Annotated in this window: 93 protein-coding genes (2 of these 93 cut by a window edge); 51 read left to right on the forward strand and 42 right to left on the reverse strand. The window is 35.4% G+C overall.

Translation table 11 applies throughout. The features are described from left to right. Positions 1 to 1297, forward strand: the 3' portion of a protein-coding gene (locus tag LV842_RS10915) for a glycoside hydrolase family 3 C-terminal domain-containing protein (protein WP_233111490.1). Its footprint begins 965 nt before the window's first position; the window shows 1297 of its 2262 coding nt (coding positions 966-2262); its start codon lies beyond the left edge, outside the window; its stop codon occupies positions 1295 to 1297. Between the two features lie 128 nt (positions 1298 to 1425). Further along, positions 1426 to 1764 carry a cupin domain-containing protein gene (locus LV842_RS10920; protein WP_233111491.1) on the forward strand — a complete coding sequence of 113 codons (339 nt, stop codon included), beginning with the start codon at positions 1426 to 1428 and terminating at the stop codon, positions 1762 to 1764. A 236-nt stretch (positions 1765 to 2000) separates the two neighbouring features. Here the strand turns inward: LV842_RS10920 and LV842_RS10925 are convergent, their stop codons facing one another. Then, positions 2001 to 3503, reverse strand: coding sequence for a carbon-nitrogen hydrolase family protein (locus LV842_RS10925; RefSeq protein WP_233111492.1), 1503 nt, complete (start codon positions 3501 to 3503; stop codon positions 2001 to 2003). A 190-nt stretch (positions 3504 to 3693) separates the two neighbouring features. Here LV842_RS10925 and LV842_RS10930 point away from each other — a divergent pair, with 190 nt between their 5' ends. The 15 genes from LV842_RS10930 (at position 3694) to LV842_RS11000 (ending at position 22410) form a co-directional block, all read left to right on the forward strand. Further along, positions 3694 to 4236, forward strand: coding sequence for a helix-turn-helix domain-containing protein (locus tag LV842_RS10930; protein WP_233111493.1), 543 nt, complete (start codon positions 3694 to 3696; stop codon positions 4234 to 4236). Between the two features lie 87 nt (positions 4237 to 4323). After that, the gene (locus tag LV842_RS10935) at positions 4324 to 5235 is read left to right on the forward strand and encodes a hypothetical protein (RefSeq protein WP_233111494.1); all 912 of its coding nucleotides are present in this window, start codon (positions 4324 to 4326) and stop codon (positions 5233 to 5235) included. Between the two features lie 708 nt (positions 5236 to 5943). Continuing rightward, the gene (locus LV842_RS10940) at positions 5944 to 7599 is read left to right on the forward strand and encodes a T9SS type A sorting domain-containing protein (protein WP_233111495.1); all 1656 of its coding nucleotides are present in this window, start codon (positions 5944 to 5946) and stop codon (positions 7597 to 7599) included. A 7-nt stretch (positions 7600 to 7606) separates the two neighbouring features. After that, positions 7607 to 10966, forward strand: coding sequence for a DUF5977 domain-containing protein (locus LV842_RS10945; protein ID WP_233111496.1), 3360 nt, complete (start codon positions 7607 to 7609; stop codon positions 10964 to 10966). A gap of 11 nt (positions 10967 to 10977) precedes the next feature. Continuing rightward, positions 10978 to 14778, forward strand: a complete 3801-nt coding sequence (locus LV842_RS10950) for a DUF6443 domain-containing protein (RefSeq protein ID WP_233111497.1) — start codon at positions 10978 to 10980, stop codon at positions 14776 to 14778. A gap of 9 nt (positions 14779 to 14787) precedes the next feature. Next, the gene (locus LV842_RS10955) at positions 14788 to 15150 is read left to right on the forward strand and encodes a hypothetical protein (RefSeq protein ID WP_233111498.1); all 363 of its coding nucleotides are present in this window, start codon (positions 14788 to 14790) and stop codon (positions 15148 to 15150) included. 525 nt (positions 15151 to 15675) lie between these two features. Next, on the forward strand, positions 15676 to 16044 hold the full coding sequence (locus LV842_RS10960) for a hypothetical protein (RefSeq protein ID WP_233111499.1): 369 nt from the start codon (positions 15676 to 15678) through the stop codon (positions 16042 to 16044). A 233-nt stretch (positions 16045 to 16277) separates the two neighbouring features. Further along, positions 16278 to 16844: an REP-associated tyrosine transposase gene (locus LV842_RS10965; protein WP_233111500.1), complete on the forward strand. Its 567-nt coding sequence runs from the start codon at positions 16278 to 16280 to the stop codon at positions 16842 to 16844. A gap of 107 nt (positions 16845 to 16951) precedes the next feature. Continuing rightward, the gene (locus LV842_RS10970) at positions 16952 to 17215 is read left to right on the forward strand and encodes a CPCC family cysteine-rich protein (protein ID WP_233111501.1); all 264 of its coding nucleotides are present in this window, start codon (positions 16952 to 16954) and stop codon (positions 17213 to 17215) included. Between the two features lie 220 nt (positions 17216 to 17435). After that, positions 17436 to 17819, forward strand: a complete 384-nt coding sequence (locus LV842_RS10975; protein ID WP_233111502.1) for a VOC family protein — start codon at positions 17436 to 17438, stop codon at positions 17817 to 17819. A 215-nt stretch (positions 17820 to 18034) separates the two neighbouring features. Next, entirely contained in the window at positions 18035 to 18637 is a 603-nt protein-coding gene (locus LV842_RS10980; RefSeq protein ID WP_233111503.1) for a Crp/Fnr family transcriptional regulator, read from the forward strand. Between the two features lie 110 nt (positions 18638 to 18747). After that, positions 18748 to 19389: a hypothetical protein gene (locus LV842_RS10985; RefSeq protein ID WP_233111504.1), complete on the forward strand. Its 642-nt coding sequence runs from the start codon at positions 18748 to 18750 to the stop codon at positions 19387 to 19389. Positions 19390 to 19406: 17 nt separating this feature from the next. Further along, positions 19407 to 19844, forward strand: coding sequence for a DUF3302 domain-containing protein (locus LV842_RS10990; protein ID WP_233111505.1), 438 nt, complete (start codon positions 19407 to 19409; stop codon positions 19842 to 19844). A gap of 6 nt (positions 19845 to 19850) precedes the next feature. Then, positions 19851 to 21008: an HlyD family secretion protein gene (locus LV842_RS10995; protein WP_233111506.1), complete on the forward strand. Its 1158-nt coding sequence runs from the start codon at positions 19851 to 19853 to the stop codon at positions 21006 to 21008. Position 21009: 1 nt separating this feature from the next. Continuing rightward, positions 21010 to 22410, forward strand: coding sequence for a TolC family protein (locus LV842_RS11000; RefSeq protein WP_233111507.1), 1401 nt, complete (start codon positions 21010 to 21012; stop codon positions 22408 to 22410). A 130-nt stretch (positions 22411 to 22540) separates the two neighbouring features. Here the strand turns inward: LV842_RS11000 and LV842_RS11005 are convergent, their stop codons facing one another. From LV842_RS11005 to LV842_RS11055, 11 genes are all read right to left on the reverse strand, one after another. Next, positions 22541 to 24058 (reverse strand): TSUP family transporter, encoded by a 1518-nt coding sequence (locus LV842_RS11005; protein ID WP_233111508.1) that lies wholly within the window; start codon positions 24056 to 24058, stop codon positions 22541 to 22543. A gap of 5 nt (positions 24059 to 24063) precedes the next feature. Beyond that, positions 24064 to 26940: a TonB-dependent receptor gene (locus LV842_RS11010; RefSeq protein WP_233111509.1), complete on the reverse strand. Its 2877-nt coding sequence runs from the start codon at positions 26938 to 26940 to the stop codon at positions 24064 to 24066. Between the two features lie 135 nt (positions 26941 to 27075). After that, entirely contained in the window at positions 27076 to 28749 is a 1674-nt protein-coding gene (locus LV842_RS11015) for an NADPH-dependent assimilatory sulfite reductase hemoprotein subunit (RefSeq protein ID WP_233111510.1), read from the reverse strand. A gap of 31 nt (positions 28750 to 28780) precedes the next feature. Next, positions 28781 to 30490 (reverse strand): diflavin oxidoreductase, encoded by a 1710-nt coding sequence (locus tag LV842_RS11020; protein WP_233111511.1) that lies wholly within the window; start codon positions 30488 to 30490, stop codon positions 28781 to 28783. Next, positions 30480 to 31325 carry a uroporphyrinogen-III C-methyltransferase gene (gene cobA, locus LV842_RS11025; RefSeq protein ID WP_233111512.1) on the reverse strand — a complete coding sequence of 282 codons (846 nt, stop codon included), beginning with the start codon at positions 31323 to 31325 and terminating at the stop codon, positions 30480 to 30482. The genes LV842_RS11020 and cobA overlap by 11 nt, the downstream gene beginning before the upstream one ends. 21 nt (positions 31326 to 31346) lie before the next feature. Next, on the reverse strand, positions 31347 to 32258 hold the full coding sequence (cysK, locus tag LV842_RS11030; RefSeq protein WP_233111513.1) for a cysteine synthase A: 912 nt from the start codon (positions 32256 to 32258) through the stop codon (positions 31347 to 31349). 34 nt (positions 32259 to 32292) lie between these two features. Then, the gene (epsC, locus tag LV842_RS11035; protein WP_394801215.1) at positions 32293 to 33123 is read right to left on the reverse strand and encodes a serine O-acetyltransferase EpsC; all 831 of its coding nucleotides are present in this window, start codon (positions 33121 to 33123) and stop codon (positions 32293 to 32295) included. Positions 33124 to 33126: 3 nt separating this feature from the next. After that, positions 33127 to 34365, reverse strand: a complete 1239-nt coding sequence (locus LV842_RS11040; protein ID WP_233111515.1) for a sulfate adenylyltransferase subunit 1 — start codon at positions 34363 to 34365, stop codon at positions 33127 to 33129. Positions 34366 to 34450: 85 nt separating this feature from the next. Continuing rightward, positions 34451 to 35359, reverse strand: a complete 909-nt coding sequence (cysD, locus tag LV842_RS11045; protein WP_233111516.1) for a sulfate adenylyltransferase subunit CysD — start codon at positions 35357 to 35359, stop codon at positions 34451 to 34453. 14 nt (positions 35360 to 35373) lie between these two features. Further along, positions 35374 to 36087, reverse strand: coding sequence for a phosphoadenylyl-sulfate reductase (locus LV842_RS11050; RefSeq protein ID WP_233111517.1), 714 nt, complete (start codon positions 36085 to 36087; stop codon positions 35374 to 35376). Between the two features lie 83 nt (positions 36088 to 36170). Then, positions 36171 to 36587, reverse strand: a complete 417-nt coding sequence (locus LV842_RS11055; protein WP_233111518.1) for an RrF2 family transcriptional regulator — start codon at positions 36585 to 36587, stop codon at positions 36171 to 36173. A 464-nt stretch (positions 36588 to 37051) separates the two neighbouring features. Between LV842_RS11055 and LV842_RS11060 the strand changes: the two genes are divergently transcribed. The 6 genes from LV842_RS11060 to LV842_RS11085 all read left to right on the forward strand — a co-directional run bounded on the left by LV842_RS11060 (position 37052) and on the right by LV842_RS11085 (position 53289). Beyond that, positions 37052 to 38239, forward strand: a complete 1188-nt coding sequence (locus LV842_RS11060; protein ID WP_233111519.1) for an FAD-dependent oxidoreductase — start codon at positions 37052 to 37054, stop codon at positions 38237 to 38239. A gap of 16 nt (positions 38240 to 38255) precedes the next feature. Next, on the forward strand, positions 38256 to 40028 hold the full coding sequence (locus LV842_RS11065) for a flavin monoamine oxidase family protein (RefSeq protein ID WP_233111520.1): 1773 nt from the start codon (positions 38256 to 38258) through the stop codon (positions 40026 to 40028). A 242-nt stretch (positions 40029 to 40270) separates the two neighbouring features. Then, entirely contained in the window at positions 40271 to 44140 is a 3870-nt protein-coding gene (locus tag LV842_RS11070) for an ATP-binding protein (protein ID WP_233111521.1), read from the forward strand. A gap of 99 nt (positions 44141 to 44239) precedes the next feature. Continuing rightward, positions 44240 to 45490 carry a LamG-like jellyroll fold domain-containing protein gene (locus tag LV842_RS11075; protein WP_233111522.1) on the forward strand — a complete coding sequence of 417 codons (1251 nt, stop codon included), beginning with the start codon at positions 44240 to 44242 and terminating at the stop codon, positions 45488 to 45490. A gap of 560 nt (positions 45491 to 46050) precedes the next feature. After that, positions 46051 to 48576, forward strand: coding sequence for a T9SS type A sorting domain-containing protein (locus LV842_RS11080; protein ID WP_233111523.1), 2526 nt, complete (start codon positions 46051 to 46053; stop codon positions 48574 to 48576). Between the two features lie 228 nt (positions 48577 to 48804). After that, positions 48805 to 53289 carry a GEVED domain-containing protein gene (locus LV842_RS11085; RefSeq protein ID WP_233111524.1) on the forward strand — a complete coding sequence of 1495 codons (4485 nt, stop codon included), beginning with the start codon at positions 48805 to 48807 and terminating at the stop codon, positions 53287 to 53289. Positions 53290 to 53743: 454 nt separating this feature from the next. On the opposite strand, the gene mnmE is transcribed toward LV842_RS11085, so the two are convergent. Both mnmE and LV842_RS11095 read right to left on the reverse strand, forming a co-directional pair. Further along, positions 53744 to 55129, reverse strand: coding sequence for a tRNA uridine-5-carboxymethylaminomethyl(34) synthesis GTPase MnmE (mnmE, locus tag LV842_RS11090; RefSeq protein ID WP_233111525.1), 1386 nt, complete (start codon positions 55127 to 55129; stop codon positions 53744 to 53746). Positions 55130 to 55428: 299 nt separating this feature from the next. Continuing rightward, entirely contained in the window at positions 55429 to 57198 is a 1770-nt protein-coding gene (locus LV842_RS11095; RefSeq protein WP_233111526.1) for an aminopeptidase P family protein, read from the reverse strand. 153 nt (positions 57199 to 57351) lie between these two features. On the opposite strand from LV842_RS11095, the gene LV842_RS11100 reads away from it, so the two are divergent. Beyond that, positions 57352 to 57792, forward strand: coding sequence for a DUF6526 family protein (locus LV842_RS11100; protein ID WP_317207298.1), 441 nt, complete (start codon positions 57352 to 57354; stop codon positions 57790 to 57792). 204 nt (positions 57793 to 57996) lie between these two features. Continuing rightward, the gene (gene pruA, locus LV842_RS11105) at positions 57997 to 59622 is read left to right on the forward strand and encodes an L-glutamate gamma-semialdehyde dehydrogenase (RefSeq protein WP_233111527.1); all 1626 of its coding nucleotides are present in this window, start codon (positions 57997 to 57999) and stop codon (positions 59620 to 59622) included. Between the two features lie 230 nt (positions 59623 to 59852). On the opposite strand, the gene LV842_RS11110 is transcribed toward pruA, so the two are convergent. Beyond that, positions 59853 to 60131, reverse strand: a complete 279-nt coding sequence (locus LV842_RS11110; RefSeq protein WP_233111528.1) for a hypothetical protein — start codon at positions 60129 to 60131, stop codon at positions 59853 to 59855. Positions 60132 to 60214: 83 nt separating this feature from the next. Between LV842_RS11110 and LV842_RS11115 the strand changes: the two genes are divergently transcribed. Beyond that, complete coding sequence (locus LV842_RS11115; protein WP_233111529.1) at positions 60215 to 60433, forward strand: hypothetical protein; 219 nt, start codon at positions 60215 to 60217, stop codon at positions 60431 to 60433. A gap of 178 nt (positions 60434 to 60611) precedes the next feature. Further along, positions 60612 to 61772, forward strand: a complete 1161-nt coding sequence (locus LV842_RS11120) for a thioredoxin family protein (RefSeq protein WP_233111530.1) — start codon at positions 60612 to 60614, stop codon at positions 61770 to 61772. Between the two features lie 64 nt (positions 61773 to 61836). Here the strand turns inward: LV842_RS11120 and LV842_RS11125 are convergent, their stop codons facing one another. Next, on the reverse strand, positions 61837 to 62859 hold the full coding sequence (locus LV842_RS11125; protein WP_233111531.1) for a 3-oxoacyl-ACP synthase III family protein: 1023 nt from the start codon (positions 62857 to 62859) through the stop codon (positions 61837 to 61839). A gap of 72 nt (positions 62860 to 62931) precedes the next feature. On the opposite strand from LV842_RS11125, the gene LV842_RS11130 reads away from it, so the two are divergent. The 3 genes from LV842_RS11130 (at position 62932) to LV842_RS11140 (ending at position 66125) form a co-directional block, all read left to right on the forward strand. Beyond that, positions 62932 to 63831 (forward strand): magnesium transporter CorA family protein, encoded by a 900-nt coding sequence (locus LV842_RS11130; RefSeq protein ID WP_233111532.1) that lies wholly within the window; start codon positions 62932 to 62934, stop codon positions 63829 to 63831. Positions 63832 to 63939: 108 nt separating this feature from the next. Next, positions 63940 to 65526, forward strand: coding sequence for a patatin-like phospholipase family protein (locus LV842_RS11135; RefSeq protein WP_233111533.1), 1587 nt, complete (start codon positions 63940 to 63942; stop codon positions 65524 to 65526). An 89-nt stretch (positions 65527 to 65615) separates the two neighbouring features. Then, positions 65616 to 66125 (forward strand): hypothetical protein, encoded by a 510-nt coding sequence (locus tag LV842_RS11140; protein WP_233111534.1) that lies wholly within the window; start codon positions 65616 to 65618, stop codon positions 66123 to 66125. A 68-nt stretch (positions 66126 to 66193) separates the two neighbouring features. Here the strand turns inward: LV842_RS11140 and LV842_RS11145 are convergent, their stop codons facing one another. Then, positions 66194 to 66748 carry a DNA-3-methyladenine glycosylase I gene (locus LV842_RS11145; protein WP_233111535.1) on the reverse strand — a complete coding sequence of 185 codons (555 nt, stop codon included), beginning with the start codon at positions 66746 to 66748 and terminating at the stop codon, positions 66194 to 66196. Positions 66749 to 66878: 130 nt separating this feature from the next. Here LV842_RS11145 and LV842_RS11150 point away from each other — a divergent pair, with 130 nt between their 5' ends. Both LV842_RS11150 and LV842_RS11155 read left to right on the forward strand, forming a co-directional pair. Then, entirely contained in the window at positions 66879 to 67256 is a 378-nt protein-coding gene (locus tag LV842_RS11150; RefSeq protein ID WP_233111536.1) for a hypothetical protein, read from the forward strand. A gap of 50 nt (positions 67257 to 67306) precedes the next feature. Continuing rightward, positions 67307 to 68323, forward strand: coding sequence for a TQO small subunit DoxD (locus LV842_RS11155; RefSeq protein ID WP_233111537.1), 1017 nt, complete (start codon positions 67307 to 67309; stop codon positions 68321 to 68323). A gap of 90 nt (positions 68324 to 68413) precedes the next feature. Here the strand turns inward: LV842_RS11155 and LV842_RS11160 are convergent, their stop codons facing one another. Beyond that, a complete protein-coding gene (locus LV842_RS11160) occupies positions 68414 to 69313 on the reverse strand; it encodes an EamA family transporter (RefSeq protein ID WP_233111538.1) in 900 nt (299 codons plus the stop codon). 132 nt (positions 69314 to 69445) lie between these two features. On the opposite strand from LV842_RS11160, the gene LV842_RS11165 reads away from it, so the two are divergent. Continuing rightward, positions 69446 to 70060, forward strand: a complete 615-nt coding sequence (locus tag LV842_RS11165; protein WP_233111539.1) for a hypothetical protein — start codon at positions 69446 to 69448, stop codon at positions 70058 to 70060. 87 nt (positions 70061 to 70147) lie between these two features. On the opposite strand, the gene LV842_RS11170 is transcribed toward LV842_RS11165, so the two are convergent. The 6 genes from LV842_RS11170 to LV842_RS11195 all read right to left on the reverse strand — a co-directional run bounded on the left by LV842_RS11170 (position 70148) and on the right by LV842_RS11195 (position 77840). Further along, positions 70148 to 71722 (reverse strand): DHA2 family efflux MFS transporter permease subunit, encoded by a 1575-nt coding sequence (locus tag LV842_RS11170; protein WP_233111540.1) that lies wholly within the window; start codon positions 71720 to 71722, stop codon positions 70148 to 70150. 254 nt (positions 71723 to 71976) lie between these two features. Next, positions 71977 to 73080, reverse strand: a complete 1104-nt coding sequence (locus tag LV842_RS11175) for an HlyD family secretion protein (protein ID WP_233111541.1) — start codon at positions 73078 to 73080, stop codon at positions 71977 to 71979. Positions 73081 to 73098: 18 nt separating this feature from the next. Then, positions 73099 to 74412 carry a TolC family protein gene (locus LV842_RS11180; RefSeq protein ID WP_233111542.1) on the reverse strand — a complete coding sequence of 438 codons (1314 nt, stop codon included), beginning with the start codon at positions 74410 to 74412 and terminating at the stop codon, positions 73099 to 73101. Further along, positions 74396 to 75022: a TetR/AcrR family transcriptional regulator gene (locus tag LV842_RS11185; RefSeq protein WP_233111543.1), complete on the reverse strand. Its 627-nt coding sequence runs from the start codon at positions 75020 to 75022 to the stop codon at positions 74396 to 74398. Before LV842_RS11185 ends, LV842_RS11180 begins: the two co-directional genes overlap by 17 nt. Before the next feature lie 316 nt (positions 75023 to 75338). After that, on the reverse strand, positions 75339 to 76550 hold the full coding sequence (locus LV842_RS11190; RefSeq protein WP_233111544.1) for a tail fiber domain-containing protein: 1212 nt from the start codon (positions 76548 to 76550) through the stop codon (positions 75339 to 75341). A 171-nt stretch (positions 76551 to 76721) separates the two neighbouring features. Beyond that, on the reverse strand, positions 76722 to 77840 hold the full coding sequence (locus LV842_RS11195; RefSeq protein WP_233111545.1) for a DNA polymerase III subunit: 1119 nt from the start codon (positions 77838 to 77840) through the stop codon (positions 76722 to 76724). Positions 77841 to 78075: 235 nt separating this feature from the next. Between LV842_RS11195 and LV842_RS11200 the strand changes: the two genes are divergently transcribed. Genes LV842_RS11200 through LV842_RS11210 form a run of 3 tightly spaced genes read left to right on the forward strand, consistent with a single transcriptional unit; the run spans position 78076 to position 81044 of the window. Next, positions 78076 to 79398 (forward strand): hypothetical protein, encoded by a 1323-nt coding sequence (locus LV842_RS11200; RefSeq protein WP_233111546.1) that lies wholly within the window; start codon positions 78076 to 78078, stop codon positions 79396 to 79398. 3 nt (positions 79399 to 79401) lie between these two features. After that, positions 79402 to 79992 (forward strand): LPS export ABC transporter periplasmic protein LptC, encoded by a 591-nt coding sequence (gene lptC, locus LV842_RS11205; RefSeq protein WP_233111547.1) that lies wholly within the window; start codon positions 79402 to 79404, stop codon positions 79990 to 79992. An 8-nt stretch (positions 79993 to 80000) separates the two neighbouring features. Continuing rightward, complete coding sequence (locus tag LV842_RS11210; protein WP_233111548.1) at positions 80001 to 81044, forward strand: anhydro-N-acetylmuramic acid kinase; 1044 nt, start codon at positions 80001 to 80003, stop codon at positions 81042 to 81044. Positions 81045 to 81075: 31 nt separating this feature from the next. Here the strand turns inward: LV842_RS11210 and LV842_RS11215 are convergent, their stop codons facing one another. Then, the gene (locus LV842_RS11215; RefSeq protein WP_233111549.1) at positions 81076 to 81465 is read right to left on the reverse strand and encodes an SRPBCC family protein; all 390 of its coding nucleotides are present in this window, start codon (positions 81463 to 81465) and stop codon (positions 81076 to 81078) included. 36 nt (positions 81466 to 81501) lie between these two features. Here LV842_RS11215 and LV842_RS11220 point away from each other — a divergent pair, with 36 nt between their 5' ends. Continuing rightward, the gene (locus LV842_RS11220) at positions 81502 to 82110 is read left to right on the forward strand and encodes an NUDIX hydrolase (protein ID WP_233111550.1); all 609 of its coding nucleotides are present in this window, start codon (positions 81502 to 81504) and stop codon (positions 82108 to 82110) included. Positions 82111 to 82198: 88 nt separating this feature from the next. Here the strand turns inward: LV842_RS11220 and LV842_RS11225 are convergent, their stop codons facing one another. Continuing rightward, positions 82199 to 83470 (reverse strand): UDP-N-acetylmuramoyl-tripeptide--D-alanyl-D-alanine ligase, encoded by a 1272-nt coding sequence (locus LV842_RS11225; RefSeq protein WP_233111551.1) that lies wholly within the window; start codon positions 83468 to 83470, stop codon positions 82199 to 82201. 63 nt (positions 83471 to 83533) lie between these two features. After that, positions 83534 to 85135 (reverse strand): gliding motility lipoprotein GldJ, encoded by a 1602-nt coding sequence (gldJ, locus tag LV842_RS11230; protein WP_233111552.1) that lies wholly within the window; start codon positions 85133 to 85135, stop codon positions 83534 to 83536. A 163-nt stretch (positions 85136 to 85298) separates the two neighbouring features. On the opposite strand from gldJ, the gene porU reads away from it, so the two are divergent. The 3 genes from porU to LV842_RS11245 all read left to right on the forward strand — a co-directional run bounded on the left by porU (position 85299) and on the right by LV842_RS11245 (position 92779). Beyond that, positions 85299 to 89195: a type IX secretion system sortase PorU gene (gene porU / locus LV842_RS11235; RefSeq protein ID WP_233111553.1), complete on the forward strand. Its 3897-nt coding sequence runs from the start codon at positions 85299 to 85301 to the stop codon at positions 89193 to 89195. Positions 89196 to 89256: 61 nt separating this feature from the next. After that, positions 89257 to 90420 carry a type IX secretion system outer membrane channel protein PorV gene (gene porV / locus LV842_RS11240; RefSeq protein WP_233111554.1) on the forward strand — a complete coding sequence of 388 codons (1164 nt, stop codon included), beginning with the start codon at positions 89257 to 89259 and terminating at the stop codon, positions 90418 to 90420. A gap of 76 nt (positions 90421 to 90496) precedes the next feature. Then, positions 90497 to 92779, forward strand: a complete 2283-nt coding sequence (locus LV842_RS11245; protein ID WP_233111555.1) for an FUSC family protein — start codon at positions 90497 to 90499, stop codon at positions 92777 to 92779. Here LV842_RS11245 and LV842_RS11250 read toward each other — a convergent pair. Continuing rightward, on the reverse strand, positions 92760 to 93374 hold the full coding sequence (locus LV842_RS11250) for a 4'-phosphopantetheinyl transferase family protein (RefSeq protein WP_233111556.1): 615 nt from the start codon (positions 93372 to 93374) through the stop codon (positions 92760 to 92762). The genes LV842_RS11245 and LV842_RS11250 overlap by 20 nt on opposite strands. A 246-nt stretch (positions 93375 to 93620) precedes the next feature. Here LV842_RS11250 and ahcY point away from each other — a divergent pair, with 246 nt between their 5' ends. From ahcY to LV842_RS11265, 3 genes are all read left to right on the forward strand, one after another. Beyond that, positions 93621 to 94934 (forward strand): adenosylhomocysteinase, encoded by a 1314-nt coding sequence (ahcY, locus tag LV842_RS11255; protein ID WP_233111557.1) that lies wholly within the window; start codon positions 93621 to 93623, stop codon positions 94932 to 94934. 137 nt (positions 94935 to 95071) lie between these two features. Beyond that, a complete protein-coding gene (gene yiaA / locus LV842_RS11260) occupies positions 95072 to 95464 on the forward strand; it encodes an inner membrane protein YiaA (protein ID WP_233111558.1) in 393 nt (130 codons plus the stop codon). Between the two features lie 152 nt (positions 95465 to 95616). Next, positions 95617 to 97179: a BspA family leucine-rich repeat surface protein gene (locus LV842_RS11265; protein ID WP_233111559.1), complete on the forward strand. Its 1563-nt coding sequence runs from the start codon at positions 95617 to 95619 to the stop codon at positions 97177 to 97179. Positions 97180 to 97231: 52 nt separating this feature from the next. Here the strand turns inward: LV842_RS11265 and purE are convergent, their stop codons facing one another. After that, positions 97232 to 97735 (reverse strand): 5-(carboxyamino)imidazole ribonucleotide mutase, encoded by a 504-nt coding sequence (gene purE, locus LV842_RS11270; RefSeq protein WP_233111560.1) that lies wholly within the window; start codon positions 97733 to 97735, stop codon positions 97232 to 97234. A 151-nt stretch (positions 97736 to 97886) separates the two neighbouring features. Between purE and LV842_RS11275 the strand changes: the two genes are divergently transcribed. The 3 genes from LV842_RS11275 to LV842_RS11285 all read left to right on the forward strand — a co-directional run bounded on the left by LV842_RS11275 (position 97887) and on the right by LV842_RS11285 (position 100086). Continuing rightward, positions 97887 to 98792 carry a DMT family transporter gene (locus tag LV842_RS11275; RefSeq protein ID WP_233111561.1) on the forward strand — a complete coding sequence of 302 codons (906 nt, stop codon included), beginning with the start codon at positions 97887 to 97889 and terminating at the stop codon, positions 98790 to 98792. 119 nt (positions 98793 to 98911) lie between these two features. Then, positions 98912 to 99727, forward strand: coding sequence for a hypothetical protein (locus tag LV842_RS11280; RefSeq protein ID WP_233111562.1), 816 nt, complete (start codon positions 98912 to 98914; stop codon positions 99725 to 99727). Beyond that, positions 99727 to 100086: a hypothetical protein gene (locus LV842_RS11285; protein ID WP_233111563.1), complete on the forward strand. Its 360-nt coding sequence runs from the start codon at positions 99727 to 99729 to the stop codon at positions 100084 to 100086. Before LV842_RS11280 ends, LV842_RS11285 begins: the two co-directional genes overlap by 1 nt. Positions 100087 to 100130: 44 nt before the next feature. Here the strand turns inward: LV842_RS11285 and LV842_RS11290 are convergent, their stop codons facing one another. Both LV842_RS11290 and LV842_RS11295 read right to left on the reverse strand, forming a co-directional pair. After that, positions 100131 to 101243, reverse strand: a complete 1113-nt coding sequence (locus LV842_RS11290) for a 5-(carboxyamino)imidazole ribonucleotide synthase (protein ID WP_233111564.1) — start codon at positions 101241 to 101243, stop codon at positions 100131 to 100133. A gap of 35 nt (positions 101244 to 101278) precedes the next feature. After that, positions 101279 to 101842, reverse strand: coding sequence for a DUF1543 domain-containing protein (locus LV842_RS11295; protein WP_233111565.1), 564 nt, complete (start codon positions 101840 to 101842; stop codon positions 101279 to 101281). Between the two features lie 72 nt (positions 101843 to 101914). On the opposite strand from LV842_RS11295, the gene LV842_RS11300 reads away from it, so the two are divergent. Then, positions 101915 to 102745, forward strand: coding sequence for a sulfite exporter TauE/SafE family protein (locus LV842_RS11300; RefSeq protein WP_233111566.1), 831 nt, complete (start codon positions 101915 to 101917; stop codon positions 102743 to 102745). After that, positions 102745 to 103128 carry a DUF1634 domain-containing protein gene (locus LV842_RS11305; RefSeq protein ID WP_233111567.1) on the forward strand — a complete coding sequence of 128 codons (384 nt, stop codon included), beginning with the start codon at positions 102745 to 102747 and terminating at the stop codon, positions 103126 to 103128. The genes LV842_RS11300 and LV842_RS11305 overlap by 1 nt, the downstream gene beginning before the upstream one ends. 5 nt (positions 103129 to 103133) lie before the next feature. Here LV842_RS11305 and bla read toward each other — a convergent pair whose 3' ends face one another. The 10 genes from bla to LV842_RS11355 form a co-directional block, all read right to left on the reverse strand. Continuing rightward, positions 103134 to 104000, reverse strand: a complete 867-nt coding sequence (gene bla / locus LV842_RS11310) for a subclass B3 metallo-beta-lactamase (protein ID WP_394801213.1) — start codon at positions 103998 to 104000, stop codon at positions 103134 to 103136. Positions 104001 to 104012: 12 nt separating this feature from the next. Continuing rightward, positions 104013 to 104390 carry an SMU1112c/YaeR family gloxylase I-like metalloprotein gene (gloA2, locus tag LV842_RS11315; protein ID WP_233111568.1) on the reverse strand — a complete coding sequence of 126 codons (378 nt, stop codon included), beginning with the start codon at positions 104388 to 104390 and terminating at the stop codon, positions 104013 to 104015. Between the two features lies 1 nt (position 104391). Beyond that, complete coding sequence (locus tag LV842_RS11320) at positions 104392 to 104835, reverse strand: nuclear transport factor 2 family protein (RefSeq protein ID WP_233111569.1); 444 nt, start codon at positions 104833 to 104835, stop codon at positions 104392 to 104394. Between the two features lie 107 nt (positions 104836 to 104942). Further along, on the reverse strand, positions 104943 to 105263 hold the full coding sequence (locus LV842_RS11325; RefSeq protein ID WP_233111570.1) for a GIY-YIG nuclease family protein: 321 nt from the start codon (positions 105261 to 105263) through the stop codon (positions 104943 to 104945). Positions 105264 to 105414: 151 nt separating this feature from the next. Then, a complete protein-coding gene (locus LV842_RS11330) occupies positions 105415 to 106467 on the reverse strand; it encodes a diphosphomevalonate/mevalonate 3,5-bisphosphate decarboxylase family protein (protein WP_233111764.1) in 1053 nt (350 codons plus the stop codon). A gap of 59 nt (positions 106468 to 106526) precedes the next feature. After that, on the reverse strand, positions 106527 to 108296 hold the full coding sequence (locus LV842_RS11335) for an AMP-dependent synthetase/ligase (protein WP_233111571.1): 1770 nt from the start codon (positions 108294 to 108296) through the stop codon (positions 106527 to 106529). Further along, positions 108297 to 109310 carry an NAD-dependent epimerase/dehydratase family protein gene (locus tag LV842_RS11340; protein WP_233111572.1) on the reverse strand — a complete coding sequence of 338 codons (1014 nt, stop codon included), beginning with the start codon at positions 109308 to 109310 and terminating at the stop codon, positions 108297 to 108299. Positions 109311 to 109697: 387 nt separating this feature from the next. Next, positions 109698 to 110477 (reverse strand): alpha/beta fold hydrolase, encoded by a 780-nt coding sequence (locus LV842_RS11345; RefSeq protein ID WP_233111573.1) that lies wholly within the window; start codon positions 110475 to 110477, stop codon positions 109698 to 109700. Positions 110478 to 110566: 89 nt separating this feature from the next. Beyond that, positions 110567 to 111286: a pyridoxine 5'-phosphate synthase gene (locus tag LV842_RS11350; protein WP_233111574.1), complete on the reverse strand. Its 720-nt coding sequence runs from the start codon at positions 111284 to 111286 to the stop codon at positions 110567 to 110569. A 10-nt stretch (positions 111287 to 111296) separates the two neighbouring features. Beyond that, positions 111297 to 112565 (reverse strand): mechanosensitive ion channel family protein, encoded by a 1269-nt coding sequence (locus LV842_RS11355; RefSeq protein WP_233111575.1) that lies wholly within the window; start codon positions 112563 to 112565, stop codon positions 111297 to 111299. A gap of 262 nt (positions 112566 to 112827) precedes the next feature. On the opposite strand from LV842_RS11355, the gene LV842_RS11360 reads away from it, so the two are divergent. From LV842_RS11360 to LV842_RS11370, 3 genes are all read left to right on the forward strand, one after another. After that, the gene (locus LV842_RS11360; RefSeq protein WP_233111576.1) at positions 112828 to 114021 is read left to right on the forward strand and encodes a carboxypeptidase regulatory-like domain-containing protein; all 1194 of its coding nucleotides are present in this window, start codon (positions 112828 to 112830) and stop codon (positions 114019 to 114021) included. 84 nt (positions 114022 to 114105) lie between these two features. Next, positions 114106 to 114597 carry a DUF456 domain-containing protein gene (locus tag LV842_RS11365; RefSeq protein ID WP_233111577.1) on the forward strand — a complete coding sequence of 164 codons (492 nt, stop codon included), beginning with the start codon at positions 114106 to 114108 and terminating at the stop codon, positions 114595 to 114597. Positions 114598 to 114610: 13 nt separating this feature from the next. Continuing rightward, a complete protein-coding gene (locus LV842_RS11370; protein WP_233111578.1) occupies positions 114611 to 115108 on the forward strand; it encodes a hypothetical protein in 498 nt (165 codons plus the stop codon). Here LV842_RS11370 and LV842_RS11375 read toward each other — a convergent pair. Beyond that, positions 115095 to 115343, reverse strand: partial view of a uracil-DNA glycosylase gene (locus LV842_RS11375; RefSeq protein WP_233111579.1) — the 3' portion only. 393 nt of this gene lie beyond the right edge of the window; the window shows 249 of its 642 coding nt (coding positions 394-642); its start codon lies off the right edge, out of view; its stop codon occupies positions 115095 to 115097. The two genes, LV842_RS11370 and LV842_RS11375, sit on opposite strands and share 14 nt — an antisense overlap.

A 115343-nucleotide genomic window follows, 5' to 3' on the forward strand; every position in this document is an offset into this window, starting at 1 on the left:
GCTTGATGATAAAGTTTCAAGACTTTTAAATTTAGCTTATAAAACAACGATGAACAGAAACAAGCCTTTCGGAAACATCGCTTCTAAAGAGCATAAAGCGGTTGCTAAGGAAATCGGTGAAGAAGGAATTGTATTGTTGAAAAATCAAGGAAATGTACTTCCGATCGACATCAATAAAGCTAAAAAAATCGCTGTAATTGGTGAAAATGCAATCAAGATTATGACTGTTGGTGGTGGTTCTTCTTCATTAAAAGTGAAATATGAAACGCTTCCTTTAGACGGAATTAAAGCAAGATTCGGAAAACAGTCTGATGTTCAATATGCAAGAGGTTATGTAGGAGATATTGGAGGAGAATACAACGGGGTAAAATCCGGTCAGGATCTGAAAGATACACGTTCTGAAGCAGAATTATTGAATGAAGCTGTTGAATTGGCAAAAAAATCTGATTATGTAATTTTCGTCGGAGGGTTGAACAAAGCTGATTTCCAGGACAGTGAAGGAAACGACAGAAAAAGCTACGGATTGCCTTACAATCAGGATAACGTGATTGCCGCATTGGCAAAAGCAAATAAAAATCTTGCTGTGGTTTTAATTTCAGGAAATGCAGTTGCCATGCCTTGGATTAAAGAAGTTCCGACTGTTTTACAATCCTGGTATTTAGGTTCTGAAGCCGGAAATTCTATCGCTTCCATTTTAGCTGGAGATGCGAATCCTTCCGGAAAATTACCATTTACTTTCCCTATGAAACTGGAAGACAATTCAGCGCACCAGTTAGGAGAATATCCTGGTCAAAAAGATGAATTTGCGGCTGGCAAAGGAAAAGATCAGAAAAATCCGATCAACATCACCTACAATGAAGGAATTTTTGTGGGATACAGATGGCATGACACGAAAAAAATTAAACCGCTATTCAGTTTTGGACATGGTTTGAGCTATACAACTTTTGAGTTTGGAAAAGCTAAAGCCGATAAAACGATCATGAGTCAGGATGATAAAATTACGTTTACAGTTTCAGTTAAAAACACAGGAAAAAAAGCCGGAGCAGAAGTTGCCCAGTTGTATATTTCTGATTTAAAATCTTCTGTAGAAAGACCATCCAAAGAATTGAAAGGTTTTGAAAAAGTATTTTTAAATCCCGGAGAAGAAAAAGAAGTGACATTCACGATTGACAAAACAGCTCTAAGTTTCTTCGATGCTCAAAAACATGACTGGGTTGCAGAACCTGGAGATTTTGAAGCACAGATCGGAAATTCTTCGGATGCCATCAAAACGAAAGTTAAGTTTACTTTGAAGTAATTTTACTTATATATATTTCTAAAACGAGATGCCTGAATTTTTTCAGGCATCTTTTATTTCTATGCTAAATATCACCTTGAAGATCAACAAGTAATTCCTTATATTTATGTCACTAAAGTAAAAATATCATGGTAGAAACTGCCTCATTTTATGAAGAAATGCAATACGAAGAAGGGAATAAACCAGCCGTAAAAGTGATGCTTAAAAATGATTTGGCTAAAGAGATCAGAATTCTTTTCCGTACACATCAGGAAATGAAAGAGCACAAAGCTCCCTATCCTATTATTGTTCAGGTTTTGGAAGGCTCTATTGATTTTGGAGTTGAAGGTAAAAGATATATTCTGAAAAAAGGAATGATGATTCAGCTATCCGCCAATATTCCTCACGATCTTCTGGCATTGGAAGAAAGTATGGTACGACTTAGCTTAAGCCTTTTGGACCAGACTTCCAGAGTTGAAAATATATAAAAAGAAGCATGTAAAATGGTATTCTTCTCTATTGTATCTAAAATCTGTTTAAATTAAAATTAACCACAAAAAATACAAAAGCTATTTATCCAGTTATTATCAGATTACTAAAAGTACTAAAAAGAATAAAAATCAAAGATTTTTAAAGACTTGTGCGTCCTTTTTTCAGTTTAATGATAAACTTTAAATATAATATATAAATCTTTTGTGGTTAAATAAAAAGTGTAAACAAACTTCTATTTTAAATAAGTATCATACAAATCTGTTCTTCGATCTTTCAACACTTGCACAGAACCATTATAATGCAAATCTTTCAGAAGATTAAGGTCCACATCTACAATTAAGGTCATTTCCGTATTAGGAGTTGCCTCTCCTTTTACTCCATTTGGAGGGAACGCAAAATCAGACGGCGTGAAAACCGCTGCCTGTCCAAACTGAATATCCATATTATTAACCCCCGGAAGATTTCCTACACAACCTGCAATGGCAACATAACATTCGTTTTCAATTGCTCTGGCTGCAGCACAGTGTCTCACCCGGATATAGGCATTCTGAGTATCAGTAAGGTAAGGTACAAACAGGATTTTCATTCCCTGATCAGCCAATATTCTCGGAAGTTCAGGAAACTCCACATCATAGCAGATGACCAGTCCTATTTTGCCACAATCGGTATCAAAAACTTTGATCTCGCTTCCGCCTTTCATCCCGTAATATTTCTTTTCATTGGGCGTAATATGAATTTTCCTGTATTCATCTATTCTTCCGTCTCTATGCAAAAGATAACTTACGTTAAACAGATCATTATTTTCAAAAACCGGCATACTTCCTGAAATAATATTGACATTGTAGCTGATCGCAAATTCAGAAATCTTATTTTTAATGCTTTCCGTCATTTTAGCCAGCTCAATCATACTATCTCTTCCCGATAAATTATTGAAAGGAGCTAATAAAGGCGTATTAAAGAGTTCCGGAAAAAGAACGAAATCCGATTTATAATCACCCATTACATCTACAAAAAACTCAACCTGTTCATAGAAAGCATTGATATCCTTAAACTGTCTCATCTGCCATTGTACCAAACCGAGTCTTATGATACTGTCCTGCATGGTATTCGGCTTTTTACTGTAATAAATATTGTTCCATTGCAGCAACACGGCATTTTCTTTTGAAGATTCATCTTCAGGAAGATATTTTTTTAGTACTTTGATCGGAAGAAAATTATTGGATAGCTGAAAGGAAAGAACAGGATCATAAATTTCCTTATCCCTTACTTTACGAATATAATCTCTTGCAGAAAGTTCATCACTATAGGTATGATAATTCGGAATTCTTCCTCCCAATACGATAGATTTCAGATTCAACAGCTCGCAAAGCTCTTTACGCGCATCATACAATCTTCTTCCCAATCTCAGCTCACGAAACTGAGGATCCACAAAAACTTCAATTCCATACAATACATTTCCTGTAGCAGAATGGGTATTAAAAGAATAATTTCCGGTAATATCACTGTACGTATGATCATCCCCGAAATCTTCATAGTTAACTACAATTGAAAGAGCAACTGCCGCCAATTTTCCGTCTACTGTTATACAAATCTGACCTTGTGGAAAAATTTTGGTAAGCTTGGCAATGCTTTTCTTAGCCCAAACGTATTCCGACATTTTAGGATAAGCAAGCTTCATAATTTCTACCAGTTCATCATAATCTTCAAGCTTTAATGTTCGTGTTTCAATTTGCATATTATTTATTTTTATGATTTGTAAAAAGGTGTCAAATGATTTCCATATTTAAATCGCTGCCAATTAAATACACTAAAATATACGGATTTTTTGATTCGGAAGGTTAATATTTTTGTATTCTTTTTAATTATTTATTAAGTTTACTTTGTTGAAAATTAATGATTAAACTAACAGCATTTCGCTAACGAAAATGAGCAATCAGGTTAAAAATTTGAGAGAAAAACAGCATCTGACCCAATCTGAACTTGCTGAAAAATCCGGACTTTCGTTAAGAACTGTTCAGCGGATTGAGGCAGGAAGCATTCCCAAAGGATTTACCTTAAAAGCTCTTGCACAAGCCCTACACACAGAACCTGAAAAAATTGTGCCTTCCGTCGAAGAAACCAACAAAGCGAACAGAGCAAAACTCATCAATCTTTCTGCTTTATGTGGTCTTGTTCTTCCCTTTGGAGGAGTGATTGTGCCTTTGATTTTAACTTACAAAACAAAAGATTCTGCAACAAAAGAAATTGGCAAAGACATTGTCAGCCTACAAATTGTATTGGCTGCCGTTCTCTCTCTTTTTATGATTGTAAGTCCGTTCATTCAGCATTTTTCAGGCATCCGGTTTCCTCTTTTTTTGGTGCCTCTTATCTGCTTACTCGGTGTAAAGCTGTTCATTATCATCAGAAACGGCATCAGTTTAAACCAAAACAACAATTTACACATCAAACTGAAAACCAGTTTTTTATAATTAAACAAATACAATTGTCGTAAAATTGTCGTCTCATTTTTGCAAGATTTCTGATTGAAAACCACGAATCTTGCAAAAAAAATAACAATGAAAATTTTTAAGAAAATTGTATTGACTTTTTTAGTCGTTTTGATCCTGGCTTCAATGGGCGGTTATCTCTATTTCGATCAGAAATTTACCCCTGAAAAAAATTATTTAACCATAAAAAACGAAAGCGGAAATATTCCGATTACATGGCTAGGAAATGATAAGAACGTCTTGCTTGTACCCATTCATTTTCCGGCAGATTCTGCGACTTACTATTTACAGTTTGATACTGGTTCTCCTTCTACCCTATTTTATACACAAGCCATCAAAAATATAAAAGGGATTAGTATACATCAGGAGCGGGCAAAAGCATCATTTACTTTAGGAAAAACAACAATTTCTTCAGATCAATTCATGCTTGTTTCTCAAAAAGAAACCCAACATAAAGATGTTTTCAATATTATCGGAACTTTGGGCGCAGACATCCTGGAAAACCATAAAACGCTTATTAATTTTAAAGAAAACTATCTGGCTTTTAATCTTTCAAAACTACCTCTTCAGTACAATGATCAACTGATAGATTTTAAGTTTAAAAAGAGAAAAATCATTCTAAAAGGGATATTGAGAGGACAAGAAGAACAATTCCTATTCGACTCCGGAACAAGTGCTTATGAATTGCTGACCAATAAAGAAACCTGGCAGAGTTTAAAATCTTCAAATTCTAAAGTCACTGTTGAAAGAGCTCAGTCATGGCAAAACATTCTCACCACGTTTATGGCAACTTGCGATCAAAACATTCAATTTAAAAACAAAAAAATTCCACTCCGTCAGGTTACCTATGTAGAAGGCTTTTCACAAACCCAGTATGCCCTCATGAAATTTTCGGGAATGACAGGAATGCTTGGCAATAGAATTTTCCTAAAAAATGTTTTGTATCTGGATGGTGAAAATGAAAAAATGGCGATAGACTAGACTAATGCATTCGAAAAACCTATCGAATCAATAAGTTGTATCATTTGATTCGAATACCATTTTTCATTAGTTCTTGACCTTCTTCATTATTCAAAAAGTTCAAAATTCTAGTCATTTTGTTCGACAATCCTTCGAGAGCTCTTCGAGAGTCCTTCGGAAAAAGCCTCATTTTTCCGAAGAACTCCCGAAGGTGATCCGAAGAAGACCCGAAGAAAACCCAAAAAAATGAGGCTAGATATAGAGCAAAACCAGTCATTATTTTCATTACTGAAAAAAGGTTAAATGAAAGCCCGGATCTTCATTTAACCGATCCCGATCAATAATTAAGATCACAAGATCTTATCTATCAACTATCCTGGTCATCATACAATAGCAGAAAACAAAGAACGAAAAACTAAAATCAAAGACAATAAAAATTCCCCTCTTTCAGAGGGGTGTCAAAAATTTTAAAATTTTTGACGGGGTGTTCAGATCCGAGCAGTCCAAATAACAAAAAAAAACTCCGATACTCATACTGATAACAATTTATAACACGACACCCTTTGTCGCTATACAGGAATATCTTTGCCTCAGAAACCTCACCAATAGATAAAATGATATAAAAAAGTAATAAAATTTACAATTATTTTATTCTATAAATCTATTCGGTGTGAAGTAAAAATGATATTTTTGCAAAAATTTAACAACTATTAACACTTTAAACACGAGATGAAAAAACTTTACATAGGTGCATCTTTCTTATGCACGGTTTTGAGCATATCGGCTCAGGAAGTATTGTGGCAGAAAGACATCAAATCCTCTACTCAGGATTTTCTAAGCCAGGTCACTCCAACGGTAGACCTTCAGTATCTGATTACCGGAAGCTCCATTCAGTCACAGAAACTTTCTACGGAAAACAAGCAGAACAACGGCTACGATTTCCATTTGGTGAAACTGAACCAACAGGGAGAAGAAGTCTGGGAAAAATATTTCTCAGGGAAGAACCATGATTATCTGTCTGCTTCCCTATCCACTCAGGATGGTGGATTTCTGTTGGCAGGAACTTCTTATTCAGGAAAAGGATTAGATAAAAAAGAGGATTCTAAAGGAGGATCGGATATGTGGCTGATCAGAATCAATGAATTCGGAGATGAATTGTGGCAAAAAACCATAGGAACCACTTCTGATGAAGAAGCCAGAGCAGTGATTCAAACGACTGATTTAGGATTCTTTGTGGCAGGAAACGTTCAAAACTCTGCACAGGGCTTTGGTTCCAAAGATATTCTGATCACAAAATTAGATAAAAACGGAAAAGAGCTTTCTCAGCTTATTTTGGGTGGAAAAGGCTTAGACGAAGTAGAGAAAATGATTCCAACGAGAGATGGCGGAGTTTTGTTGGGAATGTATTCCAGGAGTTCCGAGGTTAGAGGTTCGGGTTCCGAGTTTCGTGATTCGGGGACAGTTTCGGGTTCCGTGGTTCGTGGTTCGGGTTCCGCAAACACTACCTCGAATCCCGTATCCCGTTATCCCAAATCCACGAATAATTTCGGTGAAGGTGATTACTGGATCATCAAGCTGAATAAAGACGGTAAAGTAGAATGGGAAAAGAACTATGGAGGAAGTGGAGATGATCATGTAAGAACAATGGCAATGACCACTTCAGGATTTATCATAGGAGGAGAAAGCCGCTCTTCAAGATCAGGCAATAAAACTGTAGGGATAGAAGAAGGAACGGATCTTTGGCTGATCTCCTTAAACGAAAGAGGCGAAGAAATCTGGCAGAAATCCTACAACTTGGGTAACAGGGATGTTCTGATGGGAATGCATGTGATCTTAGGACATAATGAAAGAGAAAAGAATAAAGACTTAACCAAAGGTGTTTTACTGGGAGGTTATACTCAGGCAGAAGGAAGAATAGAAACCGATGATGAGACGTTCTGGATGTTGTATGTGGATGAGAATGGAAATGAACAGTGGAGAAAACATGTAAAAGGAGAATCTAGAAAGAAAGAAGAAAGATTATCGGATATCAGACTAAACAGAGACGGATCGATTATTCTGGCAGGAACCAGTGCTGAGGAATTAGGAAAAGAGAACTGGAAGATCGTAAAGTTGGGTGATCAGCAGGTAGACCAATTGATAGAAAAACAGGATATCAAGATTTATCCGAATCCGGTATCGGATTATGCGTATGTAGAGATCGGCTATGATTTCAAGGAAGCAGATATTGTGATGTATGATATGTCAGGAAGACAGCTTCAGAGCTTGAAAACGAAGAATAAGGTGACGAAAATCAACACTCAATCTTTAATACAGGGAGCTTACCTGATTACGATAAAAACAGATACGAACAAAACGGCGAATGCTAAATTGATTAAGAAATAATATAAAGATGAAGAAGAATATTTATAAAATTTTAGGAGCAATCCTTATGTTTTCTTTTGCCAGTTATAAAGGACAGGCAGAACAAATTGAGCTTCAAAAAAATGATCATTTAAGTAATTCCAATGTCAATATTTATAATGGGATTCCAGGTATAAGTTTACCTCTTTTTAATATAAAAACACAATCAAATATCAATATCGGAGTTTCACTTTCTTACTCTACGGAAGGAGTTTCTGTATATAAAATGATCAGTGATGTGGGCAAAGGATGGAGCTTACAGTATGGGGGAAGTATTTTTAAAACGAACACAAAAAATGATAACGATTATTCAAGTAATGCTGATGAGGCGTTTTCTGAGATTTATAACTATAGCTTTTTAGGGGAGTCCGGTAGATTTTACATCGGAAAAGATCAAACAACGAATGAACTGACTGCTGTAATGCTACAGCCTTCAAATCATAAAATAATCATTACTAAGAATAGTACTACCACCAATAAAGTTTTATCCTTTACTATTATTGATGAAAATGGGAACTCTTATCTTTTTGATAAAATTAATATTGATAAATTTCGTCTCACATTTGCATTAGGAGACCCGCTCATCGAGTCACCATCAAATACAAAGTTAACCAACAGTGCATTTTTACTTTCATCAATTGTTGATAATAAAAATCGACAGGTTGCCACATTTGAATATGAAACGACGACTGAGCTGGTTAGCCAATCCATCGGAACTGTACAAGACAATAAGATCAAAAAAATTACGATCAATGGATATGGAAGTATTGAGTTTAAATACAAGTTTAATAATACTCCGCACTCCGTTAAAAATAAAGGAAATGTAGATTGGTATCAGACAGATCGGTTGATCCTGAGAGACAAAAATAATAATATTGTTAATCAGTATGCTTTCTTAGGAGACGGAACATTTTTAACTGATTTTCAAAGCCTGGATAAGGATAATAACATTATAAGCAGACATACCTTCGAATACAATAAAATTTTGGGGGTAAATCCGGAGCTGTCAGATGCCTTTGGGTATGCGAATGTTTATGATCCTTGCAGCCTGGATGAAGGAGTTCTGAAATCACCATCAGGTACCAATCCCAAAACATCCAATTTAAATTCACTGAAAACGATCAATTTGCCTACTGGTGGGCGTATAGAATATGAATTTGAAAGCAATTCAATTGAAGAGCCCAACCCCGGTTATAATGACGTATGTATTGATGGGGCGTGCCATGATTATTATGATTTGGATAAAATTTATACTCTTAATTTTGACACGAATGACCCTTCGATCAATTATGATTTAAACTTTCCTCCGGGTTACAAAGGAAATGTATATGTGGCATATTCCTATTCTCTGTATCCTTACCCTCCTTCAAAACCCGGAGTGCCAGATGAAATACAATATGATCTGCTGGGCGTAGATGGAAGTATTTTATTACCTCATTCATTTATCAATTCTGCGACGGGTTTTGAATGTCCTTCGATAAGATATTATTTTGAAGGAAATGCTACGAAGGTAGCTTTATCAGGAGCAAGGCAAGGTTATGGAAAGTTGGAGTTTTACAGAATCAAAGAAGCCAGAAAACACAATAATAAATTTGGATATGGACTAAGAATAAAAAGTATTAAAAATTTTGATGCAGAATCGACTGTGCCTTCAAAATGGGTAGAATATGAATATAATAAATTCACAGATCCTCTTACATCAAGTGGAGAAACGGTTGAGGAAGATGCATTGCTTTCGGCAGTTTATTTTGATGAGAGAGATATCAATAAAAATATTGCCTATTCCAATATTAAAGTAATTAATAAGCTGGATAACACCTATACAAAGCATACTTTTTATACTTCAGCGGAAGTATTTAATCTTTCGGGGTTAACGTATTCTTTTATAGATTTTAGCGGCTATTTAAGACGAAAAGGTCTTATGAAGAGCACGCAGGTTTACGGAAATAATAATAACCTTATACAAGAGTCAGAATTCTCTTATCAGCCTGAAATTTTAACATTCAATACGATAAAATACAGTGGACAGCCGATTAAAAAAGTCTTTATCAAAAAAGAAACTAAAACAATAAAGGATAAAGTAGGTGACATTTTTTTAACCAATACTCTGGAAAACCAATATGAGAGTTTGTATAATAATCCGGTTTCACGCAAACAGATATCTTATGACGGATCGGTAATTGAAAGTAATTATAAATATGCAAATGAAAAAAGCATTCAAAAACTCCTGAATGCTAATATCGTTTCAACTCCTTTGGAAACAGAAGTGAAGAATGATGGAACACTTGTAAGCAAATCAGAAGTGAAGTTAGATGATCCGGCAACTTTATATCCAACATCAACGTTAACATATAATATTGCTAATCAGAATTCTTCCAAGAAGATTATTTTTAACAATTATGATAACAAAGGGAATCTTAGAGAGAGCAGTGCCGAGAATGGTATTCCAGTTGCCATGATCTGGGGGTATCATCAAACCAAGACAATAGCCAAAATACTGGGAGCAAATTATGCAGATATCGAAAATAATAGTTCTGTAGTTGCGGCTATTGCAGCATCAGATGCAGACGATGACAATTCTTCCAATGAAACAGCCTTGATTCTTGCTCTTGACAATATGAGAAAGGATAATGCTTTAAAAAATTATCAGATTGAAACATATACTTATGATCCCCTTGTAGGAATCACCAGCAAGACAGCTGCCAATGGTTTAAGGGAAACTTATGTATATGATTCAGCTCACAGAATGTCTCAGATTCTGGATAAGGATGGGAAAGTTCTTAAAACGTATGGCTATCATTACTCTCCTGTAATTTATGCAAATGAAGAGATGGGTAATGATTATATGACTAATAATTGTTCCGCAGGATATTTACCTAATAAATATACCTATTGGGTTCCTGCCAAGAAATATTTTTCGCAAATAAGTCAGGATGACGCTAATCAAAAAGCGTATCAGGATATGCTGGTCAATGGGCAAAATACGGCTAATCAAGTAGCAGGATGCACACTTGTAGCATGTACAGTTACTAAAGGATATGATATTGCTGTATTGAACAGTGCGTCTCTTGTTATGCCTGATACTAATAATTTCAGATTACAAATGAGTTTTCCTTACGACAGTAGTCTTACATGGGCAATAGGAAAAACGGTGGGGAAAATAAATGGAAATTGTATAAGGGCTATAACGGGCACTCTGAGTGAAGCAGGAAGAACATTCAATTATGGAAACTGGAAAATAACCATCTATCCTACAGGAAATATTTTTGCACAACTTACCACAGGATCGTCATCGCTTCCAAACGGAACCATTGTGAATTTTGATATTACATTTCCTATCATCCTTTAATATAAAAGATCATGAAGAAAATACTATTAATCGGAGGTTTCTTATTGGCTTCAGGACAATTAATTGCCCAAAGTATCTCGCCTACCGGTACAAAAAATTATATATATACAAAGGGCTGTTTGGATGCTGATTGTGTGAAAAAAGCAGAAACCGTTCAGTATTTTGATGGGCTTGGAAGACCTAAACAGATTGTTGGAGTAAAGGCTTCCCCCTCTCAAAAAGATGTGGTCAGCCATATAGAATACGATCCTGATGGAAGGATCTCAAAATCATATTTACCGGTTCCCCAAACAGGAACCCAGAACGGATCTTTCTATGACAATCCTTTGGATAATGCAACCAATCCTGACATTTATGGAGCTGAAAAGATATACTCTAAGCAGGTGTTGGAAAATCTTCCATTGGCTAGGGTAAAAGAAGCCTACAATGTAGGGAATGCATGGTCAGATAAACCTGTAACATATACTTATAAGACCAATACTTCTGCCACTGAAGTGAAAAAATATGGCATTACGACAACATGGGTAGAAAGCAGAACAGATTCTCAGTTAAGTGCTACAGGAGCATACTACCCTGTCAATTCTTTAATCAAAACTTCTGTTACTGATGAAGATGGCAATACCACTGCAGAATATAAAAATGGAAAAGGACAGACGGTACTTATCAGAAAAAATGACGGAACACAGGATGTAGATACCTATTATATTTATAATGAATATGGTCAACTGGCATTTGTCATTCCACCGTTAGCATCGGTTTTAGCTGGCATTGACGAAGCCAAAAGAAACAGTCTTTGTTATCAGTATCGTTATGATGAATTCGGGAGATTGGTAGAAAAAAGAATTCCGGGAAAAGGTTGGGAATATCTTGTTTATGATAAACAAGACAGACTGGTTCTTACACAGGATGCCCTATTGGGGACCACCACCAATAACTTTACTAAGAAAGGGTGGATGTTTAGCAAATATGATCAATTCGGAAGAATTGTGTACACCGGTTTTTTTGCGAGTACTGCCACAAGATCTACAATGCAGACTGCACTCAATAATATGACGGTCAATGCAGGAAACAATGAAGAAAGGAGCTCAACTCCATTCACACTGAATGGAATAGATGTATATTATACCCAAAATGCCTTTCCGACAGGAAGTATGACGATTCTGAGCGTGAATTATTACGATACCTATCCTCAGCTTCCTTCAGGTGTCAGTATTCCTACTCAGATTTTAGGTCAGAATGTATTGACTCAGGACAGTCAAAACTCTTCTGTCAGCACCAAAACACTGCCTACGGCTACCTATACCAAAAATATAGAAGATGACAGCTGGACGAAAGATTTCATCTGGTATGATATGGAGGGAAGAGCTATTGGTTCTCATTCTGTGAATCATTTGGGAGGCTATACCCAAACAGAATCTTTGCTGGATTTCGCTGGTGTGGTTCAGAATGCCAATACCTATCATCTAAGAAAATCGGGCGAAACAGGAGTTACCGTTAGAGAAAGATATACGTATGATCCTCAGAACAGATTGCTTCAGCATTATCATAAAGTAGACGGTAACCCGAATGAAGAGCTTTTAACGGATAATACCTACAACGAGCTGTCGCAGCTAAAAAATAAAAAAGTAGGAAACAACCTGCAGAGTATAGACTATGCCTACAACATCAGAGGGTGGCTTACCGATGTGAACAGAGATCAGATGGAAGTGGCGAATCTGGATGGGAAACTGTTTGCTTATAAAATAAAATACAATCAGAAACAGGGAATTGATAATCCTGATTCCGCCTTATTTCCAAACAAAAACGTAACCGCCAGATACAACGGAAATATAGCTGAAATAGACTGGAGATCGGTAGAAACAATAGGCGTAAACCCATCTCTGACTCCTAAAAGATATGGATATGCTTATGATAAGCTGAACAGACTTTCAGCAGGCTATTATCAGAACCCGAACAATCCGTACAGCAAAGAAAATACAGAATCTCTGGATTATGACCTGAACGGAAATATTTCTAACCTCTACAGGACTTCTGTTAATGCTTACGGAAGCAATACTGCGACTGTGATTGATAATCTGGTATATGATTATAACGGAAACCAGGCAACAAATATTAATGATTACTCTTACAACCAGACCGGTTATGAAGGTGGAGGACAGCTTATAAAGTATGATCTGAACGGAAATATGACGGAAATGCCGGATAAAGGTATTGATGCGATTAAGTACAATTTCCTTAATCTTTCCAATTATTTACACTTGAACAGAAGCGGTATTGAGGACATTACCATCAATACAAAATACAGTGCTGCCGGGACAAAGCTGAGAAAAGAAAACACCACGGTGATCTCAGGAATTACGGGGTCCACAACAACAAAAACTACAACAGATTATCTGGATGGCTTCCAGTATACTAAAGTGGAAGCTCCCGGTTCTGGAGGTGGTGGAGACCCTCAAATGTTCTCGGCAAGAGCAATGGAACCACAGGCTTTTTCAATTGATTCGGAACCGAAAGGGCTTTTGGGGGCCAAGACGGCGGATCTGCAATTTTTGCCTACCGCGGAAGGATTTTATGATTATATAAATGATCAATATATATATCAATATATAGATCATTTAGGAAATGTAAGGGTAAGCTTTGTCAGAAATAGTGCAGGTGGACTTCAGCTTAAAGACAACAATGATTACTATCCTTTCGGGATGAATCATCTGAAAACCGGAAATGCCTATTTCGGAGCAGGAAGCTATGTGAAATATAAATTCGGAGGTAAAGAGCTGCAGGAATTTGGAGCTTATGATTTTGGAGCCAGAATTTACATGGCGGATATCGGAAGATGGTTTGCCGTAGATCCAATGGCTGAGCAAAATTCGGATCTTACTCCATATCGTTATGGCTTTAACAGCCCACTCATGTTTACGGATCCTAATGGAATGTTAGAAATGTCTACAATTGATTCCATGATGGAGTATGAAGGAACTTGGTATAATACGGGATCTGGATTTACCAATAACTCTGCCATGAAGTCGATAGATTATGATGGCAATTTTATCAATTGGGGTGAAGATTATACCAATGGTTTATTAGCTAATATTGGGGTTGTCAATGGTGGCGGAGATGTTGCAGGTACTGCAACTTTACCACTAACTTGGGTAGGCGATCCTAGTAGTATAACTTGGGCTTGGCAGATACTTGCAAATCAACAAGCTTTTGTTGAAAAAATGAATTCCCGTCAGGCTTTAGAAGAGGAAAGGCAGCTCTTCTTAATGATGAATGCTGGAAGGTTAAATGACCATGGAGTAACGATGATTGGTGGAACTGGTGATTTTTTAGGTATCTTTGACATTGCGGGGCAAGTGATGAGCACTTGGGAGCCCAAGAACAGGTATCTCGCAATGGCTGCGGGGATTTTTGGTGCTGTTGCGTTAAAAAAACCAGGGCTGGCTTTAAAAGAAGTACAAGGAGAAGGAAAAATAATTGGTTTGGGAATTAATGCAGATTTAGCTTTGCATAGAGGGACAGGTGCAATAACTTGGCAGGAAGCACAATGGCAAAAAGCAGGTTTAACTAAAGTAGATTGGGCTAAAGCGCTTTTTGATAAATATCACTTTAGATCCTCGTTTAGAGAAGCCGCTGAAAATGCAGCTGGTATTAGATTTGAGGTGACAAACTTCAACCCATTATATCATAAGCCAGGAATGACAAATTTTGAATTTGATCACATATTAAGTACACCTGCATTATTAAATAAAACAACATTTATAAAAGGAGGAAATCAAGTTCTTTGGAATGGAGTAGAATTTATAAGTAAATAAAAATGTATTATGAAAATATCATCAAAAATACAGGAAATAAATGAAATTTTAGTTGATTATGAAGGAGATGAGGCAAGAATATGGCTGTTCGATATTAGTCATACAAAATTAGGGTTAAAAATATATTCAAATAAAAAAGAAGAAGTTATTTATTTAGTAATATCAGGCTGTAAACATATTAAAGGCTCTTTTTCTGTTAATAATCCTAAATTCATTGTTACTGAGTCTTTTGATTCTGAAATTACAGAAACTGTATTTAAAATTCTTGATAAGTCTTCTGATTTTGAATTAGTTGCGAATTCAGGTATTGCTTTAGCAAAAGGGTTAGACGAAGAATTCGGAAATTCTTTTGAAGATTTTTTAAAGGAATAATAAAAAATCATGAACCAGCAATTTTTAAGCCCTAAATAAAAATATGGAAGCAGTATTCCTGGAAAAATTTTGGAACGAAGAAGAGATAATGTTTATTTCTTGTTAAGAAAATTAATAGGTGACAAGCGTGGTTATAGAGAAATTATTAATAGCGAAAAAGAAAGTGGATCAAGGTATTTTATAGATATTTTATAGGTGTTTTGGTAATACTAGTATTTATAGTTTTTCTTGTTAAATGTACTTCCTAATTATAGGTAATGCTGCCAACAAATATATTGGTTTGAAAGTAATGTTTCAGAGTTAGTGATGGAAGCGCTATAAAAAATAAATCATTGATTTTCAAAACCCATTAAAAAAGATAATCTTAAAACAAGAGTAGGTATTTCCCTACTCTTGTTTATTTTTGAAGAAAAAACATAGACAAATGACTGAAGATCGTTCTTCATATATTAGAATTAGTGATAAATTAACAAAACCATTGTAGAATGGTTTATAAAAATGATAAAAGAGTAAGAAAATAATTTCATGAAAAATATAGTTTTTTTATTTTTTTTAAGTTTATGTACTTGGGCTTGTCAAGCAAAAAAAGTAACCATAAGTTCAAAATCATTTAATATTAAAAGAAAAGTAATCTCTTTTAGAGAGAATTCGGAAGTTTTCCTATTAATATCAGATAATAAAGATGTTATAGAAGTATTTAAAAAAGAAAGTGGAGTAAAGTGTACTAATATTAAGTTAGGAAAAAGCTATACATTTAGAGTGATTCCTGTTAGTGATCTTATACAACATGGTATCGAATCTCCCAATGAATATATTTTGAATGATTCAACTATAATTGAATATAATCATTATTATACTTCCGAAAAAAATAAAAAAATTTGTATAATACAATAGCTTTAACTCCAGCTGGTGCGAGCGCTTCGCTCTTTTGAAAATAAAACCCATATCAATTATGATGGTTTTTTTGTTATATAATTTTATGTTTTCTCTGGATGGTAAAAAATTAAAAAAATCCCTAGAATAAGCTTATCCCTCCCGCTGCCGCGCGAGTCCTTTCGTGTGGCATTTTATTAATAATTACTTTTTGTAGACTAGCATTTTTATATCTTTATCTAAAACATATCGTGATGAGTAGAAATTATAAATTCCATAATCCAGAAGGACTATATTTTATAAGCTTTGCTGTAGTAGGTTGGCTTGATGTATTTATCCGAAATGAGTATAAAGAGCTTTTGTTGGAAAGTATAAGATTTTGCCAAAAAACAAAAGATTTAGAAATTCATGCTTGGTGTATCATGTCCAGTCATGTGCATTTGGTTTTTAGAAGTATAAACAAACAGAAACCAGAGTTATTGATTGGAGATTTGAAAAGGTTTACAAGTAATTCAATTGTAATGGCTATTAAAGAAAATCCTAAGGAAAGCAGAAGAGAAATCTTATTGGATTACTTTTTAAAAGAAGGTACAAAAAGCTCAAATGTTAACAAATATCAATTTTGGCGACATGATAATAAACCTATTGAATTATGGAGTAATAAAGTTATCAGTCAGAAAATTAACTATATCCATCAAAACCCTGTTGAAGCAGGTTTAGTTTTTCGTGCAGAAGATTATAAATATAGCAGTGCGGTTGATTATTCTAATGAAAAAGGACTTTTGGATGATATTATAGTTTTTAGAATGTTTGATTTATAATTTTCTTAGCCACACGAAAGGATTCGCGCGGCAGCGAGGGGGGCATATTGAAACATTCTTCCGTCCAACTAATGGAATGGACTATTACTTTAAACAATTTCAAATGTATGGAAAATAATATTATTAGGAAGTATAAATGTCCATGTTGTGGATATTTTACATTAGAGCAAAGAGCAGATAATACTTTTCAAATTTGCCCAGTGTGTTATTGGGAAGATGATGGCGTCCAGCTTAATGACTCCAGCTATCAAGGCGGAGCAAATAGAGTAAGTTTAAACGAAGCAAAAATTAATTTTGTAAAATTTGGAGCAATAGAAGAAAGGTTTGTAAATCAAGTACGACCACCTAATGAAGATGAGATGAGGGACTAAAGTAATATTAATGATTGAACTAATGCAAGAATTGTACTTAGACCAAACAGTAAAGGTGGTTATTTTATTCTAACTGCTTTCCAAAGGTAAATAATTAAAAAAGTAATTGAATATGAGCTTTATAAAATATTTTCCAAATTAAAAAATGAAAAAAAACCTAGAATAAGCTTATACATCATATTTTTGTTATCTTCCCCTCCTATAAAACAACCTTACAACAATGAAAAAAGTAACAGGAATAGGCGGAATTTTCTTTAAGTGTAAAGATCCTAATGCAATGAACGAATGGTATAAGACCCACTTAGGATTCAATACAAGTCCTTACGGAACAAGTTTTGAATGGCGCGAAGAAGAAGACCCTTCGAAAAAAGGGACCACACAATGGGCTCCATTTGCAGAAAATACAACCTATTTTGAACCTGCTGTCAAAGAATTCATGATCAATTACAGAGTAGAAAATCTGGAGGCATTAGTAGAAGAATTAAAAAAAGAAAATGTGACTATTCTTGATGAAATTCAGACGTTTGATTATGGAAAATTCATTCATATTTTGGATATGGAAGGAAATAAAATAGAATTATGGGAACCTACAGATCATAATTAAATCATCATCTCAAAACAATATTTTCTAATGATACAATAAGGCTAAAAAGACTGATCTTTTTAGCCTTTATTTATGGAACTCAATTCAATCCATTTAATTTCTCTGATGGAGTTTAAGGCTTTGTTTAATTAGTTTTTATTTTCTTTCCTTTTTTTATATTTTGCATCGAAATAAAAACATAAAAAAATAAGTATCTTTACTTATATTTCTCGGGTATGCAAGACCATCATCAATTATCGCAAATTGAGATTTTTAAAAATTTAACTAATCAGGAATTATCTGCATTAGCAGCAATTTGTACGTCTCTGCGTTTATCTAAAAAAGAAAAGCTGTATGAGCCCGGAAGTCATTTTGATCAGCTATTCGTTTTAAAAAACGGATTAATGAGATGGTATTTTGACAATGAAGTGGGTACAGAAAACAATCTTTTTCTTCCTTCAGAAAAAGAGCATGCTCTGGTTGGTATCCCGGAATTTTATGAGGGTCACCGAACCTCTAAATATCATATTGAAGCGGTTGTAGATTCTGAAATTTTACTTTTCGACAGACAAAAATTTGAAGAACTGGCATTTACCCACCGCGGAATTTACAATTTATATATTCATTCTCTTAAAAATGTAATCAATGTATTGCGACTTCGAACAGAGCAACTTTGCACCCATTCTCCGGATCTGCGATACGAAGTTTTTTTAAAAGACCGACCTTTTACCACACGGAATGCCAACCGTAAATATGTTGCTAGTTTTCTGGGAATTACCCCTAATTCTCTGTCAAGATTAACAGCCCGCATACAGAAAAAACAACATCCAAAAAAATAACTTAGGAATACTTTTTTCAGGTTTGTTCGTTTTAATTTCGCAGCATCAAAATACTGTACAACAAATAATTACAGTGTTTTCCATGACTGTAAATGATTAAAACAAAAACAATGAACAAAAACATTCTTACCGTAAGCATCTTTAGCTTATTGATGACTTTTACGGGTATTGATGCGAAAGCACAAACAAGCCCGGCAGAACAAATCAGTGAATACATCACTTCTGAAATGTCATTTCTTACAATGACCGCTGATCAGTCACAACAGATTTATCAGATCAATCTGCAATCTGCCCTTGCACTAGAAGACCTAGACCAAAAAAGAGCCGGTTTATCTACTTCACAGGCAGACAACATGAAAGATTTCGTTCAAATTCTCAAAGATCGAAATGCTGCCTTGTACAAAGTTCTTTCTCCGGCACAATATGATTTATTTTATGAAGACAAGATTGCCCGCGCAGCAACTTTCAGAACTTTTATTATGTTTCAAATGCTGGATCTGACCCAAGACCAGATGGAAACGGTTTTCAATATTAACAGAAAGGTAGTTGAAGGCATACGACCGGAATTAGATGCTTATTTCTCCGCCGGCAACAATCGAGGAAGGAAGAAGGCACAACGAAAGCTTCAAAAAAGTTTAAAGAATGCAGATCAAGTTTTCGATCAGGTTCTTAGCCCTCAGCAAATAAAAATATATCATGAAAATGCCGATTTTCTTCGCAAGGCTATTCGTGAAGATTACGGAACAAATTAGTTTTTAATCAACCATTCATGGTTCTCGGTATTGCAACAAAAGTAATACCGAGTTTTTTACCCCTTATTCTTTTACATTTTATGCAAAAATATCTCACAATATTATGTTTACTCCTGGGTTGTGGTTTTACATATGCTTCAACAGGAACGATAGAAGACTCCATTGCGGATACAGCATCCTGGATCATCTTACTCATCTTACCGTTTGCCGGCATTTATCTGTTTTGGAAAGTTCATATTTATCCTGAAAAGGTAGCGGAAAAGAAGAACCATCCTCAGCTCAACGCCATCAAAAGTATGTGCCTGCTTTCACTGGTTTTCGGTGGACTGCTATGGCCTGTTGCTCTTATTTGGGCCAATTATGATTATTCGAAAGATAAAAAAATAATCTCCGAGCCAGCAGCAGAAGAAGAAGAAGAACCTTTATCAGAACCTATACAAAACCCTCAAGAATAAAATACTATGTTAGAATTATTAATCGGAATATATGCCGGCATCTGTTGGCTCCTTATAAAAAAACTTAAACTCATCCCCTGGACTTTTACTACACAAGTTGTGGTATTCTCCCTTCCTATTTTCGGATCTATTGCTTTAATATTAAGCCTTAATTACTTCTGCCCTATCACCTCAGATGTAAAAGTGGGTAATCGTAGTGTTGATATTTCCACCCAAATTTTGGGTAAAGTAAAAAAGGTGTATGTAAAAACCAATCAGGAAGTTAAAAAAGGAGATACTTTATTTGTTTTAGATCCCGAACCTTTTAAGCAGGAAATCAAATCACTGGAAGCACAACTCAGCAGCATGAAGGCCAATGTATCGTCTTATACCTCAGATATTGAAGCTTCCGGTAAAAATATCAGCAGTCTTCAGTCTCAATTGGCTTTAGCCAATAAACGAGTGAATCAATACCAGGAATTGGTGGCTGCAGGTGCTGCCAATAAATTCGATCTTGAACAAGCCATGGCAAGTGCTCAGGATTTGCAGTCCAGAATCAGTGCTGCACAATCTTCAAAAAGCTCTTTAGAAACTAAATATAATGCTTCTTATGATGGCGAAAACTCTTCGGTATCTCAGATTAAAGCAAAATTAGAACAGGCTAAATGGAATCTTTCCCAAACTGTTGTCGTGGCTCCAACTGATGGAATTATTCCCAATGTACAGCTTAATGAAGGCGCTATAATGGCTCCTTTTAAATCTGCGTTTGTTCTGATCCAAAAGCAACAATCTGTCATTGGATTTTTCTCTCAAAATGAATTAGAATCTGTAAAAAAGGGCAATGAAGTAGAAATCGCCTTAAAAACAGAGCCGGGTAAGGTAGTAAAAGCAAAGCTAGAATATGTAATTGATGCTACAAGCCAGGGTATTATGAACAATGCAGGCGGTATGCTTGGAGGTAACGGTACCACTGCCGGTATTCCCGATACAGCCAGACAATTACCTGAAACCGATGGTAAACTTATCGCCAAGTTTGTTTTGGAAGATGCAGAACATTCTCTTACCGTTGGATCTCGTGGAACTGCCGTAATCTATTCAGATCATATCAAACCGCTGCACCTCATCCGAAAAGTAATGGTACGAGTGAGCAGTAAGATCAATTACTTAATCCCTAAACTTCACTAACATGGTAAAAAAATTAGGGATAAGTGCGATCATTCTTTTGAGTCTGACCTCTTGCATCGGCTATAAAAATGCGACCCCGGAAACTGTGGATGCTTTAAAAAATACAAGTGAAATAAAAGCCAATGTTGAAATCTCCGATAAATGGGTACAAGACAAAAACCAGCATATTGCAGATTTTTCATACGATTGGATTACAGAGCTGAAGACATCTGAATTAGAAAACCTTATTCGTGAAGGACTTGTACACAATGCAGATATTATTATTTCAAAGGAAAAGCTCAATCAGATAGAATTAGCAATGGACATTGCGGGAAGCAACCTCTACCCTACCGTTAATGCTCTTGCCAATACCAATAATAATTTGGTAAGCGGTAGCCACATCGGAAACCTGCAGCTTAAAGCAAATTGGGAGCTTGATCTTTGGGGAAAGAACAAATCCGGACAAATGGCCAGTGTAAGCCGGTATTACTCCGCAGCATTTCAGCAAAAGATGCTGGAGCAATCAGTAGCAGCCATGATTGCTAAAGCCTATTATCTGAATATTGCAGGACAATACCAGGAACAGAAGATTACAGAGTATATTACAAAAACTCAGGATCTGGAAAAAATATATTCCGTTCAGCAAAAGGTAGGAACGGCTAATGCATTAGATATATCCAATATTAAAGCTGAAGTTGTTTTACTCCAATCTTATCTGGAAAAAATTAAAAATGCGAATAGCCAATCCCGAAGAAGTCTGGAAATGCTTTGTGGAAAATATCCTGAAGGATTACTTAAGATAAATGGACAATTTTCATCTTTACAAAATGAAATTCCGGAGGTTTTTCCTTTATCCCTTTTAGAAAAAAGATCTGATGTGATGGCTCAGCAATTTCAAATAGAACGCTCTTTTTATGAAGTACAAGAGGCCAAAGCAGCAAGATTACCTTCTATCAATATCAGTACTTCTTTTGGGGCAGCTGAAACGAATGTTGAAGGAATCAATAATCTTTTTTCTAATCCGCTCCTCAAGATCGGTGGAGGTTTGGTTACCCCAATCTTCAATAGTGGAAAGCTCAAAAAGAATATTGAAGTAAAAACCTCAGAACAAAAAGAAGCAGTTGAAGGATATGCGAAATCTGTCCTTACAGCATTTAATGAAGTAGAATCTGCTTTGGCAAATCTTAGCTCCATAGAGAAGCAAAATATTTTCCAGAAGCAGGCACTCTCATCTCTTCAGGAGAATATTGTTTTGACCAAAAAACAAATTAAAGTGGGAAATAATAATAATTTCACTCTTATTCAAAGACAAAGAGACCTTATCAAAAAAGAAATGAATTCGATCGATCTCGACTTACAACAACGAATTGAGCGTATTAATCTCTATATGGCTTTAGGCTCTAATAACCGTTCTATTTTCTAAAAAAGGTTTTTCATTAGTTTTTTAATATTTTCTACGATAAGCCCAACTTTAAATTTTTGAAGTTGGGCTTATTAGTAAAAATCAAGATCAAAAATAAAACCTATGTACTCTTGAATAAGAACTACAACTTTTATATTAATGATTTGATAATGGTAATAATGCTCATGATAATTACCACAATCCCTACCACCACAAACATTTTCTTTGTAGGCAGCTTGGAAGTAAGCATGGCTGAAAATGGAGCGGTAAAGACTCCCCCCAGCAAAAGTCCCAACACAATATTCCAATGATGGATACCAATCGTAAAAATAAAGGTAATTGCACTTGTTATCGTAAGCAGGAACTTAGCGATAGTTGAGCTTCCCACTACATATCTTGGGGTTCTTCCCTCTTTGATCAGTGTTCCCGTCACCAACGGACCCCATCCACCTCCTGCAAAAGAATCAATAAATCCGCCAATGAATCCTAATATTCTGAGATTGGTTGTTCTTTTGGTTTTAACACGGTCTGTGTTTTTCTCTTTAAATGCATTTTTTAAAATATTCAACCCTAAATATAATGTGTAACAAGCAATGATAGGCTTTACAATATGGGCATAATATTCGCCGTAATGAGATAACGTTAATGCTCCCACAATAGAACCTACAATAGCCAAAGGAAATAATACAAAAACCATTTTTTTATTTACATTTCCCAGCTTATAGTGACTAATACCACCCGCAGCAGTAGTAAATGATTCTGCAGAATGTATACTTGCGCTGATCACCGGTGGCGGAACATTAAGCAATAATAATATGGTTGTACAAATTACACCATATCCCATTCCCATAGATCCTGCAACAATTTCTGCTAAAAAGCCAGCCAGCAACATCCAGTAAAAAATATGACCATCCTTATCAAGAAAAACCTGAATATCTCCTAAAAGTTCAAAATGATAAATAATTCCCCCCAATACTCCAAAAAGAATTAAGACACCTATAATTCCTAAATAAATATTCGCTCTTTTCTGGACTTTTTTGGTGATTTGGATCAGTTTTTCTATTTCCAGATCGAATGGAAGAACACGCTCCTTTTCTTCTTCCAGATATTGTGTGGTGAGCCTGTTGAGCTCTTTTACTTTGTAATCGAAATCTCCTTTTAATTGATTGCGAATATCCTGCATATTGTCCAATACATTATCCATTTCATCGGGAATACTTTCTGTCAAAATTTCACGGACTCTTTTGGCAATAGTTGGAGATTTTCCGTTGGTGGAAACCGCAATTTTCAGGTCTCCTTTTCGGACAATTGAACCTAAATAAAAATCACATAATTCCGGTTTGTCGGCAATATTTACGAGTATATTATAAGAATGAGCATGACTTCGGATATGCTCAGCTAAAGAAATATTATTCACTGCTGCAATTACAAGGTCTACATTACTGAAATCATTATCATGATAAGCTCTTTCATGTAAGATCAGGTTCGGATAGATCTCCTGCAAAGTTTTAACTTCAGGCATAATTTCTTTAGCAACTAATTTAATAGGTGTACCCGGAGAATTGCCCAAAACAGACTGCAGTTTTTCCAACGCAATTTTTCCGCCTCCAATAATCAGCAATGAAAGCTTTTCGAGCTTCAAAAATACGGGGTATAAAGTATTGCTCATCTTGATTACAGTTTTAAATCATAAGTGAAGGCTAAATAATACAACCCTCCGATTTCCGGTCCTGCTGCATATTGAAAATAACGACGGTTCAATAAGTTGGTTGCTCCTACTTTTATTTGAGCTCGGATTTCAGGAATTCTCCAGGTAGCTTGAGCATCGATCGTGTAGTAGGCCGGAATATCTCCTGAAGCCAACGGACTTTCCCATAAGAATGCATCCTGCCATCTTGCGACAATGGAAAAACCTATATTCTTAATAATTTCCCTGTTCCCAACACTTACATTTACCGTCCATTTTGGAGTATTGAAAGAAGTGATAAAAAGATCTGATCTATTAGACGTTATAAGATCATTATACGATACATTCGCATTGATATTATAATTTTTGACAAGATTATAGCGGATTCCTACAGATGTTCCGTAGCTTTTATACGTCCTGTTGCTGTTAGTATAGACTCTGTATCTGTCTTGCTTACTTCGATCAAGCATATCAAGAACTGCCTGATCCGTTCCTACTTTAGCATTTTTAGGAACTGATACTTCTACCTGTCCCAGAAAGCCTTCATAGATGTTATAATAAAAGTCCCAGTCGATAACCAACTTGTTATTAAAAAACACTGATTTATACCCTACTTCAAAAGAATTAATCTTTTCAGGCTGTAGCTTTTGCAAATTGGCCACTACTAAAAGATTTCTGTTGTCCAACGCCGCCTGGTTTTGAGAGGCTCCTCCATCTACTGCTGCATTAACAGCCGAGGTAAACTTATCAATAGAAGCCAGCGTATATGAGTTTTCCAAGTATCCTAATCCTTCATTCACTTTAGTAAGCCCTCCTACTCTCCTTACATTCCCGTTATTCACAAAGGAAAGCGCTTCAAATAATGACGGAAAACGGAATCCGTTTTGAAAGGACGCTCTAAAATTGTGCTGGTTCACAGGGGAATACACCACACTTATTCTAGGGTTGAATTTAGCTTCAAATTCAGGATTTCTATCAACACGCAATGCTATATTCACTTTCAGTTTATCTTCAAAAAATGTTTTGGTAAGCTGTGCAAAAATCCCGTATTTCTGATAGATCACGTCTTTACCGAAAGTACCGTCAGATAAAGGAATATTTCTTTCACTTACAGGTCTGTCAAAATCCACAAAGTTGTTTCCATCCGGAGTTATGCTATACAAACGGTAATCAATCCCAGCCAAAAGGTTGAATACTTTTACCAGTCTGCTAAAATCATACGTAAGTTCTCCCTGGTAAAAACGGGATTTCTGCTCCAACTTTGCTCCTCCTGTTGCCGGAGCACCTGCAATTCCTCCATTCGCAGAATCCCAGTTATTGATACCAATAATGGTATTTTTTAACTGTTCAAAAGCAGCGGTTCCGGGAACTACCCTGTTTTTGTCGGCTTCCTGTCTTGCCAAAATAAAAGCATCATTAAGGCTTGCTCCTGTATTAAGGTTGTTTTGTAAGGCAGACTGAAATATATTTCTCCAGTTCGTGTTAGAAAGATTCGTAAGATCTAGATTATCGGCTAAAGGTTTAAGATTGTAAGAATCTCCTGTATTTTCTATAGATACATAGGCTCTGAATGTAAGCTCTTTTCCGGTAAGCTCAACTTTATGGTTCTGAACTGTTGCATTTTGCAGTCGGATCTTGTTTCCTCTTTGAAATGTTCCATCCAATAACCCATAGCGATACACATAAGAAGTTCTCCACTGATCACCGAAACGATAATATAACCCTGCATCGAATTTAATATTTTTCACTTCCGGGCTTACCAAATCTTTCTCAAGATATCCTGTCCTTGAAACATTAAAAGTTGTTGGTTTTCCATTATAATTTACTTTTACCGCTACTCTGTTGTTTCTTTCATCTCCATATTTATTCCAAAGGTCTTCCGCAGGATTATTGCTTAAAGAAAATTTAGGATTTGCCGTAATCAGTGAATTAGGGTTCTGATCGGTTTGATTATCCGAAATCCAATCAATTCCATTGAAATATGAAGCGTTGACTTTTATGGCTAAATTTTTATTGAAAGCCTTAGCAAATCTTATCGCACTTTCTCCCAAAGGAGCAGTTTGATGATGGAGATTGTCAACATGATTCACTCCGCCACGAAAATATACACTCAACCCTTCGGAAGTGAACGGATCTTTAGTCTGAAGACTGGCTAATCCATTAATAGCATTCATTCCGTACAATGCAGAAGCCGCACCGGGAGTTACTTCCATTGACTGAATATCCAGTTCCGTTGGTCCGATAGCATTTCCTAACGGAACCCCTAATGTTGCAGACTGAACATCTACTCCGTCCACCAATTGCATAAAGCGGAAATTGTTAGGAGAGTTGAAACCTCTTGAATTGGGAACTTTTAAGGTAAGACTCGAAGTTAAGAGCTGTAATCCTTTTACATTCTCTAAGGTTTCGTAGAATGAGGAAGCCGGACTTTCACGGATGGTTTTGATGTCTATTTTCTCAATAGCAATGGGCGATCTTAATACTTTTTCAGGAACACGAGATGCAGAAATCACTACTTCATTAATGATGGTGTTCTGAGGATTCAGCTCTATCGCGATTTTATTGGATAGGGAAAGAATTTCCACAGTCTGGCTTATAAAACCTTCTTTACTGATCACAATTCTGAAAGGTATTTTTACTCTGGTTCTTAATCTGAACTGACCTTCCTGATCTGTTTGTGCAATATCCTGCGTATTTTCAACCTGTATCTGCACTCCGGCAATCCCTTTCTGAGTATCAAAATGTTTAATAATTCCGCTTACTTCTATAAGCTGTTGCTGGGCCTGGAAGAAATTAATAAATAGAAATGTAAATAATAGAATAGCTGTTTTGGGCAGAACATGGTTCTGTCTGTTATGTTTCATTGATGGTCATTTTTTAGGTTAATAGGAATGTGTTGTGATATTTATGATAAACTGCACATACACATTCGTATCCCTAAAAACTCATGATAATATTTCCTGAGATTTGTCTGACGGTAAAGAATATTGATCATATATTTATTTTATGGTTTGTAAATAACGATAGGAGAAATCACCAAACGTTTCGTCTGTACGTTTTTCTTTTATATAAATCCCCAATAGCTTATCAAGAGTTTCAAGGATTTCCTCTTCGCCGATATTTTCTTTAAATTTTGTATTGAGACGCAATCCCAATCGATCGCCTCCGATATGCAGGTTATATTTCCCATAAGCAGTCCCTACAAATCCGATTTCTGCATTAGGAGATCTTCCGCAACCGTTCGGGCATCCTGTCATACGAATAGTGATATCTTCCTCCAAAAGGCCGTATTTTTCAAGAACAGGTTCTATTTTTGTGACTAAAGACGGTAAATAACGTTGTGCTTCCGCCAAAGCCAGCGAACAGGTATTCAAAGCGACACAGGCAACGGAGTTTTTACGCAGTGCACTTGAATTTTCAGTATAGCCGGAAATCCCGAATTCTTTTAAAAGATTTTCGATGTCTTTTTTATCTTCCTCTTCAATATCAGACAGAATAAGGTTTTGATTGCAGGTAAAACGAAAATTAACTTTTCCGGTTTCAGCGATCTTTAATAACCCTGATTTTAAAGGATATTCATTGGTATCAAGCACTCTTCCATGCTCAACAAATACAGTATAAAACCATTTTCCTTCATGATTCTGTACCCAGCCGTAACGGTCTTTTCTTTGCTCAAATTTAAATTCTTTAGCAGGTTCAAAAGGGAAGCCTGTTCTTTTTTCTACCTCTGTTCTGTATCCGTCTATCCCAAGTTTATCAATAGTATATTTAAGTCTTGATAGTTTTCTATCGCTTCTGTTTCCAAAATCACGCTGTACGGTGATGATCTCATATACGACCTTTAAAGCTTTTTCTTCCGTATCCACAAATCCAAGTACAGAAGCCAGACGTGGATATGTGGCTTCATTTCCATGGGTAGCTCCCAATCCACCTCCTGCTGCAATAGTATATCCAACCACTTTATTGTTTTCGATAATTGCGATCAATGCAATATCATTAATGAATACATCTACATCATTGTTAGGCGGAATAGCGATTCCGATCTTTAATTTTCTAGGTAAATACCTGTCCTGATATAACGGATCTTCCTCTGCCTTTCTGTCTATTAACAATTCATCATCTATCCAGATATCATAATAAGATTGGGTTTTTGGCAAACACATTTCACTTATTTTTCCGGCTAATTCATACACTTCCTGATGTAAAGGTGATTCAGAAGGATTGGAGGTACAGGTTACATTTCTGTTCACGTCACCACATGCGGCAATAGAATCCAGGTGCTGCAGATTGAATTGTTGGATGGTTGGTCTTAAATGAGACTTCAGAATACCATGAAGCTGAATGGTTTGCCTCGTTGTTATTTTTATAGTTCCTGTAGAATGTTTCCCGGCGACTTCATTCAATCCAATCCATTGTTCCGGAGTTAAGAAACCTCCCGGAAGCCTTAGTCTTATCATGTACGAATACAGCCATTCCAATTTTTTAGCTACACGCTCTTCTCGCCTGTCACGATCATCCTGCTGATACATCCCGTGAAATTTAATAAGGGTTTGATCATCTTCACGTATCGCTCCGGTAAATTCATCGGAGAGACTTTCCTTCAAGGTTCCTCGAAGCCCATTGCTCCCGGTTTTGATTCTTTCTACCGGTGAAAGATTATCTTTATTACTCATTTTTTACTTTTTACTTTATTTCAGAATACAATTAATACACATCTTTGGCATATCGCCCGTTAAATTCCAATTCTTCAAGATAGATTTTAGCTTCTTCTATGTTTCGTTTTCCCTGATTTTGGATAATATTTAAAAGAGTTTCCTCTACATCCCTGCTCATCGGATCTTTGGTTCCGCAGACATATAAAGAAGCCCCCGCTTCCAGCCAATGAAAAACTTCCTGGGCCTTTTGTTCCAGCTTATGTTGTACATACACTTTTTGGGCAGTATCTCTGGAAAACGCAACATCCAGATGAGTTAAAGTCTCTGTTTTAAGAAAATCCTGGATTTCCGACTGATAAAGGAAGTCCGAAACAAAATTCCGGTCTCCGAAAAACAGCCAGTTTCTTCCTTCTGCACCTACTGCGTCCCGTTCCCACAAAAAGGATCTGAAAGGAGCGATTCCTGTTCCCGGACCGATCATAATAATGTCTTTATCCGGCTGAGGAAGTTTAAAGTGTTTGGCTTCCTGAATGTAAAATTCAAACTGGTCTCCCTCTTGAAAACCGCTGAGAAGTCCACTGCATAATCCGTTTTGTTTTTGATCATCTATAAGGTATTCCGACTTAGTGACTGTGATGTGAATTTCGGTATCACCATGCGCTTCCGGAGAGGAAGAAACCGAATATAAACGGGGTGCCTGACTGGTAAGAATGGTAATAACTTCTTCGAATTGAGCAGCATTTTTAACCGGATATATTTTCAGGAGATCAAGAAGACTTAAACGGACTTCCGGAATCTGATGTTCTGTGATTTCAGCATATTGAGCTACCGTAGTTTTCAGAAGATAGCTGATATTAAGATGTTTATACAGAAGTTCGTCTACACTGGCGGTTACTTTTGAAGTTTCAATCTGTTTTTCCGGATCAATTCCTGTCAATGAAATAATTTCATTCACTATAATTTTGGAGTTGAAAGGAATGATTCCCAATGCATCACCTGGGTTATAAACAATAGATTCATCAGATTCTATTTCAATGTGATAGGTTTCTTTTTCGGAAGTAATATCATTGAGGTTGATGATATTGGAAACCGTTCCGTGGTATTTCTTTCTTCCTGTTGAAACTTTCGGAACTGAAACAATCTGCTTACTTTTTATTGAAGTTTTTGTAATCACTTCAAAAATATGCTCAATCCATTGATGGGCCTCTTTTTCATAATCGATATCACATTTTTTCAAAGGAACAATACGTTCTGCTCCCAAAATTTCAAAACGGGAATCAATGTCTTCCCCTGTTTTGCAAAACTGAGGATAACTGCTGTCACCTAAAGCAAGAATTCCAAATTTAAGCTGATTAAGGATCAATTCATTCTCATGAATGTGTTCATAGAATTTCTTAGCTAAAATTGGTGGTTCTCCTTCTCCCTGTGTACTGATGACCACAAAGAAAAATTCCTCTTTTAGAAGGTCTTTTGGTTTATATTGGGAAAGATCCGCCAGTTTCACCTGGATTCCTTTTTTCTTAATACTTGCAGCAAGTTCTGTAGCCAACTTTTTACTGTTTCCGGTTTCTGTACCGTACGCAAGTGTTATTTTCTTTACAGTAATTTCATTGACCGGATTACTTTGTAAAATAGGCTGAACAGTAGCGATTGGCGTTCCGGCTAACCCGGCTAAATAACCGCTTGCCCAGATCGTTTCATCTCTTGAAAAATCACCTGATAGTTGTTTGAGGATATTGAATTTAGTTTCAGACAGCATATTGAAAAAGATTTTGAGTTGTTGGGGTGAGACTTCCGTTGACTACAGATTTAAAGTATACCCCTTCCTGTTCCGTATTTTCCAGCCAGGAAAATTCTTCATAAAGATGGACTACTTTGCCAATGATCACCAATGAAGGGGAAGCAAAGTTTTTATGGGCTAATTTTTCATTAAAATCTTCAAAAGAGGAAGTATACACTTTTTGATAAGGCGTGGTTGCCTGTTCGATAACAGCGATTTTTTTATCTCTGGAAATATTGAGCTCCATGAATTTATCTACAAGCGCCGAAAGATTTCCTTTAGACATATAAAATACAAGGGTGTCATTGGTCACTGCTAATTCATTCCAATAATTCTCATCAAGGATTTCAGATTTATAATATGTAAGAAACCGTACCGAGGTTGCATAATTCCTTGCCGTAAGAGGCATTCCGGCATAAGCTGCCGCTCCTAAAGCTGCTGTAATCCCTGGAATAATCTCGTATGAAATTTTATTTTGTTTCAAGGTTTGTAACTCATCCAGAATATTGGAGAAAATAGAAACATCACCTCCTTTAAGCCTTGCTACGGTTTTATTTTGAAAGGCATATTTAATCATTAATTCGTTGATCAGAGATTGAGGTGTGGATGCATTTTTGCTACATTCTTTACCAACATATATGATTTCTGCATTTTTACTGGCATACTGTTCCAAAATTTCGGGACTAACCAAGCGATCGGACAAAATAATATCTGCTTCAGCAATCGCTTTAACCGCTTTTACAGTGATGAGATCAGGGTTGCCGGGTCCTGCACCGATAAGGTAAACCTTTGGTGTTTTAATAATGTTATTCATTCTAAGTCTGTGTATTAAAGTTTAGAAAAGCCCTTCAATAGAGAGGTATCTTTCGCCCGTATCGTAATTAATCGTTAATATTTTTGATCCTGATGGTATTTCCGGAAGTTGTTTGGCTACTGCGGCTAAGGCTGCGCCTGTGGAAATTCCTACAAACAAGCCTTCTTTTTTACCTGCATGAATGGCATATTCAAAAGCTTCTTCTTTTCCAATTTTAATGATTCCGTCCAGAAGAGCTGTATCCAATATAGATGGAATAAATCCGGCTCCTAAACCTTGTAAGGGATGCGGTGCAGGTTCTCCACCACTTAAAACGGGTGACAATTCAGGCTCTACAGCAATTACTTTAAGATCAGGGTATTTTTGTTTCAGTACTTTTGCAATTCCTGTGATGTGACCTCCAGTTCCTACTCCGGTAATAATGAAATCCAACCCGTCAGGAAAATCGTTTAAAATTTCCTGTGCCGTTGTTTCTACATGAACTTTTACATTGGCAGGATTGTCAAACTGTTTAGGAATCCATGAATTGGGAGTTTCCAGAGCCAGTTCATTTGCTTTTTCAATAGCTCCTTTCATCCCCTTTTCTCTTGGAGTCAGTACAAATTCTGCTCCGTAAGCTTCCATAATTTTACGGCGCTCCACACTCATACTTTCGGGCATGACCAGAATAAGCTTATATCCTTTTACTGCTGCTACCAAAGAAAGCCCGATTCCTGTGTTTCCACTTGTAGGTTCTATAATGACACTTTCTTTGTTCAGTAATCCTTTGGCTTCCGCATCTTCGATCATAGCTAATGCAATTCTGTCTTTGATGCTTCCTCCCGGATTACTTTTTTCCAGTTTAATCCAAATCTCATGATCTGAATTGAAAAGCTTATTGATTTTTACTACTGGTGTATTCCCGATTGTTTCTAATGTGTTTTGGAATTTCATACCGTTTCAATTTTTATTTTTTCTTTACTTCTTTTTATATAACAAAGGTTAAGGATTCCGGCAATGAGCTGTTGTCCTTGATTTTTATTTCACTTTTATGATAAACCAGAGAATGAGCAGGAACATTCTGTGTAATCCAGACATTTCCTCCGATAATACTTTCTCTGCCTATCGTTGTATTTCCTCCTAAAATGGTGGCTCCGGAATAGATAATGACATGATCTTCAATATTCGGGTGCCTTTTTTTGTTTGCTTTTTCTTTGGAAACATGAAGAGCACCGAGGGTTACTCCCTGATATATTTTTACATGATTTCCTATAACCGTGGTTTCCCCGATCACAATTCCGGTTCCATGATCGATAAAGAAATGGTTTCCTATTTCTGCTCCGGGATGAATGTCTATTCCTGTTTTGCTATGTGCATACTCCGAAATAATACGGGGCAATATTCTTATTCCCTGCTTCCAAAGCTTATGTGAGATCCGGTAAACATAGGTGGCAAAATATCCAGGATACGCCAGAAGAATTTCTTCCAGAGATTCTGTAGCCGGATCAAATTCAAGAATCACTTCTGCATCTAAGATCAGCTGATCATATATTTCAGGTAAGGAATCAAAAAACTGATCCGTTTGTTTTTTAGCAAGAATTTTGTCATCAGCAATACTTTCAATCAGGTTTAAAAGAGTGCTATGTAATCTTGCAAAATCTTCTTTTAATTTATCTTCAGTATTGATGTGCTGTGGAAGAAACAATACTTTATATAGTTCTTCAACAAACACTTCCGTTGTATTCTTATCCAAAAAAACGAGAACATTGTTTTGTTTCTTTTTAAAAATCTTTTCAATAAAATAATTTGACCTCTCCATCATCTATTGGATTATGCACGCTGCGACTGTTGAATTAGAAGTTTCATCCACCAGAATGGCTGCCCCTGTCTGTTTATTATTGATAAAACTGTCAAAAACCAACGGCTGAGCAGTTCTAAGGGTAACTTTTACAATTTCATTAAGCCTGATGTCTCCTTCTGCCTTTTCCTGCGCAAGGGTATTGACATTAATTTTATAGTCTATTGCTTTCACTACTGTTTTTATTACTCTACTGTGATGCTGCAACAGGTATTTATTTCCCGGCTGAAGCGATTTTTGATCGAGCCAGCATAATAAAACCTCTACGTCTTTTTCAACATAAGGAAGGTGCTCTGTCGTAGTGAAGAAATCACCTCTGCTGATATCCAAATCATCTGATATATGCAGAACCACAGGTTGTCCCTCAAACGCTTTATCCACTTCCGCTCCATTAATTTCAATTTTGGATATATGAGTGGCAAAACCTGCCGGAAGGATATGAACTGTATCTCCTTTTTGAAAATGCCCGCTTACAATCTTTCCCGCATATCCACGATAATCGTGCAATTCTTCCGTTTGTGGGCGAATAACATATTGAACCTGGAAACGATTTCCATTTTCAGATTCTTCATCGAGCTCTACATTCTCCAGATATTCCAGAAGAGAGCTTCCTTCATACCAGTTTGTTTTAGGCGATAATGACACAATATTATCTCCTTTAAGCGCAGAAATCGGAAAATAGCTCACATTGTTCAATCCCAGATTTTCTGCAACTTTTGAATATTCTGCTTTTATCTCTTCATATACTTCTTCTGAATAGTCGATCATATCCATTTTATTAATGGCTACAACCACTTTTTTCAATTTCAACAATGATGCGATGATGGAATGTCTTCTGGTCTGCTCAATTACTCCTTTACGGGCATCAACCAGTATGATCATTAAGTCGGAATTGGAAGCACCGGTAATCATATTCCGTGTATACTGAACGTGTCCCGGAGCATCTGCAATTATGAATTTCCTTTTGGGTGTTGAAAAATACCTGTAAGCAACATCAATGGTAATTCCCTGTTCTCTTTCTGCACGCAAACCATCCGTTAAAAGTGCGAGATCTACCCCATCTTCATTTTTGTTTTTTGAATGTTTTTCCAGAACTTCCAACTGATCCTGTAAAATACTTTTGCTATCGTAAAGCAGTCTTCCGATAAGGGTACTTTTCCCGTCATCAACACTTCCTGCGGTTATAAATCTTAAAATATCCATATATAATTCATTAATGATGTGTAATAGGTAATGAGTAATTTGCTGCACGCAGAGTTATTGTTCATTACTAATTGCTGATTATTTATTAAAAATAGCCTCCTTTTTTTCTGTCTTCCATCGCAGCTTCGGTGACCCTATCGTCGATTCTTGTTTCACCACGTTCTGAAATTCTGGTAGCTAAAATTTCATCAATCACACTGTCAATAGTAATAGCATCAGACTCCACGGCTGCGGTACACGTCATGTCTCCTACAGTTCGATAGCGAATCCGTTTGGTGGTGATGACATCCTCATTTTCCAGTGTGGCATATGGAGAATTGGCAATCCATTGTCCGTTGAGGTCTACCACCTCTCTTTCGTGGGAAAAATAGATGGATGGAAGCTCTATTCTCTCTCTGCGGATATAGTTCCAGACATCCAGTTCCGTCCAATTACTGATCGGAAATACTCTTACATTCTCACCTTTATGGATTCTTCCGTTGAAAATATTCCATAATTCCGGGCGTTGAAGCTTGGGATTCCATTGTCCGAATTCATCACGAACGGAGAATATTCTTTCTTTGGCACGTGCTTTTTCTTCATCTCTTCTGGCTCCTCCAATGCAGGCATCAAATTCAAATTCCTCAATGGTATCAAGCAATGTAAAGGTCTGTAACCAGTTTCTGCTTGGAAATTTTCCTTTAGGTTCTGTTAATTTTCTGCTTCTTATCGTTTCTTCAACTTTACGTACCACCAAATCCACCTCTATTTGATTTACCAGCTTATCACGGAATTCTAAAACTTCAGGAAAATTGTGTCCCGTGTCTATATGTACAAATGTGAAAGGGATTTTTCCGTAACGAAACGCTTTCGAAGCCAAATGAGCCAAAACAATACTGTCTTTTCCCCCGCTGAACAGCAATGCAGGGCGTTCAAATTGTCCCGCTACTTCCCTTAATATGTAAATAGATTCGGATTCTAACTGATCTAAATAATTGAACTGATATGTTGACATTTTTGTTTATTTTTTTATTGATGAATATGTAAACCGCACTCTTTTTTATTGGCATCTTCCCACCACCAGCGACCTGCCCTGAAATCTTCACCCTCCTTAATTGCTCTGGTACATGGAGCGCACCCGATACTTGCAAACCCCTTTTTATGGAGATAATTGTAAGGCAATTGATGCTTTTGAACATAATCGGTCACTTCTTGTGTGGACCAATGAAGGATCGGATGATATTTGATGATCTGGTTCTCTTCATCCCATTCCAGTTGAGGCATATTTTGTCTGTTTAAAGAATGTTCCGACCTTAATCCTGTGATCCAGACTTTATAACCTTTTAATGCGTTTTTTAAAGGTTGAACTTTTCGTACAGAACAGCATTCTTTTCTCTTCTCTACGGATTGATAGAATGAATCCGGGCCATTTTTTGTGACAAATTGTTGCAATTCTTCTGCATCCGGATAATAGGCTTTGATATTCTTTTTAAAAAATGCTTTTGTAGCTGCCCAGGTTTCATAAGTCTGTTCAAAAAGCCTTCCTGTATCCAAAGTGAAAATTTGGACATCTAAATCTTTTATCAGATGAGTCACCACCTGATCTTCATAACTGAAACTGGTAGAAAAGATAAGTTTTTGAGGAAAGTTAGCCGCCAATACGTGGAGAAAATCCCCTCGAGAAATCGTATCAAACGTTTCTTCAAGCAGCTCATCAAATTCTTTTTTCAGACTGTTTTCCATTGCATCTTAAAATTAATTGATGCAAATATATATATTAATTCTATAACTCCTATCAAATTAGTAGAATTTAAATTAAAAAAATTTTATTTCTTTTTCATAAAAGCAGTTAAAGTCGCCTCCATCATGCTTTTTCTGGTTTTTTCACGAACATTGATCAACTCATTTCTAAGATAGCAAGACTCTTCATCTACACAATCATCACAAGCCTCATAAAAATTTAAAGAAACACAAGGAGTCAGAGCGATAGGACCATCAAAAATACGGTAAAGGTCCGCCAAAGAAACATCATCAGGAGACTTTAATAAATAATATCCACCAGCAGTTCCCTGCTTACTGTTGACAAGCTTTGCTCTTTTTAATTCGAGGAGAATCTGCTCTAAAAATTTTTTCGGAATGTTTTCTTCTGCTGCAATAATTGAAGTAGACAGAAAGCCCTGATTGTAATTCCTGGCTAATCTGACCATTGCTTTTAATGCATATTTGCAACGTTTGGACATCATAATTAATGCAAGTTATAATAATTTATTTGATTTAGAAAATTCACCTTCAAAAGTACCGAGTAAATACTATTGATCTCAACAGCCTTTAGTATATCACTTCACATTACAAAAGATGTACTGTATTACCCATCATTAATCCCACTCTTTCTAACAACCTTGTTCCCAGATAAAAGATACTCCAACAAAACCCCTCTATTTTTGTGAAAATATTGTGTCATTTTTAAATTATAGATAATAAATTCATTTAATAATACATCAAAACAATACGTATTCATCGCTAAAATAAAAGAAAAAATAACAATTTCGTAAAAATAAATTTGGTTTTCAAAAAAAAATCCTACTTTAGTGAAATGATTAAGATTTAAATTTAATATGTTTCTGAAGCCTTTAAAATTATGATTTCACAGGACTATCAGAGATAAAATCAATCAATATAAAACTAAACCCGAAAACTCTGTTATATTATGAATCAAGACTATTTTGATGTCATCGTTATTGGCGGTGGTGCCATTGGTTTAGCCACGGCTTATGAGCTTGGCAAAAGGAAAGCCAAAACCCTCGTACTGGAACAGTTTAATTTTATGAATCAACTGGGAAGTTCAGCAGGAGTTTCCAGACAATTCAGAATTCCTTATCCGGATGAGTATATGGTGCAAATGGCATTGGATGCTCAACCTTATTGGGATGCATTACAGCAAAAAACAGACACCCCGTTACTTGATAAAGTGGGAACCCTTTGGTTCGGAGATCCCGACGTACAATCCACAGAAGGAAATATTGCAGAGGCTGAAACGGCATTAAAAGCGCTCAAGGTACCTTATACTACTCTTACCGCTCAAGAAATTGAAGAGCAATATCATTTTAAAAATCTTCCTGAAAAGTATACCGGATTATTCCAGCCCGATGGAGCAAGTATTAATTTTAAAGCGACTATTGAAACCCTCTTCAAATTATGTCAGAAAGAAAAAACGGTACAACTTCAGGATGATTCTCCCGTCATTAATATAGAACCCATAGAAAATGGTTTTGTGGTAACCACTCCACATGGTATTTACATCACTGAAAAGCTGGCCATTATACCGGGTCCTTATATCAATAGTGTCATCAACTTACTCAATTTCAAAATAGAAGCGACCTATTGGAATATGTCTTCAGCATATTTCAAAAAAACGGATCCCAATATCCAATACCCGACATGGTTTGTCTTTCAAAATCCGGACGAAAAAAACGGCAATCAGTTTTATGGATTTCCTTCAGTAGACTGGGATAATCCGGACTATATCAGAGTCGCACCCGATTTTGTAATAGAACCTCTGGAAGATCCGAAAGACAGAACATTAATTCCTAATAGTGAAGAACTCCGTTACACTTCAGAATGGGTACAGAAATATATGACCGGTCTTGATACAGAACCAGAATATACCTCAACATGCCTGATCTCTCTAAGCATGATTCCCAATAAAGAGCTGCTGATTGATTTTGCTCCGAAATATGTTCCCAATCATCAAAACATTGTGGTGTATGCTACAGGATGGGCTGCGAAATTCACACCTTTTCTTGGCAAAATAATGTCTGATTTGGCATTAGACGGAAAAACAGATTTTGACATCAGTCCGTTCCAATTAGGGCAAACGTACTTTAAACTCCTTTAACCATTATACTTTTAATATGAATAAAAACACCTCTTTAAATCCAGGAAAATCCCCTGATTTAAAAATTGAAGTTGCTATTATCGGTGCCGGAACTTCCGGATTATACACCGCCTATCGTTTAGCTACAGAAAATAAATACAAAGCAAGCGATGTTCAGATCTTTGACATGAGCAATAAGCTGGGCGGAAGATTAGAGTCTGTCATCATGCCCGGAATGAATTTCTGGGGCGAACTTGGAGGAATGCGCTATCTTACCTCTCAGGAAATTGTGACAACCTTAATAGAAGGCTACCCTCTTACGGAAAAAGATCTGAGCAAAAGAATTCCTGTTTTACAAGATAAAATGACCCCCATTCCTTTTCCAATGGGAGATCCCTCTAAGTTATTAATGTACCTTAGAAAAGAGCGTTTTCATCAGAATGACTGGGATGTGGCACAACAGAATAATAAAAAACTACCCACCCGATATTACCTCAACGAAAATGATTTAGGATTCAGTTCAGATCAGCTTTTCAATAAAATTATTTACGATGTTCTTATGGCGGATTCGTGGGTAAAAAATAAATACGGCGACAGAATCATAAAAAGCGAAACATCGATCTATGAATACACTTTTAAGCTGACCAGCAGAGATTGGGATGATATAAAACCAAAACTTGTTTACAATTTCCCCAATTCACCTTATGATCAGCGCAAAGTAAATGACATCGGTTTCTGGAATTTAATTAAAGATCAGGTGTCACAAGAAGGATATGAATTTCTTGCGAATGCAGGAGGATATTATTCCAACACCATCAACTGGAATTCTGCAGAAGCTTTCCCTTATATGGTGGGTGATTTCTCAGCAGATACGACTTACAAAACCATTAAAGAAGGTTATGACAGCATCGCTTATGCAATAGCCAATGCATATATGGAACACGACGGAGCTTGTATCTGGTCTGAAAACCAGCTATTAACATTTACAGAAGATCATGATTCAAAAGACACGCATCGTTATGAATTAAGCTTCTTGAATCTTAAAAGTAAGTCCATCTGGAAAGTTTATGCCAACAGTATTGTATTGGGGATGCCACGAAAATCTCTGGAACTTTTAGATCAAAATAATTTCTTTTTCAATATCAATTCCAACCCTCATCTCCAAACCAATATGAAATCCATTATTATGGAACCCGCTTTTAAAATCCTAATGGGTTTTGAATATCCATGGTGGAGAGAAAGAGAACTGGATATTGATTCCGGACATTCCATTACCGATTTACCAATGCGACAATGCTACTATTTTGGCACCGATCCGGAAACCAACAATTCGATGTTACTGGGCAGCTACGGAGACATGGAAACGGAAACTTTCTGGAAAGCACTTTCCGATGATAAAGTGCTGTTCGAAGTACGACCGGCAAAAAATGCCTCATTACAAGAACTCCATCAGCTCAATGACGTTCAGGCCACCCAATTTATGGTACAGGAGCTCCTTAATCAATTAAGAGAATTACATGGTCCTGAAGTCAATATCCCTGATCCTTATGTAACCTATTTCAAAGACTGGACAGATGATCCGTTCGGAGCAGGTTATCATGCCTGGAAAGCAGGATTTTCTGTAGATCAAGTAATGCCTTATATGCGAAAGCCTAACCGAGATCAAAACATTCACATTTGTGGTGAAGCTTATTCTGATCAGCAAGGCTGGGTAGAAGGTGCCTTCTGTGAAGCAGAAAAAATGTTGCAGGAGCATTTTGGATTAAATCGCCCTGAATGGCTAAGCCCTGAATATTACCTGGGATGGTAATTTTTGGTTAACAATAAAAAACACAGCATCTTCTTTTGAAAGTGCTGTGTTTTTATTGTTAAAGTCTTTATTGAAGAATAGCATTCTACAGGTCTCATTTGATAAATTATTGTCATTACGCATCAAAACTTGAAATTGTTAACACTAAAAAAATTAAGTATTAACGACTCAATACCAACACATTAAAGACTTTCAACGACATTAATATTTAATAAGTATATTGCAGAATTAACCGTAAATTCATGAAAAGCATAAGATTAATCTTACTTATCTTTCTTTTTAATATACAATTTCATTTTTCCCAGAACATTAAACATCTTTCCGTAGAGGAAGGACTCCCTCAATCTTTTGTCTCTGCTATCGAACAGGATGAAGACGGCTTTATGTGGATAAGCACACGTAACGGACTTGCCCGATATGACGGAAATAGTTTTAGAATTTTCCAACATGATTTAAAAAATAAAAACTCATTATCATCCAATATTATAGATTATATTAAAAAGGACAGACAGAATACTCTTTTGATTAAATATGAAACCAATGAAATTGACAGATTTGATCTGAAAACGGAAAAAGCAGAACATATTATCAATGCTCAGTTTATAGAAAAAAATCACATATCTGTTCACCGAAATACCTGGCTTGTTTCCAGAGACAATGTTTTATGGTTTAAATCAAAAGAAAATAACCTGTACCATTATCATCTTAATAACAAAAGTAAGCTGGTTAAGCATAATTTATCTTTAACTTCTGATGAGAAAATTTTTAATATCGCAGAAGATAAAAACAGCAACATTTGGGTATTAACTCAAAAGAATCTCAAACAGTTCAACAGAAAAACGCAGCATTTTATAAACATTCCTATTCCTTATACAATGTTTAAGGACGATACAGAAAGCAAAGTATTTGAATCCATTGCTTTCTCTCTACGAAAAAATGGAGAATTCCTTTGGGCAGACAAAGAAAATTTATATTTTTTCAATCCTTTAAAAAAAGTATTCCGAACAGAAAAACTGCCCATTTCCTCTCCTGTTAAGATTAAATGGATTGTCTCAAATCCTAACGGAAAAGAATATTTTATCGCAGGAAATAATATTTATAGCCATGATGATATTTCGGGAATCAATTTCTTGAGTACAATTACCATAAACAAAAAAACTCAGGCATTTTATGTTGATCATTCCGGATTGGTATGGGTAGGTGCAGATACTGATGGCATTTACACTATAGATTACAATGTAAATTTTGAAGCTTTTTCTTATAAAAAAGATTTTATCACAGATCTTTTAAAAGAAACATATGGAATTTCTCTTCATGATTTTTTTGACTGGGATGAACAAAAATTGGGTGTTTTACAACCCTCTTATTACTTTAGGTCAGCGTGGAATCATCAGAAAGAATGGATCGCCCTAAACCGTACCATTTGCTATTATGATACGAAAGAGAAAAAGGTTTTTAAATTCCCTACTCTTCCCATGGCCAATGAAGCTGGATTTAGTTTTATTACGGGAATTAGTCTCGACCAAGATAAACCATTCGTTATTGATAAATTGAATACGATTTATACCTTTAATAATGGAAAATGGGAAGTTTTTCAGACTTTAAAAAACTTTAATCCTGCTCTAAAAAGTACCAATATCTATTTTGACCTCTCTGCTAAAGCTCTTTGGATAACCACCGAATCTCACGGACTTATCAAAATAGATGTATCAAGTAAAAGCATCAGACAGATAATCAATGACAAAACAGGATTGCCTACCAATCATTTAGTGGCTGCGGTTCCTGATAGCAGAGATAAAAATATTTTGTGGTTGGGAAGTATCAATGGTTTGATCCGGTTTAATAAAACGACCGGCAAGAGCCGAATATTTACAGTAAAAGATGGGCTACCTGATCAGGTAATCTACTCTATTCTTCAAGACCAATCAGGTAATCTGTGGATGGGAACCAATAAAGGTCTTGTAAAATTTGATACTCAAAACTTCAACATAAGAGTTTTTACACGACAGCATGGTTTAAAAAACATTGAATTCAACAGGTTTCATCAGTTTTTACTCCAGGATGGAAGAATGTTTTTTGGAGGAACAGAAAACGGAGTAAAATTTAACCCAGAAAAAATAAAACAAGATATTTTTTCACCAGTCACAGCTATTACCCAAATTTTGATAAATAATAAAGAAAATATTATAAATAATTCAACAGTTAATCATGTTCAGGAGCTAATTTTACACTATTCCGAAAATACAGTATCTATCACTTTTGCGGCTCTGCAATTCAGCCAGCCTCAGGAAACCCGATACCGCTACCGGCTTAAAGGCTATCAGGATGATTGGGTCTATACAAAAAATCATGAGATTAATTATATCAAACTTCCTCCCGGAAAATATATTTTTGAAGTAAATGCTTCCAATACCAGCGGGAAATGGAGTCATTTTACTAAATCATTACCGATAAAAATCAGTCCGCCCTGGTGGAAAACATGGTGGGCGATTATCATCTATCTATTGTTGATAGGAAGCAGTATTATATGGTTTATCCGATTTAAAATCAAACAGGAAATTATTAAAAACGAAATAAAGCTTAAACAAAAAGAAGCTTTGGAACTCCGTAAGCTCGATGCTATAAAAAACAATTTCTTTTCTAATATTGCTCACGAATTCCGTACACCATTGTCACTCATTTTAGGACCGGCTGAACAATTAAAAACAGAAAGCGTCAGCGAAGACCGAAATAAACTCTTCGATACGATTAAAAAAAATACAGGCAGCCTTATTCAGCTTACCGATCAGCTTATCGACATTGCGAAACTTGAAGCAGGAGTGCTAACTCCCCAAATGGTTTGGGGTGATGCCATCATGGTCATCTCACAGGTTGTAAATGCCTTTTCAGAAGAAGCTTTTACTAAAAAAATCAGTTTAACATTAGAAGCTCCAGCTAAAGCAGAATGCCTGTTTTCAATCAATACATTAGACAGAATATTGTATAATTTAATCTCTAACGCACTCAAATTCTGCTCAGCCGGCGACCACATCACCGTAAAAGTTTCTCATAATGAAAATGGTTTATTGTTAAAAGTTCAGGATACAGGCTCAGGAATTCCTGACGAAGAGCAACATAAAATTTTCACCCGCTATTTTAAAGGAACCCAACAAGACGAACTTCAAGGTAACGGAATCGGTCTGTCTCTGGTAAAAGAACTGGTAGAACTTCATCAAGGTACAATAGATCTGGAAAGTACAACATCTCAACCATCGGGTACCATTTTTTCGATATGGCTTCCGTTGGAATCACAAAAAAATACAAATACTAATCCAAAACATAAGAATGAAACCCTTGCAGACAACTTCGCAACCCTGCTTATTGTTGAAGACAACAAAGATCTATCTCAATTTTTAACGGACAACCTGCGCGACAGCTATACTATTTTTGTAGCCGAAAATGGAAAACAAGCATTAGATATAGCCCTTGAAAAAATGCCTGATCTTATTCTAAGCGATGTGGTCATGAATGAAATGGATGGTTTTGAGTTCTGTAAAACACTTAAAAACAATATCAATATCAATCATATTCCTGTTATTCTCCTTACCGCAAAAGCGGATATGGAAAGTAAAATTGAAGGCCTCTCTTATGGCGCCAATGATTATATTATTAAACCTTTCAGTATTACAGAACTGAAATATAGGATTAGTAATCAGTTGTTACAACAAAAAAAACAATATGAATATTTAAAGAATACATTTCTGCTTCCCGAAACCGAAGTTAAGGAGATTGAAATTCAGGAGAACTCCATCACAAATTCCATCAATAATGATTTTCTGAACAAAATCCATAAGATTATTGAAGAGCATCTGGATAATAAAGACTTTAGCGTTGATGAATTAGCCACTGCTTTGTCTATGAGCAGAAGCAATCTCCATCGTAAAGTAAAAGCTATGTTTGATATGCCGACAGGAGAAATTATTAAAACATACCGCCTAAAAAGAGCCTCCGAATTACTGAAACAGAATTATACAATTTCTGAAGTAACTTATATGACAGGTTTCAACACGCCTTCTTATTTTACGAAATGTTTTAAAGAATATTTCGGGCATACACCTACAGAACATCTTTAAAAGTAAGTGTTGCAACGAGAATGATAGTTTTTGCAACGAGAATGACAATGGTTTGAGAGAGGTTGTAATAGTTTTACGGCATAGCAAAAACTATATATTATGCAGAAACATTTACTCAGAAAAACATTGATTAAAGCTTCATTAATTAGTACCTTATTTATAGGAGCGTCTCAAGTACATGCCCAACAAAAAGCTCTTAATTTTGATGGAGTTAATGATTACATTCAAACCAATTTTCCAGGAGTCTTAGGCACAACTGCCCGTACCGTTGAAGCCTGGGTAAAAACTTCAACTGCAGCAGGCGAAATGCTTATCGCTGATTGGGGATCTGACACAACAAATGGTCAAAGATTCACGGTAAGACTAGTTGCTTTAACCGGCGGAAATTATTCTGTAAGAGTAGAAGTAAAAGGCGGAGGATTGAATGGAACAGCGGTAGTAAATGACGGAAACTGGCACCATATTGCTGTTACCTATGATAATTCGTTAAGCTCCAACCAGTATAAAATATATGTGGACGGAGTATTGAATGTACAAGGCGGAGTAGGCTTAACGGCTAATACGGTTAGTTCCACTAATTTAATTATAGGAAGAAGAATCGTTGCAAGCTTTGGAGGCTACTTCAACGGTACTATTGATGATGTCCGTATCTGGAATGTTGCTCGTACTCAAGCAAACATTCAATCAAGCATGAATCTTGAATTTTGTACAGCACCTTCAAACCTTGTAGCTTATTATAAAATGAATGATGGAACAATCGGTGCAGATAATACCGCTTTAACATCTCTTGTAAGCTCTGCTGGTTCTTATCCGGGGACATTTAATGGTTTTGCGCTTACAGGTACAACTTCCAACTTTGTGGCAGGAGCTTCCAATTTAGGAGCACCTAACAATACCATCAGTGTTTCAGGAACTGCTCTTACGGCCAACCAGACCGGAGCTACTTATCAATGGCTGGATTGCAACAATGCTAATGCACCAATCAGTGGTGCCACAAGCCAATCATTTACTCCTACAACATCTGGTAATTATGCTGTAACAATAAATATAGGAGGATGTAGTGTCACATCAACATGTCAGTCTTTTACAACATTAGGAACTGATGATTATAAGAATGACACAACTGAACTTACGGTATCTCCAAATCCTGCTCAAGATTTTATTACCATTAATTCAAAAAATATGGTGGATGAAGTAGAGATCATAAACTTTACCGGGCAGAGAATGATGATTTTCCAACCGAATACAATCTCGCCTACTTTTAATATTTCCAGTCTTGATTCAGGTGTATATATTGTAAAAGTACGTATGAATCATCAAACAAAAACTTATAAAATGATAAAAAAATAAGTTGAAAGACCCTGTTTTACTATTCGAACTATTAAAAAAAATTAAAATCCTAATTCCTTATAATAAACTGATTTTCAAAAACTTTATTGTTTTGAGTGGTAAATAGGGGGTCTTTTTTTTACAGAAAGTGATCATTGGGTGGTTAAAAATTACTCCTCTATTTTGATTCCGTGTAATGTTGCATAAAAATATATTCAATAGGATTCTTATGGCAAACATTCGATTTTTAATCCTTCGGAGAGTTCGGTAAAATTTAGCTTATCCTTTATACAATTTAATCTGAAATATAAAGTGTAGTTTTTTTATAATCCCCAACAGCAAAGGGAAAAAGGGGAAATCTTCCACAGTGTGTTTAATTAAATATTGGGTTCCCTTTGCTATTTTTTATAATAACCTTAAACTCTCCTTAGAACTTATTGCTCATATTTTTTATTAAATCTATTTAATGCAGGCTATTTCTAAGATTTACATTCACTCTATTTCAGATATAAAATACTAAAAAATGAATAGATAAATAGGACAATGGAATCACTAAAAAAGTAATTAAAACAACTAAGACTATGAAAAAATATGCTTTATTATTTCTCTTATTAATTTATAGCGTATGCTTTTCTCAAGCAGGAAATATAGACGCAACCTTTAATACAACAGATCTGGGAAATGGTTTGGGCGACGGACCAAATAGTACCGTTTCAAAATCATTAAAACTAGCGGGTGGGAAAATATTACTTATAGGTAATTTTACAGCCTATAATGACTCCAATGCCACAAGAATTGTAAAGATCAATACAAATGGAAGCATAGACCCCACTTTTGCAACAGGAACCGGAGCAAACGCCTATGTATATTCTGCTGCTGAACAGTCAGATGGAAAAATCATAATCGGTGGAAATTTCACGAGTTATAATGGAACAACTGTCAATCGAATTATCAGAATCAACACTGACGGGACATTAGATACTACTTTTTCAGGAGTAGGAACAGGACCCAGCAGCAACAGTATAGTTGATAATATATTGATATTGCCTGGTGGAAAGATTTTAATTACTGGTACTTTTAGCACTTATAATGGAATAAATGCAGTTAGAATGGCAAGGCTGAATACCGATGGTTCCCTAGATGCCACTTTCACCTGTTATCCTGGTGTTGGTAACGCAAGTGCATCCATCGGTAAAATGGAATATGATGCAACTAATCAAAAAATCTACGTTGGAGGAAGCTTTACTTCAATTAACGGTACTACGGTTACCAGAATTGCAAGATTGAATAGTGATGGTACTGTAGATACTACATTCAATACAGGTACCGGAACCTCACAAGGTTTTAACAATACTGTTTCTGAGATCGTTCTGTTGAATTCAGGTAAAATTTTAGTTGGAGGAACTTTTGGAGCATATAATGGAACCTCAACCCTTAAAAATATCTGCAGACTAAATAGCGACGGAACCCTAGACACCACTTTTAACCATACTAATGCAGCAAATAATTCCGTATATTCCATAAAAGTCATTGGAAATAATCTTTTTGTTGGAGGAAATTTTGCCACTTACAGTGGGACCACTGTCAACAGATTGGTAAAATTAGATTTAGACGGGACCCTTGACACTACCTACAACGCAGGAAATTCCGGAGCTAATTCCTCCGTAACTACTATTTTAGACAATTTGGATGGTACCATCTTCATAATAGGTTCATTTAATATCTACAATGATACTAACAAAAATTATTGTGCCCATATTCTTGCTGATGGTTCATTGGATAATACCTATAATGTAGGAACCGGTGCTGATGGTAATGTAAGCTCAATACTATTTCAACCGGATAACAAAATTATAATTAGTGGGGACTTTACTAGCTATAACGGGACAATACAACGTAAAATTACAAGACTGAATACCGACGGAACTTTAGATACATCTTTTAATTCTGGTGGAAGTGGCATGAATGGTACAGTGGCTGCAGTAGCATTACAATCTAACGGTAAAATTGTGGCAGGAGGTACTTTCACAAAATATAATGGAAATACTGTGACCAATCTTGTAAGAATTAATTCTGACGGTTCTTATGATAATAGTGCCCTTACACTAGGAACAGCTTTTAATAATTCTATAACGGCTGTTGCTGTACAAAGTGACGGGAAAATTATTGTAGGAGGTAGCTTTACCAGCTACAACGGTACAACTATAAACCGATTGGCAAGATTAAATACTGATGGAACTTTAGATGCTACTTTTGCTATTGGAACAGGTGCCAACACAGGATCAATATCTGCGATTCTGATTCAAAATGATGGTAAGATTATAGTAACAGGACTTTTCACAACATTCAATGGAACAACGGCAAGAATTGTAAGGCTGAACACGGGCGGAGATATAGATACTTCTTTTAACCCTGGAACAGGACCCAATCTACCACTTTATACTGCTATTCTTCAACAGGATGGTAAAATTCTTGTTGGGGGAAACTTTTCAACGTTCAACGGGGTTTCACAAGCAAGAGTTGCAAGATTAAATGCTAATGGAAATCTAGATACCACTTTCATTCCCGGAACAAGTATTGATGCTTCTGTACAAACACTCGCTGTACAACCGGATAATAAAGTGATCATTGGAGGATTGTTTACCAAATACGGAACCACCCTTTCCAACAAAATCATGAGATTAAATGCAGATGGTACTCTTGATACAAGTTTTGATGTAGGAGGCGGAGCAAATAATACAATTAATAAGCTGGTTTTGGATCAAAACAACAATGTATTGATAGGCGGTTTATTTACCAATTATAAAAATGGCGGAAAAAACAGAATTGCAAGAATCCTGAATGTTACAACTTCTTTAGCAACTACCCAGGTTAAAAATAATACTAAGGATGTTAGTGTGTATCCAAACCCTTTTACCACTGACATCCATATTGATACTCAGGAAAAGTTAAGTAATGTGTCTGTTTTTGATATGTCCGGAAAATTGGTACATACTTCCAATCAAAAAGATTTAAATCTCTCCCATCTTCTAAAAGGAACATATCTGATAAAAGCAACGACAGTTGGAAATAAAGTAATAATAGTAAGAAAGATTATAAAAAAGTAAAGAACCTAAAATTGAAGGGATTAACGGTTTTTATCTATTGATTCTTATTATGTACAGAGAAGTGGTTGAAATTTTCATTTGAGAAAAGAAAGGGTTGAAATCGAATGTGTTTTTCAAAAAAAAGCACATTCGATTTCAACCCTTCATATATATGCACAAAGTAATTGACAAAATGTCAATAATAAGAAAATTAAAATGAATTCATCAATATTAAATTAATCAAAAATTATGAATATACTTTTACAATGTAAAGTCAAAAGGTTTTTGAAGGCTTTGTTTGTAATGTTCTGTATGGTTTTTGGATTGTCTGCACAGGCGCAGACTGTTACAATCGGTACAGGAACAACGACACAACGATATCCTTTGGGATCTAATTATGGCTATGAAATGTCCGCCTCACTTTATAAGGCTTCGGAACTAAATATGCCGGCCGGAGGGAATGTTCTCTCAGTAGCTTGGTATTCTACGGTTGCAATGAATTTCAACCTTCCCATAAAGATTTATTTAAAATCAGTTCCAGCTGCAACAACGGCATTCGTTGCACAGCAATGGACTTCTGTCAAGTCCGGATCAGTATTGGTGTATGATGGGACGGTAAGTAACTTACCTATTGGATGGAATACTATCACGCTACAAAATCAGTATTATTATAATGGTACTGATAATTTAGAGGTTCTTGTAGAAACAAATTTTGGTGGAACCGGCGGAACAACAAGCAGTACAGGAAGTGGAATAAGATACAGTACGGCTACTTCCGGGCATATGTATTATTATGCGAATAATGTTCAGCAAGGTACCAATGGGTATGTTTCTTCCAGCCGGCCAAATATTCAATTAACTTTTGGAGCAATACCGGCATGTATTCCTCCGGCAGGATCAGGGTTAACACTATCATCGTTAACGACAACAAGTGCGGGAATTAGTTGGATAGCTCCTTCTCCCGTTCCTGCTGCAGGGTATGAGGTATACTATACTCCATCTACAGCAATCCCAACTCAAGCAACTACACCTTCAATGGCGGTGGCCACCGGAACTACAGCTACATTGCCTCTGACTCCCGGCACAAAATATTATGCATGGGTGAGATCAAAATGTAGTTCTTCAAGCCAGAGTACCTGGGTTGGACCATTAGAAATTTACACGGGTTATTGTGTGCCTTCTGCAGGTACCAGTTCTTCATTATACTATGTATCGAAAATTGCCACAACCGGAGCCTGGACTAACCTGAATTACACAGCATCGTCATATGCACCCTATATAGATAATTCTTCTGATACATTTACTGCTTCACCGGGAAATACAATTAATGTAACTTTAAAGGGGGCGGGTACCTATTATTACTATTATTATGTATGGGTAGACTGGAACAACGATTTGGATTTTAATGATCCGGGAGAAACTATTCTGGCAACGACTACTACTGTTAATACAGGAAGCTCAGCGGTTATTAATGTGCCTCCGGCACAACCATACGGAAATTATAGGGTGAGATTTGCCACATCAAGTGTCGGACAAATTACCTCTTGTGGGGCAGCACCTTCCGGTAATTATATAGACTATAACCTGGCAGTTGGAGCTCCCCCTACATGTTTACCACCTACAGCTTTAACTTTGAATGCTGCTTCATTATCTTCGGCTACTATTGGATGGACGGCTCCTGCTTCTGCCCCTGCCGGAGGATATGAAATTTATTATAATACAACTAATATTACTCCTACGATCGCAACAGCACCTCAAATTACGGGGGTAACCGGTACATCGGCTACGATTCCGGGGTTAACGGCTAACACAACCTACTATATCTGGGTACGATCAAGATGTAGCTCCGCTGATGCGAGTCCATGGTCTGCACCAATTACGGTATATACTGGATATTGTATACCATCACCACCAACGAGTACTATTACAACTTATTATTTGAAGACTGTTACCACAACGGGAGGTTGGACGAATTTGAATTATACAACTCCTGCTTATAGTCCGTATGTTATTTCAAACTCTACTTTTAGGAGCTCCCCGGGATTCGCCGTTAATATGAATTTGAGTATGAGTACTTCTACAGGACTTTTTTTTGTGTGGATAGACTGGAATAATGATATGGATTTTAATGATCCGGGAGAAACTATTCTGACAACAACTGTTATTAATGCAACAGGAGTCGCCACTATTAATATTCCTGCAGGGCAGGCTTTTGGAGATTACAGGGTAAGATGTGCTACCTCTTGGAGTGGGCAGATTACATCTTGTACATCCGGAAGCTATGGAACCTATGCAGATTTTACCCTGGTTGTGGATTCCCCTCCTACCTGTCTGCCACCTACGGCTATCACCGTAACAGGAGTAACCGGAAACGGAGCTACCATAGGTTGGGCTGCTCAAACTCCTGTACCAGCTAATGGTTATGCCTATTATGTCTCTACATCGTCTACACCACCTGCTTTTGGAGCAGCACCGACAGGGACTTCAATGACTAATTCGGCAAATTTGGCACCTACTTTACTTCCTAGTACGACTTATTATTGGTGGGTAAGAGCTGTTTGCTCTTCTTCTGACAACAGCTATTGGGCACAAGGACCAAGTTTTATGACCACACAGATTCCCGCGACACTTCCATACCTTCAAAACTTTGAAGGCAATAACGACTTTGGCTTCCTGAATGGAACACAGACAAATAAATGGTTCTATGGTTCAGCAGCTGGAAATACCGGTAAATCCATTTATATTTCGAATGATAGTGGAGTAAGCAACGCTTATACAATTACTTCTACAAGTATCGTACAGGCATACAGGGATATTATGATCCCTCCGGGAGCCTCACTTGCTACCTTGTCTTTCGATTGGAGAACAATGGGAGAAGGAACTTCTATTCTTTACGATTATTTAAGAGTATGGTTAGTTTCGGCAACATTTATGCCTACACCGGGAACGAAGATTACAGCATTAGCTTCAGCCCCGGGAGCGCCTGGCAGAATACAGATTGGCGATTTTAATCAAAATGGCACTTGGCAATCTTATTCCAATGCTACTTTAAATCTCAGCAGCTTTGCAGGTACTGTAATGCGTTTGGTATTTGAATGGAGCAATAACAGTACCGGAGGTGTCCAGCCACCGGCTGCGGTCGATAATATTGTCTTGCGAATCTGTAGTACAGAAACTCCAACTGTAGCGGTTTCCGGTATTACTGATAATTCCGCTACCCTAACCTGGCCACAGGATATTGCAGGAGCATCTTACAAGCTAAGATATAGACCAAAAGGAACTACGCAATGGTTACCTGTTGCAGGTCCTATAGATGTGGCAGCGGTATCTGGACCTACTCAGACTTTTCTACTTCAGGGTCCTACTTATACGTTATTACCCAATACGTTATATGAAGCAGAAGTAGCGGCAGTTTGTAATACAGTAAATATCGGAGTATATTCTCACAATGAGTTTACAACCTTATGTGATCCAACTCCACCAAATGTAAACTTTACAAATATTACCGCTACTTCAGCAGTAGTTAACTGGTCACCATTGGTAGGAAATGCTACCTATGAAATGCAGTGGAGAAAAGTAGGTGATCCAGTCTGGATTGGTCCCATCTCTTTACCCACATCACCAGCAGCCTATACGCTTCCATCCCCTGGATATACTTTAACTCCTTATACCCAGTATATAGTTCAGATCAGAAGCAAGTGTATAGGCTCAGCTACCCCAAATCCGTGGTCCAGCCCTTTCTTATTTACCACAGAAAGAACATGTGATACCCCGCCACCGGGATTAACGATTCTGGAACTTTATCCGAACAGTGCTAAAATCCAGTGGGAGCCACTCCCAGGAGCCACCTATGTATTGAGATACAGAAAAGTAGGTATTCCAAGCTGGACAAATGTTTCCGTATCGACCAATATCTTTACCTTGACCGGGTTATCAGAATTGACAAAATACGAAATAGAGGTGGCAAATATCTGTAGTGGGACGCCGGGTAGCTTTACTTTGCCATACTACTTTACTACCCCTACAGTAGTGTATTGTCGTATGGGTGCCATTAACACCTCCAATGAGTATGTTTCAAAAGTAACGGTTACCCCTAACGGAAAACCACAAATGCTAAATGTATCTCCAGCTTCTAACTATACCGATTATACCATGACTCCAGCGACTTATATCGAGTTGGTTCAGGGATCTGTAAATAATCAGATCACAATAGATAAATCCATCACCTCAGCTGCAGGGGTGGTAGCCTGGATTGACTTTAACAGAAACGGAAAATTTGACATCAATGAAAGAATCTTGGTTTCGGGTCCTAATAGTGACACCACAGCGAGTGCAACCTTCAATGTACCCTCCGATGCTTTCGTAAGCAATATAGACTATATGTATGTAGTGATGAGAGTAGCATTAATGAAAGGAGCCCTTCCGGTGAATTGTACGAACTTTGACAGCGGTGAGGTAGAAGATTACACCGTAAGAATTTCTAAGCAACCTATTGTTAATGTCTTAAATCAAAATGATATCCTTATTTATCCCAACCCGGTCTCTACTGTGTTGAATGTTAAGAATATCAGCGAAAAAGCAAATTACAAGCTTTACAATGCTGCTGGGCAATTGGTGTCTTCCGGAATCATATTAAACAACAAGATCGATGTTCACATGCTGATCAATGGTGTCTATGTGATCAATATTCAGGATGGTTCAACCTCTGTTCATAAAAAGTTTATCAAGGAATAAGTGCAAGATAATTATTATAATTGGTTTAGTTTTAAATAGAATTAGGCTGTCTCACTTTTGAGACAGCCTTTTTTGTGAGCAAAAAAGGAAAGCCAAAGTCTACTAACCATAAAAACGATTTTCAAAAACTTAATAATATATAAAGTAAATAACATCGATGTTTCAAAATTACTCCAGAAACTTTTTGTGAAGTGAAAAAAATATTTGATAATAACCAAACCGTCACAATAGAAAATGAAGCGCATAAAAAAAATCACTTTAGAGAAGAAAAATGTTCTGCTATATTTAAAGTAACTTTAGTGTGTCAATTATACTTTCCAATAAAAAAGGGTGCTATGCTCCAGCTTAATTACAACCTTAGAAACGTAAAAATCAAACAAGTCACATTAAATCAATATGTTATAAAAATAACGCTTAAAAACATAACTAGTTATTTATCAGAAATTTACAAATTTTACTTACCGATACAAAACTTCGAGAAAATATTCCCCAACACCTCATCATTAGTTACTTCACCTGAGATTTCGCCAAGATGTTCCAATGCGTTTCTCAGTTCATACGCCAATAATTCCGTTGAAATCTGGAAAGAAATTGCTTCTTTTACTTTATGTACAGCATCTAAGGATTTTTGTAAAGCTTCGAAGTGACGCTGGTTGGTAATCACAACATTATTTTCAGATGCTTTTAATTGCTCTACGTAGGAAGACAACTCATTTTTAAGATCCTGAATATTCTGGTTTTCTACCGCAGAAATGGTAATAAAATCGAAATCGTGAGAGATTTTGTTTCTGAAAAGATCTTCTGCCTTTTCGTAAGCTGACGGAGAAACCTCATCAATTTTTGTAGCACAGATAATCAGTTTTAAATCTTCTCTCAACAAAGATTCTATCATTTCGATATCTTCAGAAAAATCTTCAGTTCCTGCATCTGCCAAGTACACAAGAATATTGGCGTTTTCTACTTTCTCTTTGGCTTTCTTTACTCCAATCGCTTCAATTTCATCCATTGTTTCACGAAGTCCGGCTGTGTCGATCAATCGGAATGCATGACCTTTAATATGTAAAACTTCTTCAATGGTATCTCTGGTTGTTCCTGCAATATTACTTACAATCGCTCTTTCTTCTTTCAATAACGCATTCAGCAATGTGGATTTTCCGGCATTCGGTTTTCCGATGATGGCTACGGCTGTTCCGTTTTTGATAGCATTTCCGTATTGGAAACTTTCAATCAATGAATTTAATTTCAGTTCAATTTTATTCAACAGCTGTACCAACGCTGATCGGTCGGCAAACTCCACATCTTCCTCTGCAAAATCAAGCTCTAGTTCAATTAACGAAACAAAATTCAGCAAATCTGTTCTTAAAAAAGAGATTTCATTGGTGATTCCTCCCTTCAGCTGATTAATGGCTACTTTTCTGGAAGCTTCATTCTCAGAAGCGATGACATCTGCAATCGCTTCAGCCTGAGAAAGGTCAATTCTCCCATTAATAAAAGCACGAAGGGTAAATTCTCCCGCTTTGGCCATTCTCGCCCCGTTCTTAATCAAGGTTTCAAGAATACGTTTTCCAATGTGCGGTGAACCGTGAAAAGCTATTTCTACAGAATTTTCCGTCGTAAAACTTTTCGGAGCCAGAAAAATCGAAAGCATCACTTCATCGATCGCCTCTTCCCCATCTACAAAATAGCCGTAATGAATGGTATGAGATTTTTGCTTCTCTAACCTTTTTGCAGGAAAAGATTTTTGAACGACGGATAAAGCATCGTTCCCCGAAACTCTGATAATGCCTAAAGCTCCTACTCCATTGGCTGTAGCCAACGCACAAATGGTATCGTTATTCATGCTGCAAATTTACGTTTTTTAATTGCAAACAACTATACCGTTTATCTATTGTCGTGATTTTCTGCTCTGTTTAAAAATATCAGGGATGAGCTTTCTCAAACATAAAAATCACCCCGAAACGAGATGATTTTACTGCTTTTGAATTTACTAATGTATATGAAAGGTGTGATTTGTGCTTTTTTGTTACACAAAGATAATATTTTTTTTCACAAATTGGAGAAAAAAGTAAAATAATTTTAAATTAAATAAAAAAGCCCTGTAATGTAACTTACAGAGCTTTTATACTTTATTTTATCTCATTAAAGAGGACTTACTAATTCCAAGAACCAGCCTTTAACTTCTCCATCCAAATACGGAGCGATCTTCTCTTCACATGTTTTATGATACTTATTCAGCCAAGCTATTTCACTTTCTGAAAGGATTTCTTTTACAACCGTATCTTTAAAGAACGGACAGAACGTTAACGTTTCAAACTCATAGAATGTTCCGTGAATCGTTTTTTCAGCTTCTTTTACGGCAATTAAATTCTCGTGACGGATTCCGTAATCTCCTTCAAGATAGTAACCAGGTTCGTTTGAACACACCATTCCTACTAAAAGGTCCTGTGGATTCATATCTTTTCTAATATTCTGTGGACCTTCATGCACATTCATGAAGCTTCCGACACCGTGACCTGTTCCGTGATTGAAATCTTTCCCTTCCATCCACAATGGCAGTCTTGCAATAGCATCCAGGTGAACTCCTTTCGTTCCTTTCGGGAATTTCACCATTGATAAACGGATCATTCCTTGTAAAACCAAGGTAGAATTTCTTTTAAATTCCTCTGAAACCGTACCTAAAGCAAACGTTCTGGTAATATCGGTCGTACCTTCCAAATACTGACCTCCTGAATCTACCAAAATACTTGCATCATTGGTAACTTCCTTGCTTCCTTTACTCTTTGCAGAATAATGCATAATAGCACCATTATCTTTATATCCAACGATACTTCCGAAACTTTCTCCTACGAAATTTTCACCTTCTGCACGGAAACCTCTCAGCTTTTCACCGATCGAGTATTCGTTCATTGCTTCTTTTCCTGCATTATGAGTTAACCAATACAAGAATTTCACCATAGCAACTCCGTCTCTCACCATCACTGTTCTGAAACCTTCCAGCTCCGTTTCGTTTTTCTGAGCTTTCATTAAATTTCCGGGAACCGGAGCTTTGATGAATTGGTTATCAGATTTTAAAGCTTCATAAATAGATTGGTTGCTGTTTGGGGAAACCAAGACTTTTTCGTTTTTGAACACACTTAAATGATTGTAAAATTCTTCGTAAGGCATCATTTTAACGAAAGACTCATCCATTTGCTTTCTTGCTTCAACTTCCAGTTTTTCCAGACCGGTAAACAACATTGCATCGTTTTTAGTAATGATAACATATCCTAAAAATACAGGATTGCTTTCTACATCGCTTCCTCTTAGATTCAATGTCCAAGCAACATCATCCAAACTTGCAATAATGTGAACGGTGGCTTCCTGCTCTTCCATTTTCTGACGGATGGCTGCAATTTTATCGGTAACTGATTTTCCGGCCCATTTTACAGGATGTACAAAAATCGGATTTTTTGATGGTGTTCCTCTGTCAACCCAGATTTGCTTTAAAAGAGGACTGTCAACCAGTGTTATATTTTTTGAATTTAATTTTTGAGTTAAAAGCTCCCAATTCGCATGAGCTGTAGCTACTGCATTTACTGCTACTTTTCCGTTTGCCGGAATTTCAGAAATAATCCAGTCGATATAATTAGGAGTTCCTTCCATTCCGTCTTTGAAAAGATCGATTCCTGAACCTTCCAATTCAATAGCTGCTTGAGTGAAATATCTTCCGTCTGTCCAAAGCCCTGCTTTATCTTTTGTCACTACTACAAAACCTGCAGAACCTAAAAATCCTGACAACCAAGCTCTCTCCTGCCATTCTTCAGGCAAATATTCACTCATATGCGGATCCGCAGAATATACTATAAATGCATCAACATTATTTTTCTGCATCTCTTCACGAAGCGCAGCTACTTTTTCCTTTGAAGTCATTTTGATAATTTTTTAAAGACGGGAAGTTACGAATTTTTAGAGTTTCATGATTAAATTTCGAAGCCAATTTATGGGATATTATCGCAAGTAAATCATTCATTCAAAATGAGTATTTAATTTTCACTTTTTTGGTAAGATTCTTAGTATATTCACATGATGAAAACACAGAATTATAAAAACCATAAAAAATTTTATACTCCCCATCATTTTGTTTACTTACCTATTCTCATTCTGTTAGAGATTTTGGGAGTTTATAAGATTTTTAATGATCAACCTAATCAACTTGCCTGGATATTATTTTCAATTGTTATTTTCCTGCTTTTCTATTTGGCCTTTATGCTAAGGCAGCATTATGCTTTGGGGCTCCAGAACCGATTAATCCGACTTGAGTTTAAACAGCGCTATTTTGAAATTTTCGGAAGAAGATCCGATGACATTGAAGGAAAATTAACATTTGATCAAATTGCAGCATTGAGATTTACCTATGACGATGAGTTTAAAGAATTGCTGTACAGAGCTATTCATGAAAATATTTCGGGTGATGAAATCAAAAAATCGATCAAAAACTGGCGAGCCGACCTTCATAGAATTTAGTTGGATAATGTGTAATAAAAAATATCTTGATAGACAGAAAAAGTTAGAAGAAAATCGTGACAAACCCTACCTAATCCAGTAAGAAAAACTGGTTCTCAAAATATTAGAAAATGAAAAGATGTAAATAGTCTCTATCAATTTTTTGTCAGGATTAAATGTTGTAAATTTGTATCATTCGCAAATTAAAAAATAATACAACGTAATATGTCTAAAGCAATTTCGCAAGTACCATTTGCAGTAAACGAACCGGTAAATTCTTATGCACCGGGAACTCCTGAAGTAAAAAGCCTTATCGCTCAATACAAGAAAATGTGGGCTGAAAAAGTAGAAATCCCAATGGTTATTGATGGGAAAGAAGTAAAAACTGATGATAAAGTTCAGCTTCAGTCTCCTCAGGATCATGCTCATGATTTCGGTTTTTACCACAGAGGAACAATGCAACATGTAGATGATGCCATCAACGCTGCATTGGCTGCAAAAAAAGAATGGAACGAGCTAGGTTGGGAACACCGTGCTGCCATTTTCTTAAAAGCTGCTGATCTTTTAGCAGGACCATACAGAGATGTAATCAATGCTGCTACCATGATCGGGCAATCTAAAAATGTTCATCAGGCTGAAATTGACGCAGCTTGTGAATTCATTGATTTCTTGAGATTCAACGTAGAATTTATGACGGAAATGTATTCTGAACAACCCGTTTCTGACGCAGGAATCTGGAACCGTGTCGAATACAGACCATTGGAAGGTTTCTGCTTTGCAGTAACTCCGTTCAACTTTACAGCGATTTCCGGAAACTTACCAACTTGTATGGCAATGCTTGGAAACGTAGTGGTTTGGAAACCTTCTGATAAGCAAATCTACTCTGCTAAAGTAATCATGGATGTTTTGACAGAAGCAGGTCTTCCAAAAGGAGTGATCAACATGATCTTTACAGACGGAAAAGAAACTGCTGAGAAAGTTTTGGCACACAGAGATTTTGCAGGTCTTCACTTTACTGGTTCTACAAAAGTATTCCAGGGAATGTGGAAAATGATCGGTGATAATATTCATAATTACAGAACATACCCGAGAATCGTTGGTGAAACAGGTGGAAAAGATTTCGTTATCGCTCACCCGTCTGCCAACGTAGAAGCTGTTGCTACTGCTTTGGTAAGAGGAGCTTTCGAATATCAGGGACAGAAATGTTCTGCGGCTTCAAGAGCTTATATTCCTCAGTCTCTTTGGGCTGATGTGAAAAAAGTAATGGAAACTCAGGTGGCTTCTATTAAAATCGGTTCTCCTGAAGATCCTTCAAACTTCGTAAATGCTGTCATCGACAAAAATTCTTTCGAAAAATGTAAAGGATATATCGACAGAGCAAACTCTTCAAGCGAAGCCAACGTAATTATTGGTGGAACTTGTGATGATTCTAAAGGATGGTTTGTACACCCAACAGTAATCGAAACGACAAATCCTCAGTACGAAAGTATGGTTGAAGAAATCTTTGGACCTATCTTATCTGTTTACGTTTACGAAGATGCAAAATGGGCTGAAACTTTACAATTGGTAGATTCTTCTTCTCCATATTCATTAACAGGTTCTGTATTTGCACAAGATCGTTATGCTGTAAACCAGGCGTTCAAAGCGTTGGAAAATGCATCTGGAAACTTCTACATCAATGACAAACCAACCGGTGCAGTTGTTGGTCAGCAGCCTTTCGGTGGTGGTAGAGCTTCAGGAACTAATGACAAAGCTGGTTCTAAAATGAACTTATTAAGATGGACTTCAGTAAGATCTATCAAAGAAACTTTTGTTTCTCCTAAAGATTATAAATATCCATACTTAGGGTAATAAGCAATAAGTAATGGGCAATGAATAATGGTTGCTCGTTGATAAATACAGCCTCGGAATTTCGGTTTCGGGGCTTTTTTTATAAATAGAAAGAATAATCATAAAATATTGAACATTCAAATAAAGGGGTAAATAAGGACTATCTATTCTCTTTTAACAAAATTTAATCTATTTTATTGATATTTAATATTTTACAAAACTCATTCGGAATAGTAATTGAATTTTCCCAACTACACCAAAAAATAAATATTTATGAAAAAGTTTTTGTTACTAACCTTAGGTTTAGGAGTATTTGTCGTGAGTTGTGGAACCAAAGAGTCGTCTATGCAAAGCAAAAGTTCAGATTCAGCATCTGTACAAAGTAAAGCCCCTGTATCCCCTACAAAAGTTGATACCGTAAAGATTGACTCTACCGCAATGCCACCTGCAACGAGATAAAGTACAATCTTCAACAAGAAAACTTCCACATAACTTAGTTGTGCGGAAGTTTTGTTATTATTTTTATCCATTTAATCATTTTTCAAAATTCACTTTCCTATAAAAATCTTGACTTTTATTTATTATATTTGAGTAAACATTAAAAGCAATTTATATGAAAAAACTATGGATCATTGTTGTTTTAGGCTTAGTCTTTTTAGGAAGCTGCGCAGACAAAAAAGAAAACAGAGAAGAATTTAAAGAAGCTCACAATAAAGATTCTATCAGAAACTCTATGGGTGACAGCGCTGTAATGAATTCTGAACCTTCTCAAATAACTCCGGCAGACTCAACCAAAGTTTCTAAAGACAATCTTACTTCTCCAAAGAAATAAAACCTCCTGATACCCAAAATTGGAAGTCATACATCAAAGATCCGTAATATTTTTACGGATTTTCTTGTTCTTTTACCTTTTTAATCCCCTTTCTATAAATACTTTACAATATTTTTTTAAATAATCAAATAATTTAATGCTCTTAATTATTACATTTGTAGCGGTCAAAAAAAATTAAATGAAAAAATTAGCAATATTATCTTCCCTGTTTATCGGAGCATTAGCATTTGCTCAGGGAATTAAATTTGAAGACAGTAATTTCGCAGCGGTTTTAGCTAAGGCTAAAAAAGAAAATAAACTTGTATTTATAGATGCCTATGCTTCTTGGTGCGGACCTTGTAAACTAATGGTAAAAAACATCTTCCCTCTTCAATCTGTTGGAGATTATTATAACGGTCATTTCGTGAATACAAAGATCGATATGGAAAAAGGGGAAGGAATTGAATTGGCTAAGAAATACAATGTAAAAGCTTTCCCAACTTATCTTTTCGTAGACGGGAACGGAGAAGTTGTACACAGAACGTTAGGATATGTAGAAGAAAATGACTTCATTCAGTTTGCAAAAGATGCGGGAGATCCAAATAAAAGATTAACAGCATTGAAACAAAAATTCGAAAATGGAGAAAAAGATCCTGAATTTTTGAAAAATCTTGCAGGTCTTACGATTTATAATGATGCTGAATTTGCAGGAAGAGTTTTAGATCGTTATTTTGCTGCTAAATCAGCTTTTGACAAAGATGATGTACAAATGCTTCTTTCCGGAGCTCAGTCAGCAGACAGCCCATTGTACAAAATTTTCCAATCTAAAAAAGCAGAAATAACAAAAGTTATTCCGGCTGAGCAATATGATGCGATTGATAAAAACATCAAAGTAAGTACGCTTTTCAAAAAGTCATATAACAAGGATACTAAAACTTGGAATGATAATTATTTCCTGACTGAGGCTCAAAAATTCTTATCGAAAGATGAAGCTGAAAAAATTCTGAAAAAAGCACAGGCTTCAAGAGCTTTGAGAGATAAAAATTTCACAGCGTATGAAAAACTGACGATGGAACTTTACAAAGATACTTCAGCAATATCTTCAGAAGAATTGAATTCTATCGCTTGGAATTTCTTTGAAAACGTAAGCAACAAATCTTCTTTGGAAAAAGCATTAGCTTGGGCTCAGGAATCTGTAAAGAAAAATGAAAACTTTGCTAACACAGATACTTTAGCAAACCTTTACAATAAAGTAGGTGATAAAAAGAACGCTAAATTGTGGGCTGAAAAATCAATTCAGTTGGCAAAAAGCACAGGACAGGATTCTGCAGATACTGAAAAGTTGTTAAAAACTCTTTAGTATAAGAAATAATAAACGAAAAAGCCGAAGAATATCTTCGGCTTTTTTTATTGATATGTTGTCATTAATATTCAAACAAAACACTTCCCCAAGTAAATCCGCTACCGAAAGCTGAAAGAAGTACCAAATCGCCTCTTTTAATCTTTCCTTCTTCTATGGCTTCACTTAAAGCAATCGGAATAGATGCTGCTGTTGTATTACCATATTTCTGGATGTTATTATGAATTTTTTCGTCCGGTAATCCAAATTTCTGCTGAACAAACTGGGCAATTCTCAAATTCGCCTGATGCGGAATAAACATATCCAGATCATCTATTGTTTTTCCTGCTTTATCCAACGCTTCCTTCATCGTTTCCGGGAATCTTGTTACCGCATGTTTAAACACGAAATTTCCATTCATAATCGGATAGACTTCTTTATCGGTAACATTTTCCGGCTCTTTTCTCATTCTGTCACTCCATCCGTATTTAGACCCCGGAAACTGAGTACACAATTCATCGGCATATTTCCCTTCAGAATGCATATTGACTGCTAAAATATCTCCTGCATTTTCATCTTCGGTCGCAGAAAGTACAATCGCTCCTGCCCCATCACCAAAAATTACAGAAACTCCTCTTCCTTCATCAGAAAAATCTAATCCGAAAGAATGAATTTCTGCTCCTACCACCAAGATATTTTTATAAGTATTTGATTTAATAAAAGCATTGGCAACACTCATTGCATATACAAAACCTGAACATTGATTTCTCACATCCAGCGCTCCGATAGTATCGCAACCTAACATATCCTGCAATAAAACCCCGCATCCCGGAAAATAATAATCCGGAGAAAGCGTCGCAAAAATAATATAGTCGATATCCTGAGCTGTTAAACCAGCATTTTTAATAGCTTTTTCTGATGCCTTAAAACCTAAGTAAGCAGTAGTTTCCTGAGCATCATTTCTGTTTTTTCGGTGTCTTCTTTCTTTGATACCAGTTCTTTCCGTGATCCATTCATCATTGGTAGTCATTAATTTTGCTAGATCATCATTTGTAACAACGTTGTCCGGAACATGAAATCCAATTCCTTTTATTGTACTTTTAATCATATAGTTTTTTAATTTTGGTAAAGATAAAATTTATTTAATACATACTATTTCAAAATATTAGTATTTTTACTTATGCCAATTAACACCATATACAGAGATTCCCTATGCGAATGGGTAGATGTAGAAGCTCCTACGGAAGAAGATTTAAAATTTCTTCATGAGAGATATGAGATTAATAATCTGCTTTTGGAAGACACTCTGGATCCTAACCATTTACCTAAATATGAGGAAGACGGAAACGTAAAGTTTTTTCTCCTACGTGAAAGTACAGAGCTGGAAAGGAAAAACCTCAACACCATAAGTGATATCAGTACCAAAATTGGGATTTTTCTGATTAACAATACCATCATTACGGTTCACAGAATGAAAACCAAGAGTATTGTTCAGACCAAAAAACAACTTTCTTCCACGCAAGACCAGGTGAATTCAGAAAAAATAGCTTTAATGATTACCTTGCTTATCATGAAAAGTTTTGATGATGAGTCGGTAAGCTTAATGGAAACCATGGACAATATTGAAAACGAAATTTTCCTTAAAAACACCAACCACACCAATCAAATCCGGAGGTTATACAAATTGAAAAGAAAATCGGGACTTAATTCCAGAGTTCTTTCAATCTCCACTGATGCCATTGATAAGTTTAAACTGCTCAACTTACAGGATTCTGAAGTGGTGGATTTAAAAGATAAACATAAGGATGTTGTCGCTGATTTTGATCATTTGAATATTCAGATTACCAACCTTATCTCTATGTTTTTGGCCCTTTCTGACCAGAAAGCCAATCAGGTCATGAAAGTTTTGGCTATATATTCTGTTTATTTTTTACCGATTACTTTTATTGCCGGTTTATATGGAATGAATTTCGACAATATGCCCGAACTTCGCCATAAATACGGATACTATATCACATTAGGAGTAATGGCTGTAGTTGTGATCTGTACTTTTATTTATGCCCGAAGAAAACAATGGTAATTTTCCTGTAAAATATAGTGAAAACACTAGGTTTATCTATTTTAAATATAATTAGCTTTGAATAGTAAAACGAATAGATGACAGTTTCATAAAAAACCAAATCAAGCCATGAAACCTGAAACTTTAAACAACATTCTCGAAGAAGATATTCTTTCCGAAGATTCCAAAGAAAAACTTGCCAGCTTGTATGATAAGATTTCTAACAAAGAGTTTTCTGATCTTTTGGATGCACGAGGTAATCAATATGTCGAATTTGTACAGGAAGGAGGCGGAGTTTGGGGAAGTGCACTGGTAGGTTATCTTTATGGTCTTGAAATTTTCGGAGTCCGGTTTCTGAAAATTGCAGGAACAAGTGCAGGAGCTATTAATACGATGCTTATTGCAGCTTGTAAAACTAAAGAGGAAGCAAAAAGTGAAGTCATCAAAGACATTCTTTTCAACTGGAATTTTGCAGATTTCATGGATGGAAAACCGTATGTGAAAACTACCATTCATGCCATGCTGAATAATAAGAATTTTATTAAAATTAATGTAATTCTTGCCGTCGTTCTCATGCTTATTCTTGTGATTATTCCTTTTGCTACCCCATCAGAAACTACTTTACGAGCGAAATTATTCTTCCTCATCCCTTTAATTCCTATACTTATTGCCTTAATTTGCTTTAAAAAATTTTATAATGACTTTAAAAAGCAAAATAGTGGTTTCAATCCGGGAAATGCTTTTTTAGACCAAATGAAAGAAGTTCTGAATGGTTTTGGAATAAAGACCGTAGCAGAACTTAATAAGAAATTCATTCAAAAAGAAGATAAGCTTAACCTCAATTATCGCTACGGAAACGGACAGGAATATTACCATAAAGCTTTGCAGAGTATTGAGAAAATAAAGGAAAACAATTTGGAGCATATTGATGCTACCCGATATAAAATATTCTACGAGGGAGCCGTAAACAATGATTATTATAAAAACAATCCGTTCTATCAATTAAAATCAGAATATGTAATTGTTACTACAGATATTAACGCTAAAATAAAAGTGGAGCTTCCAACTATGGCCAATCTTTATTGGTCTGAGGAAGAACTGAAACACATCAGTCCCGCTGAGTTTGTACGGGCATCGATGTCCGTTCCTTTCTTCTTTGAGCCTATGCAAAAACGTATTGATAAAGATGATGATTCTGTAAAATACGCATGGAAATTCTGGATGAATACCACACAGGAGAATATTTACCCGGTAGGAATTTTCATTGACGGTGGAAGTATTTCCAACTTCCCTATCGATCTCTTCCATGCGACAGATGTTTTTTATCCGAGGCTGCCTTTATTTGGAGTACAACTGACCAGTGATTCTGATATCGCTTCCGAAAAAGGAAAAACCAGCGAGCAGATTCTGAAGTCACCGTTTTCATATGCCGGAAATATCATCAGTACTCTGAAAGGTTTTAATGATAAAACTTTTCTCACTAAACATACTTTCTACCATCTTTTCAGTATTCAGACGGTCAATTGTGGAACAAGCAACTGGCTCAATTTCTTTATGAAAAAAGAGGAAAAAGAAGAACTTTTCAATCGCGGTTTCCAAGCTGCTCTGGACTTTCTTACTCAGTTTGATTGGGAAAAATACAAATATGAAAGAATGATGTTGTCTATGAAAGAAAAGAAGATTTTGAAAGAGGAAGATACCCCGACTGTGGGGTAATTAAAAAGTTATCTTAAATATCATTTTTGAACTTTTTATTCCAAATTCCAAGCACTTTTCTTAAATTTAATCACACCAAACATCAAACTATGAAAAACTCATTTCTTTCTCTGGTCCTATTCTTCATTTTAGGATTTGGAAATCATGTTAATGCTCAAAAAATATCCGACGGACAATCTATCGACCTCAACGGGATGAGCGTTGTTTTTAATATCCTGAATAAAGAAAGCATAGAAGTGGGCGGAAAACCTTTTGACCGCTACAAAGTCTCCGCAACGGTAAAAAACAATTCGGAAAAGTCTTACAATATCAGACTTTCTGCATTTCCTCAAATCGTAAGTAATATTGGAATTGTAGAACTCGACTGTATTAATGCTACCGGAGCAAAACTGACTTCAAAAAAGATTCAGTTGAAAATGAAAGCACAGATGATTAATGTTACTTATTCTGCCTATGATAAATCCGGAAAATTCACCAACAATACCATTCCTGTTACCGGAAGCTATTATTTTGATTCGGGTGATTCTATCAATGATAATGCTATTTTCATTGTTCCACAAGGTGAAAAACCTGATGTATCCGTAAGAAGTTTAAAATAATTTTACGCATTGCGCCGGCGGAGAATCCGCCGGCGTAAATTTTATGATTTCATCTCTATTTTCTGAAATTATGATCCAATCTTCCACTTTGGATCTTGTTTCAAGATTTCTTTATAAACAGCACAAGTTTCGTGATGAGCTCCTTTCAGATACCCAATGCTCATGAGAAATTCATTGACAATTTCTCCTCCTGTAAACTTGAATGTTTTTTTGAAAAGCTTCATCCATTCCTGTAATGTTTTCGGATGATGTTGCTCTAACCATTTTTCAAATGAACCGAATTCTTTTTGAAGTTCCAGAATAGTTTTAGCATTTTCTATGGCAGCATTTACTTTCAATTTATTTCTGATAATTCCGGGATCGTTCAAAAGTCTTTCACGATCCGCTTCTGTATAATTTGCCACTCTTTCAATTTCAAAATTGTCGTATGCATTTCTGAAGCTTTCTTCTTTTTTCAAAATCGTTTCCCAGCTCAATCCGGCCTGATTAATTTCCATAATCAGTCTTCCAAACAGTTCATTATCATCATGAATAGGGAACCCATAATGATGATCGTGGTAATTTTTATGAAGTTCTCTCCGGCTTTCCGGCTGCATTCCGTCGATCGCTAAACAATAACTCATTTCAGTTTGATTACATTTTACCATGTAAAGATAATTGTAAGTAGTGACAACTGTTTGTCAGGAGGACATTTCAGCTTAAATTTATTTCAAAACCGATAATAGCATAAAATAAAACATTAGTTTTGTAAGAATGTCTTTCCTTAAAGCACATACCCGTTTTTATAAAGCAACTATTATCCTGTTGCTTTTAACATTTTCATTGTCGCCATGCAGTGTCAAAAGAGATGTGCTTAATATTTTTGATATTCAGTATATCGAGACCTTGAATAAGGTAAAAACAACGGTTACCTCTACCTCCAACTGTGATACTTCTTTCCAAAACTCCTCTACCGCTTCAGTTTTCAAAGCAGATCTAAAAGCAAAAAAAATAGATGTTTCTTTTAGTCTGAATCTGTATTTAAAAAAAACGAGAGAGGAAAAGATCCCTTCAAACTATTCGAAAACCACCACCGGAAACAGTCCACCGAAATACATTTTGTTTAAGCGATTGAAATTAGACCTGATTTAAGAGTACTCTCAAATCATTTTTAATCAAATTATTTAAACAAATATACTTTAATGAACAATACTACAAGAAATCAGTCGTATGATATGGCTGGTTTATTTACCTTATCAATCCGCCTTGTTATTGGCTGGACCTACTTTTCAGCTTTCTGGCGCAGACTTGTCCTTGAAAACAAATTAATTCCTGACGAAGCAGGCTATATCGGGGAAAAATTCAATCATTTTCTTCCTAATGCTTTAGGTATTAAGCCTATTATTGAATATCTGGTCACTCATCCTGATATGTTACAAAATTCCATGATCGCTTTTACGCTTATTGAAGCAGTGGTGGGTTTATTGCTGATGTTAGGATTGTTTACCCGGCTTATGAGCATCGGTGTTTTTGGTCTTGCGATGGGAATTTTATTGGGTTCCGGCTGGATCGGGACAACCTGCCTCGACGAATGGCAAATAGGAATTTTAGGAATTGCAGGCGGATTTACTCTTTTCCTGACTGGAAGCAGCTTTTATTCTGCCGATCAGTATTTCCTGAAAAACAACTTCCGTTTTACTTATACAAAATGGTTTAAATGGTTCAATTCGGGTGTTCTTCCGTTTTCTAATCTCAAACCTTTTGTTTTAATCGGTTCTGTCATTATTTTTGGATTAACTCTTTTTACCAATCAGTATTTTCATGGTGGAGTTTGGGGAACGCTGCACAACAAATCTGTAAAGCCAAAACTGGAAATCAGTAACGTTTCATTGCAAAAATCTAATATACAGTTTCAAGTGTATCGAACAGAAGGCGTTGATGTCTACGGATCGTTTCTCATCGGAATTCATATTTTAGATCAGCAAGGAAATGTTTTAAAAGAGCTCAACCTTAAGGAACTTTCGGAATTTCCAAAGGAAAATATTCAAAATCATTATGTTGCTAAAGTAAAACCCGGAAAACATAGTTTGATTATTCCTTTAGGATCAAAAGCAGATATAACAATTAACATCAATGACCTGCTTAGCCGTAAAGAAGAGATGTATTCTTTAAAGCTGATTGACATTAGTGGAATTGAATGGAAAGCTAAAATCAATTAAAATCCATTCTAAAAGGTCAAAAATAAACCAAAGCAGAACTATTCTTGCTTTGGTTTTTTATTTTAGTTAAAGAGCAAAAGGTATTATTTTCTAAACCATCGCTTCCTTTTTCAATCTGAAAATTTCTTTTGAGTTAAAAACAATAACCGCCAGGAATATAATTGAATAGGCTACAATCTGTAATCCTCCGAGTGCTTCATGGTAAACAGCTCCTGCCAGAATAAACGCAATAATAGGATTGATATTGAGAATCATTCCTACTTTTGAGGATGCAATTCCGGACATCGCATACAAATTCAAAAGCAGCGGAACAATTGTGTACATCATCGCAATGATTCCAATATATAAATAGAATTTGAACTCGGTAGGAACCGGTCCCGAAGACGAAGGGAAAAATGGCAATAAAATCAGAGCCGCCAGAATCATATGGAAATTCAGAATCAAGAATTTGTCAAATTTTGAATTAGCACTTTGAATAATCAGGTAACAAGCATAAGTAGAACCAATCAGACTGCTGTACAACATATCTAAAAGATTGGAATAAGACAACAAAACACATCCTACTCCGCTCAAAAAAACAGATAACCATTGCAGTTTGGTAAGTTTTTCGCGCAAAATAAAAAACGCAAGAATCGTTGTAATAATCGGGCAAACGAGATAGGCAACTGAAGTGGCTCTTACACTAATGTGATTCATTACATAAATAAAAGAAAACCAGTTTCCGGTGAGGAGAATGCTGCTCAGGATATTTAAACCTAGTATTTTCTGTTTGTTCTTCTTATCAAGGCTTCTAAAATATTTTACATTGTCTTTCAGTTTTGATCTTCTGAAAAGCACCGTCACCAAAGTCATAATAGCTGCACAACTAAAAACCCTGTAAAACAAAATATCCAACGAAGGATAAGCATGCAGCGGTCTCAGCACCAAACTAAATGTTCCCCACGTAGCAAAAGCAAAAATGGCGGCTAAATAATATTTCAGATTCTTCAAGTGAAATTTGGTTTTTTATTGATTTTAAAGTGAGGCAAAGATAAAGATAATTGTGACCTTCAATAAATTTCTTATTCCATCTTTGCTTTAATACTTTTGTATATTTGAACTTAGTTGTACAAAAACTCTCCTATGAAAAATAAATGTTTTATTTTGTCTCTTTTCTTATTCCTTATTCTTTCCAGTTTTACTGTTTATAAAAATTACTCTAAAGACAAACTGATAGGGAAATGGATTTTGCAAGATTCTTATTCTCCAGATTTTTCCAAAAAAATTGATTCGTTGAAGATCTATCAAAAAGTAGATGATTTTACCAAAAAGCTAATTAAAGAAAGTGATCCAACATATGATTTAAGCAAGTTATCAGATTCTGCAACAGCGTACATGAATGATTTTGAGAAAAAACAAATAAAAGAATTCATGGAAGATGGAACTTTTATTTTCACTAATCTTTCAGACGGAAGTAAAAGTAAAGGTAAATGGAAAATTCAAATTGATAAAGTTCCAAATCGAAATTTCAATTCAATTATTTTAGATTATGATGCTAATGATTATCTTAAATGTTGTATTCCTATAGACCAAGCTGAACAATTAAGAGCTAACAATAAAGAATTACAAAGGGTAAAAAAAATACATTTTAATTTTGTAAAAATAACCAATGATTCTATCATATGTAAAAGATATATTGATGAGCCAAACAAAAATGGATACACCTATTTAAATGATGTTTATATAAAACAAAAATAATTTTAGTACTACTAAGATTAGAACTTTATCAATTCAACAAAAAACCTCCGGAAGTTCCGGAGGTTTCTGTATTAATCTATATAAAATTTAGTGTACACCACTCAAGTCTATTTTTTCTTTACTTTTTCTTTCTTTAATGAAAAGAATAAACGGAATACAGATTAAGAATATCACCCCTAAATAAAGGAAAACATCCATATAAGATAATACCGTTGCCTGCTTCGTCACCGATAGATCAAGCACTTTGTAAGCGGCATTCATGGCTGCATCGGGTGTCATTCCTTTGGCTACAAAACTTGCTTTTAAACCATTTAATCTTTGTTGAACGTCGAAATCTGTTGAGTCTAAATGAGTAATCAGATTCACTCTGTATTTCTGACTGGCGTTGGCAATAAATGTGGTAATTGCTGCAATCCCGAAAGAACCTCCCAACTGTCTCATCATCCCGGTAAAAGCTGCTCCCTGACCGATTTCCTGACCTTTTAATGTACTCAATGACAATGAAGTGATCGGGATAAATAATAATCCTAGACCGGCTCCTCTTACAATCAGCATCCAGAAGAAGGCATCTTTACTTGTATCGGGTGTAAGGATTTTATATCCCCAGAAACTATAAACAAAGAATATGAATAATCCTAAGGAAACTAGAATCTGTTGTTTGGCACCTTTTGAAAGTAATCTACCAATAATCGGCATCATGAAAGCCGTTGTCAATGCCGCCGGAATCATCAAAGCTCCCGATTGCAGTGCCGTCCAACCCAGAATACTCTGTGTATATAACGGTACAATAAATGTAGAGCCATACAAACCAAATCCTAGTACAAACGACATCACGGTTCCGATCCTCAGATTACTGTTTTTCAAAACTCTTAATTCTACAATCGGATATTTGAAAGTAAGCTCCCTCCAGAGGAATAAGATAAATCCTAATACTGCCGATATTGTAAATGTTACAATCATTCCGCTTGCAAACCAGTCTTCTTCATGACCTCTTTCCAAAATGAACTGTAATGAACCTACGGTAACTGCCAACAGAGCAATTCCCAGCCAGTCTACATCCGAAACTTTACGTTTTTCAGCATATTTCGGACTTTTCACAAACTGAAGGGTCATTAGGGTCGCCGCAATCCCGATAGGAATATTGATATAGAAAATATACGGCCAGCTGAAATTATCAACGATATATCCTCCTAAAGGTGGTCCTAAAGTAGGTCCAATAATTACTCCTAATCCATAAATCGCCTGAGCCATACTTCTTTTTTCAAGCGGATAAGACTCCGTAATGATGGTTTGAGAAGTTACCAAGAGAGCTCCCCCTCCGATTCCCTGCATCAATCTGAAAAATACCAGTTCCCAAATATTTGTTGCATTTCCGCATAAGAATGAAAATATGGTAAATATGACAATGGAAGCAGCGAAATAATTTCTTCGACCGAACTGCTGCGAAAGCCAGCTCGTCATCGGCACAATAATTACGTTACCGATAGCATAGGCTGTAATTACCCAGCCGACTTCAGAAAGTGTGGCTCCAAGATTACCCTTCATCTCATTCAAGGCAACATTTACAATCGTGGAGTCCACTATTTCAAGCAGTGCACAAAGAATGGCCGTAATCGTAATGATTACTCTTCGGGCCCCATATTCTACTAATGAATCTTGCATAGTTTTTATATAAAAGTGAATTGTCAATAATCAATCAACTCCGTTGTCAATTGTACGACTTCATCTCCAGTTCATCATTGATTTTTTCTCCAAACCGATATCAATTTCATGGTCAATCTTACAACTTCATTATCTTTCATCATTGATTTTCATCTGCAAACCGGCATCAACTTCATCTTCAATTTTCTTCTTCAATTCTACAGCATTCACCATTGACTTGCTCCTACAAAATTGACAATTCACTTATTTTTTTATTATTTAAGGGAAACTTCCGCTTTTACATTCATCCCTGTTCTTAATCTTTTTGCAATGTCTTTATCAAGATTTACAAAATCAATTTTTACAGGAAGTCTCTGCACCACTTTTACGAAGTTACCACTTGCGTTATCCGGAGGCAGAATTGAGAAAGTTGCACCGGTTGCAGGAGAGAATGAACTTACCACTCCTTCAAATTCTCTGTCAGGAAAAGCATCAATCTCGATTTTTACTTTTTGTCCTTCAACCATTTTATCAACCTGAGTTTCTTTGAAGTTGGCCACTACCCATTTCTGATCATTTTTAACCAATGCAAACAACTGAGAACCAGCCTGTAAATACTGACCTACCTGAATAGGAACTTTTCCAACGTATCCGTCTTCAGAAGCAAGAATTACAGTATATGATAAATTTAATTTTGCATTTTCTACATCCACTTCTCTTTGTTTAGCTACAGAACCCGCAACACTGATTTGCTGAGAGCTTGCTGCCGTTTGTGAAGAGGCTACATTCGTTTGCTGAGCGATTTGGTTTCTTTGATCAACCAAAACCTGTAGTTGTCTGTCAGCAGATTGTTTTGCTGCTAAAGCCTGCTCATATTGTTGCTCGGTAATGGAATGGTCTTTTACCAACACAGAATATCTTTTCAAGTCCTGAGAGGTTTTCCAAACGTTTACTTTTGCAGCTTCAATTTGTGCATTTGCAGTCGTTACCGCTGCTTCTGAAGTATTGATATTTTTAGAAGTTGCCGTAGTGGTAGCTTCTGCATTTGAAATATTGCTTTTTGCCGTTGTCAAAGCTGCCTGAGCCTGCTCAAGAGCCATTTTTTGGTCTCTGTTATCCAAAACCACCAAAGTATCTCCTTTCTTTACGAACTGATTATCTTTTACTTTAACTTCAGTTACATATCCTGAGATTTTAGAAATTACAGGTGCTAAATTTGAAGCAATTTGAGCATCATCCGTTTCTTCATGAACTTGTCCGTAAGAATAAGTTTTGTAACCGTAGATTCCTCCACCGATTAAAACAACTGCCAAAATTATCGGGAAAACTAAACTTTTTTTCTTTTTAGGTTCAGTCGTTTGTGTAGTATTATTTTCCATTGTTGGTATCGTTCTTAATTATTTAATTGTTAAAGTTCCTGTAGTTTGTAATAGTTTTCTGTATGCCAACGCTGCGTCTGCCTTTGCATTAATTACTCCAACATTTGCTGCAATCTGAGCTGCATCTGCATCCAATAATTCAGTCATCGTAGCAAGACCGTTGTCATATTTATTTTTTGTGATTCTGTAGTTTTCGTTAGCCTGTTCTGCAGATTTTTCAAAAACTGCGATTCTCTTTTTAGAATAATCTGTATTCTGATATTCTCTGTTTACATCAAGCTTTATATTGTCATTCAGCAATTCGTTGGTTGCTGACAATTGCATTTCTCGTGCTTGCGACTGTTTTAACGCTGAATTTTCTTTCCAAAGATTTGATAAGTTGTAAGAGATTCCTACTCCAACATTTACCGCGTTATAAATGGTTAAGAATTTAGGAATATCTGCTGCAACGTAACCTCCCGTAAATGCAATTGAAGGAAGATTTTCCGCTTTTGCAGATTTAGTTCCTAATGCTGCAGCCTGTCTTTGTTTGCCTAAAGCCTGAAGATCTTTACGATTTTCTTTGGCCTCATTTACATAAAAATCCACAGGTTTTACGGTTTCTCCTTCTTCAATATAGTTTTCATCCACTTCAATTTCTGTAGTTTCCGGGAGACCTAATAACAAATCCATGTTGATGTTTGCAATATTGTAGTTATTTTTTGCTTCCAACAATTGCAATTCGATATTTGAAGTCTGAAGGTTTGCTTTTAAACGATCGTTTCTGGCAATCACTCCATTGTTTTCAAGCTTAAGAAAAGTTTCGTCTCTTTTTTGAGAAGCGGTAAGGTTTTCTTCTAGCACTTTGATCGACTGATTGGCTTTAAACAAATTATTATACGCCTGAGCAACATTATAAGCAATTGCAGTTTTATCGTTTTCTGTCGTTAATTTTGATGCTTCTACTAAATATTTTGCAGATTCAATTCCGTATTTAATTCTTCCTCCGCTGTAGATCGGAACACTAAGATTAGCTGATCCATAAGCCACCTGATGTACTTCAGGACCTCCTTCTGCCGAAACTCCCGGAAGTTTTATATTCACATTCGGTTTCATAGGAAGATACATATAGCTACCAGAAATTTTCAGTTCCGGTAATTGTCTGTTTTTTGCTTCTAAAAGATCTGCCGTAGCTTCTTCAATCTTAGCTGCGTCGATTTTCAGGTTTTTACTGTTCTGGATTCCCAGCTGAACAGCTTCATCAAGCGTGAGTGTTTTTTTCTCCTGAGCATTTGCGTTTGCAATCCCTACGAATAAAGCTAATGCAAGGACTGAGTTATTTATTTTCTTCATAACCTAAAAGGTCTTTTAGTAAATATTTAATATGTTTATTAAGTTCTGTATAATATTTTTCGTCAAAAACCTCATCTTCTTCAGTATCATTCAGGAATTCTTTATACATTTCTTTTGCGTTGGAAGCATAGAATAAAGTTCCGCTTACCGTAGCGTGTAAAAGATAAATAGGTGGGTTTTTCGTGAAAATTCCTTTTTCTAATCCGCTTTCCAGAATTTTGGAATACATGGCAATGAATCCCATTTTCGTTTGCTTCAAAAACTCAACGATTTGAGGATTTTTCGTGTGAAGCTGTTCTCTCTGCATGATTCTATAGAAACATTTATGATGTCTCACTCTGCCAGAAAACTGGTCTACAATTTTCTCTATTTTTTCCCATTCGTTGATATCGGTTCTTTCAAGAATATCCTTTGAAAAGAATTGCCCTTCATTCATCCTGTATTCAACCAACTTTTCATAAAGCTTTTCTTTCGAACCGAAATAATAGGAAATCATAGAGATATTTACATTGGCTGCTTTTGCAATCTCGCGGGTAGATGTACCTTCAAAACCCAGCTCTGCAAATAGTTTTTCAGCAGCGTATAATATATTTTCTTCTTTTGATAACATTTCTGTGTTCTTTTTTCAGAGTGCAAATATACAATCGATTTACCATAAATCAAACGATTGATTGATTTTTTAATTTATTTTTAATATTTAGTTATTTAATCAATTGATAGTAAAACAATTATCCTTTATTCAAAAAATTAATAAATATTATAGATTTTTTATTTTATCAACGAAATAAATATATTTTTTCACTAAAGTCCTTCATTAAAACATGAATTTCTAAAATTAAACATGAAAAACTAATGTTATGAAATCATAATATAAAAACACTCCGACAAATTGCCGAAGTGTTTTATTTAAGTTTAAATCGTTAAAATTAATTAGTAACAATCATTTTTTTAGAATCCAGCATCTTCCCGTCAACAACAAGGTTATAAAGGTAAGTCCCAGGAGTTAATCTACGTGCAGAAACGACCACTTGCTTTTCACCTTTCTTAATAGGGAGTTTTTCCACTTGTCTCCCACTAAGATCATAAATACCAATAAATGCATTATTCCCTTTTGCATTAAATTTAATCACTGCTTCCTGATTGAAAGGGTTGGGAACATTTTGTTCTAAAGAAACATTGGATACAGATACTTCTTTATCGGTTGGTTTTCTACCTTCCAGTATTGCATCCATTTTGGTTTCAAGGCTTTCCATTTTGGCTTTCAGTTCATTAATTTCGTTCTTCTGATCTTTTATCTCATTCAATAATAATGGAATAAATTCAACGTAATTAAGAGAGTAATTTCCCTTTTTATCAATATTTACTAAATTCGGAAATTCTTTTTCCACATCTTGTGCAATAAATCCAAAATGTGTTCTCCCATCGCTTTTTCCACCCTCTCCTTCTCGATCTTTGAAGGTATAAGAATAAGACTTAATATTAGATAATTTTGAAAAAGGCATTTCTAAAGGTGCAATATTTTCCTTCAGCCTCTTATCGGATGTCTGAAAGAATGAAGGAGCTGTTATTGTATTGAAGGCCTGCAATTTGTTATTAACGAACAGTTCAAAATCATTAGCCATTAGCATCACCCCTCCATTATTGGTTCCGGTTCCATTATCCAAAAAATGTAAATAAGCAATTCCCTGAACGGAATTAATAATTGTTCCATCTCCAAAAGTAGGACTTGAATAAACGGTAATGCCCGATGATTTTACATTACCTGCATTATCACTATACATCATTCTACTTTCGTTAGCCGTATTAGATAAGGATCGAAGCCCAAAAACGCCACCTGTACTTAACCAGTTTACTAAAATAGGAGGTGGTGTGGGAAAAATATTTGCGGCTTGAGTATAAATTTCAGAGATGTTTGCCACACTGCCTCCCAATGTATTGTAGGATTGTTTTATTTTTAAAGAAGAAACAGATGAAGAGCCAACAATATCCAACCTTGCTGCGGGTGTAGTATTTGCAATTCCTACATTCCCGGAAGTTGTCGTTGGAACAGTAGTTCCGGTCCAGACACTTTGTGAAGAAACGGAGATTGTCATTCCTAACAAGAATAATAAAGACAAAGAAGTTTTGATGTTTTTCATAATAAATTGTTTTAAAGTTCAGTTAATACTTTACAAGATATTATGCTGGTCAATTATTTACGACCAAAAAAAAGTAAGTGCAATTAGTATTCTAATAACTGGTTATCTTTTGAAGATAACTGTTTAAAATCAGAAAACATCAAATTACTTTGATGTTTTCTGATTTTAATTTTATGAATTCTTATGAATATACCTTGATAATTTTATGCCCAGATCTGTCCAGACAATTTTAGGATTTCCGTTTCTAGTAAGATGTAAATCAGCCATATTGATTTCTTCCAAAATACTTTCAATATTAGCTCCACTGATGAATTTTGAAAACCCAGTCCAGTTGAACCCATTTGCATCAATTTTTTTATACACCAACTCTTCCGATTGATAATTCTGAAGCAAAGCCAATCTGAAAATCTCTGAACAATAATTCAAGAAATTCTTTTGTTTCTCACGATTCCAGCCTGCAATTTCTCTTGCCCAGATAATGATACTTTTTAAAAATTCAGGTTTCTTTTTTACCATGAAAGCATCACGAACCCATTGCACAAAGAGTTTCTCAAATTCTACATTTTTATTTTCGGATTCTAACAGTTTAAGGGCATCGTTCAAATCTCCCTGAGCTTCATGAACAATTTCCTTTATTTTTTCATCAGAAACCTTAAAATTCTTTTTCAAATAGGCTTCAATATCTTCATCATTAATTCTCGGAACTTCTACAATCTGCGTTCTTGAAAGAATGGTGGGAAGAATATCGTTGGAAGATTCCGCAGTCAGTAAAATAATCGTCTTCGCAGGTGGTTCTTCTAAAAACTTCAAAAACTTATTGGAAGCGGCAACGTTCATTTTATCTGCTCTCCAGACAATCAGAATTTTTGTTCCCCCTTCAAAACTTTTTAATGAAAATTTTTGGTTCTGGTCATCTACTTCATCTGCAGAGATAAATAACTGTTTATTTTCAGACTCTAAAAAAGCTGCCCAATCATCATAATTTGAATAAGGGGAATTAAGAATCATTTCACGGAATTCTTCAAATTTATTTTTACTTAAAGAGTTTTTATTATCCGTAAAAACAGGGAAGCTAAAATGTAAATCCAAATGATTCAGGTGCTCTACTTTTGAAGCAGCGTGTTCATTTTCCCGGCTCAAAACTTCTTTTGCATAGGCTAAAACCATTGGCAACGTACCATATCCTTCTTTTCCTACGAAAAGTTGGGCGTGGCTTACTCTGTTTTCAGCGATACTGTCTCTAAGAAGTTTTTTCAGATTTCCTTGTCCGGCAATGTTCTCCCAATTCATGGCTCAAAGATAAAAATTTAGTTTCAAGAATATCATTATGATATTTAAAAAAAACCAAAAACCAATTGACAATTTTATTCTATTAAATAGTTTTAATAATTGACTATAAAGTGAATTACCAACTTACAATTCATCTAATCAACGCTAGTCATCGCCCTTAACAAACTTTAACCTCTTATAATTTTTACAATTCATTAATATTTAAGATATTTGCGCATTGTTTTAAAAATATAGAATGAAAAAAATCTTTGTACTATCATTCATATCAGTTGGATATTTCTTAAATGCGCAAAATCTAGGTAACTCACCTTATGCAACTTATGGAATTGGAGATGTAAAATATGATAATACGATTGAAACTGCCTCTATGGGAGGTATATCAACAGCTTATATAAGTGATTTCACCAGCAGCTTCAATTTTGCAAACCCTGCGAATAACGCCAATTTTGGGCTTACAAGCATCAAACTTGAAGCGACGAACGAAAACAATTATTTTAAAACTGATTACAACAGTACAAAGTCTACTAAGCATTCTACGTATCTGTCTAATATCTCTTTAGCATTTCCTTTGTCTTCTAAAGTAAAAATGGGATTGTCATATCAGCCGTACAGCTCGAAAAATTATGACATCGTGTATACCAAGACTTTAAAAGACGAAATTACAAATACAGATATCTATCACGTCAATCATTTCAAAGGGAGTGGTTCTTTAAATACTGCACAGATTGCTTTAGCTTATAAAGTAGCTGAGGAATTTTCATTAGGTTTAAGAGCAAACTATTATTTCGGAAACCTTTCTGATTTGGACGAATTTTCTTCTTCCAATGCTGAGTTATTTAATGGCTACGAAACAACAACCAAAATCAAAAACTTCAATTTCACTTTAGGTGCAAACTATCAGCATTTGAATACAAGTACAGATAAGAAGTTAACAATTGGTGCTACTGCGACTTTTGGAAATACCAGTAACATGACTACTTCTTATAAAAATAGTACTTATTTTTATACAGATGCTTCTATGGAAACCAAAAGTTACGAAAGTATTATTGAAGAGAAGCAGGCAAGTTCTAAAAACCTTTTACCTTTACAAGCTTCATTGGGGGTAGGATATGGAAGCGAAAATCAGTGGTTTGCTTCTGCACAGGTTGATTATAAAAAAGGAGAAGATATTTTATTTTTCGGGCAACCAAAACAGTTTCAGGATTCTTATCGAGTTTCTGTAGGGGGATGGTATTTGCCAAATTATAATAACTTCAGAAATTATTTTTCAAGAGTGGTCTACAGATATGGAGCGTTCTATGAAAAAGGAAATCTTTCTATAAACGGAAATGCTGAACTTGATAAAAACGGTAACAGCATCAATAAATTTGGTATTTCAGCAGGAGTATTGCTTCCTTTCAAAAACAGCAGTATTACAAGAATGAGTGGTCTTGAACTAGGTGTAGAATTAGGAAAAAGAGGAACACTTAAAGATAACCTGATCAATCAGAACTACATCAATTTAAAAGTAGGCTTTAATTTTGCAGATAAATGGTTTAGAAAATCATTGTACAACTAAAAAATGAGTTTGACTTCAAAAATAAATTTTAAAAATATAGCATATCTTCTTAGTTGTGCTATATTTTTTATTATGACTTCTTGTGAAGAAGACCTTACAAAAGGAAATAATAGTAAAAACAAAAATTTCCCTTCACAAATCATCAATAATGCCAACATCATACAAAGAGACTCAGGATTTGTAACTCTGAAAGCAAAGGCTCCTATCATCGAAAAATACGAATTGATAGACAGTCCTTACATCGTGGCCAGAAAAGGAATAAACATTGAGTTTTTCGACAAAAAAAAGCCTAAAACACCGGGAAAAATTACTGCAAAATACGCCCGTATTTTTGAATATAAAAAATTCTACGAAGCCAAAGGTAATGTAAGAATCACGACCAATGAAGGTCAGAGATTTGCTATGCAAAGTATTTATTGGGATCAGAAAAAGAATAGAATTTACACCCGCGATACTGTTTTTGTGACGATGGAAGATGGTTCTACTTTAATTGGAGCCAATGGAATGACCGCTAAAGATGATTTCTCAGAATATACTTTCTTCAAGAGTTCAGGAGATATCAATTCTAAAAAACTATCCGAAAACCAAAAGTAATTTCTACTATGATCTTTCAAGCTATAGGATTAATGTCAGGAACAAGTCTGGACGGTTTGGATATTTGTTTTGTTAAATTTGAAAAACAAACTTCATGGAATTTTGAAATCATAAAAGCCGAAACAATTCCTTACTCCAAGGAACTGGAAGATCAGCTTAAAAACTCGATTTACCTTTCGCCTGAAGAATTATTAGAACTAAATTCAGAGTATGGTTTTTATTTGGGAAAAGCGGTAAAAAACTTCATTGAAAAACATCAGCTTCAACATCTAGATTTAATTGCTTCACACGGTCATACCGTTTTTCATCAACCTCAAAAGAAATTTACATTGCAGATTGGGGACGGAAGAGCCATTAAAATAGAAACCGGCTTGCCTGTAATCTATGATTTCAGAAGTCAGGATGTTTTAATGGGAGGAAACGGGGCTCCACTAGTTCCGATTGGTGATGAATTATTGTTTTCCGCATATGATGCCTGTCTGAACCTTGGCGGATTTTCCAATATTTCTCTAAAAGTAAATAACAAAAGAATCGCTTTTGATATTGCTCCGGTAAATATCGTTTTGAATAAATTAGCTCAGCAATTCGATAGAAACTTCGATGAAAATGGCGATTTGGCAAGAACTGGAAAAATCAACGATGCTTTATTACTTCAGCTTAATTCGCTAGAATTTTACCAAAAATCTCATCCAAAGTCTTTAGGAATTGAATGGTGCCATGAAAATATTCTTCCATTATTCGGAGACATAGAAACTGTTGATATTCTGGCAACTTTTACAGAACATGCTGCCCAACAGATATCTAATGTTTTTAATGCTCACCATTTAAAAAATGTTCTTTGTACCGGAGGAGGGGCTTTCAACCAATATTTAATTGAAAAAATAAGAAATAAAACAAACACTGAACTCATTATTCCGACAAAAGAACTGATAGAATATAAGGAAGCATTAATCTTTGCTTTCATGGGGGTTTTAAGACTTAATAACGAAATTAATGTTCTTTCCTCTTCCACAGGAAGTTCTCACGACCACAGTTCCGGAATTTTTGCATAAAAAAACCTTCATTTCTGAAGGTTTTCTATTTTTATTTATAAGCTTCGATCTTATCTGTCAAAGTATTGATAAAATTCTGAAGAGGTTTTTCCACCATCATTTTGATAAACGGATTGAATTTTCCTTCAAACAACATCTGTACTTCCGTTTGATTTTCGTTGAGAGGGTTTATAGTTGCCGTTAAAGCAAAATCCAAACTAGAACTCGCAGACTTCAAAACTGCTTTCTGATCTGTAACTTCATCAATTTTTAAAGCAATTTCCGGCATTCCTTGCAACCCGAATTTAAATCCATCTTCTCTTGTTTCAAACTTTTGAAGACCATCCGGCATAAAATCTTTGTAATTTTCCGGAGATTTCAGGAGTTCTACCAACTCTTTAGATGATTTATTGACAATAATCTTTCGTCCTTCTAAATTCATTTTTTATTTTTGTATTTAAATTCTTAATTCTTACAAATGTATAAAGTTTTTGTGAACGAAAAAAAATTATTGCTATCCAAACAATCTGAAAACCTGGAAAAAACGCTTGGATATGAAAACGTCACATCATTGGAGATCGCCCTAGATCTTCTTGAGAATACATCTGTAAAAGAATTGAATGTTTTTGGAGAAAATATCGATGAAATATGGGGCGAGTTTCAAAGCCTTTTCAGAATCATTGAGGCAGCAGGAGGTATTGTCAATAATCCTAAAGGAGAAGTTCTATTCATCAAAAGACTTGGAAAATGGGATCTTCCGAAAGGTAAAATGGAAAAAGGAGAATCTCGTGAAGAATCTGCCGTACGTGAAATTGAAGAAGAAACAGGTTTGAAAGACGTGGAATTGGTGCAATTTATCAATACGACTTACCACATTTATATTGAGCGTAATGGAGACAAGGTTTTAAAATGTACCCATTGGTTTGAAATGAATTTCAAAGGTGAAGATACCTCAAAACCTCAAATTGAGGAAGGAATTACTGAAGTAGCATGGAAAGACACGACTCGAATTGAAAAGGAAGTTTTCCCAAGTACATTTAAAAATATTAAACTGATCATCAAAGAATTCTGGAGTTCAAAAGCTTAATAGGCGACTCTTAGTCTATAAAAAAGTTCACATAGTCTTCCTATGTGAACTTTATTTTTTTAATATCTTATTATGTAGAAGCTTTATCCTAAATAAAATCAATTGATTTTTCAAGCGCAACACCTCTTGAGCCCTTTAATAATATATTTTCAGACTGAATTTTATGTGATTTTAAATATTCAATTAATTCTGAAGTATTTTCGAAAGAAGTTACAGACGAATTAATCTGTTTGAAATTTTTCCCTACTGTAATAATTTCATTGAATCCTAGCTCCTGAGCTAAATTAAGAATAGTTTGGTGCTCTTTTTCACTCTCCTCTCCTAGTTCCAGCATATCTCCAATAATGATTGTTTTTGAGCCTTCAAATGTGATAAAGTTATGAAGAGATGCAGTCATTGAACTTGGATTTGCATTGTACGTATCCAACACTAAAGTTCTGTCCTCTTTTTTAACAATTTGAGAACGCATATTGGTGGGCGTATAGTTTTCAATCGCGTTCTTAATCTGACTGAAACTAATTCCAAAATGAAGTCCTAAACTTGCAGCAGCACAAAGATTAGTAAAATTGTACTCGCCTGTTAGCTTTGAAACAGCTCTATCGTTGTTGTACATTAATCCTACAAAATGTTCTTCAGAAAACAACCCGAACTGATAATCAGAACCTGTCTTTCCAAAAGTAATTTTAGGTGAGTAACTTTCTGTTTTTTCAACCTGGATAGAATCATTTTCATTAACAAGAATGATCTCCTGGTGATTTTTAAGATAATCATACAATTCAGATTTTCCTTTAATCACTCCTTCAAAGCCTCCAAAACCTTCTAAATGGGCTTTCCCGAAATTGGTAATATATCCAAAATTGGGTTGAGAAATCGTACATAGAAGTTCGATTTCCTTTTGATGATTGGCCCCCATTTCGATCACTGCCATTTCATGTTCAGGTTTAATGGAAAGAATAGTTAACGGAACTCCTATATGATTATTTAGATTCCCGAAAGTATACTGAACATTAAACTGCTCTGAAAGAACTGCATGAATGATTTCTTTTGTGGTAGTCTTTCCATTGCTTCCTGTAAGACCTATAATCGGAATCTGCAACTGGTTTCTATGGTGAATTGCCAGTTTTTGTAAGAAATCTAATGTTGATGGAACATAGAAAATATTTCTGGCTTCATTTTCAAAATCTTTCTGCTCAACTATCACTGCTAAAGCTCCCTCATCAATGGCTTGCTCAGCAGAAGTTGCTGCATTGAAGTTTTCTCCTGAAAAAGCAAAGAAAACATCATTCTTACCGATTTTTCTGCTGTCGATGGTTACCTTTTCAGATTTTAAAAATAGTGGATAAAACTGTTCTATATTCATAGTTCAAAAATAAAAAAACCTTCCAAAATTTTGGAAGGTTTTTCAAATTTATTTTGATAAATATTATCTTCTAGTTCTATTCTTATCGTTAGTTCTAGCATCTTGAGCTACACGGAATCCAACCCAGCCATACGCTGAATTTTGGTTCTTGTATCTTCTTTGTCCCGGATCTAACCAATAAGCAGTATCTTGCCAAGAACCTCCTTTTACTACTCTAACATCATTAGAGATAGCAGATGTTCTGTCCTTAGTATCTTTTTGCATTACTACTTTACCTTTTGCATCTACAATAAATCTCGTTTTAGGAGAATTGTACATATCATAAGTCGTAGCAGAATCTGATGCATTTCTATAATCTAGAGAAGATTGTTTATCACCATCTCTGTAGTTTCTGTAATCTGCAATCGTTTCTCTTTCGAATTGACCTGGTAAGTTTCTGTAAACCAATCTACCATCTGCCAATGTATCGTATTTGATATTGCTTTCGTCAACCATTTTATAAGTACCGTCTCCGTTTCTTACCACTGCTTGAGGCATATTTCCTCTGTAATAGTTGAAATCACTGAAATCTTCATCAATAATAGGTCTGTAAACATCTGCAGTCCATTCTGAAACGTTTCCATACATACCATAAATTCCGATATCGTTAGAAGGATATTTTCTTACATCAGCTGTTAAAGCAGATCCGTCATTTTTCCATCCTGCAGGTCCAGAGTAGTCACCTTTACCTTGTTTAAAGTTTTCAAGCAACATTCCTTTTTCTCTACCTTTAAGACCTCTTAATCTTTCGATTCCAGGAGCCTTACCTTGATAGTTGTTATATTCTCTGTTTTTCTCCATTCCAAGAGCTGCATATTCCCATTCTACTTCAGTAGGAAGTCTGAATTTTTGAACCATTGCAGAACCAGGAGAAGCATTAGCAGCAAGTAGTCTTTGGTTGGTAGTTTTCATACCAGACTTTTGCTGTTTTCTTTGTTGGTTAATATACCCTTGCATTTCAGGATCATTCGATTTGAATTTATCCATATTGAACGCTGTACCACCTTGGTTGTTAGATTCATTGATGTATAAATCTTTTGCGATGATACCTGCATTCATTAATGCTTTTTCATTTGCTCTATCTGTTAACCACTCACAGTATCTGTTTGCTTGTGTCCAAGAAACTCCTACTACAGGATAGTAGTCATATTCAGGAGAACGGAAATAGGTTTCATTGAAATCATTTCTAGATAGTTTGTTGTCCCACAACAAAGTATCTGGCAAAGCACCATTATAGATTTCTTTGAAACTCGGATCACTTGGTGGGAATACATACTTCAACCATGTAAGGTATTCGCGGTATTCGTAGTTAGTAATTTCAGTTTCTCCGATATAGAATGAACTTACCTGCATTCTACGAGGTGAGTTATTCCAATCATGCATAACATCATCTTTCACTAATCCCATTGTAAAAGTTCCACCTTCTACATATACCATTCCCGGCCACCCTTTCTGCTGCTGTTGCTTTCCTGCAAAAAACCAACCCTGTTTTTCGTTTGGTTTCCAACCTGTCTTGCTGACAAATTTTTTAGTACCACCTCCTTTGCTGGTACCTGACCCTCCACAACTGGTTAATGCAAGTGTAGAACTTAATGCTATTAATGAAAACAACTTTAGTTTTTTCATAGTCGATTTAAATATTTTCAAAGTACAAAGAAAAAATAAATTATTCAATAAATCAAGAAAGATTTGATTTTTTTGAAAAACGATAACAAATTAATTTTATTGTATCACAATTTAATTATAAAATTTTCATTTATTTTGTAATTCAGAAATTTCAATAATAAATATGAAACAAAAAGTATCGATTTTATTCCTATTCGCTTTTGTATCATCCGTTTGGGCTCAAAAAACATCCATTGAATGGAATGGTTCTAAAATCCAAGATTTCGGTGAAACAAAACTGAATCTCCCAAATTTTAAAAATGAGGGGTTTTCATTTAGCCAAAATAATATTTTTATATCAACTAAACAAAAAATAGGGGAAAGAGATTTAAAAGTTTCAAAATTGAACTGGGAGACCGTTTCAAATAAGGAATTGTACGAGATTAGTAAGGATCTTCTTCCCAACCATGATATTGCGGATATCAGCTATTATTACTCTGAAGGAGAAAGATATGCAAGTATTTATGTGGGCTTATTCAAAAAAGTGAATGGAAAAGTATTAAGACTTTCTTCATTTGACGTTAATGAAACGACAATAAGTGCTAAAAACGTAGCTTCCAAAGTAGGAACTACGGTAAACCCTCTTTCCACAGGAACTTTTTATAAAATAAAAGTTGATAAATCCGGTATTTTTAAAATTACTTCTCAGTTTTTAAAAGATAATGGAATTAATCCGGGTTCTGTAAACCCTAAGAACTTTAGAGTTTACGGAAACGGAGGAATCATGCTTCCTGAACATAACCAGGACGTAAAATATAGTGCATTACAGGAAAACGCAATTCAGGTAGTAGGAGAAGACGACGGAGTATGGAATGATAATGATTATGCCATTTTTTATGCTCAAGGACCTAACGGATACAACCTTTACGATCCTGCCAACGGAAACGGATTTAAAAGACATGAGACAAGAAATAACACAAGTAATAACGTAAAAAATATTTACGAAGATTATTCTTATTATTTCATCACCTTTGATAAAGGAGCAGGAAAAAGAGTTCAATCTGTGGATGCCAATCTTCCGACCACTCCTCTTGTGACAAGATATGACAGTTACCAGGTCGTTAACAATGATCAAAAAAACCTTTTAAAAGTAGGAAGAATCTGGACGGAGGACACTCCTTTTACCAATGATAAAACCGTAACATTCACTACAAATTCACCAATACAAGGTGGAGATGTGATACAGTATAAGACTCAGGTAATAGGATTTAAATCCCAGCAGAATTCTGTTGAATTTAACATCAATAACCAAAACCCTACAACAGGTTCTGTTCCTGCTAACTTACCGACTTATGCCTTTGATTATTTTCCTTTAAAATATGAAGGAACTCTCACTAATTTGCAGGGCAATCAGATCACCCTTACTTGTAAACCCAATATCAGCGTAAATCCTAACGGAGCATTTTATTTTGATTATTTGGAAGTACAATATAAAGAGAACTTAAGCTTTAATGGTTCACAGATGAACTTTAGAGATTTCTCTTTCGTAAGTGGAAGTAATACTTCTTATGGTTTCAGTATCAATAATGCTTCAAACATAGAACAGGTTTGGGATGTTACTGATATTACCAACGCCAATAGAAGAGTAAATAAAGCTACAGGAAGTGCTTCATTTAACTTCGGATATATTGCTTCAGATCTGAATTTCAACAACGAATTCGTGGCCTTCAGAGCAGACGCAGCGTATTCTCCGCAATTTGTAGAGAGAATTGGAAACCAAAATTTATCCGGTTTACAGAATGTAGATTATCTTATCATTACGACTCCTGAAATGATGGGACAGGCTCAGAGACTAGCTAATTACCATCAGACAAAAAATAGTTTTAATGTACAAATCGTAGATATCAGTAAGATTTACAATGAATTCGGAAGCGGAAGCAGAGATCTTACGGCGGTCAGAGACTTCGTTACCAAACTTAATACTCCATTGGGAAGTTTAAAATATGTTTTCATATTAGGAGATACATCTTTTGACTATAAAAACAGAATTTCAAATAATTCTAATGTCGTTTCAAGTTATCAGAGTGAAGATTCTCAGGATTTTATAAGCTCATTTGTAACGGATGACTATATTGTGATGACAAGTCCACAACCTGCATCCAATACATTTATTTACAACAATTTACCTGACCTTCCGGTAGGTAGAATTCCGGCTGCTAATGTAACAGAGGCTACCAATATGATGGATAAAACATTGGCGTATTACAACTCATTATCCGGACAGTCAACACCTTTCGGAGAATGGAAAATGAAGCTTGATTTTGTAGTAGATGATGACAATGACGGAGGTATTCCTTTTCATACGGTAATGAATAGTACATTAGCGAGTACATTTGAAACAGGAACTCTTCTTAAAGAATATAATGTAAGAAAACTCTATTTAGATGCATTCCAGGCTCAGAGTACTGCGGGAGGACAGCGTTTTCCACAAGTAAACCAAGCGATCTCTAATGATATTGGAAACAGCTTATATCTTTTCTATTTCGGACATGGTGGAATAAACGGTTGGGCACAAGAAAGAGTGTTAACTTCCGATGAAGTACAAAACGCCAATAATTTCTCCAATGTATACAGCAGGTTTCCATTTGTATCTACCATCACTTGCGAATTTACACTTTGGGATGAACCCGGTACTTTCTCAGTAGGTGAGCAATTTATCAAACTAAAACAAGGAGGTGCTGCTGCAATGATTACTTCCAGCCGTGCTGTAGGGGTAGATTACGGAATACAGTTTACGAATCTTTATACTCAGGAAATGTTTAAACTTACCAATGATGATTTTGTCTCTGCCGGTAATGCTCATTTAAATGCAAAAAAACTGAAACCCGGAGATTCAAACCATTTAAAGGTAAACTTTTTGGGAGATCCTGCGATGAAATTAAGCAGACCTCAAAGATTATTAGTAGTAGACAATATTGAAACTCCTGTTCCGGGATTGATAAGAGGACTGGATTTTGTGAAGATAAAAGGGCACATCAATAATCCAAATGGTACTACCAATACCAACTTCAACGGAAGAGTTGTTATCAATATTTTTGATAAAAGACTTAATAAATCTACTTTAAATAATGACGGAGGATTAACTCCTGTTTTAAACTATACTGAAGAAGGAAGCGCGATCGTAAAAGCTTCGGGAATGGCTGTAAATGGTGTATTTACCATCGAATTTTATGTTCCGAAAGACATTAATTATGCAGTAGGTACAGGAAGATTATTGGGTTATGCAGACAATAAAGCATCTGATGTATTCAACAATCAGGCAGTACAGGTGGGTGACATCAATCCTAACGGAATCAACGATAGTGAGCCGCCAAAAGTAAAATTATACATGAACAATACCAACTTTGCAGATGGCGGTATCACAGATCAAAATCCGATGTTGCTTGCTTGTGTTACAGATGATACAGGAATTAATTCTACAGGTTCTGGTATTGGTCACGATATTACCGTATATTTAGACGGTCAAATTATCAATACCGTTGTATTAAATGATTTTTATTCTTCAGGAGAAGGAAACGGATGTTTAAGTCCAAGTTTGGCAGATTATCAAAAAGGGAATGTATCATATCCTTTCAGAAATTTGGCAATAGGACAACATCAATTAACATTTAAAGTTTGGGATATAAACAATAATTCGACAACTGCTACGTTAAATTTTGAAGTTAAGGATGAAGCCGATCAGCATTTGATTATCAACAGACCATTGAACTGGCCGAATCCGTTTACCAATAAAACATACGTTCAATTTGAACATAATTGTGATGATATTTTAGATGTAAATGTTCAAATTTATACCATAACAGGGAAATTAGTAAGAACTTTATCCCAGGCAGTTGTTGCAGAACCCTTCCTACAGGGCTTTAGAACGCCACGTCAGGCAATAGAATGGGACGGAAAAGACGATTTTGGGGATACAGTAGCAAAAGGTACGTATATTTTTAAGATATTTGCAAAAAGCCAAAATCAAGAAAAATGTAAAGGAAGTGCTACAGCTGTAGAAAAAATGGTACTTTTGAAATAATTTTGAGATAACAAAAACAATAATATTAATAAAAAACTGATAATATATTAAAAGACAACATATGAATTTAACTACTAAACTGCTATTAGGGATTGGTTTAAGTGCTGGTTTTTTAGGCTATTCACAAGACCTGAGTAAGGTGAATCCGGTTTTAACAGGAGCACCTTTTCTAAGAATTGCACCAGACGCAAGAGCCGGAGGTATGGGAGATCAAGGGGTTGCTACCTCTCCTGATGCATTTTCTCAATTTTGGAATGCCGCAAAATATCCTTTTAGCAGAACAAGTTCTTCCTTTGGTATAAACTACACACCATATATGGGAAAACTTACGAATGATGTTTTCCTTCTTTATGCAGCTTTTCACAAATTTTTAGGACAAGAAGAAAGATCTACAATCTCTGCGAGTATTTATTACTTCAATATGGGACAAGTAGACCTTACCTCTTTTGTAGATAACCAGGTACAGTCTAACGGGGTTTCAAAACCTAACGAATTCTCTATTGACGTTGCCTATGCTCTAAAACTTTCTGATTCTTTCTCTGGAGCTGTTACCGGTAGATTTATCCGTTCAGACTTAGCCGGAGGATTCAACACCGATACGACTTTAAAGCCTGCTAACTCTTTTGCAGTTGATATTTCTGCATACTATACATCTCCTAAATTTTCGAGCTTCGGAGGTATGGATGGGAAATTGAATGGAGGTTTGTCTATCCAAAACGTAGGTCCTAAATTAGACTATACAGGTAATGAAGAATCAAGATCTTATCTTCCAACAATGGCAAGATTAGGTTTTGGTTATGATATGTACCTTGATGACATGAATAAAGTAGGTCTTAGCGTAGAAGGTTCGAAAATTTTGGTTCCGGGTTCTGAATTTGTAGGAATGGATCCAAACACAAGACAGCCGATTTACCAAGTACCAAACGTAGGTCCTATCGCTGGAATTGGAAAATCATTCAAAAACAAAAACTCTATCATGTATAGCGGTGCATTAGAATATTCTTATGACAACGCTTTCGCAGTGAGAACAGGTTATTTCCATGAAAGTGAAGAGCAAGGAGCAAGACAATATGCTACTGCGGGTATCGGATTGAAATACCGTTCTTTCGGACTTGATGTATCTTACTTAATCAATATGTCTAAAATTAATACAGCATTGGACAACACGCTTCGTTTCGGGTTAACTTGGAACATTGGAGAAGAAACATCGAATGTAGATTATTAAATAAACATAATATAAAAGTCTAAAAAAGTCTCATTTTTATGAGGCTTTTTTGTTTTTCAATAATTATTTTTGTAGTATGAACTATTCATCGGAGCTCAAAAAATTTGTCACCAGCCAATATGTGTATTCTGCAATCAGAATTACGCTGGCGACTGTTTTACCCTGTTTAGTTCTTGCCCATTTCGGAATCTTAAAAGAATACTTCTTGTTTCCTTTGGGAACAAGTTTTGTGGCTTTAACAGATCAACCGGGTCCTTTTATCCGTAGGAGAAATGCTTTGGCATTTGCCATTATCTGCTTTATTTTCGTTGCTCTCATTGCCAGTTTGGTCATGAAAATCAAAATCTTAGTTTTCGCAGAAATCATTGTCTTCGGGATATTTTTTTCTTTAATTGGGGTTTACGGACAAAGATTAGCGGCAGTAGGTTCACTGTCTTTGGTTGTGCTCGCTATTTTTATTGACGGACATCTTACAGGAGCCGACATTCTTAAAAGCTTACTGATTTTCGCTTCAGGCTGTATCTGGTTTTTATTGATATTTTTAATTGTAACCACTATTCAGCCGTATAAACTGGCAAGCCAGATGATCGGGGAAAATTATCTTCAGTTAGCTGAATTCCTAAAGATAAAAGCCAATTACTATCAAAAAAATCCGGATTTTGATAAACTTGCCAAACAAGTTATTGCCAAACAGATTGAAATCAAAAATCTGCAGGAAGAAACCCGCGAGACTGTATTCAAAACCAGAACGATTGTCAACGAATCTACCACAACCAGCCGTTTGCTAATGTTGATGTTTCTGAATTCTATGGATCTTCACGAAAAGCTGATGACTTCCGAAAGTGATTACCAAAAACTCCAACAAAGTTTTGAAGGCAGTACGATCTTGGTCAACATTCATGATTATCTTAATCTGCTTGCTGAAGAAATTACCAATATCGGGATCGCTCTTCAGATTGGAACCAGAGCAAAATCTCTGTTTGATCTGGAGCTTGAATTAGAAAAATTAAATCACCTTTATTTTGATTTAAGAAACGAACGAATATCTCCGGATAATTTTGAAAATTTCATGATCCTGCGTCAAATTTTAATACGCATCAATGAAATTACAAAAGAAATCAACGAAATATATAAAGTCTTTTCTCAAAACGTAAAATTGGCCAAAAGTCTTTCCACGGGATTAGACCTTAGAAAATTTATGCCGAATGAAGAAAAGCTTAATATTAAAGTCTTAAAAAATAATATTTCCTTTTCTTCCTTACATTTTCGTCATGCCTTAAGAATTACGATTGCCCTGTTATTGGGATATTCTTTCTCGCTTTTTCAATTGTTGGGAATTGGTCATACGTATTGGATTTTAATTACCATTGTTGCGATTCTGAAACCCGCCTACTCTATCACCAAACAAAGAAACCTGCTCCGTTTGTACGGAACGATAGCAGGAGCTGTAATTGCTTATGGAATCCTGCATTATGTACATATTAATCAGGTTTTGTTTACGATTCTCCTTTTAAGCATGGTAATGTGTTTTAGCTTTTTGAAAGGAAGATATTTTTGGGCAGTTTTGTTTATGACGATTTATGTTTTCTTAAGCTTTAATTTTTTAAGTCCCGGAAATGTAGATGTTATTTTTAAAGACAGGATTGTAGATACGATCGTTGCCGGCGTTATAGCTTCTCTGGTTTCCTATATTGTTCTTCCTGTTTGGGAGCATACGCAGAATCTTGAATTAATGAAAAAGTCTGCACACTGCAATTTCCTTTACTTTCAAAGTGTGATTTCTAAATTTTTAGAAGAAGATTTCGATATTGAGGATTATAAAATGAAACGTAAAAATGCAATCATTTCATTAGCTAATCTTTCCGACAGTTTCCAGAGAATGATTTCTGAACCTAAAAACCAGCAGAAAAAACTGGAAGTGGTTCATCAGTTTGTGGCAACTTCACATTTGATTACGGCCTACACCGCTTCTCTCTCCCAATATGTAAAAAATGATGAAAAATATCCTGAAATAGATTCAGAAGGATGGGGTAAAAAAATAGAAGCAGAACTTCAACTGGTATCCAATCTTTTGAATGGAGACAAAATCAGTGAGTCTTTAAAAATGGAAAGCCGTATTGAACCTGAAGATTCTTCTTTCGATGATTTAATCTTAAAAAGAAAAACCGAATTGGCAGATCATGAAGCCAAAAATTACAGAGATCCCAATAAAATTTCACACTTAACTGAGCTGAAAAACGTTCACGATATTTTAGAACTGATTTATGATGTCGCGAAAGAACAAAGAAAAGTGATTGAAAACTACAGAAATGAATCGAAAAATGAGGCTGCTTCTGAAGCTATTCCTCAACAATCGTAAAACAATATTCATCAAAAAATTCTACTCTGGCTTTTAGCTCGTCAGAAATTTGATCATCATGCACCCTGCATTGTATGTGATGAAGATGCTTTAATTCAAACGGACGTACTTCATAATGTTTTTTCAACGACCAATGTTTGGAATGGTGAATTTTATACATGCTTTCTTTTACACTCCAGATAATGGTATAATACGTAACTTCATTATCAAAAGGAATAAACCCACGTTCGTTTTCATAGGTGAATTTATCGATTACCCTTAAAATTTTAGGATTAAATTTTTCAAGGTCGATCCCAATTTTATTTTTAGAAATGGCAATAGCAGCAAAAGGGAACGAATGAGTAATAGAAATTTCCGCATCTTTCGGTGAAAGAAAAGGCTCTCTGTCTTTGTATAAAATTTTAGAATTGGGTTTCAACCCTTTTAACAGTTTTCTCACCATTAATACTTCCAACAATTTTTTCGGATGATAATCTTTTACTTTTTCAGCATTTTCAGGCTCTAAAAGATCATTAAGATTCAATTCTTCAGTTTCATCATATTTCCAAACAAGAATTGTAGCAGTGTCATCAGAAAAATCGCGATAAAGAGGCATTCTTTTTTTCTATAAAAATAATGAAAAGAAATTATATCGAATCAGAAGATGAAAAACGAGAGCGTTGAAACGACTTAAAAATCATCTTAAGGTCATTTATAATTTAAATAACATTCTTCATTCAACATCCAGTCCTACTTCTTTTTAATATTTTTTCCATCTCCCAAACAAGCCGTTTTTATATCTAAATTATATGTTGTAATTTTGCATTTCGTTATAAACCGAATTAAAAATTATTCATCAGATATGAGTACGACAACACAATACGTTCCTTATAAAGTAAAGGATATTTCCCTGGCAGAATGGGGAAGAAAAGAAATTACCCTTGCAGAAGCTGAAATGCCTGGTTTGATGGCTATTCGTGAAGAATACGGACCGTCTCAACCTCTAAAAGGTGCTAGAATTGCAGGATGTCTTCACATGACAATCCAAACTGCAGTTTTAATTGAAACTTTGGTTGCTCTTGGAGCTGAAGTTACTTGGTCTTCTTGTAATATCTTCTCTACTCAGGATCACGCTGCTGCTGCTATTGCTGCTGCAGGAATTCCTGTTTATGCATGGAAAGGTCTTAATGAAGAAGAATTCGACTGGTGTATTGAACAGACTTTATTCTTTGGTGAAGACAGAAAACCATTGAATATGATCTTGGATGACGGTGGAGATTTAACAAACATGGTTTTTGATAAATACCCTGAATTCACAAAAGATATCAAAGGACTTTCTGAAGAAACTACAACTGGAGTTCACAGATTGTACGAAAGAATGAAGAACGGAACTTTGGTAATGCCTGCAATCAACGTAAACGATTCAGTAACTAAATCTAAATTCGACAACAAATACGGATGTAAAGAATCTGCAGTAGATGCTGTAAGAAGAGCTACAGACGTAATGTTGGCTGGAAAAAGAGTGGTAGTTTGCGGATACGGAGACGTAGGTAAAGGTACTGCTGCTTCTTTCAGAGGAGCGGGTTCTATCGTTACAGTAACTGAAATTGATCCAATCTGTGCTTTACAGGCTGCAATGGACGGTTATGAAGTAAAAAAATTAGATACTGTAGTGGATAACGCAGATATCATCATTACTACAACTGGTAACTTTAACATCGTAAGAGGAGAGCATTTCCTTAAAATGAAAGATAAAGCTATCGTTTGTAACATCGGTCACTTCGATAACGAAATCGATATGGCTTGGCTAAACCAAAACTATGGTGCTACAAAATCTGAAGTTAAACCTCAGGTAGACATCTATACGATCGAAGGTAAAGAAGTAATCATTCTTGCTGAAGGTAGATTGGTAAACTTAGGATGTGCTACAGGTCACCCATCTTTCGTAATGTCAAACTCTTTCTCTAACCAGACTTTGGCCCAAATCGAACTTTGGAACAACTCTGCAGCTTACGGAAACGAAGTGTATATGTTACCAAAACATTTGGATGAAAAAGTAGCTGCTCTTCACCTTAAGAAATTAAGCGTAGAATTGGAAACTCTTTCTCCTGAACAAGCTGAATATATCGGTGTAGATGTGAAAGGACCATTCAAACCTGAATATTACAGATACTAGTATTTTTTAATATTATTATAATAAAAAAGCTCTTCAATTTTTTGAAGGGCTTTTTTAATTTTTCCAAGGATTTAAATATGAAATATTTATTAAAAAATAATATATTTGGTTCCACTAAAAAGAAAACATAAAATTTAATGAAAAAACAAGGAGTATCGAATGCATTTGTTGCCGCATCGTGGATTGCTTTAGGAGCAGGAATGATTGGCTTTATCGTAGGCTTAGCTAGAGCAGAAATGCAACTTAATGAAAAAGGGTATTATTTTACCATCTTATTATACGGTTTATTTGCCGTAGTTTCTCTCCAGAAAGCTGTTCGTGACAGATTAGAAAACATTAAAGTAACCGATATTTACTACGGTATCTGCTGGTTTGCCACTTTATCATCAATTGTTTTGCTGGCCATCGGATTATGGAATGCCACCATCTTACCAAGTGAAAAAGGATTCTATGGATTCGCTTTTTTATTGGCTCTTTTTGGAGCAATTGCCGTCCAGAAAAATACAAGAGATAATATGGCTCAGGAATAAAATAAAACAAGACTCTCCAAGATTTGGAGAGTTTTTTATTTTAATGACCTTAAATTATCAATTCAAAAAGACAAAATTCATTTTTACAGCAAAATAATTAAAAACTTGTCAATTTTATTATTTTGAGTATCTTTATTTCACAAAATATTGATATGTTTAAAAAACTTCTACCTTTTTATCTTTTCATCTTTTTATTTCAATTAAGTAAAGCTCAAAATGAGTTTATCACGATCTGGAAACCTAATATGAGCTCAGTTCCGGTTGTTAACCCCCTTCTTCCGCTTGCAGGTCAGAACCAAATATGGTTTCCCGGAATTGGAGATAATTATACCATCAGCTGGGAAGAGGTCGGTTATCCCCAACATACGGGAGTCCTTACCAATGTCACCTCTACCGACCGTGTTCTCATCGATTTTGGAACACCACTAAATCCTTCTCTCCCCAATGCAACATTCAAGGTAAAAGCTTCTAATGGGAATGGAATTTTCAAACAGATAAAATTCGCGAATACTACTGTAACTTCATCAGTAATTATAGATTATATAGGTATACAAACTTTAGGAAGTGCAGACAAAATTGTAGAAATTGCACAATGGGGAAACATCCATTGGCAGTCTATGAACAGTGCTTTTGCCCAATGTATGTATTTACAGCTTACCGCCACCGATACTCCCGATCTTTCCGGAGTTCAGGATGCTTCTATCATGTTTCATAATGCCTATAATTTTGCAGGAAATCCAAGCATGGCAACCTGGAATACTTCAAATATTCAAAATTTTAAATATATGTTCGGATATCTTAGTTCACCTCTGGGATATACATTGAATGATACCTTTAACCCTCCCATCGGTAATTGGAATATGTCTTCTGCACAGGATATCAGCTATATGTTTATGAGAAGAAAAATGTTTAATCAAAATGTAAACAGCTGGAATACTTCCAACGTCACCAATATGTCCTATACATTTGCAGAATGTATGGCATTCAACCAGCCTCTCAACAATTGGAATACATCCAGTGTAACCAATATGACTTTCATGCTTCATTATCTTCCTAATTTTAATCAGCCTCTCGATCAATGGGACACTTCCAATGTGACCAACATGAGCCATCTATTTCATGGATGTGCAGCATTTAACCAACCTATTAATAGCTGGGATACGAGTAAAGTAACGGATACTAATACGATGTTCTCAAGCGCAGCCAGTTTTGACCAAACCTTACAAGATTGGGATTTAAATGCTCTTATTTCTGCAAACAATATGTTTTTAAATTCGGGACTCAAATGTGCCAACTACAGTTACACTCTTGCAGGATGGGCAGATAATCCGGTTACCGCTAACAATATTGATTTGGGATATTTGGTACCCTTAAAATATTCAACCGGAGTTACCTCTAAAAGAAATATTTTGCTCGGAAAAGGATGGACTATCGCTGGAGATTTAGCAGTAGAATGCGAAATACTTGGTCTTCACGATACCCATTTAGCAAACAATAACGCTGAGATCTATCCAAACCCCGCAGAAAATATTATTCATCTGAAAAATATTTTTAATGCAAAGAATTATGTTATCTCAGATGCGAGCGGAAGAATCATTGTGAAAGATGTTCTATCAAGTGACTTTATCAGTGTTCAGAATCTTACACCTGGAAATTATATTTTAAGTATCACAACCCGCGACAAAATACATACTTTTAAGTTTATCAAAAAGTAATAAAAAAGCCTCATCTTTCGATGAGGCTTTTATTTATTATATACATTAATGATTACAAATCGTAGTGATTAGGATGCATCGCTTTAATATCATCCACAGTTCCCAATACTTTATCTTTTAAAGAATCCTGATATTTCTGAAGATTTTTCGCAACATTTTCATCAGAAGTTCCCAAAATTTTCACTGCTAAAATTCCCGCATTCAAAGCCCCGTTCAAAGCAACAGTAGCTACCGGAATTCCACCCGGCATTTGAAGAATCGACAAAACAGAATCCCATCCGTCAATAGAATTGCTCGACAAAATAGGGACACCAATTACAGGTAATGTTGTACAGCTTGCTACCATTCCCGGCAAATGTGCTGCTCCTCCTGCTCCTGCAATAATCACTTTCAGTCCTCTTTCTTTTGCTGTTTTTGCATATTCAAACATTCTTTCCGGAGTTCTGTGAGCCGAAACTACCGTTAATTCATACGGAATATCTAAACTTTTTAAGAAATTTGCAGCTTGTTCCATAATTGGTAAGTCGCTTTGACTCCCCATAATAATTCCTACCATCTTCAATTTTATTAGATGTTCAAAGATAAAGAATTAATGACTTTAAATGCAAAAAAGCAAAATCCAAATTCTGTTCCCTAAAAAACAATACCAACTGTACCCATCCTATTGGCTCCAAAATAAATATATTTGTTAGTTACATTTATTCATATTGAAAGATTATAAACTCCTTTTTGCCATTTTTACTGTTGCCATCGTTTGGGGAACAACGTTTTTAGCCATTCGTGTTGCTGTAGAAACCATCCCGGCTTGGTTTGTAGCTGGAATCCGTCAGTTTTTGGCTGCAGTGATCATGTTTCTGATATTGCTTTATAGAAAACAATTCAAATGGATCGGCTGGAAAAGTTTAAAACTCCAGATTATTTTCTCAATCCTGATGTTAGTTATAGCCAACGGAATGACCACCGTAGCTGAAGAAACGGTTTCCAGCAGCTTAGCTTCATTAATTAATGCCGCCTCTCCTATTCTGGTGTTTTTAGGAAGTGTAGCCATTGGTCTTCAAAAATTCAGTTACAGAGCATTAATAGGCGTTTTACTTTGTTTTAGCGGAATCCTTTTTATCTTTTGGGACGGTTTAAAAGATCTTGCAAACCCTGATTATAAAATGGGGATCATTTTTCTTTTCTGTGCTATTTCAGGATGGGCTTCAGGAACTATTTTCACTAAAAAACTGAATATTCAAACCGGAAATATATCTTTAAATTTATTTTATCAGTTCTTATTTGCAGGAATTGTTCAAATTATATTTGCATTGATCTTTTCAGAAAACTATAATTTCGAAAACTGGTCGTTAAAGAGTATTTTTTCCATGTTTTATCTTGCCGTTTTCGGTTCTGTAGCAGCATTTTTTGCTTTTCATTATGCATTGACAAAAATTTCACCTGTTCAGGTTTCTATCATGGCTTATATAAACACAATCATTGCCATATTTTTAGGCTGGCTGATTTTAGATGAGAATATTTCTGTTAAATTTATCACGGCTACGGTTTTGATTATCTTTGGTGTGTTTATTATTAATTATAAACCCGAGATGTTTAGAAAGCAAAGAATTGAATAATAAAAAATCTTTATTCTTTTAAAATATTTTTCATTGATTTTAGTTTGGGCATGTAAGTTATTTTTGATGAGATTGAATAGAACCCATTATATTTGTATCCCAAATTAATTATACAAACTATGAAAAAAATTATTTCACTATTTCTAATTTTCGGATCATTATTTATTTTCGGACAAGATGTAAAATTCTCAGATGTAGAAATCCAACAAAAACTAGATTCTATAAAGGCAGAGGGAAATTTATTATTCTCCCTAGAAAACGCTTCGTGGCATTCTACCGACCTTGCGCAAGAGAATAAAAAAATCAAAGAAAAACTAGGAGGTTATCTTACCTATAAAACCAATGATACGATTAAAACTGTTTTTCTTAATAAAGATCAAAAATTAATCATTGCAGAATATTCTTTCAAAAATGATTCAAAAAAACCTGTAAAAGAAAATTTTACGCAAAGAAATCTGAATCCGATAGAAACTTCATTAAACAATGTACGCTCAAAATTAATCTCTCAATTATCAGATCCTAAATATGGAGTGGGTGTTCCTGAAGGCTTTAATTTAAATATAATTACGATACCTTTTAATGAGAATTTTAAAAACTACATCATTACAGGAGCTTCTCAAAATAATATTATTCCTTTTGGAAATGATTATCTCTTCATTACTGATAAAGAAGGCAACATCACTTCAAATAAAAAGTTTCATTCAAGATTGATCCCTACAATGACTGTAATGCAAGAAGGGGGTACTGTAACAGAATCTATTCACAGCCATTTAAAGACAAATCCTTTCATTTCAGCAACAGATATTTGTACTTTTAAACTATATACTTCATTCACAAAAATGGAAGAATTTTCGGTTTATTCACCAGCTTTAGGTTGCTATATGAAATATAACTATAAAAAGGACACAATAAGTAAATCTAAAGATCTTAAGTGATGAAAAAAGTATTTATAATTTTCACTTCACTCCTACTTCTCCTCATAATTTCAATTACCATCTACTGGAATTTACCCATTGAAATTACCAGAAAATCTGATATTGAAGCCGGAAATAAAATCATTCAAAATATAGAAGCTTATCAAAAGGCAAATGGAAGACTTCCTGAGAGTAACGATTGGGAAACACTAAAAAAACTAGGTTTTCATTTAGAGGATTCCGTATCTTATCTAAGTTATGCAACAGATCATCAAGGTAATTTTGAACTAGCTTACCTGGAAGGTTTTGATGGTCCTTATTTATTATGGAATTCCAAAGAACGGAAATGGACCATTGATCAACTAAAAATTTTAAAATAAAAAAGACTGCCTCGCAGCAGTCTTTTTCAGTTTCATAAGTATAATTATTCAGCAATCACTCTCACCATCGCTTTCACTTGTATCAGTTTCTCCATCAACTCTTCTCTTGAATCTGCCAACACATTGATGTGTCCCATTTTTCTTCCCGGCTTGGTTTCCGTTTTTCCGTAAAGGTGAATGTAAGTTTCAGGTAGTCTCAATACATCTTCCATTCCTTCATAAATCACTTTTCCTGAAAATCCTTCTGCACCTACCAAATTCAGCATTCCGCTGTAAATAATTGCATCCGTATCTGCTAAAGGTAGGTTTTTCACCACTCTGTACATCTGTTCAAACTGAGAATTGGCATTTCCTTCCTGACTCTGATGCCCTGAATTGTGCAATCTCGGAGCCGTTTCATTGACCCAAACTTTTCCTTCTTTATCTAAGAACAATTCAATAGCAAAAAGTCCCGGAGAATTGATCGCATTTAAGAATTTGTCTGTAATAGCATTAATCTGCTCCTCAATTTCTTCTGTCAGGAAAACCGGGCAAATATTAAAGTCCAATAAATTCAGTTTCGGATCGGCAACCATCTCCGTTACAGGAAATGTTTTTGTTTCTCCGTTTTCGTTTCTTGCAACAATTACAGAAAGTTCTTTGTCAATATCCACCAATTTTTCAATAACAGAATCCTGAACCCAAAGATTTTTCATGTCTTCAGCATTGCGGATCACCTGTACTCCCTTTCCATCATACCCACCTGTATTCATTTTCTGTACAAACGGTAGCTGCATTTTAATTTCATCAGAGCTTCCGTCCATCACCTCAAATTCCGGACTTGGAATATCGTGAGCCTTATAAAATTCCTTTTGAAGAATTTTTTGCTGAATCGTTTTAATAATTTTAGAATTCGGAACCACTTTTATTCCCTTATTTTCCAATTCAGCTAAGGCATCCGCATTCACATGCTCGATCTCAATCGTTACCACGTCTTTATCTTTACCAAAATTCAAAACGGTTTCATAGTCGTTGAAACTTCCTTGCGTAAAGTAAGAAATATTGTGACAAGGTGCATCTGAAGCCGGATCCAATGTATAAAATTCATCATCATATTTTAATGCTTCCTGAATTAACATTCGACCTAGCTGTCCTCCTCCTAAAATTCCTATTTTCATTTTTTTACTTTTATTTTTTTCTATTAGATTTAATTTTATTGAATCTTGTCGATTTTCAAATATCCTAACCCCATCGGATTTTCCTGATTTTCCACATCAGATTTGTGCAAAACAATAGAATATTTCTCTTTCATCTTCTCAGGAAGAATATCTGTCACATTAAAAATATCATCAATATCAACTCCATGTTTATCATCAATGTGACTTGCCGCTCCTTCAAAGCCCATGGTTTCATAAAATTCGGTAGCTTTTGCTTTTTTCACAATATCTCCCATGGAAGTTCCTACCACCAGATGCTGCTCATGAAATTCTTCAAAAAATCCTTTTTTATAGCCTCCAAGATTGATAAAATATAACTGCTCTTCAGATATTTTTTCACTTTTCTCAACGATCTTCACTTCATATCCGTCAGCAAATTTTACTTCCTGATAACAATCTAAGTGAATTTTTCCTTCCGCTTCTTTCCAAAATTCTTTCATATCCGGAACCAGTTCTTTTAAACTTTCTGCGATTCCAAAAAACACATCATGCTGTTCGATATTCCTTCCTTTAGGAGTGGCACCGAGAATAATATAGAATAATTTCAGCTCATTTTCCATACTGCAAAAATACGTTAAATTTATCTTTTTTAAACGTTTGGCAGACTAGCACAATAGTTTTATATTTGTAGCATGTCAGAAATCATCATTCTCTTCCTCGGAGCAATTTCGGCTGGGCTTTTAGGTTCACTGACCGGTTTAGGAGGAGGGGTTATCATTATTCCTTTATTAACGCTGGGTTTCGGCGTTCCTATGCATTATGCAATCGGTGCTTCTTTAATCTCTGTAATCGGAACTTCTTCAGGAGCGGCAGTTGCATTCGTAAAAGAAGGTTTTACCAATATGAGAATCGGAATGTTTTTAGAAATTGCTACGACAGCCGGAGCAATTATAGGAGCTTTGGTTTCCGGAATGCTTAATCCGAATACCATCGGAATTATTTTTGCCAGCATTCTTCTTCTGACTGTTATTTTAAATTTAAAAGGTAAACCTGATCATCAGGAACCTGTAATAAAAGGAAGTTTGGAAGACAAATTAAAATTATTTGGAACTTTCCCTGATAAAGGTGTTATAAAAAGTTATTCTGCAAGAAATACAGTACCCGGATTTTTGATGATGATGTTTGCAGGTGCCATGTCAGGTCTTCTAGGAATTGGTTCTGGAGCATTGAAGGTTTTAGCGATGGATAATATGATGAAATTACCCTTTAAGGTTTCTACAACAACAAGTAACTTTATGATCGGTGTAACTGCAGTTGCCAGTGCTCTGATCTATTTCCAAAGAGGAGAAATCATTCCGGCCATTGTAGCTCCTGTATTAATTGGGGTTGTTGTAGGAAGTGTCATCGGATCAAAAACATTGATGGTATCTAAGACAAAAAAACTGAAAACGTTTTTTGCAATTGTTATCACAATTTTGTCGGTGTATATGATGTATAAAGGGATCACTAAAAGCTTCAGTTAATGAAAAAGACTTTCACAGATGCAGACCTGAACCGCTCCGTTGGAAACCTTTTAAGGTTGGGCGTTATTTTATCCGTTATAACTTCATTAGTCGGTTTTGTCAAGTTATTTTTAGAAGGCTTCAAAATGCCTGAAAAATACTCCAGTCTTGCCGTAGGATCTTCTTCCGAAAAGGTTTGGGGACAATTTTGGAATTCTCTTTGCAAAGGAGAAGGAGTAGCCATTATCCAGTTAGGAATTCTACTTTTGATTTTCACTCCTTTAATGAGAATTATTTTTGCTTTAATCGGCTATCTAAAAGAAAAAGATTACGTTTATGTAATCATTTCTTCAATCGTTTTGGCAATTATGGCTGTAAGTTTCTTTACAGGTTACGCTCATTAATTATTTTATTCACCCGATTTTTTCTTAAGATAAGCTTTTTCTAAAGAATCAAGCTCATCCATATATTCCTTTTTATTCATGAAGATAGCAGGGTTATATTGGTCTTTTGGCTGGCGTTTTTCGAGCAGTCCAAACTGACCTGCATGAGAAGCAACCCAAATATCAAAATCCAAGTTTTTCATTGCATTTAAAGTATATTCATAATCTTGTTCAATGGTTGGATAAGCTGCAACTTCAGAAAATTTCTTATCGACAATAATAGTCGGCATATTGGCAATCAAAACTTTGTATTTTCGTTTATGATCTTTGGTTTCAAATAAAAAGCTGCAAGAACCTTTCGTATGTCCCGGATGATGAAGCATCATCAGTTTTGTATCTCCAAGACTAATAAAATCTTTGTCCTTTAAAATATAATCCGGATTAATTGGTGCAAAAGTCACACCATATTTCCCCATCTCATAATCAGACTTTCCACCGTTTTTCACAACCTCTGCATCAGCTTGATTAACATATAATTTTGCCCCGGTTTCTTTCTTTATTGCAGCCATTGCACCCAGATGATCATAATGTGCCTGAGTCAACAGTAATATTTTAGTATCTTGATATTTAAAACCTAGTTTCTTGATATTATTTTTAATCATTGGAAGCGAATCGGCAAGTCCTGTATTGATCAAAATATTTCCTTTATCCGTCACAATAAGATACGAAGCCAAATCATAAGTTCCCACATAATATAAGTTTCCTGCAACCCTAAAAGGTTTATAAGGTTTTGACCATTCCTGCGGATGATTTTTAGGCTCATTTACCGTCTGACTCTGAAACAATTGACTCGCCAATGCAAGTGCAAAAAAAACAGCATATTTTTTCATCATTATATTCATTGTTTACATTTCATAAAACTCCAGTGGCAGCTGATCCGGATCCTGAGTGAAGAAAAATTCTTTGCCTGTAAATTCATCTATTCTGATCTCTTCACAGGTTAATCCTTTCTGAATCAATTCCTGACGTTTTTCACCCACATTTTCAACCGAAAAAGCCAGATGTCTTAAACCACACGCTTCCGGTCTGGAAGGTCTTTGAGGAGGATTTGGAAAAGAAAATAATTCTATGACATAATGATCTCCAATAGCTAAATCCAGCTTGTAAGACTGTCTTTCCTCACGATACACTTCACGAAGGATATCCAACCCTACAATTTCAGTATAAAATTTCTTGGAAACTTTATAGTCGGAACAAATAATAGCGATATGATGAATTTTCATTTTACTTGATTTCTTTACAGTTATCCTTTCTTCTTGTGTCAATTAAATACTGAATCTTCCACTCCCCATTTTGCTTTACCAATTGGAAACTATTAGCTCCGCAATGTGAAAATTTTCCTTTAAAATAAAATGAATACGGTGTAAAAACACTTGCAAGATTTCCGTCTACATGAATTGCTTCAATAGTAATTCTTTCATCCAGGTCATTCTTTGTCATTTTTGAAATTGAAGCTACAAAATCTTTTATTTCTTCATTTTTCACCCCCTCTTTTGTAATGGTCTGGAGAATTGCCGTATCGGAAAAAGCTGTTTTTAATAATTCGGGATCAATATTCTTCATTCCCAAAAATAAGTTTCGGATGGGCTTTTCAATTTCCTGATTCTGATTTTGTTGTCCGAAACAAAGACCTCCGAACAATAAGGCAATGGCGAATATTTTATTCATTTTAATAATGTTTAAATCTGATGAATAAAAATAGGGAAAATTCTTTTATTTACTATTTTAAACTTCATTTAAGAACTTCCGATCTTGTTGATTCTGCAGAAATTCTTTTACAATATATTTTCAAATAAGTAATTCCAAAAATCTAAATTGGGATTTACGTTTCTTATCAATTCTAACTTTTTATTTCTGGATAAGTTTTTAATTTCTTTTTCTCTTTCAATTGCTTGCTGAATCCATCCGAATTTCTCATAATAAATTAAAAATTCAACATTATATCTTGCTGTAAAACTATTTGAATTTTGCTTTACTGAATGTTGATACAACCTTTGATGTAAGTTTCCGGTAACACCTGTATATAAAACAGTTTTTCTTTTGTTGGTGAGGATATAAACATAGAATGTGAAAATTCCCTCTGGAACCTCTATCATTTGTGTTGTGTTTTTAAAATTATAAATGGCTTAGATTCCTACGGAATGACAATATTGTGTTTGTCATTCCGTAGGAATCTAAGCTAAGCTAAAATAAAAAAAACGAACTAAAAAAGTCCGTTCCATTTTATATTTAAATTTATCAAAATCCTTAAAACCTCATCACATCCTTCACTACTCCATTGTTTTGAGTAAATGGCAAAAGCTCCTGATTGATAAAATCTTCAATTTTGTTTTGTTCTAAGTCATTTGGGAAAAGCAAATGTACATTCGCACCTGCATCAAGCGTAAAAAACAATGGTAACCCTGTGATTCTTCTGAAATCCCAGATTTTATTAATGACTTCCAACGTTCCTGTTTTCATCAGGATAAACGCAGGTTCACTCATCATCATCATGGCATGAAGCGTTAATGCTTCGTGTTCAACCAATTTGATAAAACTCTGCATATCTCCACTGGCCAAAATCTCCTTCATAGGACCGAAGTTTTCTCTCGCCTCCTGAAATCTTCTTTCTGCATAAGGATTGGTATTCATCAAACCATGTCCAACTGTGGAAGAAACACTTTTTTGACCTTCATGAATCAATAAAACCCAATCATTAAAGTTTTTAAAAATATCGTGAATTTCATCATTCGGATATTGTACGGCAAATAAATCCGAGCTTCCTTTTACCTGAGATTCTCCCCAAACTACCAATCCGTTGTACAAGCTTCTACAAGCGCTGCCGCTTCCTAATCTTGCCAAAAAAGACGCTTTTCTTATTGATTCCTCCTCTGAATCTTTTCCTGAAAATACTTCATCCAGTTTCATCAAACATTTTGCAATCGCTCCAAATCCCGAAGCTGAGCTTGCGATTCCTGAACTGTGAGGAAAGGTATTTTCTGTTGTAATGATGTATTTTCCCTGTAAAATCCAAGGAAGGAACTGCTCTATATTTTTGAAGTATTTTTCTATTTTCTCAGCAAATTTCACCTCTTCATTTCCGGCTAAAAAAGTCTGAACAGAAAATGGTTCATCAGCTAAAAATTCAATGGTTGTATTCGTTTTACAATGATTTAATGTATAACTGATACTTGGGTTTGCAGGAATCTGGTGATCATATTTCCCCCAATATTTGATCAGGGCAATATTTGACGGACAGCTTTCTGAAACCGTTTGATTATTTATTGTAAACTCTTTCTTTCCTAAAAATTCTTGTGCAATCATAATTTAGTTTAAATAATAAACCTACTTAATCCTAAACGGATTTTGTAGTTAATATTTTAGTACATCTTTTCAATAATATCAGCATACTTTTCCAGCACTACATTTCTTTTTATTTTCAATGTAGGGGTGATTTCTCCTGAGTTAATTTCAAATTCCGCAGGCATTAAAGTGAATTTTTTCACTTTTTCAAAATCTGACAAATGAGACTGTAATTCGTGTATTTTTTCTTTGTAAAAATGAAGGACTTTTTCATTCTTCACAACCTCTGTCCAGTTGGTAAACGGAATATTATTTTTCTTGATAAAATCCTGTAAAAATTCAAAGTTAGGAACAATTAATGCGGAAACAAACTGCCTTGCTTCTGCAATTAAAACAATTTGCTGGATAAAATTATTATTGGTCAACAAATTTTCGATCTGCTGCGGCGCAATATATTTTCCGTTGGACGTTTTCATAAGATCTTTCAAACGATCTGTAATGGTAAGGTTTCCTTTATCATCAATCTGCCCTGCATCACCGGTTTTAAACCATCCATCTTCGGTAAAAACTTTTTGGGTTTCTTCAGGTTTGTTGTAGTAGCCTTTCATGATTCCGTTTCCTCTTGCCTGGATCTCATCATCCTGACCAATACGGATTTCTACTCCCGGTAAAGCCTTTCCGCTTGTTCCGTGTTCAAAATGAGTTAAAGGGAATAACGTTAATGTTGCCGTCGTCTCTGTTAACCCATAGCCAACAGTCACATGAATTCCTATAGACTCAAAGAATTTAGTGACTTCCGGTGATAAAGAGGCTCCTCCACAAGGTAAAAACCAAAGTCTCCCTCCCATTTTATCTTTAACTTTACTAAAAACAAGCATTTCAGCCAACATTTCTTTTATTTTTAGCCCAAAAGGAACTTCCTTTTCGTTCCTTTTTAATTCTGCAGTTTGCCAACCGATTTGCCGTGCCCAGTTAAAGATTTTCTTCTTTAATGATGAACCTTCTTCTGCTTTTTCCAATACACCTGCATAAATTTTCTGGAAAAATCTTGGTACCGCACACATCATGGTTGGCTTTACCTCTTCCAGCGTTTTAGCGATATTTTTCGGATCTTCAAGGAAATATACACGAGCTCCTCCGTATAGACACAGCAAACTCCAGCTTCTTTCGAAGACGTGGCTTAATGGTAAAAATGCCAGTGAAAGCTCTTCTTCAAAGTTTTTAAATTTAAAAAATTCAAAATGGGCATCGAAAGCTTTAATGAAGTTTCCGTGAGTTAGCATTACCCCTTTTGGAGTTCCTGTTGTTCCTGAAGTGTAAATTAAGGTCGCAACATCTCCTTCTTCTTTTTTACAAAATTCAAGTTTGGGAGAGGATTTGGCAATAAAATCTTCCAGATAAAAACTGCTGAATTCTTTTTTAATCCAAACTGCTTTTTTAGAGATAATAATAGTTTGAAGAGGATTGTCTTCTTTTTGTAAAAGCTCCAGACAAGCATCATATTGAGCCTGGCTGCCTACTAAAATAACTTTTGAACCGGAATCTCTGATAATATGTTCTGCCTGTTCAGCATTATTAGTCGAATAAATAGGAACCGTAATGGCACCAATTGACATGGCTGCAAGATCAAAAATGATCCATTCAGAAGAATTATCAGAATAGATCGCTACTTTATCATTCTCCTGAACTCCTGCTTCTTTCAATGCATTAGCTGTTTTACAGATAATTTCACTGAATTTTTTCCAGCTTAGTTCTTTCCAACCCGCTTCTTTCTTTTTGAAGCCAATAGCAGCTTTTACAGCATGCTTCTCTACATTTCTATGGATAATTGCTTCTGCAAGATTCATTTATTTCTTCAGCTTTTTGTCGTTAATATAATTTTTCAAATGAAAATCAACACTTTCCGTTAAAGGAATAAATTGATAATCAAGTTTTTTTGTGATTTTCTGGTTTGAAATCACATTCAATGTTGATATAGCCTCAATATTGGATTTAGTAATAATCCTTAGTGACGGAACCAGCCATCCGAAAAGTATATTGGCTAATCTGCCAATATTTAATTGAAATTTCGAAAGAATTCTGGCTTCTTTCAATCCTAATGTTGATCTGATTTGTTTTCCTAAATCAGCATATCTTTTATTTTCAGAAATCAGGATAAAACGTTCTCCGAAAATATTTTTTCCCATCAATTCAATGGCAATTCCGGCAACGTCTCTTACATCCACATAACTTGTTCCTCCGGAAAATGTAAAACTGTTTTTCTCAAAAGTCGGGAAAATATCTCCGCTACTGTTTCCCCAGTTTCCGCTTCCTACAATCATTCCGGGATTAATGATGATGGTATTTAATCCTTCTGCAGACGCTCTCCAAACTTCCATTTCAGAAAGATGTTTTGAAATAGCATAAGCAGAATGCTCTTCTTTAGAGTTAAAGTCGGACGTTTCGTCTAATTCTCCTTTTTCATTAAAGTTATCGAGTACCGCTATTGAACTGACATGAAGAAATTTTTTCACACCAGAGCCGTCACATGCGTACAACAGGTTTTCTGTACCTTTTACATTGGTATGATACATTTCTTTTTCGTCTCTGGGATGAAAACTTACTTTTGCAGCGCAATGATATACTTCTTCCACATCTTTCAATGCATTCTGAAGCGAATAGATATCATCAAAGTCTACATCTACCCATTCAATCTTATTAAAAAAATCATCGGGATTCTCCGTATAGTAGGTATACGAATGTTTTACTTCATTTAAATTGCTTGTCGACCTTTTCGAAGCACGTACGTTTTTTCCTTTTTTAAGAAGTTCCAAAACGATTATCCTGCCTAAAATCCCGGTCGCTCCCGTTACAAAAACCATCAGTTATTTTTACTTGATTGCTGGCTAAATTATGATAATATTTTCAATTGGTAAGTCTTCATTTTCAATTAAAAATTGATGAAAAATTACTTGTTGCAAATTTGCGACTTTTAAAACATATAACAGAAATTATTAAGAACAAAAAAAAGGAAACTTATTGCTAAGTTCCCTCTTAAATATAATTTGTTAAGATGTTTTGTTTATAAATTTTTAAAATCTTTAAGATTATTAATCATCAACAAAACCTAAATTTCATTTGATTTTCAATCACCATAAAAGATTATTATTGAATTTTCAACAAAACTAATTTAAGTCTTTTTTCCCACATTGAAGAATAAATTTTGTTTTTAAGAAAACTTTAACAAAATTTGATTCTTTGTCTGCCCATTAAGTAATCTGCAAAAAATCTTTAACAACACTCATAAAATCAACAGGATTGTCAGCCTGAACCCAATGTGCGGCATTTTTAATGGTAACAAATTTTGCTTCAGGAAATTGTTGCTTTATCGCAAACTGATCCTGCGGAAGAATATAATTGGATTTTTCACCCGCAATAAAAAGAGATTCTCCATCAAACACCCCATATTTTATGGCATTAGAGACAAACTCATTGTACTTTTCAGAAAGTGTTTTAAGATTGAATCGCCAGTTTAATTTTTTGTTCTCATCCCAATACAGATTTTTTGCTAAAAACTGAATGGTAGATCTTTCAGGAATATACTGACTTAAAACCTCTTCTACATCACTTCTTGACCCCACAGTATTAAAATCAACCGTTTCTAATGCTTTAATAATCCCTTGATGATGTGGAGGGTATGCTTTTGGAGAAATATCGACCACAATAAGTTTTTCTACTTTTTCAGGATACTTTATCGCAAACTGCATTACCGCTTTTCCACCTAAGGAATGTCCTAAAACAAAAGCTTTTTCCATCCCGTAATGATTCATATAGTTAGCAATATCATCTGCCAAATCATCATGAGACATACTTTCAGAGTGAAAACTTCTTCCATGATTTCTCAAATCAATAAGATGAACCGGTAAAAACTCTCCTAAATCTTTTCCGAAGCTTCCCCAGTTATCAAGCATTCCAAATAAACCGTGAAATACTAAAAGCGGTGTAGACGAAAGATTTTCGCCAAATATTTTTGAATTTAAAATTTCCATAATTTTTTTAATTTTTCAGCTGGAAGATGGGTATTCAAAACCTCATTTATAATCTTCTTACTTCCTACTTCTCACTTCCTGCCTTCAACCTACCACTTCGCCAATCTCTTCAAATACGCCTGAACTGTATTTTCCAATCCCATATACAATGCCTCGGAAACTAAAGCATGGCCAATAGAAACCTCCAACAGATTGGGGATATTATCCGCAAAATATTTTAGATTTTCTAAGCTTAAGTCGTGACCAGCATTTAATCCTAATCCGTAATCTGCAGCCACCACAGCTGTTTCATAATAAGGTTTAATAGCCAATTCTTTATTTAAAGTATAGTTTTTTGCGTAAGCTTCAGTATACAATTCTATTCTGTCTGCTCCAGTTTTTGCTGCATATTCCACCAACTCCGGATTTGGATCCAGAAAAATTGAAGTACGAATTCCTGCATTTTTAAATTCAGTAATGATTTCGGTAAGAAAGCTTACATGTTTTATAGTGTCCCAACCCGCATTTGAAGTAATCGCATCATCTGCATCCGGAACCAAGGTTACCTGCTCCGGCTTCACCTCTAAAACCATATCAATAAACGGACGATGAGGATTTCCTTCGATATTGAATTCTGTAGTTACCAAAGGCTTTAGATCATATACATCTTTTCTGGTAATATGTCTTTCATCCGGTCGTGGATGAATCGTGATTCCCTGTCCGCCGAATTCCTGAATTTTAATTGCTGCCTCTGTTACACTTGGCGTTTCACCTCCTCTTGCATTTCTTAATGTCGCAATTTTATTGATATTGACACTTAATTTTGTCATTTTTACTATTTTAAATTTTAATATTAACCTGCATCACTTCTAAATCAAATTCTTGAGAAGCTACTAGCAAATGATCAAAAATATCTGATTGAATTTGTTCAAAATGTTCCCATTTGGAATCGTTGGTAAAGCAATAAATCTCCAAAGGCAATCCCTGCGATGTAATTTCCATCTGCCTTACCAAAACAGTTCCTTCTTGATCGATATTTTTATTATGTCTCAGATATTCATAAGCATATTTCCTAAAAGTCCCAATATTGGTAAGCTGCTGACCATTAATCGTTTTTTCAGCATGACTGAGATTACTTCTCTGCTCATTAATTTCTTCTTTTTTTCGTAAAAGATAGTCTTTCAGCAAATTAATTTCCACCAGCTTATCAAACATTTCATCATCTAAAAATTTAAATGATTTTATATTGAAAATAATAGATTTTTTTATTCTTCGCGTATTGCTTTCAGACATCACCTGAAGGTTTTTCACCTCTGTACTCATCAGATCATACGTAGGAATGGTAGAAACCGTTTTATCAAAACTCTGAATTCTTGTAGTAAGTAAAGTAATATCTTCAATCGTTCCTTCCAGATTATATTTCGGGATTCCGATCCAGTCGCCCACTTTCATATTTTTAGAAGTTGCCACATGTATCCCGGTTACAAAACCTAAAATCGTATCTCGGAACACCAATACCAACACCGCAGTAATTGCTCCTAAGCTTCCTACAATCGTCGTTCCTTTAATCCCAAAAATAACACAGATTCCTACAATTGAAAAAATAAAAATTCCAAGAATCTTCATTGTTTCTGAAATGGCATTTAATGCCATGATTTTATAAAAATCCTGTTTTATGCTAAAATAATTTCTAAAAGCCGTTAATCCACGATACAGCATTCCTGCAATAATCAAAACAACGCCTAAGTTAATTGATCTGATGATAAATGTATTCGTTTTTGGTATGGCTGACGGAGGAAATATAAACGTCTGAATGCTTGCCACAAAAGCTAAAGCAACAAAATGTGCCACAGAATTACTAACCCTGGATTCATAAATAGATTTTATGATTGGGTATTTTTTTTCATCATGAAAAAACCTAAAAATAGAATTAATGACAGGTTTTAATATCAGATCTATCATCAAAAACAAAGCAATAAGCAATGCTAATTTTACAATCATATGAATGACCCAATCAAAACCGGCAGGTGAAATCTTGCTTATATAAATATAAAGCTGCTCACTCAGTTCCTGTATAAAGTTTTTTGTTTCTTGTAGTTGATCATTCATCACAGCAAATTTAGGAAAATTACGACTGATTTTTATTACAATTTCTTTATCAATTTTCAGCCCAAAATTGATAATTCAACAACATCCATTTTAAATATTTTAAAAATATTAAATTCACCAAAACAACGATAAACAAATGAAAATTTAACTAAAAATAAACAATATAAATTAATTATCAATAAAATATTTAAACTTTTAACAGTTTTATATTAATTATTTATTTACATTTGAATAAAACTAAACAAATCAAAATCAAATACATATGAGAAAACACTACTTATTTATTTTATTGTGTGTATTCACACTTTTAATTAATTGCAAAGGAGATGAATCAATGAACACTCCTGATGATAATCCTTCCACAGTTGTTCAAACCGGAAAAGTTGAAGGAAAAGTAATGGCCAACAACGGAACAAAACCCATCGGCGGAGCGATTGTTTTCACTATCGACAGCAATAACAAAGTTTATCACACTTATTCTGATGCCAATGGAAACTTCAGCCTTGCTGCTCCGGAAGGAAATACTACTCTTCATATCCAAACCGGTGGTGGACAGAATTTCAGAACAGAAATTCCGATTACAGTAAAAAAGAATGAAACCATTACTATTCCGGTAACAGAATCCAAACTTACACAAGTTGCAAAAATGGCGTATGTAAAAGGGAGTTATGATGAAATTGAAGACATCATTACTGCTTTAGGCTATACTGCAACGGAAATCACCTATCAGGATTTGAAAAATCTTACAAAAATTGCACAATACGACATTATTTTCCTGAATTGTGGTTCAAGAGGAACATCGCAAACAGGAAATACTACACCAAGCAACGACGCATTAGTGTATACCAATCTTTCAACTTTTGTAGCTAACGGAGGTAGTTTATACAGCTCAGACTGGGCTTCTGCCTATCTTGTAGGAGGTGATACCAATACTACCGCATGCAATGCTCCGGGTGGATTCATCAACGATAATTTACTTTGCTTAAAAAACACCGGGACAGCGGGAATGTATGCTGGTTGTACAGTTTCTAACTCGGCTTTAGCTACTGCAATCGGTTTCAATACTTTGGATATCAATTACGATTTAGGAGCATGGGAAAAAATCCAAACTTATGACCCTGCTTTCTGGGAAGTTTTAGTAGAGAAAAACAATGAGCCATTAATGATCCGTACAGGACATTACACCAGTACTACTGCACCTCAAACACCAGTAGGAACGTCTGCAAACAATAATTTCATGACCATTTGCCATCAGGTTTCTACAGGAAATAATATTACCATTACGATCAATACAAATGCATGGGCTTCTCATCAAGCTCATGGTGATACACAAGGTCCTTGTTCTGGTGGAAATTCAAACAGTGGCAAAATTTATTACACCACATTCCATAATCACGCAACCGGAAATATCGGAAAAACAGAACCTATTTTGGAATATGTCATTTTAAATCTTTAGTCTTCATTATAAACGTAGTGTAAACATTCGAAGTGGCTTTTAACAAAGCCACTTTTTTTATATCTTGCATAGACAAATAAAAAAATGGATACAGCATTAATCAATATTCTTTGCCTGATTTTATTAGTTATAGGGATCTTAGGAACTTTTCTGCCGGTGTTACCAGGATTATTACTAAGTATTTGCGGATTGTTAATTTATAAATTCGGAACAGATTCAGACTTACCCATGATCTATATTTGGGCTTTTGGAATCTTAACATTAGTCTCCTTGGTTCTGAGCTATGTAATTCCTGCAAAAACGACAAAAAAGTACGGCGGAACACGTTGGGGAAGCATTGGATCTGTTGTAGGAACCATTGTGGGAATGTTTTTACCCATTCCTTTAGGGTTTCTGATCGGGATGTTTGCCGGAGTTTTTATCGGCGAATTACTGCACGACAGCAAAGACATGAATAAAGCTCTAAAATCAACAAAAGGAGCTTTCATCGGATTCATTTATGGAACAGGTTTCAGTTTTGTAGTAGGTGTGGCAATGTTTTTGGTTGTAGTCTTAGATATGATGAATATTATTTAAAAAAGGAAAAATCATGTTACATAAAATCTTTATATTAAGTTTAGGATTATTGTTTTTAGCAAACTGTAATGCTCAAAAAGAAACCAAAACCTCAACAAAAGTGAACGTTGACAAAAACGGAGCAACTCAAGTGACAAATAAAGACGGTGAAATCATATATTTCAACGAAGGTGAAAACAAATTCCTGAAAGCCTACGAAATGAATGTAACTTTCAAAGGGATTTCCGAAGACAGCCGTTGCCCGAAAGATGTGACTTGCGTTTGGGCAGGAGTTGCTGTTGCACAAGTAGAAGTAATGGGAATAGCAACCCGACCAATGACCATTAACCTTGCAAGCATGGATAACAAAGGAAGAAATTACCACAAATCAGCAGAATTCAACGGATATACAATTTCATTAGCCGATGTTCAACCTTATCCCGGAGCTTCAGAAGGAACAAAACCATTAAATGGAAAATACAGAATCGGAATTACCATCAAAAAATCAGGAGAGGCAACTACCAGGAAATAGGCTTCTTCCCTTTTGAAACCAGATATTCATTAATTTTTGAAAAAGGTTTGCTCCCGAAAAATCCTCTGTACACAGAAAATGGAGAGGGATGTGCAGACTTTAAAATAAAATGCTTAGCCGGATCGATGAATTCGGCTTTTTTTTGTGCAAAAGCACCCCACAATACAAAAACTACATTTTCTTTTTTATCCGAAATTTCTTTAATGATATAATTGGTAAATGTTTCCCAACCCAA

This window comes from Chryseobacterium gwangjuense, assembly GCF_021311115.1.
GTDB lineage: Bacteria > Bacteroidota > Bacteroidia > Flavobacteriales > Weeksellaceae > Chryseobacterium > Chryseobacterium gwangjuense.

What these genes read in the sequence shown, in the direction of transcription:
- LV842_RS10920 (WP_233111491.1), top strand. Translation starts at nt 1,426, where the DNA reads ATGGTAGAAACTGCCTCATTTTATGAAGAAATGCAATACGAAGAAGGG.
- LV842_RS10925 (WP_233111492.1), bottom strand. Translation starts at nt 3,503, where the DNA reads ATGCAAATTGAAACACGAACATTAAAGCTTGAAGATTATGATGAACTG.
- LV842_RS10930 (WP_233111493.1), top strand. Translation starts at nt 3,694, where the DNA reads ATGAGCAATCAGGTTAAAAATTTGAGAGAAAAACAGCATCTGACCCAA.
- LV842_RS10935 (WP_233111494.1), top strand. Translation starts at nt 4,324, where the DNA reads ATGAAAATTTTTAAGAAAATTGTATTGACTTTTTTAGTCGTTTTGATC.
- LV842_RS10940 (WP_233111495.1), top strand. Translation starts at nt 5,944, where the DNA reads ATGAAAAAACTTTACATAGGTGCATCTTTCTTATGCACGGTTTTGAGC.
- LV842_RS10945 (WP_233111496.1), top strand. Translation starts at nt 7,607, where the DNA reads ATGAAGAAGAATATTTATAAAATTTTAGGAGCAATCCTTATGTTTTCT.
- LV842_RS10950 (WP_233111497.1), top strand. Translation starts at nt 10,978, where the DNA reads ATGAAGAAAATACTATTAATCGGAGGTTTCTTATTGGCTTCAGGACAA.
- LV842_RS10955 (WP_233111498.1), top strand. Translation starts at nt 14,788, where the DNA reads ATGAAAATATCATCAAAAATACAGGAAATAAATGAAATTTTAGTTGAT.
- LV842_RS10960 (WP_233111499.1), top strand. Translation starts at nt 15,676, where the DNA reads ATGAAAAATATAGTTTTTTTATTTTTTTTAAGTTTATGTACTTGGGCT.
- LV842_RS10965 (WP_233111500.1), top strand. Translation starts at nt 16,278, where the DNA reads ATGAGTAGAAATTATAAATTCCATAATCCAGAAGGACTATATTTTATA.
- LV842_RS10970 (WP_233111501.1), top strand. Translation starts at nt 16,952, where the DNA reads ATGGAAAATAATATTATTAGGAAGTATAAATGTCCATGTTGTGGATAT.
- LV842_RS10975 (WP_233111502.1), top strand. Translation starts at nt 17,436, where the DNA reads ATGAAAAAAGTAACAGGAATAGGCGGAATTTTCTTTAAGTGTAAAGAT.
- LV842_RS10980 (WP_233111503.1), top strand. Translation starts at nt 18,035, where the DNA reads ATGCAAGACCATCATCAATTATCGCAAATTGAGATTTTTAAAAATTTA.
- LV842_RS10985 (WP_233111504.1), top strand. Translation starts at nt 18,748, where the DNA reads ATGAACAAAAACATTCTTACCGTAAGCATCTTTAGCTTATTGATGACT.
- LV842_RS10990 (WP_233111505.1), top strand. Translation starts at nt 19,407, where the DNA reads ATGGTTCTCGGTATTGCAACAAAAGTAATACCGAGTTTTTTACCCCTT.
- LV842_RS10995 (WP_233111506.1), top strand. Translation starts at nt 19,851, where the DNA reads ATGTTAGAATTATTAATCGGAATATATGCCGGCATCTGTTGGCTCCTT.
- LV842_RS11000 (WP_233111507.1), top strand. Translation starts at nt 21,010, where the DNA reads ATGGTAAAAAAATTAGGGATAAGTGCGATCATTCTTTTGAGTCTGACC.
- LV842_RS11005 (WP_233111508.1), bottom strand. Translation starts at nt 24,058, where the DNA reads ATGAGCAATACTTTATACCCCGTATTTTTGAAGCTCGAAAAGCTTTCA.
- LV842_RS11010 (WP_233111509.1), bottom strand. Translation starts at nt 26,940, where the DNA reads ATGAAACATAACAGACAGAACCATGTTCTGCCCAAAACAGCTATTCTA.
- LV842_RS11015 (WP_233111510.1), bottom strand. Translation starts at nt 28,749, where the DNA reads ATGAGTAATAAAGATAATCTTTCACCGGTAGAAAGAATCAAAACCGGG.
- LV842_RS11020 (WP_233111511.1), bottom strand. Translation starts at nt 30,490, where the DNA reads ATGCTGTCTGAAACTAAATTCAATATCCTCAAACAACTATCAGGTGAT.
- cobA (WP_233111512.1), bottom strand. Translation starts at nt 31,325, where the DNA reads ATGAATAACATTATTAAAACACCAAAGGTTTACCTTATCGGTGCAGGA.
- cysK (WP_233111513.1), bottom strand. Translation starts at nt 32,258, where the DNA reads ATGAAATTCCAAAACACATTAGAAACAATCGGGAATACACCAGTAGTA.
- epsC (WP_394801215.1), bottom strand. Translation starts at nt 33,123, where the DNA reads ATGGAGAGGTCAAATTATTTTATTGAAAAGATTTTTAAAAAGAAACAA.
- LV842_RS11040 (WP_233111515.1), bottom strand. Translation starts at nt 34,365, where the DNA reads ATGGATATTTTAAGATTTATAACCGCAGGAAGTGTTGATGACGGGAAA.
- cysD (WP_233111516.1), bottom strand. Translation starts at nt 35,359, where the DNA reads ATGTCAACATATCAGTTCAATTATTTAGATCAGTTAGAATCCGAATCT.
- LV842_RS11050 (WP_233111517.1), bottom strand. Translation starts at nt 36,087, where the DNA reads ATGGAAAACAGTCTGAAAAAAGAATTTGATGAGCTGCTTGAAGAAACG.
- LV842_RS11055 (WP_233111518.1), bottom strand. Translation starts at nt 36,587, where the DNA reads ATGATGTCCAAACGTTGCAAATATGCATTAAAAGCAATGGTCAGATTA.
- LV842_RS11060 (WP_233111519.1), top strand. Translation starts at nt 37,052, where the DNA reads ATGAATCAAGACTATTTTGATGTCATCGTTATTGGCGGTGGTGCCATT.
- LV842_RS11065 (WP_233111520.1), top strand. Translation starts at nt 38,256, where the DNA reads ATGAATAAAAACACCTCTTTAAATCCAGGAAAATCCCCTGATTTAAAA.
- LV842_RS11070 (WP_233111521.1), top strand. Translation starts at nt 40,271, where the DNA reads ATGAAAAGCATAAGATTAATCTTACTTATCTTTCTTTTTAATATACAA.
- LV842_RS11075 (WP_233111522.1), top strand. Translation starts at nt 44,240, where the DNA reads ATGCAGAAACATTTACTCAGAAAAACATTGATTAAAGCTTCATTAATT.
- LV842_RS11080 (WP_233111523.1), top strand. Translation starts at nt 46,051, where the DNA reads ATGAAAAAATATGCTTTATTATTTCTCTTATTAATTTATAGCGTATGC.
- LV842_RS11085 (WP_233111524.1), top strand. Translation starts at nt 48,805, where the DNA reads ATGAATATACTTTTACAATGTAAAGTCAAAAGGTTTTTGAAGGCTTTG.
- mnmE (WP_233111525.1), bottom strand. Translation starts at nt 55,129, where the DNA reads ATGAATAACGATACCATTTGTGCGTTGGCTACAGCCAATGGAGTAGGA.
- LV842_RS11095 (WP_233111526.1), bottom strand. Translation starts at nt 57,198, where the DNA reads ATGACTTCAAAGGAAAAAGTAGCTGCGCTTCGTGAAGAGATGCAGAAA.
- LV842_RS11100 (WP_317207298.1), top strand. Translation starts at nt 57,352, where the DNA reads ATGATGAAAACACAGAATTATAAAAACCATAAAAAATTTTATACTCCC.
- pruA (WP_233111527.1), top strand. Translation starts at nt 57,997, where the DNA reads ATGTCTAAAGCAATTTCGCAAGTACCATTTGCAGTAAACGAACCGGTA.
- LV842_RS11110 (WP_233111528.1), bottom strand. Translation starts at nt 60,131, where the DNA reads ATGGATAAAAATAATAACAAAACTTCCGCACAACTAAGTTATGTGGAA.
- LV842_RS11115 (WP_233111529.1), top strand. Translation starts at nt 60,215, where the DNA reads ATGAAAAAACTATGGATCATTGTTGTTTTAGGCTTAGTCTTTTTAGGA.
- LV842_RS11120 (WP_233111530.1), top strand. Translation starts at nt 60,612, where the DNA reads ATGAAAAAATTAGCAATATTATCTTCCCTGTTTATCGGAGCATTAGCA.
- LV842_RS11125 (WP_233111531.1), bottom strand. Translation starts at nt 62,859, where the DNA reads ATGATTAAAAGTACAATAAAAGGAATTGGATTTCATGTTCCGGACAAC.
- LV842_RS11130 (WP_233111532.1), top strand. Translation starts at nt 62,932, where the DNA reads ATGCCAATTAACACCATATACAGAGATTCCCTATGCGAATGGGTAGAT.
- LV842_RS11135 (WP_233111533.1), top strand. Translation starts at nt 63,940, where the DNA reads ATGAAACCTGAAACTTTAAACAACATTCTCGAAGAAGATATTCTTTCC.
- LV842_RS11140 (WP_233111534.1), top strand. Translation starts at nt 65,616, where the DNA reads ATGAAAAACTCATTTCTTTCTCTGGTCCTATTCTTCATTTTAGGATTT.
- LV842_RS11145 (WP_233111535.1), bottom strand. Translation starts at nt 66,748, where the DNA reads ATGAGTTATTGTTTAGCGATCGACGGAATGCAGCCGGAAAGCCGGAGA.
- LV842_RS11150 (WP_233111536.1), top strand. Translation starts at nt 66,879, where the DNA reads ATGTCTTTCCTTAAAGCACATACCCGTTTTTATAAAGCAACTATTATC.
- LV842_RS11155 (WP_233111537.1), top strand. Translation starts at nt 67,307, where the DNA reads ATGAACAATACTACAAGAAATCAGTCGTATGATATGGCTGGTTTATTT.
- LV842_RS11165 (WP_233111539.1), top strand. Translation starts at nt 69,446, where the DNA reads ATGAAAAATAAATGTTTTATTTTGTCTCTTTTCTTATTCCTTATTCTT.
- LV842_RS11170 (WP_233111540.1), bottom strand. Translation starts at nt 71,722, where the DNA reads ATGCAAGATTCATTAGTAGAATATGGGGCCCGAAGAGTAATCATTACG.
- LV842_RS11175 (WP_233111541.1), bottom strand. Translation starts at nt 73,080, where the DNA reads ATGGAAAATAATACTACACAAACGACTGAACCTAAAAAGAAAAAAAGT.
- LV842_RS11180 (WP_233111542.1), bottom strand. Translation starts at nt 74,412, where the DNA reads ATGAAGAAAATAAATAACTCAGTCCTTGCATTAGCTTTATTCGTAGGG.
- LV842_RS11185 (WP_233111543.1), bottom strand. Translation starts at nt 75,022, where the DNA reads ATGTTATCAAAAGAAGAAAATATATTATACGCTGCTGAAAAACTATTT.
- LV842_RS11190 (WP_233111544.1), bottom strand. Translation starts at nt 76,550, where the DNA reads ATGAAAAACATCAAAACTTCTTTGTCTTTATTATTCTTGTTAGGAATG.
- LV842_RS11195 (WP_233111545.1), bottom strand. Translation starts at nt 77,840, where the DNA reads ATGAATTGGGAGAACATTGCCGGACAAGGAAATCTGAAAAAACTTCTT.
- LV842_RS11200 (WP_233111546.1), top strand. Translation starts at nt 78,076, where the DNA reads ATGAAAAAAATCTTTGTACTATCATTCATATCAGTTGGATATTTCTTA.
- lptC (WP_233111547.1), top strand. Translation starts at nt 79,402, where the DNA reads ATGAGTTTGACTTCAAAAATAAATTTTAAAAATATAGCATATCTTCTT.
- LV842_RS11210 (WP_233111548.1), top strand. Translation starts at nt 80,001, where the DNA reads ATGATCTTTCAAGCTATAGGATTAATGTCAGGAACAAGTCTGGACGGT.
- LV842_RS11215 (WP_233111549.1), bottom strand. Translation starts at nt 81,465, where the DNA reads ATGAATTTAGAAGGACGAAAGATTATTGTCAATAAATCATCTAAAGAG.
- LV842_RS11220 (WP_233111550.1), top strand. Translation starts at nt 81,502, where the DNA reads ATGTATAAAGTTTTTGTGAACGAAAAAAAATTATTGCTATCCAAACAA.
- LV842_RS11225 (WP_233111551.1), bottom strand. Translation starts at nt 83,470, where the DNA reads ATGAATATAGAACAGTTTTATCCACTATTTTTAAAATCTGAAAAGGTA.
- gldJ (WP_233111552.1), bottom strand. Translation starts at nt 85,135, where the DNA reads ATGAAAAAACTAAAGTTGTTTTCATTAATAGCATTAAGTTCTACACTT.
- porU (WP_233111553.1), top strand. Translation starts at nt 85,299, where the DNA reads ATGAAACAAAAAGTATCGATTTTATTCCTATTCGCTTTTGTATCATCC.
- porV (WP_233111554.1), top strand. Translation starts at nt 89,257, where the DNA reads ATGAATTTAACTACTAAACTGCTATTAGGGATTGGTTTAAGTGCTGGT.
- LV842_RS11245 (WP_233111555.1), top strand. Translation starts at nt 90,497, where the DNA reads ATGAACTATTCATCGGAGCTCAAAAAATTTGTCACCAGCCAATATGTG.
- LV842_RS11250 (WP_233111556.1), bottom strand. Translation starts at nt 93,374, where the DNA reads ATGCCTCTTTATCGCGATTTTTCTGATGACACTGCTACAATTCTTGTT.
- ahcY (WP_233111557.1), top strand. Translation starts at nt 93,621, where the DNA reads ATGAGTACGACAACACAATACGTTCCTTATAAAGTAAAGGATATTTCC.
- yiaA (WP_233111558.1), top strand. Translation starts at nt 95,072, where the DNA reads ATGAAAAAACAAGGAGTATCGAATGCATTTGTTGCCGCATCGTGGATT.
- LV842_RS11265 (WP_233111559.1), top strand. Translation starts at nt 95,617, where the DNA reads ATGTTTAAAAAACTTCTACCTTTTTATCTTTTCATCTTTTTATTTCAA.
- purE (WP_233111560.1), bottom strand. Translation starts at nt 97,735, where the DNA reads ATGGTAGGAATTATTATGGGGAGTCAAAGCGACTTACCAATTATGGAA.
- LV842_RS11280 (WP_233111562.1), top strand. Translation starts at nt 98,912, where the DNA reads ATGAAAAAAATTATTTCACTATTTCTAATTTTCGGATCATTATTTATT.
- LV842_RS11285 (WP_233111563.1), top strand. Translation starts at nt 99,727, where the DNA reads ATGAAAAAAGTATTTATAATTTTCACTTCACTCCTACTTCTCCTCATA.
- LV842_RS11290 (WP_233111564.1), bottom strand. Translation starts at nt 101,243, where the DNA reads ATGAAAATAGGAATTTTAGGAGGAGGACAGCTAGGTCGAATGTTAATT.
- LV842_RS11295 (WP_233111565.1), bottom strand. Translation starts at nt 101,842, where the DNA reads ATGGAAAATGAGCTGAAATTATTCTATATTATTCTCGGTGCCACTCCT.
- LV842_RS11300 (WP_233111566.1), top strand. Translation starts at nt 101,915, where the DNA reads ATGTCAGAAATCATCATTCTCTTCCTCGGAGCAATTTCGGCTGGGCTT.
- LV842_RS11305 (WP_233111567.1), top strand. Translation starts at nt 102,745, where the DNA reads ATGAAAAAGACTTTCACAGATGCAGACCTGAACCGCTCCGTTGGAAAC.
- bla (WP_394801213.1), bottom strand. Translation starts at nt 104,000, where the DNA reads ATGATGAAAAAATATGCTGTTTTTTTTGCACTTGCATTGGCGAGTCAA.
- gloA2 (WP_233111568.1), bottom strand. Translation starts at nt 104,390, where the DNA reads ATGAAAATTCATCATATCGCTATTATTTGTTCCGACTATAAAGTTTCC.
- LV842_RS11320 (WP_233111569.1), bottom strand. Translation starts at nt 104,835, where the DNA reads ATGAATAAAATATTCGCCATTGCCTTATTGTTCGGAGGTCTTTGTTTC.
- LV842_RS11325 (WP_233111570.1), bottom strand. Translation starts at nt 105,263, where the DNA reads ATGATAGAGGTTCCAGAGGGAATTTTCACATTCTATGTTTATATCCTC.
- LV842_RS11335 (WP_233111571.1), bottom strand. Translation starts at nt 108,296, where the DNA reads ATGAATCTTGCAGAAGCAATTATCCATAGAAATGTAGAGAAGCATGCT.
- LV842_RS11340 (WP_233111572.1), bottom strand. Translation starts at nt 109,310, where the DNA reads ATGGTTTTTGTAACGGGAGCGACCGGGATTTTAGGCAGGATAATCGTT.
- LV842_RS11345 (WP_233111573.1), bottom strand. Translation starts at nt 110,477, where the DNA reads ATGGAAATTTTAAATTCAAAAATATTTGGCGAAAATCTTTCGTCTACA.
- LV842_RS11350 (WP_233111574.1), bottom strand. Translation starts at nt 111,286, where the DNA reads ATGACAAAATTAAGTGTCAATATCAATAAAATTGCGACATTAAGAAAT.
- LV842_RS11355 (WP_233111575.1), bottom strand. Translation starts at nt 112,565, where the DNA reads ATGAATGATCAACTACAAGAAACAAAAAACTTTATACAGGAACTGAGT.
- LV842_RS11360 (WP_233111576.1), top strand. Translation starts at nt 112,828, where the DNA reads ATGAGAAAACACTACTTATTTATTTTATTGTGTGTATTCACACTTTTA.
- LV842_RS11365 (WP_233111577.1), top strand. Translation starts at nt 114,106, where the DNA reads ATGGATACAGCATTAATCAATATTCTTTGCCTGATTTTATTAGTTATA.
- LV842_RS11370 (WP_233111578.1), top strand. Translation starts at nt 114,611, where the DNA reads ATGTTACATAAAATCTTTATATTAAGTTTAGGATTATTGTTTTTAGCA.